A 98,401-nucleotide genomic window follows, 5' to 3' on the forward strand; every position below is an offset into this window, starting at 1 on the left:
GTTTGGGATTGTTAAGACTTTGAACACCTTAATTTTACCACAAATGGATGCTCTTTTTTTATTCACTTAACAAGTGAAAAGCAATATGCAATTAAAATACAGTAACTATGTGGCTTTCAGCCACGATCACGGCTTTGCCGTGAATAATTCAGGATTAGTTATAAATCTTGGATACCATCAGAATCCAACGGACAACATTGGACTGTAGGATACGATAAAACCAACGATCGACATCAGGACAGAGGTCAGGATCGACATTCGTTGGAATTCCAGACGCATGCTGATATAGTCCTTCTGGAGCGTTTTGAGCCGGTCCGTATAAAAATGGATCAGATCAAATGCCTTGATCGTCTGGATATTGGAGAAAGCCTCCTGATTGAAACCATACATTTTGGCATTCATGGCAGCACTTTTCTGGTTGTTGTTCCGCATTCTGCGCAGCAGCGGACGCGACATCAGGGCACTGAACGGGATACCGAGAAGTGCAAACAGGGCAAAGGTCGGATCGTAATACAGAACAACCGCAAGAGCACTGATGAACCGGAAGGTATAGATGATCAGGTTTGGTACCCAGTTCAGAATACCGCTGGAAATATTGGAAGCATCCGAGCTCCAGCGGGTAACAAGGTCACCGGTGTGATATTCCGTCAGAGATTCCCAGTCCGTGACGAGCATTTTTGCAAAAATATCGTTCTTGATCTCGGAGTCAACCTTAAGACTGATAAAGGTCGAAGCATAACCGGATGCCTGTGAGACCAGAAGATTTGCAATCGCAAAGCCGATCATTGCTGCAAAGGTGGACAGCAGACGTCCGGTCTGATGACCTGTGATGATATCGACAAGATCTTTGGAGATCAGGCTGGAAGCAAGTGAAACACAGGATCCCATAACACCCAGCAGTGTATAGAGAATCATAGATTTCCAGTAACGTCTGCCATACTGGTAGATCCATATGGTTTGTTTCCACATTTTCTGGAGGCTTCCCTGTCTGAGATGTTTCATGATAAGCTGGAGTTTCTCTCTCATTGTGGTTCCTCCAGAGCATCTATTTTCCTCTGAACTGTATAAACAGCAGATGGATTTCTGGTGCAGAGCAGATGCAGAATCGGCACCTGTCCGGCAATTTTTTCCGCAAAGTCAAGGTTCATGGAGAAGAAGCGTTCTTTCCAGGAAGGGGAGATCATGCGCTGCATAATCCGGATGACTTTTTCTGAAGGAGACAGCTCCTGAAGAAAATCTTTCTCCGGATCGCGTCCGAGAAGGACGATACCGCCAAGCTCATGATCAGTGGTCGTATAAATCCCGGAAGTTCCGCACCATGGAATCCCGTAGACGATAATTTTGCTGTTTTCCATGCCAAGGAGATTGAGATCACCGTTCAGATATGGAGTCTGCAGAAGATCATGCCACATTTTGGTGTGTGTTGATTTACCCATACCGGAATGTCCGGAGAACAGCCATGCTTTTTCTTTATAAAGAATCGATGCAGAATGAATGGCAAATTTCCCGTGCTTTTGTGCAGCAAACAGGAAAAAGAGCCGGATCGCATGAAAAATATTTTCCTGTGCTGATTCAGAGGTTTCCGGAGTACAGTAGAATCTCACGTAACTTCCGTCCAGACTCATATGTACCTGATGAATGTTTGACATCTGCGGGAAAAGAATCACATAGCGGTCAGGGTTTTCTAAAATTGTCATATCTGAATTGCGAAGGAGGACTTTTCCATAAGATTTGCTGGCTGGCGGAGTTGTAAAAAACTCAATTTCCTGGTCTGCATCTTTCGCAGGATTCATTTCGCGGAACTTATCGAAGTATCCGGAGAAAAGCTGCGAAGCGCCATGGAAGTGAAGGCGAAGCCCTGCGATCAGGATGCATAAGGAGACTTCTTCCGACTGAAGACGAAGAGTTTCGGTCAGCATTCCCATGGACTGCAGCTGCCGCAGAAAATCAAGAATGTCCTCGCGGAGCATGGGAAAATCCTCCTCCGCAAGTCCATATCTGCGTGCAAGCATTTCGGTCAGCATTTCCAGGTCAGCACCTTCATTATGCTGGATCACATTCCACAGAAAAGCACTGGTTTCGTTCAGGATGGTTCCTTTACGCTGGTCGGCAATCTGCTGTCCGAAAGGGAGAATGTAACTGACACCTTTTATTTTACGAAGGGCATAGCCTTCTTGACATTTGAACATAAAAAAATCCTTTCTGAAAAGTACAGTTCTATACAGAAAGAATTATAACATCCGGCAAAATCTCATACAAGAAAATAACTCCAAAAAAGAGGGAAAGCTGCGTTATTCTGTTACCGTGAACAGTAACGTTGTTCTTGCAATAAGCATCTGCTCAGGGTAAAATATTATAAACTGAGATGGATACAGATATCCGAAGGCAGGATCTTTGAAGCCGCTGGGAGACGTATAATAAGTATAATGGAGAACAGGATGATTAAAAAAAGAGCAATACTGTGTCTGAGCGTGATTCTGACAGTGGTATTGGCAGCAGGAGTGGAAATGTTCTGGCTTAGCAGACAAAAGACAGTAAAAGAATATAAGGAAAGCCAGGTGGCTTTCAGGAATCCGCTTATGGGATATGCGAGAAATGCCTGGTATGATAAAGTTTCGGAAGACATTTCTCTTTTGTATATGGACATTACCTGGGCAGAACTGGAACCGGAGGAGGGTGTTTATGACTGGGAGGCCATCGAGAAAAAAAATCAGCTCGCACGATGGAAAAGCGAGGGGAAGCATCTGGTATTGAGATTCGTCTGTGATATTCCGGGACAGGAAGAGCATATGGACATACCGGAATGGCTGTACGAAAAAAGTGGAAAAGCCGGTCAATGGTATGCCGGAGGATATGGGAAAGGCTTTGCTCCAGATTATAACAATCCGACGATCATTTCCTGTCATGAGCAGGCAGTAAAGGCACTTGGAGAGCACCTGGGGCAGGATGGGCTGATCAGTTATATTGAGCTTGGAAGCCTTGGACACTGGGGAGAGTGGCATGTAAACTACAGCGAGGGAATTCAGAGGATTCCGGGAGAAGAGGTAAGAGAACAATATATTCTCCCATGGATGGAGGCCTTTCCGGATGCCATGATTCTCATGCGGAGACCATTTGCTGCTGCAAAAAAACATGGATTTGGGTTATATAATGATATGACCGGACATCCACAGGGAACCCAGAGCTGGCTTGACTGGATTAGCAATGGCGGTGAGTATGATCAGACAGGTGAAAAAAATGCAATGGTGTCCATGAAGGATTTCTGGAAAACCGCACCATCCGGCGGAGAATTTACAAGTTCTTTCTCGATGGAGGAGATGATGGACACAGATCTGTCAGAGACTGTGGAAATGATCCGTGAAGCACATACAACCTTTCTGGGCCCGAAGATCCCGGATGAGGATTATGCAGAAGGATACAAAGAAGTCCTCAAAAACATGGGGTATCGTCTGTGGATTTCAAAGTCAGAACTAAAAAGCACCCGAAACAGCAGCAGTCTGAAGCTTATCTGGGAAAATTCAGGAGTGGCACCACTATATAAAGACTGGCCGGCATATATTTATATTGAAGATGAGAAGGGAAAACTTGTCGAAAAGAAAAATATCGAAATAAAAATGTCGTCTGTGCTTCCGGAAGAAGAAACATCAACCTCAACCACACTGAAGACAGAGAAACTGAACAGCCTTCTGAAAAAGGGATATCGTCTTTCTATCGGAATTGAAGATCCTATGACAGAGAAAGTGGGTGTTCGTCTGGCAATGAATACTTTATATCAGGAAGGAAAAAATTATCTCTGGAAATAAGAGAACAGAGAGAATGCAAAAAAGCTCCAAAAAGAAGGAGGGCCGGGCGTCTGTGCCCGGCGAGTATGAAAAAGAAAAATATATGTAAAAAAGCATTCGCTTTATTTGCTTATTACTATACCGGGAATCTGTGATGAATTTGTGATGAGAGATTGAAGAAAGAGTGATGCTTTTCTAAAGAAGAAATAAATTTTCTTTTGGAAAAATAAAAAAATTCATTCCAGCGAGCAATTAGCCGTTGTAAAAGTAGATTTACTCATTTATAATGAGAATCAGATTCAAAAGAGAGATTATACAGGAAACAGGAGGCAAGCCTTGAAAAAAGAATTAGTTATTGTCATTGATTTTGGCGGTCAGTACAATCAGCTGGTTGCGCGACGTGTCAGAGAATGTAACGTATACTGCGAAATCTATTCTTACAAGACCGATCTTGAGAAGATCAAAGCGATGAATCCTAAAGGAATTATCCTTACCGGCGGTCCGAACAGCTGCTACGAAGCAGATTCACCGACTTACCAGAAAGAACTGTTTGAACTCGGCGTTCCGGTACTGGGACTTTGCTATGGCGCACAGCTTATGATGCATGTCCTTGGCGGCAAAGTTGAAAAAGCCGATGTCAGCGAATATGGTAAGACAGAACTTCTTGTTGATAAGACAGATTCCAAAATTTTCGAAAATGTATCCAATAAAACAATCGTATGGATGAGCCATACAGACTACATTTCCAAACCGGCACCGGGATTTGAGATCGCTGCACATACAGCAGACTGTCCGGTGGCTGTTGCTGAGAATGCAGATCAGAAACTGTATGCGATCCAGTATCATCCGGAAGTACTTCACACCGTAGAAGGCAAGACCATGCTGTCCAACTTCGTACTTGGTGTCTGTGGATGTGCCGGAGACTGGAAGATGGATGCTTTCGTTGAAAACACCATCAAAGAGATCCGCGAAAAAGTCGGCGACGGCAAAGTGCTCCTCGCACTGTCCGGTGGAGTTGACTCTTCCGTTGCAGCAGGACTCCTTTCCAGAGCGATCGGCAAGCAGCTTACCTGCGTATTCGTGGACCACGGCCTTCTTCGTAAAGACGAAGGCGATGAAGTAGAGGGCGTATTCGGACCAAACGGTCAGTTCGACCTGAACTTTATTCGTGTTAATGCACAGCAGAGATACTATGACAAGCTTGCAGGCGTTACAGAGCCTGAAGCAAAACGTAAGATCATCGGTGAAGAGTTCATCCGTATTTTCGAAGAAGAAGCAAAGAAGATCGGAGCAGTTGATTTCCTCGCACAGGGAACCATCTATCCTGACGTTGTAGAGAGCGGTCTTGGCGGAGAATCCGCAGTGATCAAATCTCACCACAACGTAGGCGGTCTTCCGGATTTCGTAGATTTCAAAGAAATCATCGAACCGCTCCGTGACCTCTTCAAAGACGAAGTCCGCAAAGCCGGACTGGAGCTTGGAATTCCGGAAAGACTGGTATTCCGTCAGCCATTCCCGGGCCCGGGTCTTGGAATCCGTATCATCGGAGAAGTAACCGAAGAGAAAGTACGCATCGTTCAGGACGCAGACTACATCTACCGTGAAGAAGTCGACAAAGCAGCCGCCGACTACAAGAAAGAACACGGAGAAGACCCATCCTGGATGCCAAACCAGTACTTTGCAGCCCTCACCAACATGCGAAGCGTAGGTGTCATGGGCGACTTCAGAACCTACGATTATGCAGTTGCACTCCGCGCAGTCAAGACCATCGACTTCATGACCGCAGAGTCCGCTGAGATTCCGTATGAGGTACTGAACAGGGTTATGAATCGTGTTATTAACGAAGTTAAGGGAGTTAACCGCGTATTCTACGATCTGACTAGCAAACCACCGGGAACGATTGAGTTTGAATAGTTGACGCTGGGCTACAAAGCCCGTAACCACGGGGCTTTGCGGCTTTGGGTGTTTGAAATTGCATTATCATTGCATTTTTATATTTCTTTGTGATACATTGCAGTATGCTGATTACTGGTATAATTAGCAATACTTTGAGAAGCTGACTGGTAGCTGAGAACCCCGGTCAGCTTCTTTGCAATCTCAATATTGGTGTTTGGATACAGATGACCATAAGTTCCTAGTGTCGTCTGTATTTTTTCATGTCCAAGACGCTCTTTAATCAGCAGTGGATTTTCGCCCATGCTGATAAGCAGGGAAGCATGCGAATGTCTCAGGGCATGAATTTTGATTCTGTGAACACCAGCTAAATTTGCCAATTTCTCCAATGCTCTTGGAAGTGTTGTTTTGCTGGTGGGTGTACTGTTATAACTCAGGACGAATCCACAATTTGGTAAAACCTTTGCCTGAACCGCCTTCCATTCTTGTAATTCCTTGATGGTATCAGCATCAATATAAATGGTACGGTTGCTTGCCTGCGTCTTAGGTTCAACGAATTTGTAGTCATTCATTGTTTTATAGTACAGTGTTTTACTAATAATCAGCATACCTGTTTCAAAATCAATATCATCCCACTGTAAGGCGGCAGCCTCTCCAATACGCATTCCAGTCATAAATAAAAGCCAGAACGAGATGAAGAGATAGTGCTCGTAGTAGTCACCTTTGTACAGCAGGGATATTACCTTCTGAAACTCCTCCAAAGTCCAGAAGTCGATCTTTACTTTTTTAGATTTGATATTGCCGATCATGCGGGCAGGATTCTTCTTTGCAAGTCCGAGGATAATCGCCCGGTCAAAAGCTAAACATAACATTCCCTGAACAATGCGTACATAGTTTGGACTGAATTGTTTTGCCAACTTGAGCTGCCAGGTCTGTACATTTATCGCTTCTATTTCGGACACTTTCTTCTTGTAGAAATAGGCAAAGTGTTTTTGAATGGTCGAGTAACGATTCTTGTAGGTACTTTCTTTCACCTGAGTTTTGTACCACGGAAGATAGATTTCTTCAATAAACTTTTTGAAGGTAATGTCTTCCTTCTTATCAGCTAATTCTTCCGTTGATGCAAGAATCAATTTGGAATACTCGGCACGGGCTTCTTTTTTTGTTGAGAATCCGCTGCGGTATTTTTGAATCTGTTTTCCGGTTACAGGATGATATCCGAGATTGGCTCGAAAATAATAAGTGCCGTTTTCTGCTTTTTTAATTGGATCTTTTGCCATGATTTCACTCCTTACTAAAATGCAAAAAGCACGATCATTCTTGCTTATCGGGCAAAGTAATCCCTAATAATTCTTCAACGGCTTCTTTTGGAACCCTGTCTAATTTTCTGGATTGATAATAGGTATGCCCCTTTTCTACCATAAGTTCCTTTGCTTTTTTTATAATATCAGCAGCAAAGGAAGGACCGTAGCCTAATTCAATCAAATCCCTTTTTGTTACAGTTATCATGAATCTCCTTTCCACAGACAGGGAATCAACTTGATACCTGTCTATTATTATATCAAATTTTGAGTAAAAGTTCTCTAATAAAAGCGCTATAAGCTAAAATCCCAAAAGTCTATGTTATTCTTTCAGAAGCCAGTTCCTATGCCCGTTCCGGCCACGTAAAACGGTGTTACTTTGTAACTATTAAGCTGCAGGCGTGCGAAGATGCAAACTATCTGCAGTCACCTATATCAATCTCCCGAAAGATTTCTTTTGTTTTCAAGGTACGGCGAATGGATATATTACCCATTCAATTAAGGAATAGGGGACTTTTCTTTAAGATTGAAAAATTTTGAGAAAAAATGATAAAAATAAAAGCTGCCTTGATTTGGCAGCTACGGAAATCTATTTGCGTTTTAGAGCCAGACGATTCAGCATGGAAATGAGCGCAAGCATATCCTCGTCATCGAGTTGTTTCATCAGATCAGTTGCTTTGTCAATCAGAGGAAGATTGTGCAGCTCTGAATCGAAGAACTGTTGAGGAGTGACTTCCAGATAGTCACAGATATCCAGAAAGCTCTGCATGGTAGGCAGAGAACGTCCGGAAGTGAGGGACTGGATGTAGCTTTTATTTTTGCCAAGATCCAGACTCATCTGATATTCAGATACATTTTTCTTTAAACGCAGTTCGCTGATGCGTTCTCCAATAAAGTTTTTATCCATACATTTACACCTCTCTTCCACATTTTAAACTATTTACTTACAGCAAATTACGGAATAAAATAGAGATATATTTGAAATATAGTGATTATTCCGTAATATAACCGTAATTTACTAAAATGATACAAAAAAAGAAATTATGGATGATAGAAAATGGATTTTGGGGTATGATGATAGCAAAGGAAGTGGATGTCTGTGCGGATTATAGGAAATGAGCAGGAAATTGAATGGGCGAAGGAAGCACTGCGGAATCAATGTAACGATTGTCCCTACTTGGACTGCTGTAATGAAAAGGCGAAAGAGGAGTCAAAGCAGTGTGGAACGGTTCGGTTTGGCTGCCGGGAGTATCTGAAAGAGAAGATTGAATTCGTAGTAGAAAAATAGATGTAGTATTTTGAACAAATATAAACACCATATATAGTATAAGCCTGAATTGACATGAGGAATATCTTGTGCTAGTATACTGATATAGTTTATTTTATGCACACCCTTTTTGGGGAGTTTCGGGATTCATAAGAATCTCCAAACTTACAGGAAACAGCAGGAGCTGATTCCTGGCATAAGTAGTTTATGTTTGTAGTGAGTGTCACGGTATGCCTTTTTTGGCTGCGTGGCACTTTTGTTTTTTCAGGAAGAAACCAGACTTTTAAGAATGAACAGAGAAAAGACTCTCTTTTCATTCTTTTTTTGTGCTTACATTTAGGTTTCGGCATAGTTGCATGCCACAACCAGCTTCGGCTGTTGATGGATAAATATTATTTTAAGAAAGGTGGAATAAGAACATGAATGAAGCAAGAGTGTATGCAGATGGATTTGAGAGATCCTTTGCAGAAGTAAAAGATCTGCTGGAGTTTCTGGCAGAGAGAGGAAGAAATGCCAAATGGATCAGAAAGCCAACGAATACGTTACGGCTGGCACCACTGGAAAAGGAGGCTCAAAATCTGGATGCGGCAGATGCATCCATGGAAGAAATTTTGGAGGATACAGAGAAGAATACGCAGCTTGTACTGAAAATGAGAGGAGAATCCTATCCGGTACGTGACTGTGCCATCCGCACCATTTTAAGCCGCGCAGGTGTCAATGGAGACGGGCTTCGCAAGCTGGATAAGGCAACATATGCGAAGGTAGTCAATTACTGCCTGCGGGTTGCAAAAGGGGATGCCCTGATTAAGATTGCGGACGGAAAGGTTTCCGCAGTACATGGCGGGGATAAACATGATTATTGCATCCTTGATATGAAAGCCATGTTTGAGACAACCTGCGAATATCTGAATCTGAATTTCAAAGGCAGTGTTTACATGGAGGGCTCTGGTATCTATGACCATTCCATTGTATCTGCCATGTGGAAGCTCGGAGGAAGTCAGGAACTTCTGGATACTTACCGAAAAGCACTGGATGCACACGGAATGGATGAGAAGATCCTGTCACCGGCACTTCGTTTTACCACATCTGACGTGGCAGCGAGCGGTGCAAATCTGTATCCGATGCTTTTGACAGACGGACCAAACGGCGTTATCAGTCTGGGAAGTCCAATCAAGCTGGCTCACGATAAAGGGGCAACGATTCTGGACTTCCGGAAAAATCTGGAGCAGGTATGCGCCCGCTATGTGGATGCGATGAAGAATCTTACTCAGCTTATGGACATTGAGATCCGTAATCCGGTGAACTGCCTGAAGCTGCTGATGAAGGAACTTGGCATTAAACAGAAGATCCGGAATGAGGTGGTGGAGCTATTTGTATCCCAGAACGGGGAAGGTGCCTGTACGGCACATGATCTTTATTATGCCATGAATGAAGCCTCCTTTTTTGCAGCCTGTGAAGGAATGTCCGGACAGGGCATCCTGAAGCTGGAGGAGGATATTACGAAGGCGCTTATAAAAGACTGGAAAAAATATGACGTTTATGGAGCAGTCAAATGTTAGGAGGAATTGGAATGAATAACAAAGCAGAGTATACACCGGAAAAGGTTGTGGATATCAGTAACCTGTCAAGAGAAGACTGGTTGGAATACCGCAAAAAAGGAATCGGCGGCAGTGATGTAGCGGCAATCATGGGGATCTCTCCATTTGCCACTATCCGGGATCTGTTTTACAACAAAACAGGTGTGCAGCCGGTCATTCAGGAGGAAGAGGAAAGCAACTGGGTTGCCAAGGAAGTCGGACACCGGCTGGAAGATCTGGTGGCAGAAATCTTTTCCAAAAAGACCGGACTGGAAGTATTTCCGGTACGTGTCATGTTCCGGCATCCATTATATCCGTTCATGCTTGCAGATGTGGATTTTTTTGTTCGTATGCCGGATGGGACATTTGCGATTCTGGAATGTAAAACCTGCAATTATAATGCGAAAGATAAGTGGGCTGATGAGGGTATTCCAGCTCATTATGTGCTGCAGGTAAGGCATTATCTGTCTGTGATGAATATGCAGAAAGCCTTTATCGCATGCCTGTATGGAAATAACGAGAATGAGTTTGTGTATCGCACCATTGAGCGTGATCTGATTGAGGAAGAAGACATCATTGATCAGGAAACGTATTTCTGGCAGGAACATGTATTGAAAAATGTAGTACCGCCGCATAACGGGAATTCCGATCTGGTTCTGGCAAATATCCGTAATTATGGTGGTTTTGCAGACAAATCTATTCCGGAAATTGTGCTTTCCGGTCTGGAATCAAAAAATCTTGAGAAGTATCTTACCCTTTCGGAGGAAAAGTCACAGTTGGAAAAACGGAAAAAGGAAATCGAAGCAGAACAGCGGGCAATCAGTGTTCCTTTTGTGGAACAGCTGGGGCAGGGCTGCAAGGCAGTGCTGGAGGACGGTACGAACCGTTACCGTATTACCTATAATCCGACCAGACGTACTTCGGTTGGGAAAGACCAGATGGAGAAGCTGAAAAACCAGCATCCGGATATCTATGAGGAATATACAAAAACAACGGAGAGCCGTACTTTCCGAATTAAGAAGGAGGCGGCGTAATGAGAAAACCAAATGAACGGATGCGGATAAAAAGCTGGAGGGATATAAACAATGAGGTGCAGATTTAAACATAAGATTTTCCAGAATGAGGAGAATGGGTATACGATTGCCATATTCACCACACAGGATACGTCTGTCCCCCTGTCAGCCAGAGACAAATATCTGGCATCCCGGAATATCATCGGCTTCTCAGCGATTGGATTCGGTCTTCCGCTTACAGACGAGATTGAGCTTGAGATGGAAGGCAGATGGGAGAGCGGAGAGCATGGAACTCAGTATCAGGTGGAAAATTTCATGGAGGTTGTACCACGGACAAAGGAGGGTATCTTAGGATACCTTTCTTCCGGTGCAATCAAAGGTATCGGTCCCAAGATGGCAGATACTATTTTCCGGAAGTTTGGGCTTCAGACACTGGAAATCATGGAAAACAACCCGCAGGAACTCTTGAAGATCCGTGGAATTTCCGAGAAGAAGCTGGCTGCTATTGTGGAGTCCTATGGAAAAAACCAGGTGTTCCGGGAACTGATGACGTTTCTGGCGCCTTTTAAGGTAACACCCAAAAAAGTGAATATGATTCTGAAGAAATTCGGAAATGAATCGGTGGATATTATCCGGCACCGCCCTTACATGCTGAGTGCAGTCAAAGGCTTCGGGTTTCTGGCTGTGGATGCGATCGGAAGACAGTGCTGCTGTGCACTCAATGATCCCATGCGGATATCCGGGTGCATCGGACATATCATGAATCAGGCAATGAAAGAAGGACATCTGTTTAAGCAGCGTCAGGAGGTTATCAGGGAAGCACTGGAAATGCTGAACCGGGATCTGCAGGTCATGGCAGTATCGGAGCAGGATGTCAGTCAGGTGCTTTACCGGCTGGTGCTGCAAAAAAGCATTGTTGTGGAGGAAGAACGGATCTATTCTATCCGGCAGTATGAAGAAGAAACACAGACCGCTTCCATGATAGCCAGACGGCTTTTGGAGAAGCCGGTTTTGCTGTCCATTGAACCGGAGCTGGAAAAGGCACAGAAGACACTGGGGATCACGCTGTCAGAAACACAGAAACAGGCAGTGCGGATGGTGTTTGCACATCCCATCAGTATTATTACCGGAGGTCCCGGAACCGGAAAGACAACGGTTCTCAAGGTGATTCTCTATATCCATCAGGCGTTATGCAGGTCAGAGGTACAGCTTATGGCTCCGACCGGACGTGCGGCAAGACGTATGGTGGAGAGTACCGGCTGTGAAAATGCATCCACGATGCATCTGGCCCTGGGGCTTTTGGGAGATGATACGGATTTTGAACCGGATTTTGAGTACCTGTCTGCCGGATTTCTAAATGTAGATGAGGTGTCCATGGTGGACATGCATCTTGCCTATGAATTTTTCCGGCGGGTTAGCAGACATGCCAGAGTCCTTTTAGTCGGGGATAAGAACCAGCTTCCATCCGTAGGAGCCGGGGATGTGTTCCGGCAACTGATTGCCTGCGGGCTGATTCCGGTCACGGTACTGGATCTGGTTTACCGGCAGGGCGCTTTGAGCAGCATACCTTATAATGCAAAACTGATGCAGGAGAATAAGACTAATCTGAGCTTTGGGGAGGATTTTCAGTTCATTGCCTGTAAAGGAGCAGATGAAGCGGCAGAGATTGTCCGGAGGATTTATCTGGACGAGATTGCAAAAAACGGCATGGATCAGGTACAGATCCTGACTCCGTATCGGAAACGCAGTGCTGCCGGAGTGGATGAATTGAACAAATCTCTGGAGGATTTTGTAAATCCGCCAATCGCAGGGAAGAAGGAACTGCATATCGGCAGTCAGGTGTTCCGGGTTGGCGATAAGATTTTACAGAATAAAAATACCGAGATGGCGAGTAACGGCGATCTGGGCAGGATACTGGACTGTATCACGGATGAGGATGGAAATGCCAGGGCAGTGATCGGATTCCCGGATGGGCGGCAGGTGCAATATGAAGCTGACCAGATGGAAATGATCGAACATGCTAACGCAACAACCATCCATAAGGCACAGGGTTCCGAATGTCCGGTTGTCATCATCCCTTGGGTAAAAGCCTTTTATATGATGCTGAAGCGCAATATTCTCTATACCGGAGTGACCAGAGCGAAAAGCAAGGTTTATCTGGTAGGGGAATGGGCTGCAGTCTGTCAGGCAATCCATACGGATGACAGCGGGACAAGGAACACCATTCTGAGTGAGCGGATCGTACAGTATTACGATCAGTATCAGAGTGAACAGAAACCGGAAATGGAGCAGTTAAAACTTGTTGTTTAAAAATATTTTTCAATTTTTGAAATAAGCGGACTATTACTCTTATATAGGGGAACGTCTGCTTTTCTAAATGAAAGGAGCAGAGAATGAAAGAATTATTGTATAAGAAATCAGAGGCAGTTGCCGCTTTGAACCGTGTGGATGGCTTCCATCCGATGGAACTGGCAAGAAAGATTGGAGAAGAAGGGCAGGAGGAGCAGCTTTATCTGGATGTGAAATACCGGAAGCTATGGTTTCGTCTGGTCAATCCGGCAGGAAAGATCATCAGCCGGATTATCACTTTCACAGAGAACATGGCAGTTGTGGAAGCACGTATCTATCTGGATAAATGTGATCAGGAAGACAATTATGTAGCCAATTCCTTTTCGCAGAAATTCCGGAGCGATGACCCGAAGTTTGGAGACAAATTTCTGGAAATGGCAGAAACAGCAGCCGTAGGAAGGGCATTATCGGATGCCGGATATGGTGTGCAGTTTGCGGATGTGGGAGAGGAAAATGATCCTGCACAGGTAGATGCCGGAATTCCATATCAGAATCCACAGATGCCGGATTCAGGTGCCATGGAAAATGCAGCCATGCCGGATTCGGGTGTCATGCCAAATGCCCCTATGCCAACTTATGGAGAGATGCCAGGTCAGCCGGAATATGCAGGCCAGCAGATGATGAATCAGTTCTATCAGCAGGCACAGGCGGCGGGAAGCACCATTTACCATGGCAGTGGACAAATGCCTGGCTACGGTTCCGCTCCGGCTGCCTCTACGCCGCCAAAGACCGGACAGATGCTGCAGGGAGCATTACAGAATCTGGATACGTCCCTTCCGGTAGAAGAACTGATGAAACACATGAACTATGAAATGGCAGTCGGGACTGTGATTCCGGGAAAGGGAAAATACGGCGGAAAGACCATGGGACAGGTGGCAGTTGAAAGCCCGTCAACGATCCAGTGGTTTGCCGAGCAATATTCCGGACCGAACAATCTGGTTCCGGCGGCAGCAAAGGTAATTTTACAAAAAGCAATGCCGATGGCTGGTTAAGGAAGAACCCCGCAGAGAGCTTTTTTCTGCGGGGGAAAGGAGGAAGAGACCGGGATGTATTATGATATGTCTGGGTTTGATTATGGAATACTGGATGTGGTGCAGGTGCTGCATCTCAGAAAGCGGCGGGGAAACTATTATGACTGCCCGTTTTGTGGAGAGACGCATGGAAAACTGAATATCAATGTGGAAAAGAATGTATTCCGGTGCAACCGCTGTGATGCGTCCGGGGGGATGCTGAAGCTTTATGCGGATTTGCACAATGTTACACTCTCCGAAGCAAATCAGCAGATCCGGGAAGCATTAGGAAAAGGAGAATACCGGACGGATTATATCAAAGCAACGCCGGTACAGGAAGAAAAGGCAACGGCAGAGCTTGCACCCATAGAGGAAATCCACCGGACGTATCAGAGAATGCTGTCCATGCTCACGCTTAACAGGAAGCATCAGGAGGATCTGCAAAGACGAGGATTAAAACCGGAACAGATCGAAGCACAGCGTTACCGGAGTGTCCCGCTGTTTGGAATGAAGAAGCTGGTCAAAAGGCTGGCAGAAGAAGGATATATGGTGAAAGGCGTGCCGGGATTCTACCGGGATACAGACGGAAACTGGACGATTAACTTCAAAGCAGAAAACTCAGGAATCCTGATTCCCATAGTTTCTTTGGACGGGTTCATCCAGGGTTTTCAGATCCGGGTAGATCATGTGACTGACACGAAAAAATATATCTGGCTGTCCAGTGTCAATTATGACCAGGGAGTTTCCTCCGGAAGTCCGGTACATGTGATCGGTGATCTTGCCGCAGAACGTGTCTATCTGACCGAAGGAGCCTTAAAAGGGACCATAGCCCATTATCTGTCCGGCGCTACCTTTGTGTGCGTTGCCGGAGTGAACCAGTACCGGAATCTGAAACCGGTGCTGGAGCGGATGAAAGGATATGGGATGAAACAGCTTTTGGAGGCGTATGACATGGATAAGAAGATGAAAGTAGCCTGCAATAAGCATGACAGTAAGTGTGCGGTCTGTTTTGAGCGTTCCCCTGTTATCTGCCAGCATAAGGCGGAGAAACGGAGGATTATCCAGAACGGCTGCAATAAGGTCTATGAAATCTGCCGGGAGCTTTCCCTGCCGATGAACCGGATGGTCTGGGATATGGACGAGAGCGGGGAGTGGAACGGGAAACACAAGGGGATTGATGACTATTTAGCCGCCATCAAACAGAAGGAAGGAACCGGGGCACAGACTTCGGCTCTTCCGAAAGGAGAACAATCATGAGAAAAAAAGGAAATACGGTTCTTGCAGGACTCATTATCTGCCTGTTGCTTGTTTTTCTCGCAGCGGCAGGAAAACTCTTTGGTGCTTATCTGAAGTATCAGAAAGGGGACGTAAGTTACGAGAAACTGCAGGAATATGTTCAGGAACCAGAGGAAGAAGAATCACCGGAGTCTGAGAAAGAAAAGGAGGAACCTAAGAATAGGTATCTAGAAATTGATTTTGCAGGTTTAAAAGCGGTTAATCCGGATGTCATAGCGTGGATTCAGATTCCGGCACTGGATATTAGTTATCCGGTGGTACAGGGGAAAGATAATGCATATTATCTTCATCACCTTTTTTCGGGAGAATCCAATATCAACGGGAGCATCTTTGTGGACTGCCATAATCAGCCGGACTTTACGGATCAGAATACGATCGTGTACGGGCATAATATGAAAAACGGGAGCATGTTCGGAACTCTGGATAAGTACCAAGACAAAGAGCTATTTGAACAACATCCGGAGTTTTATCTCTATTTGCCGGACAAGATCCTCAAGTATCGTATCTTTTCCTGCTATGCGGGAAGAACCGGAAGTGAGGGATATAGGTATCATTTCCCGGAAGCGGAAGATTTTCAGACGTTTCTGGATACGGTGTCTTCTTATAGGGATTATGATACCGGCACCGAGCTGTCGGCAATGGATCGGATAGTTACGCTGTCTACCTGTGTCAATTCCAGACGGAATTATCGCTATCTGGTACATGGAAAATTAAGCAGTGAGATCATCACAGAGGAATAAAAGAATCGTGCTGGTGTGAGAAGAAATTTCTTATGCCAGCTTTTATTATGGGAGGAAATGTAATGGGAACAGCATTGGTTATGGAACATGCAAACGCACTGGCACAGATGATAGTCAGTGAAAAGGACAAGTTATTTGATGAAAGAGTGGAGGCTCTTGTAAAACTTTATAGAAGGGCGGAATTTTATCTGAAGCAGGGATTTCTGGAGAGCATCGTCTGCGAGTTCCATCGGAAGAAAGTGGAAATGATTATGCAGGCGGAAACAAAAGGAGAGATTACGGAAATACTGAAGTTATCAAAACCGCATTTTGACGGGAAAAAATTTGTCTATACCTCTCCGTATGCTGTGGAAGAGGAAGAGCTTCTCCTTTGGTCTCTGACATCACTGCAAGGTCCACTCCGGGATGAAGGGTATCGAAGATATCGGGAATTATTTGAGAAGTGCCTGCCGGAATTGGTGGAAAAGCTTTCAGCATAGGACAATGACAGAACAAAAGAAAAAAGATACTAAGCATTTTTGAGAATGGTTGGTATCTTTTTTTCTTAGACAAACTGTTATTTGTTACTTAGGAACCGACCGTTAATATCCCCAAGTCATTAATTTCCACGTTCCGCCTTCGCTACGCGCCAACCACCATGACCATGTGTATTCTTCATTAGCGTTCCACGCTCCACCTCCATTTTTAGGTGACCTGAAACTACTATCAAACGAAATACATTGTGTGAAACTCTCTTTATTGTCATTTGCTTCCTCCAATTCATTCATCCAGGCAATATTATCCTCATTATTGCACGCATCATCAGATGTATAAGATAGGCTGTGCAATTCACACCCCTCAAAAGAACTAAATTGTTTCTTTATAACATCAATAGCTTCATCCATGTCATCTTTTGTGTATATAGATGATGTCCCATAATCAATAACTAAATTTTTTGTATTTCCTTTTCCACAACCAGCTAAAGATATAACAAATAAAAGACAAAGAACCATTGCTATCAATCTTTTCATAATCACTACCTCTTCAAATTCATATTTTTTTGCTCTGTCATTCATCCTGAACAACTGGAACTGTTAGTCGTTATCTTTCGTTCTGCGTTCCATTACAAACTGCTCTAAATTTATTCTGTGATTATACTTTATGGATGCATCCTTATCCTTAGAGAGTATAATATCATTCATATCAATTCCATTTAATGCAGCAATCGCAATAGTGTAGTGTACCACATCGGCTAATTCGTTACCTAATTGGGTTTGTAAATCCTCTTGACCAACAGATTTTCTACCTGCCTTTTTATTTAGTACTTCTGCCACTTCACCTATTTCTTCTACGAGTTTCATAAACAGGCTTTGGTCAATCCCACCATTTTTATAATGGTCGAATAAGTATTCTTGCAGTTCCTCTATTGTAATTTTCACAGTATCTTTTCCTCCGCAAATTCATATTTGATAATATGTTCATTATACTGTGTTTTACCAATGATATCAACGATATGGAAGTATACAGGAAGAAAAATTATGGAAATAGTTTTTAAAAAGTTGCACTTTAAGTATCTCCTACGTACAGAATAAGTATCAAGTACAAAGGAGTGAATGTAGCATGATAAAAAAATTAAGAGTAGCCGTGGATCACGGGAACCGGAACATGAAAACCTGTAATTTTGTATTTACCACTGGACTGACAGAACAGGACAAAAAGCCTGCCAGGGGAGAGAAGTATCTGAAATATCAGGGAAAGTATTATACCCTTAGTGAGAAGCGGATTCCGTACCAGAGAGACAAGACGCAGGACAGCCGGAACCGATTCTGGATTCTGACCTTATTTGCCATTGCAATGGAGCTGGAGCAGAAAAGCCAGATCCAGCCGGAGGATGTCATTCAGGTGGAACTTCCGATTGGGCTTCCGCCGAAGCATTTTGCAGAGCTTTGTGAGAGATATGAACGCTATTTCAAAGGGGACGGGAAGGTGCAGGAACTGTGCTTCAACGATAAAGTCTATCACCTCTGTATACAGAATGTAATGGCGTTTCCGCAGGATTATGCAGCCATGATGACGAGGATGATGGAAATCCGTGAGATTCCGAAAGTCGTAGGGATTGATATTGGCGGATTTACTTCTGATTATCTTCTGATGAGAAGTGGCAGACCGGATATGGATTATTGTGATTCTCTGGAAAAAGGTGTGATTACCATGTATAACGATATCATTTCCAGTATTAACAGTGAATATGACATGCTTCTGGAGGAGGCAGATATCGACAGTATCATCAAGGGAAAAACGCAGTATTATGAGGAAGCTGTTGTACAGGCAGTAGAAACCATGGTTCAGAATTTTGTTACCGATCTTCTGAACAGCATCCGAGAGCGGGGCATTGATACAAAATCTACTTATACGGTGTTTATCGGCGGCGGAGCAGTGCTTCTGGAACGATTTCTGGAGCAGGCAGACCGGTTGGGAAAACATACCTTTATCCGGGATATGAAAGCAAATGCCGATGGATATGATCTTTTGTATCGCATGACACAGGCTGGAGTGTGATTTTATGGGAAAGAAAAATCCGTTTGTATTCACTATTGGTTTTGATAAGTCGGATCCAGATCACGTGTATGTGACAGAACTTCTGAATACGACAGAGAAAAAAGCAAAACTGATCGTTGCGGCAATTCTGGCATATACGGGAAGAACGGATGAGACAGGTAATGGCAGTATAAGCATGGAACCGGATATGCTCCGGCCAATGATGCAGCAAATCATCCGGGAAGAAGTAAGAAAGGTATTGGAAGGGCAGGACGTTTCTAAGATAAATAGAGAAATGCCCACAGAAGTTGATTTGATGGAAGAAGAACCGCTGCGGATGGATCAGACTATGAGACAGAATGTAGTGGATGCTATCAGTGCATTTCGCAGGGCATAAAAAAGCAGGAGAGATACACATGCTTATGGCAGTGTACTCTCCTGTTCTTTGTATCAGAATGGGAATAGACAGAAAACTCACAGACTATTCATAGATTACTCACAGATTGTCTTTGTATAATGTGTAGATGATGAAGGATACGGGAGAGCCTTAACTTAGGTTCTTGAATCCATCCAGAAGTCCACGCAGTGTAGAAAGGGCAAGCTGTTTCTGCTCCTCCGGGCAGGAATTTAGTTCTGCCATGATTTGCTGCATGGTAGAATCCGGGTTCGTTTTCTGGTTAGAAAATATAGCATCTATGGAAATATGTAAGTAAGTTGCCAAGGCATAAAGTGTTTCCAACTGTGGATTGCCAATATAGTTTTCAATATCAGAGACAGTCCGTAAAGAAATCTTTGCCTGTTCCGCAAGGCTGTTTTGCGAAAGATTGCGGCGGAGACGTTCTTCCCTGACTGCATCTCCCAATAATTTTTTCACCATCTATATCACCTCACTTAATGCATATATTTTATCGTAGATTAACACTATACGAAATGCGTTAAAGTGCGTTATGATAAGCAGGATAACACATGCACAAATAGAGAAACATGGAAGTAAGTACGACAGACATGAATGGACAGCATAAGATAAAAGCCAAAGAGGAACTGAATCTGTTAAAAAAATCTTATCCATACAATGTGTCGGAGAGAAGTTAGAATATGCAGTATATGAGATACTATCATCGCATATCCTACACAATTACATAGAAAGAGAAGTATCGGCTGGACTACGAATAGAGTGGTCCAGCCTTTCTTTTTTTCGAAAAAATGAAGGCAGTGTCACGTTTTGTTGCCGCTCACCGCCATCCTCGGAATTTTTTGGAACGTGATAAAAAATTTCGGAGGATAAAACAAATGAACAAAAAAACATATACAGGATCAAAGATACAAAATCACTTTACAGCATATCTGATACAGTTTGTCCGTGGAAAACGACATGATTATCTGGAGAAGAAAATCCAGATGGCTGATGCAGAAGAACTGTTGGAGGATATTGGACAGATGGAGGCAAGAATTGTAATCGAAGAATTGCTGGAGAACCAAACGAGGGAGCAGCTTTTATTGCAGGAGGCACAGGGGAAATATCCAGAATGGAATAAGATGTCAGATGAAAGACTGATGAAAGCGCTTCATACGCTGCGGGATGAAGAACGGAAGCTGATTTACCAGCATGTGTTTGAAGAACGTACTTTTGAGGAAATGAGCAGGCTAAACGGGTTATCAGAGGAGCGATGCAAGGGTATTTATTATTATGCAATCCGGAAGATCCGCAAGGTGATGGGAGGTGAAAACTAATGAATTTTGAACGATTACTTTTAAAGGCAAAAGAAGGAAATGCAGATGCGGTACTGAAGATTTTAGAGATATATAAGCCGCTTTTAATTAAGAATGCGATTGTGAATGGCAGATTTGATGAAGATCTGTATCAGGAACTGGTAAGTACATTGCTTCAGTGTATCCAGAGATTCCAAATATTGGAATAGAATGGATAAGCCCGGCGGGAAACTGCCGGGCGGATAATATATTGAAACCGTGAGAAAAGAAGGGTGATTCTTTAGTTGCCTGAACAACAAGGAGTCTGTACGTCCAGTCCATCCAGATAACCCTTTCCCCAATCACACATCGACTCCAAAACAGGAATAATACTTTCGCCAAAAGCAGTTAAGGAGTAAAGAGTTCTCGGTGGCTTTTCTGGAATGACCTCTCTGCGAAGCATCCCAGAGTTTTCCAGATCCCGAAGCTGCTGAGAAAGCATTTTCGGGGTTGCACTGGGAATCAGCCGCTGTAATTCCATATAATGCAGTGGGTGGTTAATGAGATGCCAGAGAATTAAAGGCTTGTATTTTCCGCCAATCAGGGAAAGCGTTGCTTCCACAGGGCAGTTAAAGGATGTGGTCTGTTTCATGATCATGTCTCCCTTCAGGTAGTATCATTTTGGAAAGTATCTTTCCGGAAAGTGCAGTCTTGCAGGACAATCCAATCGTGATACAATCAAATTGTTGATCGATATATCGTAATCATAAAAGAAAAAGGAAGGATTGACAACCATGGATTTTATTGAAATTGCAAAAAAGAGATATTCTGTCCGGAGCTATATGGAACAGAAAGTAGAACCAGAGAAATTAGAGAAAATTATTGAGGCGGCACATGTGGCACCAACAGCAGCAAATCAGCAGCCGGTTCATTTGCTTGTAGTGCAGAGTGAGGAAGGTCTTGCAAAAATCGGAGAAGGAGCGAATATTTACGGAGCACCATTGGCAATTATCGTTTGTGCCGATCATAACAGGGCATGGACAAGACCATTCGATAAAAAGCAGACAGGAGATATTGATGCTGCTATACTGACAGATCACATGATGCTTCAGGCAACAGAACTGGGATTAGGTAGTGTTTGGGTTTGCTATTTTAAACCGGATGTAATCAAAAAGAAATTTCATCTGCCGGAAAATTTGGAACCAATCAATATTTTGGTAATCGGATATTCGGATGAGACTGGAGCTGATCCGGAAAGACACGGCCAGAGTCGGATTTCAGTGGAAGAACTGGTTTCCATGGAAACATTGTAAAGATATATTTTATACATCACTCTCAGGGGAGTAACATCCTCTGGGAGTTTTTTGTCATATTTGTTGCACTTTTCGGCTCTGGTACGTACAGAAATAGAAAAGAAACATATCCCAAAATGTACACATTTTAGAAGTACGTTCCGGAAAGGGGGATTATATCTCAAAAAGGTTACACACACAGTTTTGAGATATGCCAACAAAAGTGTGGATATTTTGGGACAGGGAAAGGAGAAATGTGGATGCAGATATATGGATATCACCGCACCAGTACAAAGGAGCAGCATCTTGATCGTGGCATACAGGAAATTGAGCGGTACTGTAACGAGCATGAGATGGCACTTACGAATATTTTTACGGATCAGGAGACAGGGAAGAATTTTAATCGTCCGAGATATACCGTTTTAGTGGAGGATGTCCTGCGGCCGGGAGATATTTTGATTATCACAGAATTAGACAGGCTGGGAAGAAATAAGCGGGATACGATGCAACAGATTCAACGGTTAAAAGAAATGGGAGTGCGGCTCATGGTTTTGGAACTTCCGACTACGCTCATGGATTTATCTGTGATGGACAACGCTATGGCAAGGATGATGCTGGAAACAATCAATAACATGATGTTGGAACTTTATGCTTCTATGGCGCAGGCAGAGCTGGAGAAAAAGGAGAAGCGACAGCGGGAAGGGATAGAAGCGAAGAAATTGCGGGGCGAATGGGATGATTATGGAAGACCATGCGTGATGAAGCAGGAAACCTTTGACGAGAACTTCCAGAGCGTTATTTCCGGAAAAATGACACCGACACAGCTTCGGAAGAGTCTGGGAATGACACACTCTACCTTTTACCGGTATCGTAAAACTTTTTATGAAAAATATCCGGAACTTTCCAATACCTAGAATGAAAGCCATATTACTTATATAGAACAAAGAATTTCAGGAGGAAAGCAATATGAGTGAAAAAAGAATAGGTACTTTGATTTATGATCCGTCTATGGGAAGATATGATATCCGGTTTGGTATTGAATCCTATTATGGGGGACTGCATTGTGGAGAATGCTTTGATGTGGAGGTAAGGGATGTATGGATTCCGGTTCGGATTGAAATGGACGAGGACTGGTATCTTGTGGGACTTCCGAAGACACGCCTCGGCGGGCTGACTGTTCGGATGTAGAGGAGATAGATGATGGAAGCCAAAAAGAAATATGTAAAGCCCGCCTTCCGATTTGTGACAGATCTGAGGAGTATTCTGGAATGTCTGTATGAAGTATATGGAACGGATGGGGAGCTGCTGCTTAAAGGAGAAAAGCTGTCAGATACAGTAATCTGCCCGTTTATCCGCATGGTTCAAAAGAAATGCAGTGTGGTGGATGCGGAAATCCTGCATTTGATGCTCTGGAAGATATATATGGTAAGTGCGAGGAAAGAAGCATTTGTAGCGGATGCTAAGAAAGAGCTGCAGCCTTATTTGACCAAGAAAGATGAAAAACAGATTGACACCATATATGACACCACATATACTATAGATAGGAGGCATTAAAGATGTCGAAATGGGATAAACTATTGACAAGAATTTGCTCATTATCGAAAGACCTTCGTTTTGATGAATTAAGAAAAGTATTAGAAAGTTATGGATATGAGATAAATGCTCCGAGAAGTGGGAGCAGCCATTATACATTCCGTAAAGCGGGATGCCAGCCGATAACAATACCGAAACACGAACCAATCAAGAAAATTTATGTTGAAATGGTAAAGCAGATTGTAGAAAGTGAGGCGAAAAACGATGAAGACACTGAATGATTATTTGGCAATGTCCTATCGCATGGAAATTGTGGAAGATAAGGATGAAGGTGGATTTGTGGTTTCTTATCCGGAACTGCCGGGATGCATCACCTGTGGAGAGACGATAGAAAGGGCAGTTGAAAATGCAGCGGATGCAAAAAAAGCATGGTTAGAAGCTGCACTGGAAGAAGGGATTGAGATTCACGAACCGGGAAGCCTGGAAGAGTATTCGGGACAGTTTAAAATAAGGATGCCACGCAGCTTACACCGGGATCTGGCGGAACACTCAAAAAAAGAAGGCATCAGTATGAATCAATACTGTATATATCTTCTTTCAAAGAATGATGCGCTGTTAGTAAAATAAATATACAAGAATATAGATGAAAAGAGCCGTCCGGATGGGCGGCTCGAAGTCTTTTATAGATTAAAAATGATATTGCTCCAGCAGGTATAGGGGAAGTGTTTGTACATTCCCAGCGGTTCCGCCTTTGGTATCACCTTTTAAATACAATAGTTTGTGGGCCTTCCCCTGTTCCAATGCCTTCAAGGCAGTAGATGCAGTTCCCTTACCGGCTTTAACTTCAATCAGATAGCGGATGTGAGTTTTCAATGTCTGAGCTACAAAATCAATTTCACCACCTTTATAAGTAGCAAAAGCCGGTGTCTCAAAGATAATTTCTTCCGGGAATTCCTGGCGTTTGGACAAGTTAATGTAAACATAGTTTTCGTTCAATGAGCCATCCATAGTTGATACAGTAGCACCAGTTCTGGAGAGATAATAATATGCAACTCCAAGATCCATGAAGAAGCAGCGGCTTCCCGGTTTGAAATTCAGGATGTCCAGTTCTGTGATTTTGCCACAGAAACCGATGATTCCAGAATGATAAAGCCAGTTGATAGCACGATAGCAGGTTGCTTTAGAAAGATTACTGGAGTAATTCTTTGTAACGAGCTTTTGCAGTTCTTCACTTATACTGTCCTCATCTAATCCTTTCTTTTCACGAAGCAGAATACGGCAGATGCTTAAAAAGATGTTGGTAAAAACACTAATATCTGTGATGTCATCAAAGTACCGCATAGATTCGTTTAAGAAAATGCGGATGATTCTAACAAGCTCTTTTTGAGCTGCTTCCACGTCTTTTGTGTTAAGGTATGTTTCCACAACCTTTGGATAGCCGCCAATCTGTCTATAGATGTCGTAAACATTCTTTAATTCGTCATATAGTTCCGGTACGGTGTCATCTGCATGATCCAGTGGAAGTGATAGATATTTCTGAAAAAGCTGGTCATCCAATGCTTCCAAAAACTCTTTAAAGGAAAGGGTATAAATACGGATACTGGTAATATCTCCACTGGAGAATTTGAATTCCGGTTCCAGTACACGTCCCAGATAACTTCCAGTTACAATGAAATGCGCTTGAAAATAGCGGGTAAATTCTCGGATACGGTTGAATATCTCTGAGGATTCCTGAATTTCATCAATAATGATGACTGTATCGTTGGTATCTTCAAAATCCGGATCGAAGAGTTTAAAAGCATCGTGAAGCGGCTGCTCCGGTCGTTTTGTACCGGGAGTCCAGTCTGTGGCTTTTTTGTAACATTCCATAAATTGTTTGCCGGACAAATCAAACAGGTTAATGTAGATCTTGTGCCTGAAGTTCTCATCCGCAAATTTATTGATAATATATGTTTTTCCGACCTGTCTGGCACCATTCACTTCCAAGGTGCTGTGGACGGTATCGTTTTTCCAATCCAGAAGCTGATCGTAAACTTTTCTTTTCAGATACATGGGAAATGCTCCTTTCTTTCAACTGTTCCTATTATATCAAAATATGAATGGATAATATAGAGGGTAATTTCTGATAAATGATGAATTGTCTAGTCTGAGCAGTTCTTCACGGGTATTCCGGTTTCTGTCATTACTTTTTCGTACTGAAGAAGCTGTTCCCAGGTCAGCCATTCCGGTTTCTGATTTGTGGGAAAACCATTCCATAATTCTTTCATACGAGCAATATGGTTTTGAACGCTATGATTGCATAGGATAGACGGACTGCGATTTCCGTAGCCCAGATAGTATTCACAGTCAGACTGTAATTTACTTAACATCCGGTACTCGAATTCATAGGAACTTCTTTGATACGGAGCCGGATGAAATGTGTACTCCTGCTGTATGGGATGGGAAGGTTCTCCATCAATATGGTTAAAAGATAAAGAATAAAGATTCGGTTCAGCCCCTTTGCCAAGGTCAATATCCTTCCACAACTTTTCGAATTGGTCCTTATATACCGGACAGGAAAAATCATCCATGCCAGTATACTCAAGCACTAATTTTGTTTTTGCATTTTCATTCATTCTATTAGACCATCCTTTCCTTTATTGCAGACATTGAGGTATATTATTGGGCGCTGTTTCTGCATTCCACTGCAGCTTCGCACGTACATCCATCAGGATGATTCCTAACTGGTTTTCTCCGCAGTTATTGACTTTGCCCCAGAAATAGTCACCCCAGTTGTTTCCTTCAACAAGTGTGGACTCTCCGGTTGCAAGAAGTTTGTCCCGGAGTTCCGGGTTCTGCATGAATTTGCACATGCAGATTTCATACATGAACCGGACTTTCACTTTTTCCCAGTCCGGGCGTAATGTAAGATCTCTGCCGAGTTTCTTTGCATCAGAAGGATTATGCATCCGAAAAATACAGAATTTGCGTTGCTCTCTCGCAGAGAGTGTTTTCTGCGCCTGAAAAGCAGCTTCATTGTTTGCATAGGTTTGTCCCATGTAAGAGATTGGTGCCGGATAGAAATTGCTTAGAAAAGCATAATCTCCCCGAAATTCATTGATCTGTGTAGGGATGCGCTTGCTTGTATTTGTTTGATTCATTATAAATTCCTCCTTTGTAAAAGAGGTGCAGCCTTGCAGCTGCACCTCAAAATAATTCTCATCTATTGCAGAGATGGTTATGCAATCATCTCCAGAAATTCAGCTTCTGTAAGAATTGGAATACCAAGGCTCTGGGCTTTTGCCAGTTTGCTGCCGGCTTTTTCCCCGCAGATCAGGTAATCGGTTTTCTTTGTTACAGAGCTGCCAGGTTTGGCACCAAGCTCCAGAATCTTATCGTTGATACCGTCTCTGGTAAAATGCTCCAGTTTCCCTGTTGCTACGATGGTACATCCTGTAAATTTGTTTTCTTTTGTCATAATGGGCTCTTCCTTTCTTTGTTCAAATGTGAATTCGTTCTGTAAGTTTTTCCATAAATCAAGATTTGCTTCATCTGCAAACCAGGAATGGATGTTGTGATTTAAGATTTCGCCAAAATCCTCTAACTGAGTGAAGTCGTAATCTCCGACAGCCGCCTGTTCAAATGCAGCTAATTCTCCGGAAAATACGTTGTCCAGAATCCGGCTTTTGGTTCTGCCAATCATAGGAATATCCATGGAAACCAGATAGCGGACAAAGCTGGTCCTCCGGCTGGCGTTGATGGATTCCCATAAGCGGTCGAAAGATTTCTCACCATATCCGTCCAGTGCCACAATTTCTTCCCGGTGTTCCTCCAGATGATAGATGTCCTGAAAAGAGTGCAGATAGCCCAGATTCAGGAATTTTTCCAAAGTGGCTTCTGACAGTCCTTCGATGTTCATTGCCTTCTTGCTGGCAAAATGGACAAACCTTCTTGTAATCTGGCTGTCGCACTGCGGATTATCACAATGCAGAGTTTCTACGGTGCGACCGTCGCTGGTCTTACGGCTGTAGGTTCTGGTTTTGGAACCACAGCAGGGGCAGACCGGAGGCGTGATGTCGGTATACCTTCCGCGATCCAGATTATCCTCTATATGTGGGATGATCATGTTTCGTTTGGAAACAAGAATCCGGCATCCGGGTACAAGCTCCAGATTTTTGATAAAGGTCAGATTATGAAGGGAAGCTCTGGAAACATCGCAGCCGTCAATCTCCACGGTATCGAAGATGCCGACCGGAGCAATCTCGCCAAAACGGGTTGGAGTCCATTCAATTTCTCGCAGGACTGTCTCATAGGTGTCATCCTCAAACTTATAGGCGAGGCCGTCCTTATAGTGGTGTCCGGTTTTTCCGCAGCTTTTGGAGTAGCTGAGACTGTCAAAAATCATGACAATGCCATCGATAGGAAGATGTAAATTTGCTGCTGTGGATACCAATTCCTGAATGAATTTCTCCGCATATTCTTTTGAAAGTCCGGTTCCTGAAATTGAGAAAAACGGGCAGTAACCAAAGCCCAGGTGTGTTAAACCTTCTAATTTGCAGGCTCTGCTGTCCGGGAAGGGAACATCCTCCATTCCTTCTAATACATTGAACGGAAGAAAGCGAACACAACGTCCGATACAGTTCTTCGGATCAAGACTTCGTACTGATCCGGAAGCAAAATTACGTCCGTTTTTATAAGGTTTTCCATTTCCATCACGCAGAGTATCTTTCAGACGTTCAAAATCATTGGTTGGTATAAAAGACTCACCGGTAATGACCAGACGTTCTTTGTGTGGAATGGTAAGCGGTACATTTAAAAATGCCGGGATATTGTGTGTAATATCTTCCCCCACTTCACCATCTCCACGGGTAGAAGCCTGAATCAGTCTGCCATCTTCGTAAATGAGTTTGGTAGTCAAACCGTCCAGTTTCAGCATAAAGAGAACTTCCTGTCCTTTCATGAAATCTAAAAGCTCTGAAATCAGTTTTGTTTTCTCAAGCGAGAGCAGTGGAATCGGATGGGTGACTTTGGCAAGTTCACTGACCGGATAATATCCAACCGTCTGTGTCGGAGAATTTGACAGGATGAAACCAGTCTGTTCCTCCAGTTCCTTCAGTTCGTCAAAGAGTCGGTCATACTCGGCATCAGATACCAGAGGGGCATCCTGATTGTAGTAGGCATGACGGTATTCATTGAGTTGTTTTACAAGATTCTTAATTCTTTTGACTGACATAGAGTCTCCTTTCTTTTGTGGCGTGCCAGTTCCGGAATCATTTGTTTCCGTAATCCTCCTTTCCCTGCGTTCAGGCATAAAAAAAGAGAATGACGCTTATGTTCATTCTCAAAATAGATGCAGTTTCCTGCAAAATAAAAAAAGCCAGAAGTCCCTGCTGCTTGTTGGGCATAGGAAAACTCCTGACTACGTTTCAAACCTAAACTGCGTGTGATAAATCCTTTCCAGATTGACACAAATAATTGATATAAGAACAGTATAACACTAGATGTAGTATATGTCAAATGAAATAGATTCCTCAATGAAGCTTTTGCCTTATGTTGATGACAAATTTGTCGGCTACAGGAATAAAAGCGTTCAGGATTTCAGATTTGCCCTAAGCGAAGGAATTCGTAGCCAGGTATTTTTTGCCACTTTCGTGGAGAAAGTCGAAAACCAGATAAAATCAATCTCTGTCATAAATGCCTCTAAACTGTTTTTACATCGTAGTGGTTATGCAAGTTCTAAATTTAAAAATAATTTTCACGAATAACTAACTTTTCTATATGCTGAATTGTCATAAAATATAGATTATTAAATTTGAAAGCAGATTGAAGGTGATAAACATGAGAAGTTATAAACGGTATACCAGGCGAAAGAGACTTTTGAAGCAAATCGCTGTGGTTGCTTTAGTGTTTATATTGGGATTTGTGCTTTTGCGGGCTGTTTCGTATATGGCGATTCAGGGTGAAATTCCGATGATTAACAGTTTCAATCTATTTAGAAGGGAAGCTGATACTTCTTTTGGATGGAACTTGATTCTTGTAAATGACGATTATTGTGTTCCCCGTAATTATGAGGTAGAACTCACAGAATTATCAAACGGAGAAAAAGTGGATTCGAGAATCTATCCTCAGCTTCAGCAGATGTTTGATGATGCCAGAGCGGAGGGACTTGAATTATTTGTAAGGGAAGGGTACAGGACAACTCAGGATCAGAAAGATATTATGAATGAGAGAATTCAGCAGTATCAGGATGAAGGCTATTCACGTGGGGAGGCAAAAAAACTTGCGAAAGAATATGTTGCCGAACCTGGAACAAGTGAGCATGAACTTGGGATAGCCGTTGATATCAATGCGGATACGTCCAAGTGTTCTTCGGATGCTGTTTATACATGGCTTGCCAATAATGCATATAAATATGGTTTTATTAAAAGGTATCCTGATAATAAGATAGAAATTACAGGAGTGAACAATGAACCCTGGCATTATAGGTATGTAGGGGTGGATGCTGCCCTGGAAATGCAGAAAAAAGGATTGTGTCTGGAGGAGTATATCGAGACTCTAAAATAAAAATTAAAAAATAATTTATCTTTAACTAACTTTTTATGCTTGTTAGGTGTCTTAGTATATAGGAGGGTAAAATATAGGGGGCAAATGAGGAAGGAGGAATGAGATGACTTCTGACTTCTTATTACTACAGAAAATCAGAAACGGCAACAACCATGCAGGTAATCAGTTTGTTGAAAAATATTATTCTTTTATCTATCAATATTGCTTTCTGCACATCCACAATCAAGAATGTGCAGAAGATATGGTACAAGAAACTTTTGTGAGGTTTTTCGGAGCGCTGATGAGCGGAGCTGAAATAGGAAAGGCGAAGAGCTATCTATACAGCATAGCGGGAAATATCATTAAAAACTACTATAAAAAAAAGAAGGAAATATTATTGGATCAGTTGCCGGATATAGAAAAGGATAATCTGACAGAAATAGAAATCCGGCTTGATGTAGAACGGGCGTTGGATCTGCTTCCGGAAGAAATAAAAGAGACGGCAATCTTGTTTTTCTTTCAGGGGTTAAAACAAAAAGAAATTTCTGATTTATTACATATAAAATTATCACTTGTAAAATATCGTGTTTCGAAAGCAAAAGAATTACTGTCAAAACAGTTGGAGGAGGGAAGAGATTGAAGCAGTATCAGAGAAAAATCAAGGAGTATAAATCCTTGATACAGAAGGAATATATACAGGAAACGGCAGTTTGCACAGTAATGGAACGGTGTTCAGACATTGTGAGCCGTCAGGATAACAGACGGGCGTCATATTTCGAATTTTTATTTGAGCAGTTCAAATTTATCAAGAAAAGATGGTGGGCCCTGCAGGGAGGAATCCTGTTTCTGCTTTGGATTCTGCTGGCGGACTCAGATGGAGGAGCAAATACAGAGCGGACACTGGGGGCTATGTCGGTGATGTTTTCTGTGATGATCGTACCTGAAATCTGGAAGAACCGGAGATTTTCTGCAGTCGAGATCGAAAAAACGGCATTCTATTCACTGCGCCAGATCTGTGCTGCAAGGACATTGCTATTTGCAGCAGTGGATCTGGTTATGATTACAGCTTTTTTCAGTATTTCAGTTTATACACTACAGATTTCGGCATACCGGATCATCGTAGATTTTCTAGTGCCGCTTAATGTTTCCTGTTGTATCTGTTTCCGACTATTGTATAGCAAATGGAATGATATGGAGCATATTGCTGTTTTTCTAAGTATATCCTGCATACTGATTTGGACGCTGATTGTGTCCACAGATTCTATTTATCAGAAAATTTCGGTACCGATCTGGGTTGGCTTGCTGATCATATCGTTTGGTTATCTGATCTTTTGTGTTCACAAATCGCAATGTAACTGCGAAATAAACTGGGAGGTGAAGTCGAGTGGAACTGCAATTTAAAAATGTAACAAAAGCTTATGGAGATGTACATGCAGTAGATCACGTAACACATTCTATGGAGAAAGGTGTATATGGGTTATTGGGAGTAAACGGAGCGGGGAAAACCACTTTGATGCGGATGCTGTGTACAGCGATAAATCCGACAAGCGGAGAAATCTTGTGGAATGGAAAGGATATCTTCAGTTTGGGAGCATCTTATAGAGGGATACTCGGTTATCTGCCGCAGAATTACGGGTTTTATCCGGATCTTTCAGTGTATGACTACATGATGTATATTGCATCCATCAAAGGACTCCGTCCCATCGTGGCAAAGAAAAGGGCTTTAAAACTGCTAGAGCAGGTCGGGATGGCTGAAAAGCGAAAAAAAAAGATGCGCACTTTATCAGGGGGAATGATCCGGAGAGTCGGAATTGCTCAGGCGATGTTGAATGATCCGCGGATATTAGTATTGGATGAGCCAACCGCCGGTCTTGATCCGAATGAGAGAATCCGGTTCCGAAATCTGGTCAGTGAATTGTCGGAAGACCGCCTTGTCCTGCTGTCTACCCACATTGTGTCAGATGTCGAATACGTGGCAAATGAAATCATATTGATGAAAGAAGGAAAATTTTTCTATACAGGAACATCGGATGAGATTATTTTGTCTATGGATATGTCAGTATGGAATTGTACTGTTCCTAAAAGGGAACTGAATAATTATATGAAGAAATATCTGACTGGAAATGTAAGGACAGTTGCCGACGGAGTGGAACTAAGAGTCCTTTCAAAGACGCCGCCGGCAAGGAATGCAGTACAGGTGGAGACAACACTGGAGGATGCATTTCTTCTGTATTTTGGAGAAAAGGCAGGTGATAAAGATGATGTTCAAATATGAGTTGAAAAAGATCTTTTCTAAGCGGGTTAATCAGGTTTTGCTTGCGGCAGTGCTTGTGGTGACGATTATTTATTCCGGTATGGCAATCGGAAGTATGCGCTATGTGGATGAAGAGGGGCAAAATCACACTGGGATTGAATCGGGACGGCTTCTGGCTGAAAATATCAATCAATGGAAAGGGGAACTTACAGCGGAGAAAATTTCCGAAGTAATAAATGATTACAAGACGATATCTGCCAAATATCCGGATGAAATACCAAATACAGAATATGGAAAAACAGTACAGTCATATTATGATATTTATAGTTTTGTAATTGGCATAATGACTCCAGATTCAGAATGGAATGAAAGTGTAGTATATCAGCTTTCAGATGAACAGCTACAGAATATCTATACAATCTATCAGGACAATATGAAGAAAATAGTGGAAGAGTATGGTACTACACCTGAAAAGAGAAGTTATCTGGAAAGCGTTTATAAAAAGATAGAAATACCTTTTATGTTCGAAGCAAAAGATTCCTGGACTACGATGACAATGTACGCACAAACTTATGTACTGTTAATGGCAGTGATCATAGGTTTTTTGGTAGCTGGTATATTTTCCGGAGAGTTCCGCCCGGGAACAGAGGATGTTTTTTTTGCCACTAAATATGGAAGAACGAAGGCAATAAAAAACAAGATTTTTGCGGGAATACTTGTGTCAACGGTTACCTATTGGATCGGAGTGGGGGTATTGTCTCTTATCTCATTTGCAGTAATGGGAACAAGCGGATTTTTCACGCCGTATCAGATTGATGATCCATACAGTATTTATGTTATGACATATGGAGAATATTATTTGCTGATACTTGTGGGCGGGTATATCGTGACAATGTTTTGTGCTGCGTTGACTATGCTGGTGACAGTTAAGATGCATACACCGAATCTGGCGATTTGTATCCCGTTTTTCCTGCTTTGTATGATGTCGTTTATCGCAAGAGTATTACCGGCATTTGATGCTTTTTTCAATTTGCTGCCAACTGTATTGACTAATATTTTTAATGCAGTGAGGACGCCGATTCTTTTTCAGATTGGTTCGTTTGTATTTCGTCAGATTTCGTTATTGATGTTTCTGTACATCTTATTATTTATTGTACTGTTGCCTTTAATATATATAGGTTATAGTCGATATGGGTTAAAGAAGAAATAGTATTACGAACGTCTGATAAAGCTATTGAAACTTTCGGCTGTTACTGCAGAAATTTCATGATCCGGATAAAAAAGAGGGCTACTGATAAATTGCGTAATTGTGCCTCTTTATATAAAAGAGAAATTAAATGACATCACGTGAACTCGTTCGGGATATGTTTATAAACTATTTCCGGATATTTGAAAAAGATCAGGAAGGGTTGAAAAGCAGGTGATACCATGGGAAAGTAATGATTCTTACGTTTTCTGATTCCGAGGAAGAAATTCTGAATAAGATTAAATCGGTTCTAGTCTGTGAAAACACAGTAGAGTTTATGGATAATGTAAACATTCAAAAGTTGAGATTCCCAAGTCTGGAAATAGACCAGCTTCAGCGTTGTGTAATCAGAGAAGATAAGACAGTGGGGCTTACCCGACATGAATATGATCTGCTTCTATATCTTGCGTTATCTCCTAATCGGGTATTCACGAAAGAACAGATCTATCAGCATATCTATGAGGAAGCGGAGTCAGAAGTGAATAACCGAATTTACGGTCTGATTAAGAACTTGAGAAAGAAAATAGAAGAAAATCCGGAAACACCGCACTACATAGAAACGATACGTGGTGTTGGTTATCGCTTTCGGGCATAAAAGGAGCCGTCCGGCAATGGGCGGCTCGAAGTGTTTCTCTTGTTGTTTATTTATTGTTTTTTTCGTTGTATACTGATAAAACGAGGTGATAAAAGTGGCATATAGAATTTTGATCGTGGATGATGACATCGAATTATTAAAGATGTTAAAGAACTATTTTGAAATCAAACGATATGATGTAATGATGGCAGAAGATGGCACAGATGCTTTGGAAAAAATCCATAAGAAACCGGATATTATCTTGCTGGACATCAATATGCCTAAAATAGACGGATTAGAAGTATGCAGACGTATCCGGGGCAAAGTAACTTGTCCCATTATCTTCCTGACGGCAAAAGTGGAGGAGCAGGACAGGGTAAACGGGCTTTTATCCGGTGGGGATGACTATATACTGAAGCCGTTTAGTCTGAAAGAACTGGATGCTCGTATTATTGCACATTTGAAGCGTGAGGAGCGTCATAAAGGGAAGTCTGAATACAGATTCCACGGAGACCTCAGTATTGATTATGGAGCAAAGAGGGTTCAGATCGGTGAAAATGATTTGGAGCTTACGAAGCTGGAATATGCAATCATTGAGTTTTTGTCCATGAATCCAGGACAGGTTTTTGACAGGGAGCGGATATACGAAAAGGTGTGTGGTTATGATGCGGAAGGTGACAGCCGTGTTGTTACGGAACTGATCCGGAGAGTGAGAAAGAAACTGGCGGAATATACGCAGACAGAATACATTGAGACAGTATGGGGGATGGGGTATCGATGGAAAAGATAAGAAATTTATCCTTGAAAAAGACAATGGTTTTATATACGATACTCAGCTTGATTGTCACTTTTTTTCTTTCTGTGTCAATTATTGAGATTGCCGGGCAGATACAGGAGGAGGTCTGGTGGAAGTACGTGGATCAGGACGAGTATTATCAGGCAATGAATGACCGCAATGAAAATTTTGAGGTAGTGGTACCGAGACCGAATCAGAGTAAAATGAGCAGAATGGACTGGCATATTTCAGAAACCTGTGATTTCCTTCAGACGTACGGAGTATTGATTTTTTCTTTTGCCGGATGTGGAATTGCGGTCAGCCTGTTTTACAAAAATAAATTAAAGAGACCGATTCAGGAACTGAAGATGGCATCACAGATGATTGCGGAGGAAGATCTGGATTTTCATATGGCTTATGAGAACGAGGACGAGATGGGGATGCTGTGCAGGGAATTTGAAAGGATGCGTGGGCAGTTGGAAGAAAATAACCGTAGACTTTGGCAGATGATCGAAGATGAGCGGGTACTGCGTGCAGCGATTGCCCATGATATCCGCTCGCCGCTTGCAATCATGCGGGGATATCAGGAAATGCTTTTGGAATTTGTTCCGGAAGATATGCTTGATCAAGAGAAAATGATGGAGATGTTAAGGGGCGGTATGCTTCAGATTGAACGGATGAACCATTTTATTGATGGTATGCGGAAGATGACGAAACTGGAAGAACGGGAATTAAACTGTTCCGTGGTGGATATCCGGCAGTTGATCAGCCAGATAAAAACGCTGGCAGAAGTCATGGAAGAAAAATCAGAAAAGGACTTCACGGTAACGGCAGTGGGAGAGTCGGAAACTCTGGTCGCAGATGCGGAAATCATCATGGAAGTAGCGGATAATCTGTTGTCCAATGCATTCCGCTATGCCAATCAGGAAGTTAGGCTGAAGCTGACAGTGACACCCCAATATCTGAAAATGAGTATCAGGGATGACGGAATTGGATTTCAGGAAAATATCGACAGGGTGACACAGGCGTTTTATCATGAGAATCCACAGGATGACTTAAAGCATTTTGGAATGGGTATGTATATCAGCCGTATCTACTGCGAACGGCATGGTGGGAAACTGCTGATAAAAAATGTAGCAGATGGCGGTGCGGAAGTTGAGGCAGTGTTTAAAAATTATGTATTAGAAGAACAACAGCAGAAATAAATGGCTGTTGTTTTTTTGTTGTGATTTGTAGGCTATGCTGTTTGTAGAAAAAAGAAAGGCGGGATGACTTATGAAAGCAATCATAAAAAGGAATCTGAAAAATTATCTTAAAAATCCGATATTCTGGATCGGTTTGATTGTTGTTTTAATCAGTATGTACCAGACACTTGCACCCTATCTGTCCATTCATTACGTGAAGTCGGATGAAACCTTCAGGAAGGTAAAAATGGCCTCCGATGGGGATGTTATGGAGGGATGTATTCCGGCAACACCGGATAAGGAGAGAGAACTGTGGGAGAAAGAGATTGTAAAGATACTTCAGGACACAGAGAATGGGTTTGGCATGTCGGAAGTAGAGGCGGAGGCAGTGATATCTGAGATGAAACAGATGAAGATTACGGAGGCGTGTCAGTATCTGAAAACGGAATACCACTTTAATGGTGCCAATTATGTGTATGAGGACGTTTCATGGTATCAGGGAAGCCCGGAGGAAGTCAACCGGTATATCAGAGAAAATCTTGAGAAACATCCATTCTCCTATTATTTCGGAAGAAAATTTACAGATTTTGCAAGCCTGCATATGGCATTCTTTGCAACGGTTCTGCTGGCGTTTTTATTTTTCCAGGATATGAGGAAAAATACTTATGAATTGCTGCACACCAAACCGATGACGGCTTTTCAATATATTGCCGGGAAAATAAGCAGTGGATTTCTCATTATGACGGCGGCACTGGTCATTATGAATATCGTATTTATCATTTTGTGTTACGCCACGGCAGTAAAATCAGGATTTGCTATGAACATACTGGATTTTGTTCAGAATTCGATCCTGTATGTCCTGCCGAACATCCTGATGATCTGCTGTGTGTATGCGGTTACAGCGCTGCTGTTTAAGAATCCGCTTCCAGCGGTTCCGGCGCTGGTTCTTTATATCATTTATTCTAATATGCTGACATGGGATAGCAAAGGACAGTGTCATGCAAGACCATTCTCTATTATGGTTCGATTTCCGGGGAATTTTTTTGAAACGGAATTGCCACATCAGGTATATCTCAATCAACTGCTTCTTGTGGCAGCATCCATACTGCTCATGTTTATAGCGGTGTGGATGTGGAAAAGGAGGAGAGTATATTGAAGAAAGAAGTAAAAATATGTATGCCATATTATAAAATTGCATATTCAATCGCTTTTGTTGTGATATTGAGTGCAATCCAGCCTGTTGTATATGCGAATGAAATCGGGCAGGCAGTAGAAAGAGCTGTTTCGCTTCTGGCAGTCGTTTTCTGTGCAGATACTTATCTGGTGGAAGTGCAGAGCAAACGCTCGGAAGTATTCTGCCTTTATAATCTAAAAAAGCAGGCAGGAGTAGTTTATAAAAGACTATTTGTGCAGGTAGCTTATCTGATTGGAATCAGTTTGTTGGCATATGGACTCTTTTATTGGCAGAAACCGGTGAATCTGACAGAAGAATTAGATGGCGGTGCCTTGTTTGGAATTTATTGTATTGCGATTCCCGGAACTGTTTTGTTTTGGAGTGTGCTTTCCGTAACTGTCAGCAATCTGGTTCGAAACAGATGGATTGGTATGGGTGTCGTGCTGCTTTTCTGGTTTTTCTCTATTTCCGGAAAGGCAACTCAGTTTTTGAAAAACTGGGGACCATTTTCCTACGGAACTTGTGATTTCGGTAAGCTGACAGAGTGGAGATGGCTTGGCGGGAAGGTGCTGTGCGTGGTATTTGCGGGGATGATGCTTGCATTTGTTCCTAAGATATTAAAGAAGAGAGGGTAAGATTATGAGTATAAGAATAGACGATTTAACAGTAACATTTAAAAATGGAGTGACAGCGGTAGATCATGTGGATCTGGAAATCTCACATGGGATATTTGGTCTGTTAGGTGAAAATGGTGCAGGAAAAACAACGTTGATGCGGGTGCTTACAACGGTGCTTGCACCCACAAGTGGAAAAGTTCTGTTAGATGGTACGCTATATTGCGAAGCAAATTACGAAAAGATACAGAAAAAGATTGGGTATCTGCCACAGGAAATTGATCTGTATCCGTCTTTGACTGTTCGAGAATGTCTGGAGTATATGGGAGATCTGGCTGGAATTGAGAAAAGAGAAAGCAAGAAAAGGATTGATTACTATCTGGAGAAGACCAGTCTTGCAGACCATCAGAAAAAGAAAATGCGGCAGCTTTCAGGTGGAATGAAGCGAAGAGTCGGATTAGTGCAGGCATTACTCCATGAGCCGGATTTTTTAATTGTGGATGAACCAACAACAGGGCTCGATCCGGAGGAACGCATCCGTATCCGTAATTTACTGGTAGATTTTGCAGAAGAACGCACCGTATTATTTTCAACGCATGTGGTGGAGGATCTGATGGCAACCTGTAATCAGCTTGCGGTTATGAAAAAAGGCAGATTCCTGTATACAGGAACAATGAGGGAATTATTGAATAAGGCAAGAGGGCATGTATGGGAATGCTGTACAGAAGACGAAAGCCTTGCAAGAGAATTAGAAAGAAAATATCATATTTCCAGTAAGCAGTATACGGAGGAAGGAATTAGATTAAGACTGTTAGGGGAGAATATGCCGTTAGAAACTGGATGTATAGCGTGTGACGTAACTTTGGAAGATGCATATATCTATGTAACCAATCGATAAACATTGTTAATGAGGAGTGAAAGCAAAATGCTAAGAAAAGTAGGTGATGTCATGGGAAAGTGATGATCCTTACCATTTCTGATTCCGAGGAGGAAATTCTGTATAAGATTAAATCTGTGCTGGCTTGTGAAGGAGCGATAGAGGTGGTTGAGATTGAAAAGCAACAGCAGCTAGTATTCCGAGATTTAGAAATAGATCAGCTTCAGCGAAAAGTGACAAGGGTAGGAAAGCGCATAGATCTTACCAAATACGAATATGACCTGCTTTTTTATCTGGTCTCATCCCCCAATTGGGTATTTACAAAAGAACAGATTTACCAGCATATTTATGAGGATGCGGAGTCAGAAGTGGATAACCGTGTCTATGGGTTAGTCAAGAATCTGAGAAAGAAAATAGAAGAAAATCCGGAAGAACCGCACTACATAGAAACGATACGTGGTGTAGGCTACCGGTTCCGGGCATAAAAAGAGCCGTCCAGAAATGGGCGGCTCGAAGTCTTTAAACAACAGATTCTTTTGTTGCCTGTTTATAATTACCGGCAGCATCGTAATCTCCGGAGAGGAGCAGCTTCTGGCGAAAGTGTTCCAGTTTGATCTTGAAGCGTTTCCCATCCTCGACAGTTGTAAGCATGGTAAGGGCTTCGATCATTCCCTGAAGATATCCGGTCAGCAGGTAATATCGGCAGGGTTCTTCCGATGGTGAGATATTGGACAGAGTTTCTTCCAGATGTTCCTGACGTTCCCTGAGCCATGCATCCCAGACATCCAGTTCCAAATCAGTCATGGTGTTCCTCCTTCAAATCTGATAATGTTGTAACTGGTTAAGATATAAAGTTTCATGCACATTTTCCTCCGATTTCTGTATGCTTGCTAAGATAAGGATTTGTAAATTCGAATATGGTGATGTCATCCTCATCCAGCATAAGTCGTAATTCTTTTAGTGTGTCTGCCGGATATCCGCAGTCCCGAAACCGATTTATTACATCCTGTTCGGATGCAAACGGTTCTCCGTCTTCCAGTTTTTCCCCGATGATGATACCGGATGGAGTTACCAGGCTTTCCTCATATAAGCGGATACAGTACCGGTCAGGAAAGAAAATGTGAGCGGCATCTGTGTTGTAGTAGATCCGTTCTCCAGGCTCCATGCTCTGCATCACAAAGGAAAGATGATATGCTGCAGCGATTGCCTGATATGATTCGTAAAGCGGTGACCAGGCAGTTGATAAGGACAACAGAATATACGTATCATTCCATTCCATGTAGCTGACATTTCCACGAAGAGATATTCCGGTGGAATCTATTTTCTTGTGGGAAAATAAATTGCCAATCCAGCATAAATCAGGATTCTGGTTCAGAATGATGTAGGTTTCCAGATCCTCCCACAAGTCATATAGTCCTTCCGGATTTCCTTCTGTATAAAAGATTACATCATCACAGCAGATATTTGCCATTACACATCCACCTCCGTTCCAAAAGTTTCACCCATATTCTGGTTGGAAACCGTAAGGTTTACAGGGGATAAGGTGCCAGTGGCAAGCCGTTGTTCGATTGCATCAATCACCTGATCCAGCGTGTCATTGTAAGCTACATTGCAGTCTTCCAGTCGGAGAAACTGCAGGTATGCTTCATGAAGAAGGTTTGGATCATCATGCAGCGTTTCATATGGAAGGTTGCAAAGTCCGATTCCTTCCTCCAGACGTTCCAAGGAGCGGCGGATGAAGTCACAGGAAATAAATTGTTCCCGGTAGATGTTATAGGCAGCTTCAAACTGGTCATAAGTCAAAATAAATGAGACTTTCTTGCAAGGATTAGATGATTGTTCTTTCATGGTAAATTCCTCCATTCATACTATAATTGACTGGTGGTACGGATTCTCTTTGTTCGGGAGTAAGATGTACCAGCAGTTTCCAGTGTAGGTCAATCTCCCGATGAATCCAGGTATCATTTTCATAAACTGCGTGTGTCAAAAGGTTATAAAGAATCGGTTCTTTTTCTATATCATCCAGATCTGCGACTAGACAGGTAGCCTGATTCACGTAGGGCCAGAGTGCCTGTTCGACCATATGGCGTAGTTCCAGTATCAGAGGATACATCTGTCCTACATCATAGGTTTTGGACATGCAGGAGCTGATTTTCTTCAGCATCCCGGAAGTTTGTATCATCTGGTTGATGACGGCACATTGTTCCGCTACATCCGCATCCGGATTCAGGACCAGCCGGTGGAGCAGTACAGATTTCGCATAGGCAGAAGCGGTCAGGTTGATGTTTCTGACCAGTTCTTCATACGGCTGCTTATACTGTGTCTTCAGCACTTCCAGAGGCACATGTTCCCGGTTCTTCTTTAAGGTGGAGAGGAGCCCCGAAAGGCAGCTCTCCAGTTCTTCCATTCTTGTCAAGCACACATCGCCTCCATCTCCATCGGAACACGGGTGTAGCTGAGACGGTAAATACTGTTGCAGGTCTCAAATACCACACCGTTTTCGGATACTTCCAGAATACTCTGCACCGGACTGGTAGCAAAGGTCTGGTTATAACTATAGATCCACGCCCGTTCTCCCAGATGGAGGGGCAGGGACAGGATTCCGGTGAGGACATATTCTTTCTTTTGGGTGGTGTGTAAGGTTATATTTGTATTCTTCATTGATTTCACGCTCCTTTCCTTACTTAATTTTGTTTGCAATTACGGCAGCGACCAGTTTGGCGCATCCCAATTCCATCTCGGATAAGTGCTGTCCGGTTCTGGAACAGAGAAGAAGTGCCAGCGGTTCTTTGCATTCCCTTAAAATCGGGAAAAAAGCACAAACCGGCTGACGGGCGTTGGATACCGGGTAGACAGGGCAGTTCTCAGCAAAGATCTGTTCCTGGCCGCCCACAACCAATTCGGCGAGTTCTTCTGTAACGGGAGTGCCTTCCGGAAGATAGATGCCCGCAGATACGAGGATGTGATTCTCACTGCAAATTGCGATACCACAGTGGATGACACTATAGAGGACGGAAAGATAGGAAGACATTTCTTCTTTTCCATTTAGGCGAGCGGGACATTTTCGTAAAAGTAGCTCCGTGCCCACATTTTCTAATTCCAGTGCATCGCCGTCTGATAGCTTCATTTGTTTCCGGATTTCTGCAGGGATGACGATACGCCCCTGAGAGTCCATAGTCCGGATGAGTGTAATATTCATAACTAAAGTCTCCTTTCTTAAAAAGAGGAGAAGCAGCAAAGTACCGCTTCTCTTCTGAAAATTTAGGCAGCGTAAGGCGGAGCCTGTGCTGTCTGTTGCATTTGACTGTTCTGCTGGTCTGCCAGCATCCGTTTCCCGTTATTGATCAGTGATGCAGCAATCACCGTTTCCCAGTTGGAAATATAGGAATCCGTCCGCTTCAGAAGCGTGAACAGATCCATGTCGGTAAGCTGGATGGCTGTCGTCTTTTCGGACTGGAAGCTGCGTGGCTGCATGTAGGAACCACCGTTCTTATTCTGTGCTTTGATGCCTTTCCCATTTACAATCTGGATTTTCCATGGGCTTTTCATAGGCTGCCCTTTGGAATCATAGGGATGTCTGGAGATATAAAACATCTGGGCTGTGGAATAACCGTTCTGATCGGGATTGCCGTAGATCTTGCTCTGGCTCCATTCAAATTCCTGAAAACCGGAAGTGATCCGGGTTAAGAGGAACTGGATCTGTTCCGGTGCCAGGTTGAAACGGGTGATGATATTCCGGTCTCCGGTACCGTTGGAATAATCCTGAATGGTGATGCAGATTAAAGAATGTACTTTATGCCCGTTTTCCTGATATTCCCCTTTGGCATGTAGCTGTGCATAGTTGCCGAGTGGTGCGTAGCGGAGCCGGTCATAAAAGGCAATGAGTGCCCGGTCATTCTGGATCTTGCAGATCTGGTCGGTAATCCGGTTTTGATAAGTTTCATTCATGAGTATTCACCTTCCTTTATTTGAGATGCTGTTTGACAAGCTGTGCCATATTCTTTGGAAGCTCTTCCAGTTTCGTGATATCCAGGAATCCGTCCTTGTAAATCCTGCGGATATTTTCCTTATCGTCACCAATGGCAGCCGCAAACAGGATGACATCCCGTTTTTCGTATTCTTTCTTGATGCCCCGCAGATCTGCCTCTGCTTCCGTTCCGCTGTAGCCGTAATCGGCTGGCTGACCGTCAGAAATCAGGATCAGCAGCTTCTGAAGCTCCGGGCGTGTGCACAAATGCTCTGCTACGAAGCGGAGAGCTGCGCCGTCCCGGTTCCCGTTGCGGTCGCACATATCCATCAGCCGGTAACAGTCCTCATTGTCCACAGAATCAAATTCTGCATAGGAGTAAAGAGCAACGCCGCCTGCATCCGTGGAATGCCCGTAAATGGTGATAGGGATACCGAGGCTTTTACAGAAATCATAAAGGACAATGGCAGTCTTTCTTGCATGTGTCATCCGGTCACCCCAACCCATCGAACCACTCTCGTCAATCAGGAGGGCAACAGCCAGACGTTTTTCCTCTCCTGGAAGTCTGGTTCTGGTAAAGATGGTTCCGTCTGTCTTATAGAGAGCATGGGAGTCCAGACGTTTTCCAAACAGGAGATTCTTCTGCTTTCCGCCTTGCTGTTCTTCTTTCAAAAGCGGCAGGATGGTGCTTTGCAGCTTTTTGGAAGCCCGCAGGAGCGGGGGAGCAACTGTCTGGTATTCATTCTTCAGGTAATCGGAAACACTGGTCAGGCGATGGATGGTAACATGGATGCCTGCATGGGCATTGCCGTAATGAATATCATTGGCTGTTTTCTGCAGTTCCTCGGTCAGTTCCGTCTGACAGTCTTCCTGCACCTTTTCTGCAGCCACATCGTTCAAGATCCGGAACAGATCCTCTGCAGCATGCTCATAGCCGCTGCCCTGATACTGACTGACATAAGTGACGCCGGGGTTGTTTTCATCCAGAATGGTATTGGTCTTTGTAAGAGCGATGCGCCCGCCTTCTTCCGAAAGCACCTGTTTGGCTTCCTCTATAGCATCCTCTTTGGTACGTGGACCGGAAGGAGCATTGCCCTCATCATTCCCGCTTCCTTTTGGGGAAGCTGGTTTGATATTCTTTGGAATGGCACCGCTTTTTCCGGTCGGAAGAGGAGCGCCGCTGCTGACTTCATCCCCTAGAAGATCTTCCAGAGCATCGGCAGCGGAATCCTCGCCATGCATTTCCAATTCCTCCCGTGTTTTTTCGATGAGCGGCTGGATATAGTTCCAGGTCAGGGCTAAGAGCGCATTGGAAACCAGCATCCGGTCAGTGCCTTTTTCCGATTCCATTGCCGTATCCAGAAGATCGGTACAATCGGAAATGGTATCCAGATAATCCCCCTGATAGCCGGTGGGATTGTTGATGTTTCCGGTCCGGCAATAGGAAAGGATCAGGTTGGCAATGATGGAAAATGGCTGGTATTCTTTGTCAATTTGTTCCTGTATGGAAGGAATCTGTTCGGACATACGCAGGTTATTGAGTTCAATCCCCTGTCGGAAGGTGCCGTGGAATTCCTCACACATACGGTCTTCAATATGGATGTCTTCCAGAATGTTTTGAAAAGTTGCGGCGCATCGTGCCAGTGTCAGGCATCCGGCTTTGTCCTTTTCTTCTAACACTTCTTTGATCTCCTCCAGTGCTGTCTGATAAGCTGGAAGGGATAGCTCCGGCTCCTTCGGATAGAAGGAACCGTTTTCCAGACTCCTCAGATGAACAGCGTGGGCTGTGAAATCAGAATAGAGTAAGTGCCCCACTTCATGCCCGGTGAGCCCTGTCAGGCTCTGGGAACGTAAGAAACGGGTGGGGAAAGACTGGGTGATCGGGTTCGCTGCGTTGAGATGTACCTTATAATTGTCGGTATATGCAACGCCTGCCTGTTCGGAAATGTCCCAGTCCAGCAGTACCTGCAGTCCATACCGGTAACGTCCGGTAACGGCTCTGGCAAGGGAGGTCTGGTACTTCTGATAGGCAGCGGAGAGGAATAACTCCTCATCCGCAATGGAATCCTCTTTTGCCCGGATTAGTTTCTTTAAATTTCTTTGGCTGTGATTCACGTGATATTCTTCCTTTCTTTTCTTAGATTTTTTGTCAGCAGTTCCTCCATCGTGCAGCCGTAATACACAGCAAGGCGAAGGACGGCATAAGCCATCGGGGAGGAGTTTGCATTTTCATAATTCATAATGGTTTTCGGGGGAAGATTTAAGATTCTGGCAACTGCCTTTTGTGATAACTTCGGTGTTTTGGCTTGCCGGAGATAAGACAGATTATCTGCCAGATGCTTTCGGATCTGGGCTTCTGTGAGTGCTGCTTTTCTCATAGGCGTGTCCTACGCAGCAAGCACAGTATCCAGACAGCTTTCTTCCACTTCCGTACGGTTCTCAGCATCGGCAGAGGCAGAGGCAAGCACCGTGTAACGGGCCGATTCCCGGATATCCCCGCAGACCATGTAGGACTGCACCCAGGAAATCAGCTCCCTCATGCCACAGCAGCCATCTGTAATGAGATTTTCCCGGCAGTAGACAGCCATGGATTTGACAATGCGTGTCATCAGACGTACCGTTTTTGCATCCTTGCATCCGGTAACAGCCATGGCACGTTCTACCTGTGTATCCTCATCCGGTTCATCCAGATCAATCACAAGGTTCATTCGGGAAATGACAGACTGGTTCATCTGTTTACAGCCTGCATAGTCATTGTTTGTGGTGATTACGATGGTCGTATCCGGATGACGGTGGATGGTTTCTCCGTTTGGAAGATATACGCTGTTACAGCGGTCTAAAAGGGAGTTAAGTCCAACCAGTACACCGGGATTAGCAATGACCGTAGGCTCCTGTATCTCAAGAATATACCCATAGCGGATGGCTTCGACTAGAGGCGTATCCACATACTGGAAGTTCTGTCCGGAGGTGTGTTCCTTATAATAGCTGTGCATTTCATCAAAAATTGTATCGATCAGCTTCTGGTAGGTGTCCTCGGCAGAAATTTCTTCATCATAGTTTCCGGTCAGCTTCTGATAGGCACCGGAGGGATCTAACTGGATTTCCTGAAAAGACGGGTACTGCCGCTGAAGCCGGGTGCGTTTTCCGTCCACATCCGGAAGAATCTGACCTAAAAGGTCGAATACCTCTGTATTTGCGGAACAGGTAATGCAGCGGTAAGGAAGGTGAAGTGCGGAAGCAATGGCTTTGGCTCCTTCGGTCTTTCCGGTACCTGCCGGTCCCCGTAAAAGAAAATTCCGCATCGGCTGTGTGGTATCCGTTGTCAGTTTTGCGTGTTCGCAGATCCGTTTGATTTCCGGAGGGATGATGTACCACTCTGCCAATGTCGGAACAGATACCTCCTCTTCCGGAGACAGCCTTCGGGATGCGGTCAGGATAAATTTCCCAACAAAATCATCTCTGGAAATGGCTGCCTGTGCTTTCTTAAATCCACTTCCTGGACGTAACACCTGAAAGTCTCCATGGAGCACTTCGGTTGGTGCATAGACCCCCTTCTGGATATTTAACGGTTTGATCAGCGACAATACGCCGTTTGCCGGAAGGTCAATCTTAACACCACCGGTCGGGAGACCTGATGCATAGCGGGTTCTCCGGTAAATGTTGTCGCAGAGAACGGCTGCTGTTTCCGCAGCGGCGTCCAGATCGGGATAACCGTTGTCCCGGTGCGCTTTTAATTCCTGATACTTTTCATTACACTCTTCATCTGCCAGAAAAACCGGCATCAGTGCGAACAGCAGAGCCGCACCGGACTGTTTGGAGTCTTTAAATTCGTATTTTTCCGGTGTGCTTTCCACATCCGGCGGAGGAGTATAGCAGCCTCCGTAAAACTTTCCGTTTAGCTGGTTGTAGACAACCACCTGAAGATCACCGGTTTTGCTCGGATATTCCGCCACAACAAAATTGTTGGATTGGGTACCGACCGCCCCAAGCTTTTCCGGCGGGGTACTGCCAACCGGGTTTTCCAGCTCCAGATAAGCAAGGACTGCCCGCAGGGTAGCTGCATGAAGCGTGGATTTTTTCCGTGGCTGAGTACAGTATTTGGATGCAATGTCATCAAAGATTGCATGGTCCGTATAATCCTCAAATGGTTCCGGGAGTTTGCGTTTGAACCCCCAGGTTGCTACGATGTTATTTGCCATGATTCGTTCCTCCTTCTTATGAGATCCAGGACAGTTCCAGTGCCTGCTCGGTCTCTTCTGTGGTCAATTCATCTTCAGTAAAAATCTCCGTCAATTCGCCCCAGTAATCTTTGGGCGGGAAATGTTCCAGCTTTCCCCGGACTTCCGGTTCAGTGCCGTTCAGAATATAGACATCTCCCTGCTCGTTGATAAACAGCTTTTCATAGCCCCTTGCCTGTAAGTCACCGACCAATTCCATCAGTAGCGGTTTCCCAATCAGGGAATACCATGATTTGGGATTAACGGCTGGTCTGGAATCCGGATTTCCTTCTGACGGTTCCTTTTTATGTAAGGATTCAATGGTCATCATCTGAAGCGTCAGACTGCCACGGGCATCCATGAGAATTTCCGCAAAATTATAACTTCCGGTATTCCGTGTGCGAATCCGTAATGGTTCCCCATCCAGTATCTGGGAGAGCGGTGGTTCTTTCACAAAATCCCATGTGGCATCCGGGAAGGCTTCCTTGAGCTTTCCGGTAATCTGGAATTTGATCTGTCTCCAGAGAATGGTTTCCAGATCAGGTGTTCCTTCCAGATGACGAGTTCTTTCTGGGCGTTTTCGTAGCTTATGCTCCCTGTTTTTCAGGCGTTCCGTGAAAAGCGGGAGAAGATAACTGAACAGCGTGACTCCGATACCGATCAGGGCAATGCCTGCAATCAGAAGCCGGTTGGCATCCTGTGGTACGAAAAGTGCTGCAAGAAACAGTACAAGCACGACAAACTGTAAGAATTTTTTTCGATTTGATTTTTTCATGAGCTGATTCCTTTCTGATTCATGATTCTTAGACAAGCCCGGAAGCTGGATGGGAAATCGCCGCTTCCGGACATGAAAAAGAGGAACTGCATCATCACAAAGATGATAAATGCAATTCCTCAACATAGGGTTCCTTGAGAGTTAATAGGGCAACTGGGATGCCATCTGTTCCGGCACATTTTGAAAGCCGTCAGTTGGCTGACTGCCCGGCATACCTCCGTAATTTGGCATTCCGGTATAACTGCCCTGCGGCGGGTAGCTGCTCTGTGGCTGACCGGTTCCGTTTGGCGGAGCCTGATACTGTCCGCCATTTGCAGGAGGCGTGTAGGCACCGTTAGCAGGAGCCATTCCCTGCTGTGGATAGCCGCCAGGCATTGCCTGATTCTGGTAGCTGCCATTGGGATTTCCCTGCATTGGGTAGCTGCCATTGCCGGCTGCACCGGGCGTTGCCGCACCACCATTCGGCTGGCTGTTCTGGTTTGCACCCGGATGTCCGGTATTGCTGTCAGAACGGTTGGATGGTACAAAGTGCCAGTCCTTGACATTGATCCTCGGACCGGCATTTGCCTGCCCCGCATTCTTTCCTTTCTGATAAATGAACGGATGAAGCTCCAGATCACCATAGATCATCAGCCCGGTTCCTTTCTTTACGCCTGCTTTTGCTAAGCGTTCTGCAAGGAACTTGTTAAAATAGCACTGATAGTAAATGGTTTCTTCCTTTCCATCCTGGCCTCGCTGTGAAACTGCAATGTCCAGAGAAACATATTCCGTACCGGAATTTTTTCCTTGCTGCATCTCAGGATCTCTTGTGGCCCTCCCTAAAATTGTTAAAATTGCTGACATAAAAATTCTCCTTTCTGCCTCTTTGGGCGTTAAAATAGATTAAAATAAAAAAAGTGCCATTATAGCACCGTATAAAACGGCAGTATAATGACACGATTTTCCAAACTTAAACTGCATATGCTTCTGGATGAATGGTCCAGACTCCCATGACGGGACAGCACAAAAACTTAAATACAAGATTATATTAACACAAGATATAGCATATGTCAAAAAAATTAGAACTATATATAGCATATGTAGACGAGGTGGAAGGATAATATCAAAAGAATTTTGGACATAGTTATAAAAGTGCAATATAATATTGTTTAAATCGGAAAATGGAAGGATGAGAAAAATGGAGCAGAAAAACAGAATTCTGATTGTAGAAGACGATACGGATATCAATAATCTTTTATATACGGCATTACAGAAAGCAGGGTATGAGACGGTACAGGCTTTTTCCGGGACGGAAGCGAGGATGCTGTTCCAGATGGATAAGGCGGGCTTTTCTTTGATTCTATTGGATCTGATGCTTCCGGGAATTTCAGGAGAAGAGGTGCTTGCCCAGATTCGGAAACAGGGCAATACGCCGGTTATTGTCCTGACAGCCAAAGACGGATTGGATGAAAAAATCGGGCTTCTTACCAGTGGGGCAGATGATTACATTACAAAACCGTTTGAGATACAGGAGGTGCTTGCCCGGATTCAGGTTCAGCTCCGCCATATGCAGCAGGAGCCGGAACATAAAAGCGTGTCATATAAAAACCTGGAACTGGACCGTGAGCGCTTTGAAGTCCGGATTGCCGGAGTGCTGCTTCCCAAAATTACAAAGCAGGAATTTGCAATTCTGGAGCTTTTACTGGAGCATCCGAAACAGGTCTTCAGCAAAGAAGAGATTTTTGAATATGCGTGGGATGAACACTATATGGGAGAGACAAAGACACTGGATGTACATATCAGCAATATCCGGAAAAAGATAAAAGCAGTAACGCAGGAGGAATATATTGATACCGTATGGGGAATCGGCTACCGTCTGCATTCTTAATCTTTACTCTTTTTTTACTATTTATTTGCGTTTGATTAGGATTTATCCGATATGATAACAGCAGATAAGAAAAGGAGATGAAAGCATTGAGTGAATTGTTATTAAGTACAAATGGATTGACGAAGCAGTATGGTCATCATAAGGCAGTGGATAAAGTAAACCTTCACATAAAAAAGGGTGCTATCTATGGATTTATCGGACGGAACGGTGCGGGAAAGACGACTTGCCTGAAGATGATCAGTGGACTTGCAAGACCGACAGCCGGAGAGATTGAGATGTTCGGGTGTAAAGGAAAAGAACTGGAGAGGATTCGTTCTCGTGTGGGGTGTCTGATTGAAGCACCGGGGCTGTATGGCAACATGAATGCATATACAAACCTGAAAATAAAATGTGAATTGTTTGGTATTCGGAAAAAGGGATACATCGAAGATATCTTAGAGACGGTCGGACTGGAAGGTGTCGGAAAGAAAAAAACGAAACATTTTTCCCTTGGAATGAAGCAGCGTCTCGGAATCGGGCTGGCACTGGTCGGGGAGCCGGATCTCCTGGTCCTTGATGAACCGATCAATGGGCTTGATCCCCAGGGAATTGCAGAGGTGCGTGATACCATACAGAGACTGCGAGATGAACGGAATATGACGATTTTGATATCCAGTCATATTTTAGAGGAATTATCTAAGATTGCAACGGATTATGGAATTATCCATAATGGAAGTCTTCTGCAGGAGCTGACAAGCGAAGAACTGATGAAACGCTGCAGTGAACGGATTGAAATAGAGTTAATCCATCCGGAGCAGGCAGTCCCGATTCTGGACAGAATGGGATTTACCAACTATCAGGTTACAGATAAGAGCCATATCCATATATTTGAACGATTGAATGAAAGCGCCAATGTCAATATGGAACTGGCAAAAGCAGGAATTTTGGTCAATGGAATTTCCATTACCAGTGAAGAACTGGAAACCTATTTCTTGAATCTGACAGGAGGGAATCAAAATGCTTAATATGATAAAAATGGATCTGTACCGGATGGTCCGGACAAAAAGTATGTATGTGGTATGGATTGTGATGGCGGCAGCTATATTCTTCTCCACATCCATGTCGAAACTGGATATTGATACGATGAACAAGGAAGCGGAACAACAGCAGACAGAAAACATTGCAGAAACAGTGAAACCAGAAACCATCAATATGGGAATGTCCGTATTCCTGCCGACACAGCCGGGAGAAAAAGTAACGGTCTTTGATCAGGTATATGCAAACCTGCAGGCGAAGTTTGTGGCGTTGTTTCTGGTGATTTTTACAGTGCTGTTTTCCAGTGCAGATATAGGAAGCGGTTATATTAAAAATATCGGCGGGCAGGTAAGGAGCCGGAGAAACCTGATCTTTTCCAAAGCTTCCGTGTTGTTTGTGTATACGACTGTTACCATGCTGCTTTATTTCATCATTCAGATTATTGCACAGCAGATGTACTTCGGATATCTGGAGTGGGGGAATGGAAGCGAGTTGCTGAGATACTTTGGTATTCAGATTTTGCTTCATTATGCACTGGTACTAATCAGTATGGCGATTGCGGTGGTTTTGAACAGCAACGTGTTCAGCATGACGATTGTTATCTGCCTGTGCATGAATACCATGATTGTCTTATACGGAGTGATCAATCATTTGATCCAGAAGGCAGGTGTGGAGAATTTCCAGATTTTGAAATATACAGTGACAGGAAAGATTGCACTTTTATCCATGTCACCGACCAATAAGGAATGCCTGACGGCAGTTGTGATTGCGGCGGCGTTCGGAATCGTGGTTACATTACTGACAGCATGGGTATTCAGAAAGAGAGATATCTAAATGATAAAACTAGGGTTCGTGCTATTGATAGCAGTGATACTGGTACAAGGAATGTTATTTTGGAAATACCAGCGGCAGGTGAAAGACATCTGCCGCCAGTTGTCGTTTCTGATGAAGCACGACAGCAACATGCTGATTACCAGAGAAATGGATTTTGGAGGCATTGGTGAGTTGGCAGATGTTTTAAACGAATGGCTGGAACTGAAGCGAAGGGAAAAGAAGGAATACTTGAAGAAAGAGGAGATGATTTCGGATACATATACAAATCTCTCACATGATATCCGTACTCCTTTGACATCCCTTGACGGATATTTTCAGTTAATGGAAACCTGTGAAGACCAGGAAGAGCAGAGACGGTATATGAAGATCATACAGGAGAGAATCGGCAGCCTGAAAGAAATGCTGGAAGAATTATTTACTTTTACAAAACTTAAAAACGATTCTTTTCATCTGGAAATGTCATCCTGCTGTATCAACAAGATTTTGAAAGATACCATATTTTCCTACTACGATGAATGGACGGGCAGAGGAATTGAACCGGAGATACAGATTACAGATAAACTGCTGTTTATGAACGGAAATGAACAGGGAATCCAGAGAATTTTTCAGAATATCATAAAAAACGGACTGGATCACGGGGAGAAGAAAATCAGTATTTCACTGGAAGAAGTTGAAAACAACATCCGGATACAGATAAAAAATCAAGTATGTCATGTGGAAAAAATAAATGTAGATCAGGTGTTTGAACGGTTTTATAAAGCGGATGAAGCACGCAGTAAGACTTCCAGCGGTCTCGGCTTATCAATTGCGAAAGAGCTGGTACTTCGTATGGATGGGAAAATCAGCGCCCGGATAGAAGGGAATGAGTTCTGTGTGGAGATTGTGTTTCCAAAATAAAAGGAAAAATTTATATTAAAGCAAGTGAAAATGGGGAATGACTTTATATAGGTTTCATGGTAGAATTACAGTAGAAAGAGAAGAGTCACTCAGTCATTTGTTGTATGAAAGGATGAGTATAATGTATAAAGTAGAACTTAAATTTGATACAAGCAAGCTCGCTCCGGAAACGGTAAATCAGATGTGTGAACAGGCAGATCAGATTTTTGAGCAGGAGGATTTAAGCTGTGCAGTCAAAGCCCTTGGAAGCAGGATTTATCTTGACCGGGGACGCAAGCAGGACTATGGAAGATTCTGGGCAGCAATCTTTCAGTTGAAAAACTCCGTAGGAATTGCAGAGAATTTGTTAGAGTGTTTCTGGTATAACGGAACAGAAAAGGAGAACCTGATTACAGACTTTATAAGGAACTAACAGATGGACAGCTTACAGAGGAAAGGCATCAATTTTGACCTGAATACACAAGCACTAAAGGAATATTATCCGAAAGGTGACTGGCATAATGCATATGCGGATGTAAGGGACTTTTTTGAAGCAAACGGATTTGAGCATATTCAGGGATCGGGATATCATTCGGTGGAAGCAATGTCAGAAGCAAAAGCCATGGCAGTTATTTATCAGATGACAAAAGAATTTCCATGGCTCAATTATTGTGTGAATGTGTGTACCATATCAGATGTACCGGAACTGTTTGATATCTCGCATGTATTTGCCAGAGAAGCGGAACGGTTGGAAAAGAAAAATGCATGATTTGACAAATTATTTCCAATATGTTATATTCATCTCAAGCAAAAAAGGGAGTAGCTGAACGCCTTGAAAGAGGTGGTTTTGTAACCGACAACCGGTATCGAGAGATACCCGTAGCAAATGAGATAGCAAGACTTTTATTGTGGCAGAGGTCATGATAGGAGTCTTTTTTTATTATGAAATATAGAAAATCTGCCGCAATAGTCTGCTAAAAAGAAAGAGAGGATAAACGATGAGTAACGAAATGATGAAACGGGAAATGCAGGAAGCAGTACAGGCAGGGGAGCGGGCGCTTCAGAGCCTTTACGCAGCAAGGGATAAGTTGGGAAGTGCGAGAAACTGGGGCATTTTTGATATGCTTGGAGGAGGCTTTATCAGTGACTTTGTGAAGCATTCTAAAATGAATGACGCAGCTGCGTTGATGGAACAGGCGAAAAGCGATATTCAGCGTTTTCAGAGAGAATTAAGAGATGTGCAGGTTTCCTTGGATCTGCGCATGGAAATCGGCAGCTTCCTTTCCTTTGCGGATTTCTTTCTGGACGGGCTGGTGGCAGATTATATGGTGCAGAGCAAGATTGCAGATGCAAGAGAACAGGTGGATGATGCCATCAACCGGATAGAAAAGATACTTGCTGATGTGAAAAATCGGATGAATGGGGAGGTGTAGCATATGGGATGCCTGGGAAATGTGTTGTGGTTTGTGTTTGGCGGCGCAGTCAGTGGGCTGAGCTGGTGTCTGGCAGGTTGTCTCTGGTGTATTACCGTTGTGGGGATTCCGGTGGGGATGCAGTGTTTTAAATTTGCGGCGCTTAGTTTTTTCCCCTTTGGAAAAGAGGTGCAGTATGGTGGCGGAGCTGGTTCGTTCCTTTTGAATATCATCTGGCTGATTGTATCCGGTCTGCCTCTTGCACTGGAGCATCTGGCGTTGGGTACAGCTTTATGTGTGACGATTATCGGAATCCCGTTTGGTTTACAGCAGTTTAAACTGGCGAAACTGGCATTGATGCCGTTTGGTGCGGAGGTGTATTAAGATGCGATTATTTGATAAAAGGACACCGCTTCAGAAGGAGTGGGAAAAGCTGGAAGTACAGGAGCAGAGATTCCTTCAGAAGCGTTCAGAGAAAAGGGAGAGCATTCTGAATCAGAAACTGGAGGAAAAGATACCGCCGAAACTTCAGAAAACATTGGATACCGCTTTTGCGAAGGCATTTGCTCTGATTTTCGAGAAAGGAACCGGGGTTATTGAAAAGACGTATCAGCGGACAAAACTGGAGCAGGATTATCAGGTGCGGCAGTATATGGCGGATGTAAAGCAGAATTCCAAATCCCTCCGCTCTTTTTCTAAAAAGGCAAGAGATACGGGAACAAAGAATTTACTGCTATCCGGTGTGTCTGGAATCGGGATGGGCGTATTGGGAATCGGTCTGCCGGATATTCCGGTATTTACAGGGATGATTTTAAAGAATATTTATGAGACTGCTCTGCAGTATGGATACAGCTATGAAAGCAGGGAAGAAAAATATTTTATCTTATTATTGATCCGGGGAGCAGTATCCTATGGGGATACACTTTGTGAGATTGACGGGAAAGTAAATGAATTTATCAGAAACGGAATACTGCCGGAAGAGTATCAGGATAAGGAGCAGATCGAACAAACGGCGGGAGCTTTGTCAAAAGAGCTTCTGTATATGAAGTTCTTACAGGGAATTCCGGTGGTTGGTGCTGTAGGCGGAGCTTATGATGCAGTCTACATGAAACGGATCACAGAGTATGCAGAGCTGAAATACCGGCACAGGTATCTGGCGGGGCGGAAAAAGGCAGAGAATGGACAATTATGTAAAAGGTGTAAAAGTTATAGAGATATATGATGCCGCAAATAAGGAATTGCTGGTAAAGTATGATGATAAGCATAATATAGACAAGGTTATTTCTGCTTTAAATATAAAATCATGGAAAGAGACAGAAAAAAGCATAGGTATGAACCCTAAATATACCATAAAATTTTATTGCGATACTACGAACCAAGATGAAGAAAAAGATATAAAAGAAATTACCCTTTATGAAAATGGGGAATATGCTACGATTTTTATTACTTCTCCTGGCGGAGTAAAACAAAACTATAAAACGAGCATTGATATTTCTGAATTGGTTATCTAATAATATTTGTGTAATGAGAATGAAAATCTAATTCTTTCAAGTTTAACTAAGACATTCCCGGAGCAAATGCTCATGGCATTGAAGCGGATACAAACACTATTGTTTGATAGAAATAAGAGAGGTTATTTATAATAAAATGAGCCGCCAGAACTGTAGGGGTGATGCAGTACGGGCGGCTCATTTTCTATCTAAACGGATGTATCCGGAAGTTCCGGCAGTTGATCGGTGAGTTCTTCATATCCGAGAATATCTCCGGCACATGGCATCGATTGCCCTGTTCCCTGCTGTGGTTTCCGGAAGTACAGCCGATACCGATGTCCCTCTAGGAGTTTGATATTCTTTTCCAGTGAGAAGGCGTATTCCTTTCCGTTATCACTGGCAAACCAATATTGCTGGTTTTTCCCGAAGAGTGTCTGTTCCCGTTTCGTGCAGCTTACGTCCAGTGACAGATAAGCATGTGTATGGATCAGGTGGTAGAAACTGAGTGCACGCAAGATGCTGCAGATTCCGATGAGGAGGCTCATGAGGATAAAGAGCCGGTCATGGGTGGCGATCCCGAAGATGCACCCAAAAAGTACACAGAAAAAGCCGATTGCACTGATGGCAACCAGCTTTGTGAAAAATGGTTTTGGCATAAGGTTCCTTCCTTTAACATGTATGAAATGTGATTTGTTTATTCAGGTACAAATTAGCAATAGCCTGCAGCACTGGATACTGGGTATGGTGAATCTGGACATCATCCACAAGTGTTTGGTAAGTTGTCTCCGGTTCTGTGTATAACTCATCCATAATATCCGATTCGTTGTGGATTACTTTTTCCTGCTCCATACTTGTGACAAGCTCAGCGGTCGTGAGGGATACCTTATCAGCCAGCTTCAGAATGGTATCTTCCATCGGTGAAGAGGGTTTCTTCTTTAAATATCTGCCAAACTCTTTTGCACCAATAGTTCCTTCCAGATAAAGCTGAACGCAGCCAAAGAGCCGGATGGGAAAGGTATCCTTCAAGGGAATAATGGTCAGAATGCCGAGAAGGCGATATAAGGCATCCACCCCTGTCAGTCCAATTCCGCTTACAACCAGACCGCGTAAGGAAAGTCGGTTCAGATAGTGTTGGAAGGATAAGCCTTTCGGACCTTCTTTCTGTATCTGGCGCAGGGTATAGGCATCCTGGAGTTCATGGAGCGTCAGAATCTGGAAGGCAAGACAGCTCCAGAGCAGCAGCTCGTCATCCGATAGTCCATATTCTTGTCCATCGTTGATTACAAGAGGAATGGATTTTCCGCCTGTCGTTTTTTGAAATTTTAAGGTTCCGACAGCAGTATAAAGTGTCAGCATAAAAGTTCCCTCCTTCAAGGTTAAGTCAGAAGTGCATAGAGTGCATCATCCTGCTGTAATAGTTTCCGTGCTTTGCTCTGCCATGCCCGTACACGATTGGCTGGTACTTGGTAGTGTTTTGCCAAGTCAAAGCTGGTATATCCCTGCTGTTGCAGATAGAGGGCTACAATTCCCTTCTGAATAGTTGAGGACTGTCCGGTGCCAAGCTGGGTTAAATGCTCAAGAAGCAAGGTCTGGTTTGTGTCCTTTTCCGGGTGAGTTGTTTGTGTATCCTCGTAGGAAAACAAATCACGATAATGGAGATGTTCATCTTCAGATGATGCTTCGTCCAGAGAACAGAGCATGGAGCGGTCACGGGCAATTTTCCGCCAGTAGTCAAAGATGGCATGACGGATGATAGTTTTGGCATAAGGCTGGAATGATCTTCCTTCCTCAAATCCGACAGCCGACCGGCACAAAGCCAGATATCCAATCTGACATAATTCCTGTTGTTCTTCCTCAGTTACATAGGCAGCGGTGCGGGTCATGGAACGAATCATGATCGGAACCAGATCCATGGATTTTTCCACCAGTTGTTTTTGCTTTTTATTTAGTGGTAAGGTCATCATCAATCACCGCCTTTCAGCTGGCTGCCCGGAGGCGGAAGGGAATATGGTTGTTCTTTAAAACATCTGCGGATTCCCGAATGAGCTGGTCGCACATATAGTTGCTGAACTGTCCGATGTGAGCCTGCTTATCTGTCAGACAGAACTTATCTGCCACCCAGCGATATGCTTCCGGTTTGGAAAGGATGCCCTGTTGCCAGATCTGATCGAAAATTCGATGTGCCTGAATCCGCTTTTGACGAAGCTCCCGGTTGGCGAGCGTTCCTTTTGGTATCTTGGTTCCCGGATGTACCCCGACATAGGAATTGCAGGATGGATAGTGGGAGCAGACATAAACCTGTCCGCCATGAGAATGCGTTCCATATACAAAGGATGCATCTCTTAATATTGCTGTTCCGCCGCAGTAAGGGCAGCGGATGATTTTTGGTTTCTTCATCTGTTTTCACCTCGCTTGTACATACACGATACGTAACGTGTACGTGAATAACCAGTACGTACTGTATACTTATATTGTAAGTAAGCAGGTGATGAATTCCCATAGGACGCAAGCGGATACTGATCCCAGATTCGGACTAAATGGCACGAATCCCCATTTTTCAGATGCCGGGATAGAAAATTGCTCGGATGAGCGGGAATAAGCCGCTGTCTGTGAAACGTGGATAATTAACCGGTGTAAAGATGAACTTCTCACAGAAAATCCGTAGCAGGAATAAGCTGATCAGTACCAGACAGAGCAGGTAAGTGTTCCTGCGCCTTCTGGTCCATGGCTTTTTCGGACGGAATTTCACATACAGGACAAAAATCATGGGAATAAATATCAGGTTCGTAAAGACCTGATCGATACATTGGATGATTGAAATTACGTTTAACATAGGCAGTGCCTCCTTTCTTTACATATCCTGTACGTATAAGAGCCTGAAAGTGCAACTTTTTGTTACCAGTCATATTGCTGGTTCTCCTGAAGCCGGAGCAGTGCCGGAATGGGACATGGCTTTAAAGGCAGCTTCTGAGCGGCCAGATAGGGCAGATAAAGCTCTGTAAAAGCAGCAATGCTCATGCTTCCGGTACATTCGGTTGGCTCCGGTATCCGGGGAAACAAAAGCGCTGCATCTGAAAGAGGGAGGATGCAGGGGCTTCCCGTTTCATCCGGATGGAATAAAAAGCCAGAGTTCTCACAGCTTTCCTGTGCGTTACAAGTGCGGCACCAGACGTAGATACAGGAGTGCCAGTTCCCTTCACAGAGGTTCAGAAAATGACGGATGTGCTTGGCATCTGTCTTGCAGTGGGGGTGTTTCATATTCATCACCTACTAAAGAAGCAGGCAGTTCCATGTGGGAGCTGCCTGCAGGAGTCTTCGTTATGAGTTACTGATGTTTCTTTTTGCGTTTGAAGTAAACGATGCCCAGGACACTTGCACCTGCAAGTGCAGCTATGGCGATTCCGGCATACAGGAGAAGCGGCGTCTCATCGCCGGTCTTTACAGGCGGAGCTACCGGAGGCGTCTCCGGTTCTTTCGGAAGCTCCGTCATGTGTACGGTCTGACCTTCATCCTTCAGATCCTCATGGGAAGCAATCTCATGCTCGGTTTTTCCGTCTGTATAGTAGAGCTTTTCAAAGACAACCACATCCTGTCCGGCAAGAGCAGAAGCGTCGAAGGTAAAGGTAACTTCCACAGAGCCGCCAGCTTTTTCTGCTTTAAATTCTGCCTGAGCGGTAACTGGTTTTCCGTCTTTTAACAAAGCCTCTCCGGTTTCCTTATTCATCAGGGTTCCGATGACTTTGTACTCAGATCCAGGCATCAGACCATGATAAGTGACCGTATCTACGATAGTCGCTTCCTTGGAAGCAGAGACATCCTGATCCCCGTCACTGCCGTCTTTGGCTGTGGTTTTGATTTCCGGGAAGTAAATAGTCTGTCCTTCATCTGCAATGTCTGCGTGTACGGCAACTTCCTTGTCTTTGTAAGCCAGGGATTCAAAGACAACTACCGTTTTCCCTTTTAAGGAGCTGGCATCAAAGGTAAAGGTAACATCTACCGTACCAGCGGATTCTTTTGGCTTGAAGGATGCTTTTGCTGTCACCGGTTTTCCGTCTGCTTCGACTGGTTTCTTTGTTTCTTTATCTATCAGAGTTCCAGTCACTTCATATTTCTGGTTAGGAACCAGCCCCTTAAAGGAAACCGTATCCACCAGCGTGATTTCTTCCTTTGCACAGGAAATATTGGAGTTCGTGTCCGCATCTTTCGCAGTAGTCTTGATTTCCGGGAAATAGATGGTCTGGTCTTCATCGTTGATGTCGGTATGGACTGCAAGCTGCATCTCATCCTGATATAATTCCTCGAAGACAACGGTTGTTTTTCCCTTTAAGGAAGTTGCATCAAAGGTAAAGGTTACTTTGACGGAGCCGGAGGATTTCTTTGCAGTAAATTCAGTTTCAGAAATCACCGGTTTTTCATCCACAAGGATTGGTTCCCCGGTTTTTTTATCCATTAAGGTTCCAGTCAGTTTGTATTTCTGGCCCTTTTTCAGTCCTTCGTATTCCACAACGTCTTCAATGGTCACTTCTTTTGCCGGCTGGCTCATGTGTGTACCGGTCTCGGCATCCAGAGCAGTCGTGCCGATCTCAATGGCATCATCGGTCAGAGTTCCAACCTGTATCAGAACAGAATCCTTATAAACCTTGACTTCAAAGGTTAAAAGATCCATGCCTTTGTTGGAATCACAACGCTGTTCCGCCAGAGTGTAAGTATCGTAAATGAGAGCGCCTTTGGAATCATCCGGTTTGGAGGTGCCGAACCAGATGCCGTCTTCCGAAGACTCACCCCGGTTGGTATTTGCGGTATGTTTGTTCCATTTGGAGGAAGTGCTGGCATAACCGTTGGCATCTGTCACAATCACATGGCTTTCGCCTGTTGTTTTGGAAGTGATCTTAAATGGCACATTTGCCAGACGGTTCTGGCTGCCGTCAGCAATCTTGACAAATTCCAGATCCCCGCGGATGACCTGATTGGAGATGGAATTGTCTTTTGCAGTCAGTTCCACGATTTTTCCCTGTTCTGTGATGTCAAATTCTACAGAGATCTTTCCGCTGTTCAGATAACCGGAAGGTGCAGTTGTTTCATCCACACGGTAATGTCCGAATGGGAGAGCATCTTTTGCAGTTGCAGCAGAACCGGATTTATCGGCAGTAAGTGTAAGGACAACCTGATCTTTCGTGTAGGATGTTCCGTCTACTAATACCGGATTTTCATTTAACGTAGTGATCGCAAAGACAGTACCTTCCAAAGTGGCAGAACCCTGCGGTTTTGCTTCTCCGGTCTCGCTGTCACGTTTCTGGATCTTCACTCCGCCACGGATGACAGATTCTTCTATGGTAGAAGACTGGTATACCGAAACCATTTCCTGCTTACCGTCACCTGTAATTTTCTGTACGAAGACAGTTGGATTGAGCTGGTATCCGGCAGGGGCTTTGCTTTCCTGTACAGTTATGGTACCGAGCGGAAGACAGACGGTCTTGCCATCACTGGTATAGTAAAAGGCATCGCCGCTTACAAAGGAATCTTTGGTAAAATGCATCTTTCCGGAAACATCTGTTTTTAATACCCAGGTACGTGCCGGTTTCTTTCCAGCTTCCGCAGGATCACTGTCAGACTGCTCGGTATAGAACTTGACTGTAAATTCTGCGTCTGCAAGGGAAGCTGCTCCCTGTGGGGAGGCTTTCTTTGTTTCGGCATCCAGCTTTTCAAGCACCAGATCCATGGGATTATTCTGCGGGATCTCAGTTACCTTTGCAGCAGAAGTCTGTTCTGCTTTTACCGTAACTTTATGAGAGGAAGTATCCACAATATAGCCTTTGGAAGCAGAGAGTTCTTTTACAGTGTAGTCGCCTTCCTCCAGTTCGCCGGATCTAGCATACCCGTTTTCATCGGTGGTCAGTTTCTGGATGAGCTTCTCACCCTGATAGATCCCATACACAGCACCCTTTAAGCTGTAATTCGGATTCCCGTCCGATACGCTTCCGTTGGCAGAAGATTTTTTCAGTTCGATCCAGCCGTTTGGAACCTGATACCAGCTTCCGGCAATGGTCTGGCTGCCCTGTCCCGGAACGATGAATGCCCGGAAGCCTTCCGGCGGGTTCGGAAGTCCCTGAATGGCACTGGCTACTTCCAGTGCTTTATCAATATAGGACTGCGGGGCGCCATGGAAAGCTCCGGTGTCAGCGGAATTACCGGCATAGATGTAAGCGACAACCAGATGTCCGATGACATAGCTGTTATCATCACTCCAGCCACTGAAATATTTATCCTTGACGACTTTATCGTAGCCGTAACCGCCGTTTAAGTAGTAGAGCGCTTTTCTGAGCGGGGAGTTCTGGCTTAAAAGGTCATAGGAATAGGAACCAGAGGAAGGTGTTTTCTTCAGTGGTTCCACGCAGTAGGCAGTATTGCTCCCGTCAAAGCTCATGCGGGAGGTAAAATAGCTGCCGTAAGGGATATTGGCACCTGCCTTATAGCTGATGGTGCCGTCGGCTGCATGAACCGGAAAACTGCCGGAAAACAATGCGCCGACTGCGACAAGGACTGCCAGCAGCATAGCCAGCGTCCGTCTGGTATAGGATTTGTATGTCTGTAACATAAGTCTCCTCCTTCTTGAAGTTCAAATGAAAAGGGCAGCGTCAGTGCTGCCAAAAGTTACACAGCCTGTTTCTTCTGTTTCGCAAGGATTTCCAGAAGCTCCTGCCGATCTGTGGTAATCAGCTCCTTTTCCAGATTGGAAGCCTTAAATTCCACAGTGATGTTATTGTTGTTGGTTGAGATCAGACCGTTGCCCCGCTGGAAATGGGTGATGTTCATTACTTCTGTTTCCGATAGATGCAGGATAGTCTTCACCCGCTGTGCCTCTTCATCCTCCATGTTCAGGATAATCTTGGTCTTGCAGTTATTGATGATACCCTTGCCGTACTTCCCGTCATCCAGAGCAAAGAAGTCGTTTAAATCCTGTGTGGCAAAGATGCCGGCTCCGGAGTAAGCACGGATGATCTTGGCAATCTCCAGTACGAATTCCGCTGCAAGCCGGTTGCTGGATGCACCGATGAGTTGCCAGACCTCATCGACAAAGATGGCTTTCTCTTCGGTACGGTTTTCCTTCGCTTTATCCCAGACATAATCCAGGGCAACGAACATGCCGACCGTTAAAAGATCGCTGGAACCGGTCAGTTCGGAGATATCCAGTACCGTATATTTATTGGTCAGGTCCACATTGGTCTGCTGGTTAAAGGAAGAAGCAGAACCGTGAACCAGGCGGTTCAGGATATGAGCCAGACGTTTGGTATCCTCGCTTTCCAGCAGGACATTGTAGACATCCTCCAGAATGGGCATCTTTTTGTACTGCTCCGGATGCTGCGGATCTGTCAGGGATTCATTTTTATGTGTAATCCCTTTTCTGGCATAGGTTTTGATTAGGGCTTCATCCAGAAGCTGCTTCTCCTCATGGGACATATCCGGGATCAGCAGACTGAAGAAGATGTGAAGCCTTTGGATCTTGCCTGCCAGTGCGGAGGCATCCAGTGTCGGTCCGTCCAGCAGTTCATTTACAGAATTGTCTACCTTCCGGATTTCCATGATGTTGATACAGTTCTTACTGGCAGGAGAGATCTGGATAAATTCTCCGCCGACATTCCTTGCAGCCCGGTAAAATTCGTGTCCCTTTAGCGGAGCGATGATGAACACCTGGATGCCTTTTCTTCGCATCCTTAGTGCCATGGTCTGCATGGTGAAGGTCTTTCCTGCTCCCGAACAGCCTAAGATACAGATGTTGCTGTTCTTGTACTGCCTGGAATCAAAGATATCCGCAATGACCAGGGAATTGTTATGCTTGTTTACCCCAAAGAGGATTCCGTTATCATCGCAGATACTGTAGCTGACGAAGGGATAGCAGCTTGCCGCCCCGGAAGTCAGTACGTTCCGCTTGGACAGCTTAAAAAGCTTCTTGTCCAGATTTGCCAGCGGCAGAGAGGATAAAAATCCCTGCTCCTGTAAAAAGTAGCAGGAGTGTAAGTTCATATCCTGCGAGATCAGGAGCTTTTTCATTTCCTGAATCCGCCACTGCAGTTCTTCCAACGTGGAAGCAGTAATGGTGATGAGAAGATTCATGTAATAGAAATCTTCGTTGTTGGCAAGTCCCTGCTTCAGAAAATATCCGGAGCGGATGGCAGAATCCAGATCGTCATAATCAGTGTTGGTATCGGACGCATCCTTTAATTTGGAACGGTTGATACGGATCTGCTGACCGAGACGCTGCTGAATCTTGTCCTTTGGCTGTTTCTGGAGAAAGAAATCAATATCAATCCCTTCCCCGGCATTGACAAGGAGTGACAGCCATCCGGGAGTTACCCGGTTTTTGTAGCCGTCAGACGGCACAAGCAGGTAGGAATGGTAAAGCCCATTGATCTGCACATAATGGGAGTGCTTGAAATCCACACTTTCCGGTGCGAGAAACTCGTTGATCCGGATGTGATCCAGTTCCTCCATGCGATTTTCCTTTGTATAGGCGGACAGTACAGTGCTGATCCGGTTCGAAAGCGGAACCTCCGTACAAAGGGTACGGTTTAAAAGGGTGTAGAGAACATCCGTAGTAAATTCATCCTCATTGTCATGGGAGACCACTTCATTCCCGCACTGGTATAGAAAGGTTTTGGCGGTCTGGGAGGCTGTCTCAAGAGCAGCAAGGATTTCCCGTTCCTCTTCCTTTCGGTTTGCGTTGAATGGTTCATATTCAAAGATCAGAAAGAACCGTCTGGATACTGCTTCTCTGGAACTTAAGTTCTGGACAAACTGGATGTAGTCACGCTGCAGTTCCTGACAGTGGGGATCGGTTTCCCGCTCCAGCTCCAGCTGGGACTGCTCCAGATGCTTATTGATGTCTGCTTTTTTGGAGATCATCTTGATCTGGAGTTTGACAGGGCTGATCTTTAAGTAACTGATAAAGCTGTAGATAATGCCCTGCTGTTCCCTGGCACTTCGAAGCAGAAAGTTGATTGGTTCAATCTCCAGGATCTTCACGTACCGTCCGTCTGTGGTATAGACGATTCCGTTTGCGATTTTTTCCACCGGAAGATAATCCTCCAAGGTCTGGTCTTTCTTTCGCTTTTTCCGGGAAACGGGTTTTGACGTGGCAGATGAGGTGTCCTCCTTGGAAACCACCTTTTTTTTCTGCTCTTTTTTTGCAGCCCGCTTTTCGGAAACTGCCCGTTTTTCTTCCTCCTTTCGTCTCCGGGCTTCCGTTTTTTTCTGTATTTTTATCTGTTTCGCCGCCTCTTTTTTCTGTCGGCTGGCTTCTTTCTGCTCCCACTTCAGATAACGGATATCTTCCTTTGCCTGTTTTTTGATGCCCCGCTTGGTGGAGGTATCAAACTGCCGGTGTTCTTTTTTTTTACTTTTTGGCGGAGCTGGTGCGTCCGGTTCAGACTGTGGGGGAGCCGATGCCATTACTTTGGAAGGCTCTGCCATTTTTTCTGCTTTCCGGTGTTTCTTTGTCTTTGGCTCTTTGAAACGTGGTTTCCTGCGTGGCTTTCCTTCCGGAAGACTGTCGGACCTCCAGATTACCCTGCGGTTCACTACAAAACGCAGGGCATTCATCAAAAAGGCAGTGATGCTCTCCCCGCCGATTCCAATCAGGGCTACCATTGCCGCTGGAAGTGCGGTCATGCAGAGAATGATGATGCGGGCAGTCAGGGACAGCGGCAGGTGGAAAACAGGGATACCGATTGCCAGGGAAAGAACAATGCTTTCTATGGCATTGCGGATGTCAAAAGTTCCGTTTAGGATCTTGCCTTTCTCAATGAAGTTGGAAGGGATAAAGGAAACCGGTGTTTCTTCTGGCTGTGTCATGGCTGCACCTCCTTTTTCGTATCTTTCGCATCTTCGGAAGGCACAGAGGCACTGCCGGATTCTGTGTCCGGAGCTTCCGGGCTGTCAGAAGTATCCGGATACCCGCCTTCCTGCAGGTGTTCAATGTCCTGCGAAGTCAGGGACGGCAGGGAATCATCGGTTTGCTTTTCGTAAACAGTCGTATCTGCAGAGACCTGTACCCCGTCTTCTCCAAATAAAAACACACCCGTCGGGGTGTGGTAGGTAACCGGAAGCGTATCCTGATCGGAAAGTGAAAACATCAGGCAGACGGTTGTTTCGGTAGGGTAGCTGGTTTTTTCCGGCAGGAAGGTGATGCTTGTCTGTTCTTTTTTGACATACTCTTTTAGGTAGACAGGAAACTGCCCTTTGAGAGAAGCAATCTGGCTGTCGGAGAAAAATGCTTTTAAAGCATCAAAATCCAGATATTCCGGCATGGGGGTATCAGAATTTGTTTCTGTTGTTTCCTTTGCCGGTTCCCTGCCTTTGTTTCCGGAAGCTTCTTTTTTCTGGCTTTTCCAGAAACTGGGGAGAACCAGTCCGGCAAGCAGCAGAAACAGCATCAGAAAAATGGAAAGAATCACTTTTGTTCTGTTCATAATGGCTCCTTTATTTTTTGTCGAAGATCCAGTAGGCATTTGCCGTAGCATGGATTTCCGACATCATATCAAATTCACGGTTAATATAGTTCTTTGCGTCACTGTCATTGGGATCATTGACCAGTACCTTGCCGTTTGCCGTAACACCTCGGAGTACGATGAAGTGTCCGCCGCTGGTGAAAAGTCCTGCCCGCTGAGAGGAGATGACCGGACAGCCTTCGGAGAGTGCCTGAAGTACCGTATTGGCATTGCTGGTCTGTGTGACGCTGCCACAGCCGAAATGACTGGCTGCAGCCTGAAAGTAGCTCCAGTAGGTTCCAACTCCCGGCTTGTAATAGGAATTCCCGCACCATGCCACCGCATCCGGAGGGGTAATGGTATTCCCGGTCAGGTAGCTGGCGATCATGGCAAAGCTGGTAGGCCCGCAGCCGGAAGATGCGATGGAGCCGCCGCCATAAGGAATGTTCCCGTAATCGGTCTGGAGATAGTGCGGAATCTGCATTCCGTTTGCCGGATAGCTTCCGCCGGTATTGGTAATCTGATAATACCGGAGAACATGCTCCACATATTCCTTGTCCCCATACCGGTCATAATGCCAGTTCGGACGGGCACACATCATATCCGAATAAGCAATGGCGTTTTCTTTGGTATAACCGCCGTCACGTTCCATTGCCCAGTCGATATAGCCGGAGCCGTAATTGTAACCCTGAAGCGCCAGCTTGATGCGGTCCAGGTCGGTAGGTCCGGTACATCCTGCTTTATCCAGTGCATACTTTAATTCCTGAATCCCACATTCGATGGAATAAGCAGGATCGGTGATGCCGTTGGGGACATGGGGGTATTTCTTATTAAAGCCGCCTTCTGCCGCCTGCATGGGATCGCTTCCACGCCCGCCGCTTTCCTGCATCATGACTGCCATGAGGAGTTCCACATAAGCTTCCATGCCGTATTTCTGTGCGACCTGCTGGATGGTAGCCCGGTAAGCCAGCACCTCATCGCTGACACCTACCGCCATGGCAAGACCGGAAGCGGAGCCGCCAAAGAACATGGTCAGGTTTTCCACATAACTGTCTGCCGTTTTTTTCTGCTTATCGGTCAGATGAAAGACGTGATCTGCAAAGTAGGCATCTCCGGCATAGCTGACCGTGTAGGTATGGCGGGTAAAAGTAACCTTTCTGGGTGGTGCATTTTCCTCTTCCGCCGGAACTTCCACCGTGGCCGTTTCTGAAGTAACGTCATAAGAAAAAAGCCCGTCCTCGTTTTCCCGGATCAGGCTTTTGAGTTTGCTGATATTTATATTTTTATAGTCATCCTGGCTGGCACAAAACTGTGCGATGAGCTGGTTCGCATTTACGATGATACTGGAAGCGTAAGGATCGCTGATAGAGGCAGTATCTCCTTCCGGGAGTCTGGCAATTTCCGCATTGATCTTAGCAAGCAGTGCATCATGGCTTTCCTGAAGCACCTCCACGATTGCCTGATTGGAAGCCCGGATATTTTCACTGATTACCGTGTTGCTGGTCAGTGCTCCGGTATTTTCAGAGAGGTCTCCGAAGACGAGTCCCGGAAGCATGACAAGGAACAGAATGGGAAGCATCAGTACACCGCCGACGGCTGCTCCAGTTTTCGCAAGGGTGCGCCTGTGCCGGAATACTGTACCGATGACAGCAAGAGGACTGCCCATCAAGGCTGTTTTTGGCATGTTACATACGCTCCTTTCGCTGTGGGGCTGGCGGCAGTTTCTGGACAATGGATTCATTGTAGGCTACTTTGCCGCTGCCGGAAGTATATGGTGTTTTTTCGACCGTATCCTGTGCATACTGCTTGTACCAGGTGGAACCATCCACGGACTGTACCGTAGAGTAGGAGCCCTGAGTAGGAGCTGCATACTGGTCGGCATGGTACAGGGCAAAATCCCGGTTTCCGGAGCTTCCGGTTTCGGTACCGGTGATCCTTCCGCCACCGATTTCTACATTATCATAGGAAGAACCGCCGCCCGGATTGATGCCCATATAGGAAGTAAAGGCTTTCTGTGCGTCTGCTCCCTTGATGGAACCTACCTGACCGTAATTTCCCTGTGCAATGTTGCTGATGACCTGATTGGCAAAGTCTCCGCCTTTGTTCAGGGATGACTGGTAGAGCATGTTTCCGATACTGCTGTGTTCGGTATAACCGGTTGCGGAATTGACCGCTTCTCTTTGTACCTGTCTTCCCACTGCCCCGGCAAGCCCGCCGGATAGGAAGCTTCCTGCGACAGCCGCACTTCCGGGAGAAGAGGCTTTGTGGTAGCCGCCACCACCATGGGAACGCATGGAACCGGTCAGGCTCCGTCCTGCAATCAGAAGTTCAGCCATCATGTTTCCTCCGGTATTGCCGACATTGATGCCAAGCGATGCCAGAAAAGAATCAATTTTCTGGGATACCTTTAAAAAGGCAATGGCACACAGGAACCAGACGAAGACATTTCCGGTTACCGCTTCCTTTCCCTGACTGGCAACTGCCGCTTCCACGTCTGCTTCCGTAAGCTCCGCTGCAAAGACCGGCATGGAGCAAAACAGTACCAGACAGGCAGTTAGTACCAGGAATGGTATGAGTTTCTTTCTAAGTTTCATTTTGGTCCTCCTTTCTTATAGGGATAACGGATTGGCAAGGAAGGTGCCGACCATAGAAGTAAACAGCCGCAGGCACCACGCATTCATCAGAAGCAAAAAGAACTGGCCGCCAAGCATCCGGCACCAGCTTTTGAAGATATTTCCGGTTGACTGGCTGGCACCCATGGAAAAAGCTGCCGGGGCTGTGTAGACCAGTACCCCCAGAAGAATATAGCGTTCTGCCGCTTCAAAGAGCAGTTTGATGTAGTTCCACGCCAGAATCAGTACCAGAATCAGTGCAATGATGGCTACCGCCCCATTTGCACAGACTCCCAGGATGACTGTGACTACGGAGTTAAAATCCGCAAATTTTAAAGGCGGCAGGTCTTCCGTCAGAATCCAGTTGTACGGTGTTCCTGAAATCTTCAGGAGCAGATCCACAATATCTTTCGCATAGAAGGTGAGAAAGATAAAGAGGAAGGAACGGATGGACAGCTTAATGGGATCTTCCGCTTCGATACCGGCTCCCATAAAGTAATTTTTAAAGAGCTGCCATACCCAGTTTAAGAGGATCAGCCCGATGCCCAGTGCCAGAAAGACCTGATACATGGTCTCGGCAGCAGGAAAGTAGCGAAGAAACGTATCCATGGAACAGCCCAGAGCACCGAGGACTGAAGTGGTGATCAGATCCAGAATGTTCATGACCTGTTCGGCAATCCATTCCACGATTCCGTCAAGTATTCCCATAGTGGCATCTCCTTTCGTCTATCCGTTCCATTTTCCGCCTGCAAAGAACGGGGTGATGTAAGCCATGATAAAGCCAAGCCCGTTTAAGATCGCCCAGGTAATGACGATACGCTTGAGCCATGCACGTGATTCGTCCACGGTTTTTCCGCTTTTGGAAAAATTCATCATCAGAAGGGCAACCGATGCCGTTACGACTGCAGCAATGGTGGAAATGAGGATAATCTGGTTATAGACATCCTTCATGATCTCATTGGCTTTGGTCCAGATGGTAGCGGCAAAAACCGGCTGTGTGTATCCGCAGAGGACTGTGACAGCCAGAAATGCAGCATACAGGCATCTGCCATAATTGACATGCCGTTTTGTGTCCGGCGGAGCGTTTTTCAGTTTGTGTTTCACGTAAAAGTACCTCCTTTTTATAAGAGCGGCAGGAGAATTACCTCCCCTGCCTTTGCTTATGGTTTTCCTGCCTCAAGAAAGGACGCAGCCCGGTCAATGCAGGCTGCGTCCTAAATCAAAGTATGAAATTGTAAAGATCCTCCTATCTTACAGAAAAAACGCAGCTTATTTGCCGCAGGAGAGGCTTCCCATACGGCAGTGCTGCGTTTCGTTCTGCATATAATTTTGACAATATCAATTTTAACATGGGTAAATTACCGCTACAATCGCAGGACTGTGCCAGTTACAGACGATGGAGTGCCAAAAATGTGACCAACGCTAAAAGCGTTATAAATGCAATCCTTATGGATACTGTAAGCGTGATTTGCAACCAATTATACTGGATTTACATGACTAATGCTTTAAGCGTTAGTGAATACTGGAAGGAGGAGGTGTGCGTGTGAAAGGAATGGGAAAGGCAATCCGCAGGTACAGGGAAGAGGCAGGAATTACGCAGGAGAGACTGGCTGAACTGGTGGATATCAGTACCAACCATCTGGGTGCGATTGAGCGGGAAGTGAAAACACCTACGATGGAAACATTTGTAAAGCTGTTGAATGTATTAGGTGCGGAACCGAATGAAGTGCTGAAGGAAGTGATTCCTCTTACCAGAATGGAACATACTTCTGTAGTGGAAGGAAAGCTGGAAAGGCTCACACCGAAGAAGCAGGAAAGCGTGCTTCGGATGCTGGATGTGATAATTGAAGAGATGATGAAATAGAAGCTGTCTGCGAAATTGCCGCAGGCAGTTTTTTTGAAAGCTGTATATGCAATAAAACACATAAAAATATGCGATTTATGATGAAAGTGATTGCAAGATTTGATATAGTAATCCTAAAAGCATTATAAAACTAATTCTTAAAGGATGACTATAATATGAAAAAGGGATATGTGGGATTATTGGCATGTGCGTCAGGAATTCTGATCGGACTGGGAATCAGCCGGCTGGATCTGACAGGTTATCTTGAAAAAACACAGGAGCAGGAATATCACCCGGTAGAAAGAAAGGTGCCTGAATCAGTAGAAAGCAAGCTGAAAGATCCAAAACAGTGCTGGCTGTGTGGAAGCGATGAACGGAGTATGATGGATTATTTCCGGAAGTTTGACGATCTGGGAGTGATCTGTACCAATCACTGGTATGTGATGGATATGCATATCCGGAATCATGATGAGGACGGGAATCTTACCGGCCCGCAGGGAAACGGGCATATGGGTTATACCGGGACAGGAGAAGGCGGCTGCTTTTTCCATACGGAGCAGATGTCGGATTACGGGATTTCCGAAGTATCGGTGGATTACGGGGAAGATAGTATCTTCGATGTGAAAAAAGTACAGAACCATCTGTGTCAGGAATGCCTGGATAAGCTGGTGGAAAGCATGGAGGTATTCTGTGAGGAAACGCAAAAACCCAAGCCCCGTGATCTGGTACTGGTGGATTTTCAGACATTGGAGCTGTACGCCATTCAGGAGCATAATGCGGGATACTTTATCCGGGATTATTATGTGGAAATTGAGTCGGAGGAAGATGGGGTGGAAGTAAAGGCATTTTACTGCCCGAAGCTTAATAACGGGAAAAAGGATGGAGAATAAATTGAGGTTTGCATTGGTGAGGAGTATAATGTAAGTACGTGTTATGTATTGGAAAAACTTGAATTTAGCAGAAAGAAGGATTGTTATGAAATTTATCAATACTAGAAAATTCACATGGATAATTTGTATAATAGGATTTTTGCTTGCTCTTGTAAGTATATTTTTCTTACCGAGTATTATTCCAGTACATTTTGCAAATGGGATTGCGGATGATTATGGAAGAAAAATACAAATATTTTTATTTCCTATATTACAAGTGCTTATCACTTTTTTGACTGGACGAGAAAAAGTAAAATATTGCCTGACACATTCAAAAACTTTCTTAACGGACATTCAGTTTAATTGGATGATAGATGGTGTACTTTTATTGGTAATGTTTGCAGAAATATGGGTTATCTATGCTTCATTTGCATAGAAATACTTGCATAACAATTTACATTTGATTGAGCAGATAAAAATGATTTGAGGTGGTAGCAATGAAAAAGCGATTGGGAATCATAGCCGGAATTTTAGGAATTGTATTGGCAGTCATTGGCATTGTACTGAAGCAGAAAGAAAACACAGCCGTTTCTGTTATTGGTGGTGCGGATGGCCCGACTTCTATTTTCATAGCAGGGAAGTTAAATGTTGATAATTTTATTTTTATGATTGTAGTTGGAATTATTTTATTGATTTTGGCAGGAGTTATTTTTTACAAACGTAAGCATTAAGTTACAGTTTTTTAGACTGTGTATGGCGGAAGAACCGGGAAAGTGTAGATATATCATGGGGATTTTGGAAAAAAATAAAAAAAGTAAGGGTACAGCGTTTGTCTATGATGAGAATAATGATTACTATAAGATGGAAATAAACGGGATTGAATTTGTCTGTGACAGTATACATTCCGATTATGAGAAGCATGCAGTTGAACTGGCACAGGCGTATGAGAAAAGGCTGCCGGATATCGTGGATTATCTTATGCCGGATATAAAGGAGATGTTTGGAATTACAAATCCAGATGTAATAGCAAACTCACTAGGAAAGCCGAGTATAGATTTGGATAGAGGAACACTGACTTATCTGGAGCACACAATGGACAGCCTACATATTATTGAAATGGAATTTGACGGTATCTTCACGGCATTCTATAACTCCTGTATTGATGGATAGGACTTTAGTAACATAGAGCTGCAGTTGTCTACAGCTTTTATCCAGACTTCGGATGTTACAGAGAAGCAATCAGAAATGGATTGATCGATTTCTGAAGCAGTATCCGGTGAAATCCTTGAACATATGAAGGAAAAGTATGTATGTTAATTTTATTTTTATTGTAGACAAAAGATAGGACTGATATGATAAAAGAACAGGTTATTACAAATAGAGGTGGAGTATTTGATGCAGAAAATATTATTACTGGAGGATGACTTGAATCTAAATCGGGGAATTGCCCTGTTACTTTCACGGGAAGGGTATGAGGTTCGTCAGGTTTATACAATAAAGGAAGCAAAAGAAGCATTTCAAAAAGGAGATTATGCTCTTGTTATCAGCGATATTACATTGCCGGATGGTACAGGACTGGATTTTGGAAGGATGGTACGTGCAGGTGGAGATACATATCTTATCTATCTTACGGCTTTGGATCAGGAAATAGATATTGTAAATGGTTATGATACAGGGGCAGATGATTATATTACCAAACCATTTTCACTGATGGCTTTGGTGTCGAAGGTGAACGCATTGATGAGACGGCTTTCTAAGGTACAGGCACAGATTATGTCTTCCGGAGAGATTACGGTGCATATGAAAACGATGCAGGTGTATAAAGGGGATGAACCAGTTACTTTAAGTAAGAAAGAATTCTCTCTGTTGCTGTATCTCTGGGAGAATGCAGGACAGATTGTTTCAAAAGAAAGTATCCTGGAGCATGTATGGGATATAGACGGTCAATTTGTCGATGATAATACGGTTACTGTCAATATAAGCAGACTGAAGAATAAACTTGGAACAGAAGAGATAGCGAATGTGAGAGGACTGGGATATATATGGACCGGAAAGGTAAACAAAAATTAAAACGGTATTTTATCGTATATGTAATCTTTGCAGTATTTTTTACAGTAGGAATGTATCTGATAACAAAGTATGAGGAAAATGCGAAAGCAACGCAGATAGCACTGCTCCTTGCAGAACATCCTGAACTGGAAGGGGAAATAGTTGCAATCTGGGAAAAGTCAGGAACAGTAGATTTTATAAGAGACCGGGACGATCAGAAGATAGAAAGAGTCGTACAGATGCTGGAAGAAACTTATGGTTATCACTCAGGGAGTGGATCTTCAGATGTGGTTATAAGGATTATCTGGGGAATTGGATTACTAGTGGGAGTCATAGTATGTAGCCTGTTCTTGTACCTGGACCGAAGAAAAAACTGGAGCAGATACGGTGATGAGGAACAATTACAGCAATTATATGAATGTCTGCAGGAATTCAGAAAAGGAAAATTCCAAACATATCCTGAAGAAACATCAGAATCGGAACAATGGTTAAAGGTGTGGGAATCTGTAAAGGAGCTGGGGCAATATTTCGAAGATTTGAAGGAACGTCTGGAGCAGGAAGAAAATGGTACGAAGAGTCTGATTACAGATATTTCCCATCAGTTGAAGACTCCGCTTGCATCACTCCGGATGAGTCATGAGCTGGTGGCAGAAAATCGGGTTACAGGAGAAGAACAGAGGGAGTTTCTGGAGCAGGAATCACAGGAACTTACCAAACTGGAACAGCTCTTGAATGAACTGGTAAATCTTTCAAGGCTGGAAACACATATGATCCAGATACATTCGCTTCATGAAAGCCTGAAGAAAACGCTAACAGAGGCTGTCAGTCAGATTTATATGAAGGCAAGAGGAAAAGATATTTCCATTCAGGTGGAGATGGATGATGATATAGTTGTGAACCATGATTCAAAATGGACGGTAGAAGCATTAACGAATATCCTTGAGAATGCAGTCAAATATTCACCGGAACATACAACGATTACAGTGAGGACGCAGGAGCTAGCAAGCAATGTGCTTATTGAAGTAGAAGATGAAGGAATGGGCATTCCTGCGGAGGAACTGCATAAGATCTATCAGAGATTTTACCGGGGAAGGAAAGCAAAGGAACAGGTAAAAGACGGAGCGGGTGTCGGTCTGTATCTTGCCAGAAAGATCATAGAAGAACAGGGGGGGACAATAGCAGCCAAAAGAAAGGCTGAGAAAGGTATGATATTTAAAGTGACACTGCCGCTCATAATAGGAGAATAGTCGGAACCCTTACAAAACTGTTATGGTTGTTGTAAGGGTTTTGTAATGCAGGAATGTTATAGTAGGGGTATGAAATGGAAAGGGGACTTGAAGATATGAGTAGTATTTTAAAAGTAGAAGATCTAGTAAAGTATTATGGAGAAGGCGAGAATCAGGTGAGAGCCGTGGATCATACAAGTTTACAGATAGAGAGAGGCAAGTTTACAGCTATCGTAGGACGTTCCGGCTCCGGAAAATCTACACTTCTGCATCTGATTGGAGGGCTTGACAGACCGGATTCCGGCAAAGTATGGATTGATGGAACCGATATCTATTCTCGAAAAGATGATAAACTGGCACAGTTTCGAAGAAAGAAGATAGGATTTATCTTTCAGGATTTTAATCTGATTCCATCGCTGAATGTGTGGGAGAATATCGTTCTTCCGCTGGGACTTGATAATCGCAAGGTAAAGCCGCGGGAAGTGGAAGATATTCTCAAAAAAATCGGACTGCAGGATAAGAAAGATGCGATGCCGTCTGCTTTGTCTGGTGGACAGAAACAGAGAACTGCGATAGCCAGGGCATTGGTGACAAGACCGGCGATAATTTTGGCGGATGAGCCGACTGGAAACCTTGATTCCCAGACTGAGCTAGAGGTTATGAGCCTATTGAAAAGCTGCGTGTCGGATTTCGGGCAGACGCTTATCATGATTACCCATGATGAAACGATTGCCCAGATGGCGGATGAAATGATTATCATTGAAGATGGCAAGGCGGTGAGAAGATAATGAAGATGACGACCAGAGTTGCATATTGCAATATGCGGCATTATAAGAGCAAAAACATACTGATTGGAATTGCCATTATCCTGACAACATTACTGCTGTTCGTAATCCCATCAATCGGAAAAGATATGGTGGAAGTGAACTTTGCGGTAATCAATAAGATTTATCCAACATGGCATGCCCTTTATCGGAACGTGGACGAGAGTACAGTTATGAAACTGGCGGCACATCACGATGTGAAAACTTACGGACTCCGCAGCGATGCGGGGTACATGAATCTGGAAGATGCGACGGTTTCCATGATGTATATGGACAGAACAGGGATGGAACTTTATAAAGTGAAGCTGAAAGAGGGGCAACTTCCGCAGAAAGAAAATGATATTGTGGTTTCAAAAGGAATACTGGAAGCATTAGGACAGAATGGGAAAATCGGTGACACCATCACAGTACCTTATCAGATTCTGAAAGATGACGGACTGGATTATACGAAGGAGAAAGAATTTCGAATCTGTGGCTTTTTAGCAGATAATGAGAGCAGCAAAGAACAAAAACAATATACATCATTGGTTTCAGAGGCCTTTCTGAAAGCGGAGATACCGGTAGAACAGGTGAAATATCGGTTTTTACTTCAGGTGAATGGACAGAAAGGAAATACGACTGCAGATTATACAGAGACGATACAGAATATTGCCAGACAGTTCGGGATTTCCGAGGATGACATGAATATTAATAAAGAGTATCTTGCAGCAAATTATGTGGATCCGGCTACAATTCCGGTGATTGTAGGAATCATGCTTATTGTTGTATTGGCGGGCATTATCACAATTTATAGTGTTTATTATGTATCTATGAACCAGAGGGTTCGGGAATTTGGAAAGTTAAAGGCAATCGGGGCTACGAAACGGCAACTTAGACAAATCGTACTAAGAGAGGGAATGGGAGTGGCGTTGTTTGCCATTCCGATAGGACTTTTGATCGGAACAGTTGCTGTGAAAGTTGTACTTCTCCAGTTTGTAGAACATGCAAAGGATTCAAACGTACTTGTGACAGAGGCATACAAGGTTGTAGCTAAAGGAGAAGTCCAACTTTATTATTGGTGGATTTATCTGTTGGCAATTGCAGTGACTCTGTGTACAGTGTATCTGTCACTGATGAAGCCTATGCGTATGGCGGCGAAGGTATCAGAAATAGAAGCTATGCGTTACCAGGGAGGCAGTAAGCGACAGAAAAGCAGCAGGAAGGGATATCAATTTCTGAATATCGGACGACTGACCAAGAGAAATCTTGCGGAGAATAAAAAGAAGAGTACTATCACGATTGTATCTATGGCCGTTACCGGAATATTTGTCATGATGGTAGCAACGGTGCTGTCTTGTGCAAATCCGATGGAAAGTGCAAAGAGTTCGATTGTGGGGCAATATGAGATTTCTCCAATTGTGGAATCCGGGAATAAAGAGCATCCTGAATATGAATGGGCGGAGGTTCAAAAGAATAATCCATTAAATGAAGGACTAAAGCAGCAGATAGAGGAGATTGACGGTGTTGAGCGGGTAGATGTGTTTACCGCGTTGAAGGTATCAGGAGGACCTTTTGAAGAAGAAATTGGAACCGAATTTATCAATGGAGTGCCGGAAGAATACGCAGAAGAGCTGAAAAAAGGAATCACTGAAGGCAATGTCACATACGAGGAATTGAAATCCGGGGATAAAGTGATTCTGGACCGTGCGCTACTTCACTGGTATCCAGATATTAAAGTGGGAGATAAGCTGAAACTCAATATTCATGATGGAGATAATACCTTTCAAAAAGAGATTGAAGTGGCAGCAATTGGTGAATATGGAAGAGGTCTGACAAACTATAACTGTCTTATCATGGCAAAAGAAGGGGCAGAGAAACTTACCATAAATAATTCTTCCAGCTATTTTCAGGTGATTGCAGATAAGGATTATGATGAGGCACTGGAAGCATCTCTACAGGCTATTGTGGATGGATCAGGCAGACTGCAGATGCGTACCTGGAAGAATGAGTACGATACATGGGAAAATGCCATACAGATGACTAGAGGTGCATGTTATGCATTTATCATCATTCTGGCAGCAATCAGCATTATGAACTTGATTAACACAATGATCAATAGTGTCCATGTGCGAAAAAAGGAGCTTGGCATGATGCAGGCAATCGGAATGTCGGACCGTCAGTTGATGAAGATGCTCCAGTTGGAAGGTATATTCTATACAGTAGGCACTCTTATTATCAGTATCGGAGTGGGAAGTCTTGCAGGATATCCGTTGTTTTTATATGCAAAGCGTACAGGAATGTTTGATATCAGCACATACCATTATCCGGTAACAGCAGCTATTATTATAATTTTAACATTGTTTGTGATACAGATGTTATTGGCAATATTCATTGCAAAGTCAGTAAGGAAAGATTCATTGATAGAGAGAATTCGTTTCAGTGAGTAAGAATATAAATTTCTGATGTTTAATGCAGGTACTAATCAATGTCGTAATAAAAAGGGGGACTTGATTTCTCAAAGCCCCCAGTGTATAATGAACTCAAGAAAGGTATTCAGATGCAAAATCTGATGCCCTCAGTTAAATTTTATATTCTATGTATAAGACATAGCATCCAAAACTTTCCTAGGGTCGTGGATGCTATTTCTTATTATGTCGATCTATATAAGTCAAAGCCGCAAAAATTACCAATAGTAAAGTCAATACTTCCATTGTATTCATGGGCATCACCCTCCTTTGTTACTAGAGGGCAAGATCGAAATGCATCCGTCTTTCCAGTTCAATAATACCGAATCAGTATACCACGTTCCTTTTTATGGAACAACCTATAATTTTAAATGGTCTGCTTGATGATGCGGGTGATGATGCCGAGGGCAACGTTCCGTTCCTCATCAATATGCGTCACCACAAAGGATACCTGATCCTTTTTCCCGACTGTCCGGCTGTCATAGCAGGAGTGGGCAATGGCATTGACACCGATGGAGAGCCGGACAAAGACGGTGCCTTTATGGATGTCTTCCACAGTTCCGGCGTATTTTCCCTGAATCTTACATTTTTTCATGTTTTCCTTGCTGGTGTTGCCTTCCACACTTTTGACATCTGCGTGGACAATGACCTGCTCCGGTGAGTCTGCCCGCACATCCAGGATGCGTACCAGGATGTGATTGCCTACCTGGAAGCGTTCTCTGGCATCACCCATCCAGTCGAAGGACAGGTCTCTGGCAAGAATGGAGGTTTCCACACCGAAAATTTCCGCCCGGACTACCTTTTCCGCAACGGCAATGACTCTTGCCTGCACGATACGGTCTTCATAAACTTTCGGCATTCCGGAAGCATCTTTATCCAGATAGAAGATCTGGCGTTTCTTCAGCATCGCTTCTTTCCGGCTGGCGACAATGCTGCGTGTCTTCGGATCTAATCCCTTGATCAGAAAATCAATCTCACATCCAAGCATATTGTTGAGGATTTTGTTCTGCCGCAGAGCAAGCTCCCCATAATCGTGTGCTTCATCCTGCATGAGATGGATCATCATCTCAGTTACTGGGATGACAGTACGGAAATCCTTGTAGTAAACCACGGCAATGAGGCTGCCGTTTTCTGTTTTCTCGATACCGCCAAGCATTCCGGTTAAGATCCGGCGGGTACGGTAGGCATTCTGGATCTCATGCCAGGTAAGGTCTGAAATGGACTGGGCTGTTTCCAGCTTCGCATCGGAATCCAGAGTTAAAATAGGTGTGTTGGTTGTTTCGTTTGGCATCATAGTGTCTCCTTTCAAATTATGACATGATAGAATCTTTATCTAAAGGAACCATGTCTGTGTGATCCGAATAGTTATCTGCTGAGAAGTCATCCGGGAAATCGTGATAGCCAGGTTCCTGATAAACGCTTTGCTGGTCAAAGTGCGGTTCAGCTTTTTTCTTTTTCTGCTTTCCATAAGAAGCGGTTTTTTTCGGGTGGGAAGCAGGAATAGTTGGAGTGTACGTATATTCTTCACTACATGCTCCTTTTCTCCATTCCGGAATATGTTCGGAAGCCTTCCGGGGAATGAGTTTTTGGGCATCCGGGTGCAGGGTGTAATCGTATTTTTCTACCTGCAGTACCTTCTGACCACGCAGGATAATCAGTGCAGTATCCAGCGGGAGCCGCAGGATCTCATCCGGAGTTAAGAGCTTTCGTTTCCCGATGGATCTGGTCTGGCGGTATTCCGGTGTATAATCGGATACCCTCCAGCTATTTAATTGTTTGGCTTCGCTGCTGACACCAACGGTCACATCACCGGAGCGGTTAGAGATAAATGTAGCAGTTACCTCATCCGTACAGCCTAAAAATAGCTGAGTGTCGCAGTTCCCGATGATTTCCTGCCATTGGTTTAAGGGATACCGGTTCTGCATCTGAGGCAGGTTTTGGAAAATGCAGGAAATACTGAGGTTTCGACTTCGGATCACGGAAATCTTTTTGTTGAGCGATAGGATTGCTCCCGTATTCGCCAGCTCATCAGCCAGGATATGTACCGGAACCGGCAGTTTTCCATCTTCCCCATAGGTGTCTGCATAACGGACCAGTTTGATAAATACGAAGGTCATAAACAGGGAAGAAAGAAAATCAAAAGTGCTGTCTTGATCCGAAGTGATGCAGAAGTATGCACATTTTTCTTTTCCCGGCAGCGTCAGGTTGATCTCATCATAGGAAGTGATCTGGCGGATCAGCTTGTTCTGGAATACCTGAAGTCTGGAACCGAGTCCGATGATGACGCCGGAACGTACCGTGTCACTTGCCTGCTTATAGATGCAGTAGGGGACTTTTGCCGGATGGGAGACCGGAAGCAGGTCAAAGAGGCTGTTCAGTTCTTTTTCCGAACTCATGGTCAGGAGTTTGTATACCTGTCCGATATTCTTTGCCTCCGGTGGGAATCCCTGATCCACATAGAGAATCAGAGCTTTTAATAAGTTCATCTCGGCATTGTCCCAGAAGTGATCGCCTTTGGCAGAACCGGTATTCTGGATGATGACATCAGCAAATACCTGTGCCATGGTTTCCTGTCCGCCAATTTCACCCAGACAATTCCAACTATCCGAGTTTTCCGGGTTTACAAGATTAAAGGATTTCACGATATATCCGGCATTCTCAAGGTAAGTGGCTGTACTTTCGTACAATTCCGATTTTGGATCGGTGATGATGAGGCTTTCCCCGCGGGCAACACACTGGAAGATCATGTTGCGTGCAAAGGCCCGGCTTTTCATGGAACCGCTGGCACCGTAAACGGCAATATTCCGGTTCATGCGGGTATCCTTCGGGAGACAAACGGCTTTTCCGTTCAGTTTTCCAAGAATGGTTCCCTTGTGTTTCTTGACATCATTCGTAAGCTCCAGTACCTGATGCATTTCCTCCAAAGTCATAAAACCGGAAGTCCCATAGGTTCCCTTTGTGGAATAATTCAGGTTCCGGCCCCGGTCTGTTATTTCCCCGTTTCGGTCAAATCCCATACGCATGAGAAGGAAGGTCAGGAGTCCAAAAGCTGCCAGACATAGAAAAATCCCATACAGATTGTACGGGAAAGCAGTCAGGGCATCCAGACAGGCGAGCGGGTGCGGGGAGGGGATCTGCGGGGCAGTTCCGTTTCCGGCAAAATTGCCGGCAGATTCCCAGGTCTGATAGTTGCGGATAAATTGAGCAACATAGCCTCCTGCATAGAGGGTGCAGAAGGTGATCGGAAGCATATAAATGAGCTTCCACCATTTACGGTTCATGTAAAAACCCCCTTTTGAATTTGCAAAGGTCAATACTGGAGAAATGGATTGTGGCAGTTAAGTATTTTTTCAGGACCGGAATCTGAAAATCGAAACAGATCAGGTTCCCGGATCTGCCGTATACATTTAAGCCGGTATTGAACCGGTTGATTCGCTGCATGTCAAAATCATAAGCAAGAAGGATGGGGTTCCCGGAAGCATCCGTGGCATCATGTTCCAGTGGAATTGAATCGCTGCGGCAGCCCAGATCGGACAGCAGGAGGTTGTCCAGCTTTTCCATGATCTCAGGGTGAACCAGCAGTTTTAAAAGCACTTCCCCTTCCGGAGTATTGGGAAGGTAATGGAAATGCTCGAAGGAGGTGTCCAGCATAAACAGGCTCTTTTTGTAGCCTCCGGTACTGGTAAACAGCCGGAAAGCCATTTCCATGTCGGTTCCGGTCATGATTGCCCGGATCTGTGGATGTCCGTTGTAAGGGTAGCCTTGCAGGTAATGCTGCAGGAAGGCGTTTAAGCGGACTTCCGTTCGATATTCCCATTTCAGGACTCCGTTTCCCGTGTTATAAAGGACATAGACACATTGCGGTGCCATCAGGATGCCCATGCTGCGGGAGTTCCTAATCTTCGTGGTCTCCGGGCCCAATTCCTTAATTTCTCTGGAAGCGTAAAAAAGAGGAAGGCTTCGCATACCGATGGAACCAGCTTCGCGGTGATTACAGAAGATGTCAGGTTTTACATCCGGATAAAAGGGAATCCCGGCATGAAGGAGTGTCAGATACGTTTCGGCTTTCTGATGTAAGCGGATACGTCGGGATACTTCACTTCGGATGAGGTTCGTCTCGGTATTGCCGGTCAGATAGCACTGGAAGCGTAGCGGCGAGACAGATAACAGCATCTCTTTCGCAGCTTTTGTAAGACGGTAGCCTCTGAGAGCATCCCGGTAGTGGGTACGGATGAGGTGTTCCGCCTTCAAATCCGTAATGAGTTTTTCCGCATAGGAGGCACTTGGGATGAGTCTGTTTAGCTGGTCTGCGGGAAATTCCCCGCACATCCCTATCATTTCCAGTAAGCGGTATTTCGTAGTGTCAGGTCTTATCAAATAAGCATCACCTCAATTCAGTTCTTACCCATGCAAGCCTATACTTGGGTAAATCTCCGGTGGTTTGGAGATAAAAAAAGCAAGAAAACAAAGTTCCCTGCGGTGGTTCTTACCGATGTCGGATTTCTGCCTGAGAAGTCAGGAGATTTTCCGACATGCTTTCGTGATGATTTTTCTGGTTCTGCAGCCATTTCGGAAAGTCAGCTTTTTCCATAACCGATACCAGTGTACAGTCCTTTAAGCCAAGCTGTGTCGTGTAGTAGGAATCACAGAAAAAGCCGCTGTCATCTGTCAGAACATAAGTACAAAGTGTATCCAGAATCTGTTTAAACTCCAGATTGTCATAATCCCGGATACGTCTTTGAGGAAGTTCCCTGTCATATATTTGACTGAAACATATCACGCAGTCACGATAGAGGGGCAGGGCATTTTGTTTTACATACTCCCGAAGCATATAATTAAGCGGTTCATGGAGAAATGCAGTGTTTGTGTGGACTCTTCGTTTCGGAAGCAGTCCGGGAAGCGTAATGGTGAGAATCCCCTGCTGTTCTGCAATCCGCATTCCCTGTGCATCTGCCACTTTGGGAAGATAAGCTGCTTGATTTGGGGAGAGAGCCGGACAGACAAGGTTACGCATCTGGCAGGCAATCCGCTCCGCCCGAAGAGCAGCACTGACGCTCAGTTCCTCAAAATTTTTATCATAATTCTGGATATCAGTGACCTTCAGAGCGTAAACGGTATTCGTCAGTTTTTGCAGCTCCCCTTCCAGTTTTTCAAGCCGCTGGTAAATGGTTGGTGTATTTTGCGTCATAATAACCTACTTTTTCATGTAGTAACTGACAGCACCGGATTCATTTACAAGGCAGTAAGCGGCTACATCATCAATGGTGATTTTGGCAGCCTGGCTTTCGGATTCTAAGACAATCAGGCGTTTGGAACCATGTGATGGGATACTTTCCATCACATGATTGATCAGAGCCTCCTGTTCTTCACCGATATAGATGATTTCGTATTGTTCATCTTGCGAAAAGAAATTGAGCTTGATTGGAAATTCGCCACTGGTGTGGTATACAACACCTTTCTTAAAATCCAGCAGTACCCAGAAGCATGTAATTATAGCATAGTCAGGATTTTCAGCAGACTGCTGGCTGTCACAAAGAAGGTCATGCTCTTTATCGTAAATGATGCGCCCTTGTTTGATGAGGCTGGTAATCAATGACTTGATAGACTGCTCATGTCGGGAGAAAAGTTGTAAAACCTGGTCATACCTCAGAGTATGGTAAGTGGTAATGAACCGTAAGAGCTTGGCTCCCTCTCCTTGATAGATTTCGTTCCTTGTTTTCATGATTGACTCCCTTCTATATATAATAGGAAACTTTATACATATGGCTGTACGTACAGGATACGTTTGGTATTGTAAGTATAGTGTACGTACAAAGTACATAGAACCTGCTGTCAGCGATTGAATTTACAGGTACAAAAAAAGCACCATCTATGGGTGCTGGAAATAAGGAAAACTATAAGCAATACCTATTGTAGCATGGGTAATTTTACGCTTCAATCGCAGAAGCAGGTCATTTCTGTGCCATTTTCACTGGTTGGCATAAAAAAAGCAGGAAACCATTTTGATTCCCTGCATGGTGTATTGTTGTGCTTTTGTGTAGTTCTAATGATTACTTGTCTTTATAAAATGCTTCGAAAGCTTGTGCGAAGAATTCGGCTGTACCATTGCCGTATTTTTCATCTATCATAGGTTTGATTTTTTCATTACGGTAATATTGAGCCTGTGCAACCATCAGACCGTGTTCTTTCTTTATCTGTGAAAGTTGTTTCATAAGAAAACCGTATTCGGAAACAAGTTCTCTTACTTCAGAAGAATCTGGTGAACATACTTTTTTAGCTGCTAATTTGTATAAAAGATTGTCAAATTGTTGGTTGTAACTTTCTGCAGCCTCTTTGCTAATAGGATTGTTGGCAACAGACAGGAATTGCTCTTTTCCTCCATACCACTCAACAACTTTAGCATAGCCTTTCTGCATTTCTTCTGATGAAACTGTCTTAATATAATGCTTTTTCCATTCTTCAATGCTTCCAAACTCTTTTACAGCAAGTTCTTTCATATTGTCAGGCATATGTTCAAACATAGTTTGGAACATTTCTTCAACTTCCGTTTTACTAAAAATCGCAAAATCCATTTTATTCTCTCCTTTCAGGATATCATCAATGCTGGCAATCAGATGTTCCATACGTTCTTTCTTTGCTACCAACATTTTTCTCTGCATTTGCAAGATCTGGTTCCTTTCAAGAGCAGGATTCTCCAGAACAGCTTTGATTTCTTTCAAAGGAATGTCAAACTCACGGAAAAACAGAATCTGCTGTAATATTTCCAATGCCCTATCGTCATAAAGCCGGTATCCCGCATCACTTTTTTGTGTTGGTTTTAAAAGCCCGATTTCATCGTAATAGTGAAGCGTGCGAACGCTGATACCTGTAAGTTCTGATATTTCTTTGACTGTCCTCATAGTTGCTGACCTCCTGTTCCTGATAAGATAACTGTACGCTATGACGTTCCGTGAGAGTCAATATATATTTTGCATTTTTTAGTATAACATTTTTATGATATTACGAAAAGCCGAGGAGATAGGCGATATGTATTACTCTGGAAAGAACTTGTTGAGCGTATCCAATGTCTCTTTTGCAGTAAATCCCCAAAGGATGGTACTGAGTGCTTCAATCGCAGCCCTGCGTTTCCGGTAATAGGTGCGGTAGGAAATATTGGTGATGTGGTGAGCCAGCTTATCCAATATCTCATCTGTATTTTTCATTTCCTGTGGAGAGAGAAAAGCGTAGTAGAGAATCCAGTAATACTGTTCCCCATGCTTGTGATTGTTCCGGAGGAGATCGATGGATGATTCCAAAAGCTTCAGCATCTGGTTGCTTCTGGCAATACTTTTTGCCCGTTGTTCGATGTCGCTTCCGGTAAGATCAGCCCCGGCAGCATAGATGGAGTCCAGAAATTTGTCGATGTCATTGTCGTATTGGAGCTTAAACTGGTGCTCCATCTGGTGTACGACTACCTTCAGGCTGTAGGTTGCATCCCGGTATCTGCGTAAAAACTGATAGGTGTCGTGAAAACGTGGATCTTCTTCGGGTGAAGGAAATCCCTGTGTATTGCGGTTTGCCATGTCTATTCCCCCCCTTTCAGTGCAGAAGGCTCTGCCACGGCAGGCATCTTTTGGGCAGACTCATCCCCTGGACTTACGGACAACTCAAACCGATAAGCGGCATTTCCGTAGGGACAGATAATATTTAGAGTAAATGTATTAAATATATCTTTGCAGGCTGATAATGGAGATAATATATAGCGGGTTTTGGAGCAGTGGCAACATGGAATCCCTTGTGAATCCAATAGTTCTGCGACTTTTTGCACGATAAATTTCATGTGTGAATCTGGAACGCAGGAATCATTTTTTGTAACGGTGATTTGTGAGTCTGTGACAGTTTCTGAAACGCTAACAGAAGCAGAATCCTCAATAGTGATTTCTTCAGGTACATGGATTGGTAATTGCATCTTCATAGCGATCTCCTCCTTGTCAATCATAACGTCGCTGATATTAAACATCACGGACAGGTAATTGTTGAGATAAATTACGCTTCCGTGTTTTCCTGTAAATGAGATAAGTGTAATGTATTCTTTTTCCTCCAGTTTCTTCAAGAGTCGTGATACCGATGCCTTTGACAGACTCCACCTTTCACCCAGTTCATTAAAGCTGGTAAGGGGATTTCCGGTATTATCCCGGTAATAGACAATGGGACCGGAATCAGATCCCAGGACAGAGGAATCGTTGTAAACTGCATGAATCCACAGATCCAGAATAACATCCATTTCCGAGCATTTTCCAATGCCAATTAGTTCGTGAACTTTGGCAATCGGGAAAAAGAAAAACCCTGTATCTTTTTTACAGGGATAGTTGTATTCCAATACGGTATTGTCTTTGGGCCAGTCTGATATTTTGAATTTGACCAGGCGGTTTTTGCCGAGAAGAGAGTAGGTAATGTAATTCTGCTCTTCAAAAAATCGAAGGATGGACAACGCTTGATGTTGGAAACGGCAGCGAAACCATTCCTGAAGATCTGTGACTGTGCAGATCCACTCTCCTGGACCAATGGTATAGGTAATGTGTTCCATCCGGCGGTAGGATGTGCGGTAATTTGCATAGGAGCATAATACCAGATAATAAAAAAGAAAAGAGCCCCCGGTAGTTCGGATGCTCTTGGTAGTGATTAAAGTTTGTATGAAGTCACGGTAAATGCGACAGCGTGGAAATTCCACGATTTGTTTGAGTTCTAATTTGTAATTCATGGTGATCTTCCTTTCAAAGTATATTTAATTGTAATCGGACTTTTCATAGTGTTGGTATCAAGAAGAAGCCGATGGAAGTATAGCAAGTAGTCGTGTCACTCATTGCATTTTTATTGCATTTTTAAAATTTAGATTATGTGGCTATGTTGCTCTTAACTGGTTAAAAAGCCTTTAAAATCGTCTATATGCGTTAATACTCCGTACTGTCTGTCTGGAGTTTGAGTAAAAAAATGGAGCTCGGAAATCCAGCATTCATGCGGGTTTCCGGGCTCTTGCTATGTGGTTTGAGTACAGATTGAGTACAAAAATCAATTATATATGCTCTATGTGCTGTTGAAGCCATGTTATTACTGGTTGCACATAATCATTCCATTTTTCAGATTTTGAAGCAAGTTCGATTATTTTTGATAGACCAATAGCTTTATCATAATCAAGCCTTTCAATGGCGTCATTTATATATTTATGGTCATCGTCGACGCTATGTATATTAGTCAATACTTGTTTTATCTCATTATCGTTTGGTATGATTTCAGAGGAAGTGGTTATTATCATTTCGCGTATCCACTTTTCAGGTTTATAATTATTTGGTAAATTATATTGAATTATATGCGATAAAACATTATTACGCTCGGTATTAAATGCTTGTCCGGTTATCTTGTCTTTTATTTGCGTTAGCTTTTCTTCGTCTGTTTTATATACATCGCCATCAAGAACAGCAATAATATTTTCACTTAGTTTATTATCTAATTCAAAGCCTGAAAGTATAGTAAAAGAGTTACTTGCAGGTCCAAAAGTAAAAATATCAACATATCTTTTGCAATTCATTGAATGGCAAATCTGAGAGATAATTGTTTTTGATAAATCATCTTCCACATATATTTTAATGGGTTTTTCTGATTTACCCATTAAATCTTGAATAGAATCAGAAGAGATATAATTGCTAACAAGAGTTTTTTGTGAAGTCTGAGTAATGTATTGAATACCAACATAGTCTCGTAATTCATTCATTAAAATGGAATGTGTGGTAAAAATAATTTGTAACTGACGTTTGCTGTCATTAGCTATTTCATACATTTTTTTAATTAGTCTGCGTAAAGCATTAGTATGTAAAAGTAAATCAACTTCGTCTATTAATACTAGTGAATATTTGGGGACAGAGTATAGTGCACTAAGAATTTTAAAAACACGTTGTTCTCCAGCTCCCATACTTAAAGAAACGTATGTTCCGTTTTGCTCACTTGATACACCAAGGTAGGTTTTACCTTTTTTTGATTTCAAATATTTGAGATTATCATAAGCAATATTTAGAACATAACCAGTGGATGAAATGATTTTACTACTATCCTTTAATTCTTCATCTGTAGCAAAACTTATAAATGAATTGGTATGCTCCTGCTCGATTGCTGGAACACATGTTTCTATACCAAAATATTCTATATGCCTTTCTGGTCTACGGTTATAATGTGGAGTCCAACGTTCATCCTTAGCAAAAGAAATAGTGCTTCGTTTTGGCTCACCTTTCAGTTTATATGAGTGAGTGACTTCAAATTTGCTGTCATTCCACAATGCATAAGGGTTGGGGGTAAAGAAGTAACTAAATTTGTAATCTTCTCTTGTTTCTCCATCAAGAGGTTTGTAACAACAGGCTAATGCATGTAATATAGTAGATTTTCCAGCACCATTAACGCCCATAATTGCTGTTAATCTTGTGTCAGAGAAATTAAGGGTTAAATCTTTTAAATTTTTCAATTTGTCAAAATGTATTGATTCAATATACTGCTCAGAAATTTGCATAAATTCCTCCCTAATTATCTGTAGTATCTATTAGTGGATAATGGCTTCTCTGCAATTCCAATTCTACTTTTTCTTTTGTCTCAGCTATCTCATCTATAGCTACCTGTGTGGCTTCATTTGGATTATCACCAGCGGATTTCAAAGCACTCTGGTAGATAAAATTCATTTTTTCCCATTTCAATAAGTCATTAAAAACCTTATAACTTCTGATATTCAACAAAGCATCCCGCAAAGACAGCGTATGTGTTTTTCCTCTGGCCGTATATCCGATTTCAAGATAAGAGGAAAGAACCGGATTCAGATGGATGGATACGGTATCGTCCTTTAACAGCTTGTCTTCTCCTCGCTCTCCACTGATCTGGAGGATGCCGGAATTGCAAAGAACCATAAGTACGCCCATCAGATCACCGACTGTTTCCAGACGAAGTCCAGCAGTATCACTGCCATTCAAAGCATTATAACTGACACCGAGTGCAGCTGCAATTTTCTCTAACTGAGGAGGTTGTGGCTGCATTTTATTGGTTTCGTATTTTCGGATAGAAACCGGATGGATACCGGTCAGCTCAGCCAGTTTATCTTGCGTGATTCCGATTTGCTTTCTGCAGTATTTGATTTTTTCTCCTATGGTCATTCTTATCGTCCTCCATGTATCGAGATGGCTACATTATACCATGTTTGAAAAAATTTTTCTACTAGCATTTCAAAATACTTGACAATAGCGAAGTCGCTACATATAATGAGAATATAAAATGTAGCGATATAGCTATAAAAAGAAAAGGAGGATGCATATATGGCAGAAAACAACAAGATTTATATTACTGCAAATGAACTCGCAGAAATGCTGGGTGTTTCTGTAGGTCATGCTTACAAGTTGATTCGTAAGCTGAATCAGGAACTGGAAAAAGAGGGATTTCTGGTGATTGCGGGTAAAGTTCCCAGACGCTATTTTGAAAAACGCTGGTATGGTTTCAGTGCATAGGAGGTGGTCGAATGAAAGCGGAAAAAGACAAGAAAACAGGAAAATGGTTGATTCAGTATCGTTATACAGATTGGCAGGGGAAACGCCGGAAATCCACCAAAAGAGGTTTTGCGACCAAAAGAGAGGCGGAGGAATGGCTTCGAAATTTCCTTATTAAGCAAAAAGCGGACTTTGATATGAAGTTTGAGGATTTTTGGAAGATGTATTATGCAGATATTGAGACACGTCTGCGGGAGCATACCATGAGAACGAAAAAGTATATCGTGGAGTTGAAAATTCTCCCGTATTTCGGGAATAAGCGGGTAAATGACATTACTGCAGCTGACATCCGTCAATGGCAGAATGAATTGATTAAAATGGGGTATTCACCCACTTATCTGAAAACAATCAATAATCAGTTGAGCGCAATCTTTAATTATGCGGTTCGATATTACGATTTGAAAAGTAATCCCTGTGCAAAAGCCGGAAGTATGGGTAAGAGCAAGGCAGAAGAAATGGATTTCTGGATAGGAGAGGAATTTAGGAAGTTTATCGACAGTGTTATGAACAAAAGACTTTCTTATATGGCATTTATGACCTTGTACTGGACGGGAATGCGTTTGGGAGAACTTCTGGCTCTGAATCCTAAAGATGTAGATCTGGAAAAGAGAACAATTTCTATCACAAAATCATATCAACGTCTTGGCAAGAAAGATGTGATCACTCCACCAAAGACACCGAAGAGCAAGAGAGTGATTACCATTCCAGAGTTTCTGGCTGCAGATATCAAAGATTATATGGACAGTTTATACGATTTGCAGGAGAACGACAGGCTGTTTCCCATTACAAAATATTATCTGGAGCATGAAATGCAGCGAGGAATTAAAGAAAGTGGCGTAAAACGGATAAGAGTACATGATTTGAGGCATTCCCATGCAAGTATGTTGATCGAACTGGGATTTTCGCCATTGGAGATTGCGAATCGGCTCGGACATGAAAAAGTGGAAACTACGCTGAATACCTACGCACATCTTTATCCAAACAAGCAGACAAAACTGGCTGAACGGCTGGACAGTGAATACAAGGGGGATTTGTAATGAGTGGATTAGATAAAGACAGAAAACGTAATCAGACAGTTTGTTTTCGAATGACACCAGAGGAACGCAGAGAATTAGAAGCTCGCATTAAAGTGAGTGGACTGCCAAAAGGGAAATATTTCATTCAGTCGGTACTCCATCAGGAAGTAAAGATTGCGGTTGGTAAATATCAAAGTGATCGGTTAAGCCTTGAAATACGGAGATTGTGGGAACGTCTGGATCATCTGGAAACAGAGGATTTATATGAGGTACTGGCAGATTGCCGGGCACTAATGCAACAGGTAATTGAAATCACTGGTAATGATTGTTCAGTAACATGGAAAGCAAGTGATTTTAAAACAGAGATATTGGAAGATGAAAAGTAAAAGCCTTTAAGTGTCGGCAAACACCTAAAGGCGGAGACTTGGTAGAAAATCCAAATCAAATACTAAGGTTATTCTACCAAAGTCTCCACTTTCTTTCAACAGAAAATGGAGGTAATTTTGGATAACAGAAGAGATGAACCGAATTTAAAACTGATTAATATGGAACAAGTAGAGATAGAAAAAATAGACTGGCTGCTTTATCCCTTTATTCCCTTTGGGAAAGTTACGATTGTGCAGGGAGATCCTGGTGAGGGCAAGACCACAATGGTGCTGCAGATTATTGCAAAGATGACAAAAGGCGAGGCGGTATTACCATCGGACAGTGATGAATCAGCCTTGAAGGAAAAAACAATGGCTCTGGAGCCGGTAAATGTGATTTATCAGACTGCAGAGGATGGATTGGGCGATACCATTAAGCCCCGACTTCTTTCAGCAGGTGCAGACTGTTCCAGAGTGATGGTAATTGATGATAACGATCAGGCGTTGACTATGATGGATGCCAGATTAGAAGAAGCTATCATACGGACAAAAGCACGCCTTGTAGTTTTAGACCCGATACAGGGTTTTCTGGGGACTGATGTAGATATGCACAGGGCAAATGAAATCCGCCCCTTGATGAAGCGTGTGGCGATGCTTGCAGAGAAATATCATTGTGCGATTATTTTGATTGGTCATATGAACAAAAACAGTAATGGGAAATCGTCATACCGTGGACTTGGCTCTATTGATTTTCAAGCAGCAGCCAGAAGCGTACTGATTGTCGGAAGGATCAAGGATGAACAAGAAATTCGTGTGGTGTGTCATGTGAAAAGTTCCCTTGCACCGGAAGGAAAATCCATTGCATTTCGTTTGGATAAAGATACGGGATTTGAATGGATTGGGGAATATGACATCAGTGCCGATGATTTGTTAAGCGGAGATAACCGGGGGCAGAAAATTCATGCAGCAAAGGAATTTCTGCAGGAAGTCCTGACATCTGGTTCTGTAGCACAGACAAAGGTGGCAGAAGAAGCGGAAAGTCGGGGAATTAAAAAGAAAACACTATGGAATGCGAAGAAGGAACTTGAAATTGAGTCTGTGAAGATTGGTAACCAGTGGTTCTGGATGTTGCCTGAATAGTATTGGGAAGATGGCAAGATTACCATCTCTTTAAGAACAGGGAATCTTGCTATCTTGAAAGGAGCTATGAATGAAAAATGTACAAATACCACAGGAATTATTTATGAAACTGCTCCGATATCATCTGCTTGATGATGATAGTTGTACTGAAGATGTGAAAAAAGGATTGGAACAGAAAATGAACACTATGGTGGAACGTGAATTATATACGAAATCAAAAACCGCTCCAACAGAGGAAGAACGGGAAAAAGCCCGACAGGAGTATCTGGACAGGCGGGGAATACAGGCTGACTTTCGATGGTAATTCTTCTTTGAATGCCATATGACAGGGGCGTGGCACGCTCCTGTATAAATGGCAGACAAGGAAAAGTTGCAGATGTGAGGACGGAAGTTTTTGTAAGACATCTGAAAGGGAGCCCTGACAGGGCATCCTTGGTAAGGATTTTGAATGTATCTGGAAAGGAGACTGGACAATGAGAGAGGGAAGACTTGGTTACAACAGTAGTAACGGAAGATATGGCATCTTGTTATCGGACTTATGGATTGATACCGGATTGCATTGTGGGGAATGCCTGCAGATTTTGCTGGATGGCAAATGGGTACAGACCCGGATGGAAATGGATGCTGAGCGGAACTGGTATCTGGTGGGCACACCGTATCGTGGTGACCTGGAATATATTCAGGCAAGGATATAACAGGGCACAGACATACCGACCGAAGGGAGAAAAAGGTCTTCGCTCCGCTTCGGCCGGTGCAGAACAGACGTCCCCCGGACGTCTTGCACCCCGGCAGGGCGCAAGGGTACTTTTGATGGACGGTACGGCTGTCGAAAGTGCTTTTGCGTTACTTTTGAAAAAAGTAACAAAACCGCCCTAACGGGCATGAATACAATTTATGTGCCGTATCCGGCACTATTTAGAGAATGTGAGGTGAAAAAATAGGATGATGAAAAGAACAATCAGCGGTATGACAGGAACAGGTTCTCTTGCGCATAACAGAAGGGATTTTATTGCAGAAAATGTTAATCAGAACAGAGTATATCTGAACATTTGTTACCGGGATGAAAATCTGAAGGATGTTTACAAAGAACTGTTTGATGAATCGGTAGAACGGTATAATGTCGGGAAAAGAAATGATCGGAAGATTACGAATTATTATGATAAGATTCAGCATGGAAAGCAGGAGAAGTTGTTCCATGAAGTAATTTTCCAGATTGGAAATAATAAAGATATGGCTGCCGGGACACCAGAGGGAGATCTTGCGGTGAAAGTATTGGATGAATATATGCAGGATTTTCAGAGACGAAATCCAACACTCCGGGTATTTTGCTGCTATCTGCATCAGGACGAAGCTACCCCACATCTACATATTGATTTTGTACCTTATGTGACCGGATGGAAGGGAAAAGGAATGGATACAAGAGTCTCGTTGAAACAGGCGTTGAAAAGCCTTGGATTTCAAGGCGGTGCCAAGCATGATACAGAATTGAATCAATGGATCAATCATGAAAAAGAAGTTCTGGCAGAGATTATGGAGCGGCATGAAATCGAATGGGAGCAGAGAGGAACTCATGAAGAACATCTGGATGTGTATAATTTTAAGAAGAAGGAACGTGCAAAAGAAGTAAAGGAGCTGGAGCAGAAAATAGAAAATTTGACAGCAGATGTAGAAGCGACAGAATCAGATATAAAGGCGCTTAATCAGGAAAAAGCTGATGCAGAAAAAGCCAGAGATCAAGTCAGGGAAAGCAAAGAACAGGCGGACAAAGAACTGAAGCATATGGAGAAGCAACGGAATCAGTTACAGCCAATCATAAATAGTATTGATAAGGAATTAAAGAATTCCGGGCAAATTAAATTAGTGTTGCCAGAAGTCGGGGCACTGGAACTGGCGTCTACATACCGCAATAAAAAGATTAAACCTCTGTTCGCTAAGATGAAGAATTATATTGCAGGATTAGCTGCAAAGGTGATAGAACTTTCCAGAGAAGCAGAAAAATGGAGAGATAAATATCAGCAGTTGAAGAAAGATTATGATGATCTAGAAAAGGATGCTGATAAGGTGGCGGATATGTGCAATCAGTTGTGTGATGATGTAGATAAGCTGGAAGTAATATCAGATAAATATAAAAGAGCACTACGGATATTTGGCAGTGATACTATAGAGTCGGCAATTTGGCGTGATATTCAGAAGGAAAAAGCACTGGAAGAACAAAAACGAAAAGAGCAGATGCCGAGAAAACTGAGTGACAGGCTGCAATGGGGCAGAGAAAGAAGCCAGGAGCACAATATGCAGCAGAAGAAAAATAAAATCAAACACAAAGAAATGGAGTTGTGAGAATATGAAAAAACATATATAGGATGCGAACGATATGTAAGTTAGCTACATTATAGTAAGCACAGAGAGCAGTCGGAAGGCTGTTCTTTTGCTAATATAAGAATGGTGTTTGGAATGTGAGTGTGATAAAATGAGAAAAAGACAGATGGTGTTTAGCAAGGAGATATGTAATGTTTGGAACAGTTATTATAGATGCGTATAGAAAAGAAGAAGCCTTGGAAATGGCAGATGCTATCGATGATTTATGTTCTCCGACAGATAACTACGGTTGGGCTTCGGCAGGAATTTATTGTTTTTGGGATTACTATGCGGAAGCAGTTCTCTATATTGGATTAGCAGGCGACCTAGCAGAAAGATTTAAACAGCATAATGGGATTTTACCAATTAAAGAGGGATCGAAACAAAAACAAATTGAAGATTATTTTTCAAGAAATGAACGATTGGGTTACACAATATTTGTGCAATCGCCGTTATCTCAACCGTTGGTTCATAGAAACAGAAAAGTGTATGAGAAATTTGCAAAGCAGCAGAACTCTCCAATTGAGGATATGTTAAGTGAGCAAGGACGAGATGATATAAAGAGAGTAGAAGGCATATTAATTGAGTCATTCCGAAGAAAGTATGGTCATTTTCCTCTATGGAATAGTATGGGTGGTTCTATGGTGGGACAAACAAAAGTAATGGAGAACAATATTAATATTGTAAATAGTTTTTGTCAACCAGATAATTACGTAATAAATCCTATAGTATCACGCTCTACAATTCGAGAATTGTCTAGGAATCCAGAATGGGAATGGTACGAGAATTATTTGCATGCTGCAAGAATGAATTTACTTATATTAGGAATGGAATATGACGAAGCATTGGAGTTTATAAATAAAAATGATACACTTGGTACATATGAACGAATGAAGAAAAGCGGATATTTAAGAAAACGATTGATTGTTTAGATTTTTCTTCAAAATGAAAAATCGTAATTCAGTTTATAGAACTGAAAATTATCGGGAATCATGAGGTGAATGTATGCATTTGGGATTTTCATATATTGGATTGATTTTTCTTATCATGTTGATGATTCCAAACTTATATTGGACGAAGAATCAGCCAAAGGATTACGAAAAATATGTACATAATGAAAACAAAATCTTGCTGTTGTTTGAGAGAGCCGGCGAAGTTTTAGTGACTTGTTTGTTGCTGATTTTCAGTGATTTTAATATTCAAGGTATTACAGCATGGATGATTTGGTTAATTGCTGCATTTGTGCTGATGATTATGTATGAATTATATTGGATACGATATTTTAAAAGTGAAAAGACGATGAAAGATTTTTATAGCAGTATAATGGGTATTCCTGTTGCAGGTGCTACTCTTCCAGTTATAGCGTGTTGTTTGATTGCTATATACGGACGAAACCCAATGTTATTCGTGTCTACAATAATACTGGGGGTAGGACATATTGGCATTCACTTAAACCATAGGAAAGAGTTATAAATTCTGGTTATGATAAGAAATTTACAAAAGTGTCTCATTGCATAAAATCGGAAAGATGTATATTCTTAGATCAGGAGGTGGCGGATATGGCTAATGAAGATAAGAAGGATTTTAATGCAATGCTGCAGGATAATAAAGATATGCCAAAGTTTCAGATAATCACGGATGTAAAGAGCATTGAAAAATATGGTGGAAACAAAATGTACTTTGCACCGCCCATTGCTTATGATGAAGTGATGAAAAAAATTCCATATGGTAAAGTGATTACAGTTGGAAAGATAAGAGAATTTTTTGCAAAAGAGAATGATGCAGATTTTACAGAACCTATAACTGCCGGAATTTTTGTATCTATTGCTGCCTGGGCAAGCCATCAGAGATTGAAAGATAAAACTCCTTACTGGAGAACGCTGAAAGCAAATGGTGAATTGAATGAAAAGTATCCCGGAGGTATCCAGGCACAGAAAGTAAGACTGGAAGCAGAGGGACATATCATTATTCAAAAAGGCCGGAAAAATATCAGATATTACGTAAAAGATTACGAAAATTTTTTGTTTGAAATGGATTAATCTGTACCAGACACGCAATGTCTGGTGGAAAATCAGGTGATTCTCGGTTTGTGTCGTGGGATTTTTTGAAATAATTGGTAAGCTGTAGGTGAAAGAGAGGTAGAAACATGGACACAAAAAAGATAGGAGCTTTTTTGAAACAATGCCGTAAGGAAAAAAATCTTACACAAGAACAGCTTGCAGAAAAGTTTGGCGTATCGGCGAGAACCGTTTCCAGATGGGAGACAGGATCGAATATGCCGGATCTAAGTATATTGGTTGAACTTGCTGATTATTATGACATTGAAATAAAAGAGCTCCTGGATGGAGAAAGGAGTTCGACCATGAACAAAGAGATGAAAGAAACATTAAACAAAGTAGCTGATTATGAAGATTGGGTAAAGCAAAAAGCTTTAAAAGCCGGAAATCTTGCTTTTGCATCTATGTTCCTGATCAGTGTTGGAGCTATTATCATACAGCTTCTATTGGCAGTAAATCTTCGTCTGGTGCTGGGTGAAACGTTAATTGCTCTGGTAGGCGGAATTGTATATGCGTTTATTATGGTACATAATGGCATTTGGGATAAAGGCTTGTCTGCGAGAGAGGCACTATGGAGAGATTTCCTTACCAGTGTGATCTGTGCAGGAATTTTCTCTGTGTTTTATGGTATCTGCCTGAGAAGAATGGGGGCAACCGAGAAGCAAACGATATATTTCGCTTTACTTTTTCTGGGTGGAATTACAATCGTGGCATTTATTGTTCTCAGAGTATTATCATATTTTAACCGGAACAGACGCCGGATTTCAGTTAATGAGGAGCAAAGAGATATTCCAACGACAAAGACAGGCAGTACAAAAATTTACAACGCTAAAGATATAGTAGAAGCGGGAAGAATTATAGAACTTTTAAAAGAACAAGGAATTGCTGCTTTTTCACAGGAAGCGAGTGCAAGCGTCGCTATGCATGGTGCACCGGGATTTGGTATGTATGGTGTGGATGTATTGGTGGAAGGTGATGAAGCGAAAAAGGCAATACAGATTATCGAAGCCGCAGATGATTCTCAAAGCAAAGAAAAATTTTGACATTTCTATGGAACCGTGATAATATGATTATAGAAAAAGAGTGCTACCGATAGACGGTTAGTCCGATATAAAGTTAGACAAAAATTGCCGCTTAGTTTACCAGACTGGGGCGGCTATTTTTGTGGTTTATGATTATCCTTACCGAATGTGTATCCGATACTAAAGCAGGTTAAGCCGAAGCCCACTACTGCTATAAAATCTAAAATACTCATTGGCTTAGCCCTCCTTTCCAGTGGATTCCCGTTCGGGTTTCTATGTAATCAGAGGGTCACAGTCCCTCTGCTGAAGGACTAACCGCCTACCGTTGTATGGTAGCACCCATGCACTGATTATAACAGTCAGAGTGTATGGCTGCAACAGCAAATTAAAGTAAGTGCAACTATAATAATTGAATTATGTAGGATACTTGCCGATATTGAAAAAAATAACAGTGGAATAAACTTCGGATTGGGAAGTAAATGATATATGGAAATTTTAACTACTAGGGAATGGGCAACTGTGATCTGGGCATTTATTTTATTTGTGTATGCAATGGTACATAGACAGATTAGAGAGGCATTTTGGAATGTTGTAAAAATATTCTTTGGTAAGAAGTTAAGAATACTTTGGGGGATTATTTTCCTTTATGTTTTGGGTATAACTTTAATATTTTATCAGTTACCGTTTTGGGATAATGCTTTTATTAAAGATATTATAGTTTGGTTTGTCTTTTCAGGTTTGATATACTGCATGAATGCTGTTTCAAAAGAGGCAGATGAGGAATATATTAGAAAAGTTTTAAAAGATAATTTGAAATTGACGATTGTTTTGGAATTTATTATTAGTACATTTACTTTCAACATATGGGTTGAATTGGTAATTATTCCGATCACAACAATAATTGTAATTATGAATGTAATTGCAGAGCGCGAAGAGGAGTATGAGAAAGTACATAAGTTGCTAGATATGGTTCTTGCGGTGGCAGGATTTTGGATGCTATACGAGACTATAAAGATTGGAATACATGAATATAAAGAACTGGATGCATTAAATACTTTTATTAGTTTTATGATTCCTATTGTGTATTTAATACTAATTATACCGTTAGAATACATACTTGAACTTTATTCAAAATATGAAGTGTTGTTTGTCAGGATGTCATTTAAGGAAGCAAAAGATAAAAAAATTCAAAGAAGACATCGTTGGCTTGTGATAAAAGTATGTAAACTTTCAGGGCATAAAGTGATGCTCTTTCAAAAGAAATATTGGTGCAAAATGTATAGTAGAATGTCTGTAGCAGAATTTGAGAATCTGATAAAAGAATTCAGGGGCGAATGCAATAATGAGAGATAATTTCTGTATTTCGGAATAAATAATTGGATTGATATATGAGTACATTTTGAGTGCAATTTTTATGCCAGTCAAAATTATGCCTGCTAATATGGCGAATACAACAATGAAAAGTAGCGAAAACGCTATTGAAATTACAGAAATCAATCTCCTGTGAGACGAGTTTGAATAATTAAAAATTTCTGGAAAGCCTTATAAACAGGCAATGTCATTAACTTTATCAAAAAGCAGAAATCGTAAGCATTTATAAAACTATGATTCC

General features: G+C 43.3%; 112 protein-coding genes. 64 read left to right on the plus strand and 48 right to left on the minus strand.

Annotated features, from left to right (window positions below; translation table 11 throughout):
• Positions 1-177: 177 nt before the first annotated feature.
• The gene (locus tag DXC01_RS09735; RefSeq protein ID WP_243111590.1) at positions 178-1,026 is read right to left on the minus strand and encodes an ABC transporter transmembrane domain-containing protein; all 849 of its coding nucleotides are present in this window, start codon (positions 1,024-1,026) and stop codon (positions 178-180) included.
• The gene (locus tag DXC01_RS09740) at positions 1,023-2,189 is read right to left on the minus strand and encodes a PqqD family protein (protein WP_118698831.1); all 1,167 of its coding nucleotides are present in this window, start codon (positions 2,187-2,189) and stop codon (positions 1,023-1,025) included. Before DXC01_RS09740 ends, DXC01_RS09735 begins: the two co-directional genes overlap by 4 nt.
• 249 nt (positions 2,190-2,438) lie before the next feature.
• On the opposite strand from DXC01_RS09740, the gene DXC01_RS09745 reads away from it, so the two are divergent.
• Both DXC01_RS09745 and guaA read left to right on the plus strand, forming a co-directional pair.
• Positions 2,439-3,803, plus strand: a complete 1,365-nt coding sequence (locus DXC01_RS09745) for a DUF4832 domain-containing protein (RefSeq protein WP_243111591.1) — start codon at positions 2,439-2,441, stop codon at positions 3,801-3,803.
• A 315-nt stretch (positions 3,804-4,118) separates the two neighbouring features.
• A complete protein-coding gene (guaA, locus tag DXC01_RS09750) occupies positions 4,119-5,696 on the plus strand; it encodes a glutamine-hydrolyzing GMP synthase (RefSeq protein WP_118698833.1) in 1,578 nt (525 codons plus the stop codon).
• 77 nt (positions 5,697-5,773) lie between these two features.
• Here guaA and DXC01_RS09755 read toward each other — a convergent pair whose 3' ends face one another.
• The 3 genes from DXC01_RS09755 to DXC01_RS09765 all read right to left on the minus strand — a co-directional run bounded on the left by DXC01_RS09755 (position 5,774) and on the right by DXC01_RS09765 (position 7,883).
• Positions 5,774-6,955, minus strand: a complete 1,182-nt coding sequence (locus DXC01_RS09755) for a site-specific integrase (RefSeq protein WP_005333347.1) — start codon at positions 6,953-6,955, stop codon at positions 5,774-5,776.
• A gap of 34 nt (positions 6,956-6,989) precedes the next feature.
• Positions 6,990-7,184 carry a DUF3173 domain-containing protein gene (locus DXC01_RS09760; RefSeq protein ID WP_005333349.1) on the minus strand — a complete coding sequence of 65 codons (195 nt, stop codon included), beginning with the start codon at positions 7,182-7,184 and terminating at the stop codon, positions 6,990-6,992.
• A 381-nt stretch (positions 7,185-7,565) separates the two neighbouring features.
• A complete protein-coding gene (locus DXC01_RS09765; protein WP_005333350.1) occupies positions 7,566-7,883 on the minus strand; it encodes a helix-turn-helix domain-containing protein in 318 nt (105 codons plus the stop codon).
• A 192-nt stretch (positions 7,884-8,075) separates the two neighbouring features.
• Between DXC01_RS09765 and DXC01_RS09770 the strand changes: the two genes are divergently transcribed.
• From DXC01_RS09770 to DXC01_RS09810, 8 genes are all read left to right on the plus strand, one after another.
• Complete coding sequence (locus DXC01_RS09770; protein ID WP_425458801.1) at positions 8,076-8,264, plus strand: 2-ketoisovalerate ferredoxin oxidoreductase; 189 nt, start codon at positions 8,076-8,078, stop codon at positions 8,262-8,264.
• Between the two features lie 398 nt (positions 8,265-8,662).
• Complete coding sequence (locus DXC01_RS09780) at positions 8,663-9,802, plus strand: hypothetical protein (RefSeq protein ID WP_005333353.1); 1,140 nt, start codon at positions 8,663-8,665, stop codon at positions 9,800-9,802.
• Positions 9,796-10,854, plus strand: coding sequence for a YqaJ viral recombinase family nuclease (locus tag DXC01_RS09785; RefSeq protein WP_005333354.1), 1,059 nt, complete (start codon positions 9,796-9,798; stop codon positions 10,852-10,854). The genes DXC01_RS09780 and DXC01_RS09785 overlap by 7 nt, the downstream gene beginning before the upstream one ends.
• A 51-nt stretch (positions 10,855-10,905) precedes the next feature.
• Complete coding sequence (recD2, locus tag DXC01_RS09790) at positions 10,906-13,143, plus strand: SF1B family DNA helicase RecD2 (protein WP_117718935.1); 2,238 nt, start codon at positions 10,906-10,908, stop codon at positions 13,141-13,143.
• Positions 13,144-13,226: 83 nt separating this feature from the next.
• Positions 13,227-14,174 carry a hypothetical protein gene (locus DXC01_RS09795; protein ID WP_005333375.1) on the plus strand — a complete coding sequence of 316 codons (948 nt, stop codon included), beginning with the start codon at positions 13,227-13,229 and terminating at the stop codon, positions 14,172-14,174.
• 54 nt (positions 14,175-14,228) lie between these two features.
• Positions 14,229-15,449 (plus strand): CHC2 zinc finger domain-containing protein, encoded by a 1,221-nt coding sequence (locus DXC01_RS09800; RefSeq protein WP_005333381.1) that lies wholly within the window; start codon positions 14,229-14,231, stop codon positions 15,447-15,449.
• Positions 15,446-16,228, plus strand: a complete 783-nt coding sequence (gene srtB, locus DXC01_RS09805) for a class B sortase (RefSeq protein ID WP_055155758.1) — start codon at positions 15,446-15,448, stop codon at positions 16,226-16,228. Before DXC01_RS09800 ends, srtB begins: the two co-directional genes overlap by 4 nt.
• A gap of 62 nt (positions 16,229-16,290) precedes the next feature.
• Positions 16,291-16,707, plus strand: coding sequence for a hypothetical protein (locus DXC01_RS09810; RefSeq protein ID WP_226875175.1), 417 nt, complete (start codon positions 16,291-16,293; stop codon positions 16,705-16,707).
• Positions 16,708-16,809: 102 nt separating this feature from the next.
• Here DXC01_RS09810 and DXC01_RS09815 read toward each other — a convergent pair whose 3' ends face one another.
• Together DXC01_RS09815 and DXC01_RS09820 are read right to left on the minus strand one after the other, a co-directional pair.
• Complete coding sequence (locus DXC01_RS09815) at positions 16,810-17,238, minus strand: hypothetical protein (protein ID WP_021865125.1); 429 nt, start codon at positions 17,236-17,238, stop codon at positions 16,810-16,812.
• A 63-nt stretch (positions 17,239-17,301) separates the two neighbouring features.
• Positions 17,302-17,646 (minus strand): MazG nucleotide pyrophosphohydrolase domain-containing protein, encoded by a 345-nt coding sequence (locus DXC01_RS09820; RefSeq protein ID WP_008373991.1) that lies wholly within the window; start codon positions 17,644-17,646, stop codon positions 17,302-17,304.
• A gap of 181 nt (positions 17,647-17,827) precedes the next feature.
• Here DXC01_RS09820 and DXC01_RS09825 point away from each other — a divergent pair, with 181 nt between their 5' ends.
• On the plus strand, positions 17,828-18,766 hold the full coding sequence (locus DXC01_RS09825) for a ParM/StbA family protein (RefSeq protein ID WP_070097296.1): 939 nt from the start codon (positions 17,828-17,830) through the stop codon (positions 18,764-18,766).
• A 4-nt stretch (positions 18,767-18,770) separates the two neighbouring features.
• Positions 18,771-19,142 (plus strand): hypothetical protein, encoded by a 372-nt coding sequence (locus DXC01_RS09830; protein ID WP_005333400.1) that lies wholly within the window; start codon positions 18,771-18,773, stop codon positions 19,140-19,142.
• A 150-nt stretch (positions 19,143-19,292) separates the two neighbouring features.
• Here the strand turns inward: DXC01_RS09830 and DXC01_RS09835 are convergent, their stop codons facing one another.
• Positions 19,293-19,622, minus strand: a complete 330-nt coding sequence (locus DXC01_RS09835; RefSeq protein WP_005333402.1) for a helix-turn-helix transcriptional regulator — start codon at positions 19,620-19,622, stop codon at positions 19,293-19,295.
• A 413-nt stretch (positions 19,623-20,035) separates the two neighbouring features.
• On the opposite strand from DXC01_RS09835, the gene DXC01_RS09840 reads away from it, so the two are divergent.
• Both DXC01_RS09840 and DXC01_RS09845 read left to right on the plus strand, forming a co-directional pair.
• On the plus strand, positions 20,036-20,476 hold the full coding sequence (locus DXC01_RS09840; protein WP_023921559.1) for a sigma factor-like helix-turn-helix DNA-binding protein: 441 nt from the start codon (positions 20,036-20,038) through the stop codon (positions 20,474-20,476).
• Positions 20,476-20,664: a helix-turn-helix domain-containing protein gene (locus tag DXC01_RS09845; RefSeq protein ID WP_117718934.1), complete on the plus strand. Its 189-nt coding sequence runs from the start codon at positions 20,476-20,478 to the stop codon at positions 20,662-20,664. The genes DXC01_RS09840 and DXC01_RS09845 overlap by 1 nt, the downstream gene beginning before the upstream one ends.
• Positions 20,665-20,735: 71 nt before the next feature.
• Here DXC01_RS09845 and DXC01_RS09850 read toward each other — a convergent pair whose 3' ends face one another.
• Positions 20,736-21,086, minus strand: a complete 351-nt coding sequence (locus DXC01_RS09850) for a winged helix-turn-helix transcriptional regulator (protein ID WP_330414900.1) — start codon at positions 21,084-21,086, stop codon at positions 20,736-20,738.
• A 142-nt stretch (positions 21,087-21,228) separates the two neighbouring features.
• Between DXC01_RS09850 and DXC01_RS09855 the strand changes: the two genes are divergently transcribed.
• The 6 genes from DXC01_RS09855 to DXC01_RS09880 all read left to right on the plus strand — a co-directional run bounded on the left by DXC01_RS09855 (position 21,229) and on the right by DXC01_RS09880 (position 23,886).
• A complete protein-coding gene (locus tag DXC01_RS09855) occupies positions 21,229-21,747 on the plus strand; it encodes a nitroreductase family protein (RefSeq protein ID WP_117470426.1) in 519 nt (172 codons plus the stop codon).
• A 239-nt stretch (positions 21,748-21,986) separates the two neighbouring features.
• On the plus strand, positions 21,987-22,640 hold the full coding sequence (locus DXC01_RS09860; RefSeq protein WP_117537011.1) for a recombinase family protein: 654 nt from the start codon (positions 21,987-21,989) through the stop codon (positions 22,638-22,640).
• 52 nt (positions 22,641-22,692) lie between these two features.
• Entirely contained in the window at positions 22,693-22,914 is a 222-nt protein-coding gene (locus DXC01_RS09865) for a DUF5348 domain-containing protein (RefSeq protein WP_117470424.1), read from the plus strand.
• A 9-nt stretch (positions 22,915-22,923) separates the two neighbouring features.
• A complete protein-coding gene (locus tag DXC01_RS09870; protein WP_117470423.1) occupies positions 22,924-23,280 on the plus strand; it encodes a hypothetical protein in 357 nt (118 codons plus the stop codon).
• A 2-nt stretch (positions 23,281-23,282) separates the two neighbouring features.
• Complete coding sequence (locus DXC01_RS09875) at positions 23,283-23,540, plus strand: type II toxin-antitoxin system HicA family toxin (protein ID WP_005333422.1); 258 nt, start codon at positions 23,283-23,285, stop codon at positions 23,538-23,540.
• Entirely contained in the window at positions 23,524-23,886 is a 363-nt protein-coding gene (locus DXC01_RS09880; protein ID WP_005333424.1) for a type II toxin-antitoxin system HicB family antitoxin, read from the plus strand. The genes DXC01_RS09875 and DXC01_RS09880 overlap by 17 nt, the downstream gene beginning before the upstream one ends.
• Positions 23,887-23,946: 60 nt before the next feature.
• Here DXC01_RS09880 and DXC01_RS09885 read toward each other — a convergent pair whose 3' ends face one another.
• The 4 genes from DXC01_RS09885 to ligA form a co-directional block, all read right to left on the minus strand.
• Positions 23,947-25,311 carry an ATP-binding protein gene (locus tag DXC01_RS09885; RefSeq protein WP_117470422.1) on the minus strand — a complete coding sequence of 455 codons (1,365 nt, stop codon included), beginning with the start codon at positions 25,309-25,311 and terminating at the stop codon, positions 23,947-23,949.
• An 89-nt stretch (positions 25,312-25,400) separates the two neighbouring features.
• Positions 25,401-25,874, minus strand: a complete 474-nt coding sequence (locus tag DXC01_RS09890; protein ID WP_117718933.1) for an LPD11 domain-containing protein — start codon at positions 25,872-25,874, stop codon at positions 25,401-25,403.
• A gap of 21 nt (positions 25,875-25,895) precedes the next feature.
• Positions 25,896-26,399, minus strand: coding sequence for an NADAR family protein (locus DXC01_RS09895; protein WP_199671947.1), 504 nt, complete (start codon positions 26,397-26,399; stop codon positions 25,896-25,898).
• Between the two features lie 77 nt (positions 26,400-26,476).
• Positions 26,477-28,471 carry an NAD-dependent DNA ligase LigA gene (gene ligA / locus DXC01_RS09900; RefSeq protein WP_117718931.1) on the minus strand — a complete coding sequence of 665 codons (1,995 nt, stop codon included), beginning with the start codon at positions 28,469-28,471 and terminating at the stop codon, positions 26,477-26,479.
• A 277-nt stretch (positions 28,472-28,748) separates the two neighbouring features.
• On the opposite strand from ligA, the gene DXC01_RS09905 reads away from it, so the two are divergent.
• The 13 genes from DXC01_RS09905 (at position 28,749) to DXC01_RS09965 (ending at position 38,964) form a co-directional block, all read left to right on the plus strand.
• A complete protein-coding gene (locus tag DXC01_RS09905) occupies positions 28,749-29,003 on the plus strand; it encodes a hypothetical protein (RefSeq protein WP_005333435.1) in 255 nt (84 codons plus the stop codon).
• 73 nt (positions 29,004-29,076) lie between these two features.
• Complete coding sequence (locus DXC01_RS09910) at positions 29,077-29,802, plus strand: M15 family metallopeptidase (RefSeq protein ID WP_008373954.1); 726 nt, start codon at positions 29,077-29,079, stop codon at positions 29,800-29,802.
• Positions 29,803-29,905: 103 nt separating this feature from the next.
• Positions 29,906-30,421: an RNA polymerase sigma factor gene (locus tag DXC01_RS09915; RefSeq protein WP_117470420.1), complete on the plus strand. Its 516-nt coding sequence runs from the start codon at positions 29,906-29,908 to the stop codon at positions 30,419-30,421.
• Positions 30,418-31,182, plus strand: coding sequence for a hypothetical protein (locus DXC01_RS09920; protein WP_117718930.1), 765 nt, complete (start codon positions 30,418-30,420; stop codon positions 31,180-31,182). The genes DXC01_RS09915 and DXC01_RS09920 overlap by 4 nt, the downstream gene beginning before the upstream one ends.
• On the plus strand, positions 31,166-32,056 hold the full coding sequence (locus tag DXC01_RS09925) for an ABC transporter ATP-binding protein (protein ID WP_008373946.1): 891 nt from the start codon (positions 31,166-31,168) through the stop codon (positions 32,054-32,056). Before DXC01_RS09920 ends, DXC01_RS09925 begins: the two co-directional genes overlap by 17 nt.
• Positions 32,040-33,245: an ABC transporter permease gene (locus DXC01_RS09930; protein WP_117718945.1), complete on the plus strand. Its 1,206-nt coding sequence runs from the start codon at positions 32,040-32,042 to the stop codon at positions 33,243-33,245. The genes DXC01_RS09925 and DXC01_RS09930 overlap by 17 nt, the downstream gene beginning before the upstream one ends.
• 229 nt (positions 33,246-33,474) lie before the next feature.
• Positions 33,475-33,876: a winged helix-turn-helix domain-containing protein gene (locus DXC01_RS09935; RefSeq protein WP_008373942.1), complete on the plus strand. Its 402-nt coding sequence runs from the start codon at positions 33,475-33,477 to the stop codon at positions 33,874-33,876.
• A 94-nt stretch (positions 33,877-33,970) separates the two neighbouring features.
• Complete coding sequence (locus tag DXC01_RS09940; protein ID WP_023921570.1) at positions 33,971-34,645, plus strand: response regulator transcription factor; 675 nt, start codon at positions 33,971-33,973, stop codon at positions 34,643-34,645.
• 125 nt (positions 34,646-34,770) lie between these two features.
• The gene (locus DXC01_RS09945; RefSeq protein ID WP_330427654.1) at positions 34,771-35,835 is read left to right on the plus strand and encodes a HAMP domain-containing sensor histidine kinase; all 1,065 of its coding nucleotides are present in this window, start codon (positions 34,771-34,773) and stop codon (positions 35,833-35,835) included.
• A gap of 70 nt (positions 35,836-35,905) precedes the next feature.
• A complete protein-coding gene (locus DXC01_RS09950) occupies positions 35,906-36,970 on the plus strand; it encodes an ABC transporter permease (RefSeq protein ID WP_005333443.1) in 1,065 nt (354 codons plus the stop codon).
• A complete protein-coding gene (locus DXC01_RS09955; protein WP_022415113.1) occupies positions 36,967-37,623 on the plus strand; it encodes a hypothetical protein in 657 nt (218 codons plus the stop codon). Before DXC01_RS09950 ends, DXC01_RS09955 begins: the two co-directional genes overlap by 4 nt.
• Before the next feature lie 4 nt (positions 37,624-37,627).
• Positions 37,628-38,500: an ABC transporter ATP-binding protein gene (locus tag DXC01_RS09960; protein WP_117718928.1), complete on the plus strand. Its 873-nt coding sequence runs from the start codon at positions 37,628-37,630 to the stop codon at positions 38,498-38,500.
• Between the two features lie 143 nt (positions 38,501-38,643).
• Positions 38,644-38,964 carry a winged helix-turn-helix domain-containing protein gene (locus tag DXC01_RS09965; protein WP_243111592.1) on the plus strand — a complete coding sequence of 107 codons (321 nt, stop codon included), beginning with the start codon at positions 38,644-38,646 and terminating at the stop codon, positions 38,962-38,964.
• A 34-nt stretch (positions 38,965-38,998) separates the two neighbouring features.
• Here DXC01_RS09965 and DXC01_RS09970 read toward each other — a convergent pair whose 3' ends face one another.
• The 12 genes from DXC01_RS09970 to DXC01_RS10025 all read right to left on the minus strand — a co-directional run bounded on the left by DXC01_RS09970 (position 38,999) and on the right by DXC01_RS10025 (position 48,281).
• Entirely contained in the window at positions 38,999-39,283 is a 285-nt protein-coding gene (locus DXC01_RS09970) for an elongation factor Ts (RefSeq protein WP_117470414.1), read from the minus strand.
• A 52-nt stretch (positions 39,284-39,335) separates the two neighbouring features.
• Positions 39,336-39,950 carry a hypothetical protein gene (locus tag DXC01_RS09975; RefSeq protein ID WP_117470413.1) on the minus strand — a complete coding sequence of 205 codons (615 nt, stop codon included), beginning with the start codon at positions 39,948-39,950 and terminating at the stop codon, positions 39,336-39,338.
• Positions 39,950-40,327, minus strand: a complete 378-nt coding sequence (locus DXC01_RS09980; protein WP_117470412.1) for a hypothetical protein — start codon at positions 40,325-40,327, stop codon at positions 39,950-39,952. Before DXC01_RS09980 ends, DXC01_RS09975 begins: the two co-directional genes overlap by 1 nt.
• On the minus strand, positions 40,308-40,886 hold the full coding sequence (locus DXC01_RS09985) for a hypothetical protein (RefSeq protein WP_117470479.1): 579 nt from the start codon (positions 40,884-40,886) through the stop codon (positions 40,308-40,310). The genes DXC01_RS09980 and DXC01_RS09985 overlap by 20 nt, the downstream gene beginning before the upstream one ends.
• Positions 40,887-40,891: 5 nt before the next feature.
• Positions 40,892-41,140, minus strand: coding sequence for a hypothetical protein (locus DXC01_RS09990; RefSeq protein ID WP_117718927.1), 249 nt, complete (start codon positions 41,138-41,140; stop codon positions 40,892-40,894).
• Between the two features lie 19 nt (positions 41,141-41,159).
• A complete protein-coding gene (locus DXC01_RS09995; RefSeq protein ID WP_117470410.1) occupies positions 41,160-41,678 on the minus strand; it encodes an AbrB/MazE/SpoVT family DNA-binding domain-containing protein in 519 nt (172 codons plus the stop codon).
• A gap of 62 nt (positions 41,679-41,740) precedes the next feature.
• Complete coding sequence (locus DXC01_RS10000) at positions 41,741-42,427, minus strand: hypothetical protein (protein WP_005333468.1); 687 nt, start codon at positions 42,425-42,427, stop codon at positions 41,741-41,743.
• 16 nt (positions 42,428-42,443) lie between these two features.
• Entirely contained in the window at positions 42,444-44,561 is a 2,118-nt protein-coding gene (locus DXC01_RS10005) for a vWA domain-containing protein (RefSeq protein ID WP_005333469.1), read from the minus strand.
• Positions 44,558-44,824 (minus strand): helix-turn-helix domain-containing protein, encoded by a 267-nt coding sequence (locus DXC01_RS10010; protein WP_005333471.1) that lies wholly within the window; start codon positions 44,822-44,824, stop codon positions 44,558-44,560. The genes DXC01_RS10005 and DXC01_RS10010 overlap by 4 nt, the downstream gene beginning before the upstream one ends.
• Before the next feature lie 9 nt (positions 44,825-44,833).
• The gene (locus tag DXC01_RS10015; RefSeq protein ID WP_055155796.1) at positions 44,834-46,645 is read right to left on the minus strand and encodes an AAA family ATPase; all 1,812 of its coding nucleotides are present in this window, start codon (positions 46,643-46,645) and stop codon (positions 44,834-44,836) included.
• A 16-nt stretch (positions 46,646-46,661) separates the two neighbouring features.
• Positions 46,662-47,438, minus strand: a complete 777-nt coding sequence (locus tag DXC01_RS10020; RefSeq protein ID WP_022415111.1) for a hypothetical protein — start codon at positions 47,436-47,438, stop codon at positions 46,662-46,664.
• A gap of 141 nt (positions 47,439-47,579) precedes the next feature.
• A complete protein-coding gene (locus tag DXC01_RS10025) occupies positions 47,580-48,281 on the minus strand; it encodes a single-stranded DNA-binding protein (protein ID WP_005333477.1) in 702 nt (233 codons plus the stop codon).
• A gap of 325 nt (positions 48,282-48,606) precedes the next feature.
• Between DXC01_RS10025 and DXC01_RS10035 the strand changes: the two genes are divergently transcribed.
• The 10 genes from DXC01_RS10035 (at position 48,607) to DXC01_RS10080 (ending at position 54,952) form a co-directional block, all read left to right on the plus strand.
• Complete coding sequence (locus DXC01_RS10035; protein ID WP_005333481.1) at positions 48,607-49,305, plus strand: response regulator transcription factor; 699 nt, start codon at positions 48,607-48,609, stop codon at positions 49,303-49,305.
• A 77-nt stretch (positions 49,306-49,382) separates the two neighbouring features.
• Positions 49,383-50,309 (plus strand): ABC transporter ATP-binding protein, encoded by a 927-nt coding sequence (locus tag DXC01_RS10040; RefSeq protein ID WP_008373911.1) that lies wholly within the window; start codon positions 49,383-49,385, stop codon positions 50,307-50,309.
• A complete protein-coding gene (locus tag DXC01_RS10045) occupies positions 50,302-51,153 on the plus strand; it encodes an ABC transporter permease (RefSeq protein WP_005333484.1) in 852 nt (283 codons plus the stop codon). Before DXC01_RS10040 ends, DXC01_RS10045 begins: the two co-directional genes overlap by 8 nt.
• Positions 51,154-52,050, plus strand: a complete 897-nt coding sequence (locus tag DXC01_RS10050) for a sensor histidine kinase (protein WP_005333486.1) — start codon at positions 51,154-51,156, stop codon at positions 52,048-52,050.
• A gap of 121 nt (positions 52,051-52,171) precedes the next feature.
• On the plus strand, positions 52,172-52,462 hold the full coding sequence (locus DXC01_RS10055) for a hypothetical protein (protein ID WP_022415108.1): 291 nt from the start codon (positions 52,172-52,174) through the stop codon (positions 52,460-52,462).
• 3 nt (positions 52,463-52,465) lie between these two features.
• Positions 52,466-52,798, plus strand: coding sequence for a hypothetical protein (locus tag DXC01_RS10060; RefSeq protein ID WP_005333489.1), 333 nt, complete (start codon positions 52,466-52,468; stop codon positions 52,796-52,798).
• A gap of 229 nt (positions 52,799-53,027) precedes the next feature.
• The gene (locus tag DXC01_RS10065) at positions 53,028-53,462 is read left to right on the plus strand and encodes a hypothetical protein (RefSeq protein WP_005333491.1); all 435 of its coding nucleotides are present in this window, start codon (positions 53,028-53,030) and stop codon (positions 53,460-53,462) included.
• Positions 53,463-53,465: 3 nt separating this feature from the next.
• Positions 53,466-53,825: a YccF domain-containing protein gene (locus DXC01_RS10070; RefSeq protein ID WP_005333494.1), complete on the plus strand. Its 360-nt coding sequence runs from the start codon at positions 53,466-53,468 to the stop codon at positions 53,823-53,825.
• A gap of 1 nt (position 53,826) precedes the next feature.
• Positions 53,827-54,663 carry an EcsC family protein gene (locus tag DXC01_RS10075; protein ID WP_005333496.1) on the plus strand — a complete coding sequence of 279 codons (837 nt, stop codon included), beginning with the start codon at positions 53,827-53,829 and terminating at the stop codon, positions 54,661-54,663.
• Positions 54,620-54,952 (plus strand): DUF5301 domain-containing protein, encoded by a 333-nt coding sequence (locus tag DXC01_RS10080; protein ID WP_005333498.1) that lies wholly within the window; start codon positions 54,620-54,622, stop codon positions 54,950-54,952. The genes DXC01_RS10075 and DXC01_RS10080 overlap by 44 nt, the downstream gene beginning before the upstream one ends.
• Before the next feature lie 188 nt (positions 54,953-55,140).
• Here DXC01_RS10080 and DXC01_RS10085 read toward each other — a convergent pair whose 3' ends face one another.
• The 13 genes from DXC01_RS10085 to DXC01_RS10145 form a co-directional block, all read right to left on the minus strand.
• Positions 55,141-55,587, minus strand: a complete 447-nt coding sequence (locus DXC01_RS10085; RefSeq protein ID WP_005333500.1) for a hypothetical protein — start codon at positions 55,585-55,587, stop codon at positions 55,141-55,143.
• 13 nt (positions 55,588-55,600) lie between these two features.
• Positions 55,601-56,287: a cell division protein gene (locus DXC01_RS10090; RefSeq protein ID WP_117718925.1), complete on the minus strand. Its 687-nt coding sequence runs from the start codon at positions 56,285-56,287 to the stop codon at positions 55,601-55,603.
• A gap of 20 nt (positions 56,288-56,307) precedes the next feature.
• A complete protein-coding gene (locus DXC01_RS10095; protein WP_005333504.1) occupies positions 56,308-56,895 on the minus strand; it encodes a sigma-70 family RNA polymerase sigma factor in 588 nt (195 codons plus the stop codon).
• Between the two features lie 13 nt (positions 56,896-56,908).
• Complete coding sequence (locus tag DXC01_RS10100; RefSeq protein ID WP_005333505.1) at positions 56,909-57,328, minus strand: DUF3268 family zinc-finger domain-containing protein; 420 nt, start codon at positions 57,326-57,328, stop codon at positions 56,909-56,911.
• A 251-nt stretch (positions 57,329-57,579) separates the two neighbouring features.
• Positions 57,580-57,837, minus strand: a complete 258-nt coding sequence (locus DXC01_RS10105) for a hypothetical protein (RefSeq protein WP_005333506.1) — start codon at positions 57,835-57,837, stop codon at positions 57,580-57,582.
• Complete coding sequence (locus DXC01_RS10110; protein WP_040015509.1) at positions 57,827-58,189, minus strand: hypothetical protein; 363 nt, start codon at positions 58,187-58,189, stop codon at positions 57,827-57,829. The genes DXC01_RS10105 and DXC01_RS10110 overlap by 11 nt, the downstream gene beginning before the upstream one ends.
• Before the next feature lie 67 nt (positions 58,190-58,256).
• Positions 58,257-61,526: a VaFE repeat-containing surface-anchored protein gene (locus DXC01_RS10115; RefSeq protein ID WP_243111593.1), complete on the minus strand. Its 3,270-nt coding sequence runs from the start codon at positions 61,524-61,526 to the stop codon at positions 58,257-58,259.
• Between the two features lie 56 nt (positions 61,527-61,582).
• Positions 61,583-64,780: a TraG/VirB4 family ATPase gene (locus DXC01_RS10120; RefSeq protein WP_023921581.1), complete on the minus strand. Its 3,198-nt coding sequence runs from the start codon at positions 64,778-64,780 to the stop codon at positions 61,583-61,585.
• The gene (locus DXC01_RS10125) at positions 64,777-65,397 is read right to left on the minus strand and encodes a DUF5038 domain-containing protein (RefSeq protein ID WP_023921583.1); all 621 of its coding nucleotides are present in this window, start codon (positions 65,395-65,397) and stop codon (positions 64,777-64,779) included. The genes DXC01_RS10120 and DXC01_RS10125 overlap by 4 nt, the downstream gene beginning before the upstream one ends.
• Before the next feature lie 10 nt (positions 65,398-65,407).
• Positions 65,408-67,099 carry a lysozyme family protein gene (locus tag DXC01_RS10130; RefSeq protein ID WP_005333517.1) on the minus strand — a complete coding sequence of 564 codons (1,692 nt, stop codon included), beginning with the start codon at positions 67,097-67,099 and terminating at the stop codon, positions 65,408-65,410.
• A gap of 1 nt (position 67,100) precedes the next feature.
• The gene (locus DXC01_RS10135) at positions 67,101-68,009 is read right to left on the minus strand and encodes a hypothetical protein (protein WP_005333520.1); all 909 of its coding nucleotides are present in this window, start codon (positions 68,007-68,009) and stop codon (positions 67,101-67,103) included.
• A 15-nt stretch (positions 68,010-68,024) separates the two neighbouring features.
• Complete coding sequence (locus tag DXC01_RS10140) at positions 68,025-68,735, minus strand: hypothetical protein (RefSeq protein WP_005333522.1); 711 nt, start codon at positions 68,733-68,735, stop codon at positions 68,025-68,027.
• Positions 68,736-68,753: 18 nt separating this feature from the next.
• Complete coding sequence (locus tag DXC01_RS10145) at positions 68,754-69,131, minus strand: hypothetical protein (protein ID WP_005333524.1); 378 nt, start codon at positions 69,129-69,131, stop codon at positions 68,754-68,756.
• A 448-nt stretch (positions 69,132-69,579) separates the two neighbouring features.
• Here DXC01_RS10145 and DXC01_RS10155 point away from each other — a divergent pair, with 448 nt between their 5' ends.
• From DXC01_RS10155 to DXC01_RS10195, 9 genes are all read left to right on the plus strand, one after another.
• On the plus strand, positions 69,580-69,891 hold the full coding sequence (locus tag DXC01_RS10155; RefSeq protein WP_179960461.1) for a helix-turn-helix domain-containing protein: 312 nt from the start codon (positions 69,580-69,582) through the stop codon (positions 69,889-69,891).
• 155 nt (positions 69,892-70,046) lie between these two features.
• On the plus strand, positions 70,047-70,760 hold the full coding sequence (locus tag DXC01_RS10160; RefSeq protein ID WP_005333529.1) for a hypothetical protein: 714 nt from the start codon (positions 70,047-70,049) through the stop codon (positions 70,758-70,760).
• 85 nt (positions 70,761-70,845) lie between these two features.
• Positions 70,846-71,175 carry a DUF1648 domain-containing protein gene (locus DXC01_RS10165; RefSeq protein WP_022415592.1) on the plus strand — a complete coding sequence of 110 codons (330 nt, stop codon included), beginning with the start codon at positions 70,846-70,848 and terminating at the stop codon, positions 71,173-71,175.
• Positions 71,176-71,236: 61 nt separating this feature from the next.
• Positions 71,237-71,470, plus strand: coding sequence for an LPXTG cell wall anchor domain-containing protein (locus DXC01_RS10170; RefSeq protein ID WP_117470884.1), 234 nt, complete (start codon positions 71,237-71,239; stop codon positions 71,468-71,470).
• Positions 71,471-71,525: 55 nt separating this feature from the next.
• A complete protein-coding gene (locus tag DXC01_RS10175; RefSeq protein ID WP_226850873.1) occupies positions 71,526-71,909 on the plus strand; it encodes a hypothetical protein in 384 nt (127 codons plus the stop codon).
• A 225-nt stretch (positions 71,910-72,134) separates the two neighbouring features.
• Entirely contained in the window at positions 72,135-72,809 is a 675-nt protein-coding gene (locus DXC01_RS10180) for a response regulator transcription factor (protein WP_005333533.1), read from the plus strand.
• Complete coding sequence (locus DXC01_RS10185; RefSeq protein ID WP_005333534.1) at positions 72,782-74,035, plus strand: sensor histidine kinase; 1,254 nt, start codon at positions 72,782-72,784, stop codon at positions 74,033-74,035. Before DXC01_RS10180 ends, DXC01_RS10185 begins: the two co-directional genes overlap by 28 nt.
• A gap of 95 nt (positions 74,036-74,130) precedes the next feature.
• Positions 74,131-74,802 carry an ABC transporter ATP-binding protein gene (locus tag DXC01_RS10190; protein ID WP_172676439.1) on the plus strand — a complete coding sequence of 224 codons (672 nt, stop codon included), beginning with the start codon at positions 74,131-74,133 and terminating at the stop codon, positions 74,800-74,802.
• Positions 74,802-77,264 carry an ABC transporter permease gene (locus tag DXC01_RS10195; protein WP_117718924.1) on the plus strand — a complete coding sequence of 821 codons (2,463 nt, stop codon included), beginning with the start codon at positions 74,802-74,804 and terminating at the stop codon, positions 77,262-77,264. Before DXC01_RS10190 ends, DXC01_RS10195 begins: the two co-directional genes overlap by 1 nt.
• 385 nt (positions 77,265-77,649) lie before the next feature.
• On the opposite strand, the gene DXC01_RS10200 is transcribed toward DXC01_RS10195, so the two are convergent.
• From DXC01_RS10200 to DXC01_RS10245, 10 genes are all read right to left on the minus strand, one after another.
• Positions 77,650-78,576, minus strand: coding sequence for an RNA-binding protein (locus DXC01_RS10200; RefSeq protein ID WP_117718923.1), 927 nt, complete (start codon positions 78,574-78,576; stop codon positions 77,650-77,652).
• Between the two features lie 16 nt (positions 78,577-78,592).
• Positions 78,593-80,563 carry a VirD4-like conjugal transfer protein, CD1115 family gene (locus DXC01_RS10205; protein WP_022415647.1) on the minus strand — a complete coding sequence of 657 codons (1,971 nt, stop codon included), beginning with the start codon at positions 80,561-80,563 and terminating at the stop codon, positions 78,593-78,595.
• Positions 80,553-81,659, minus strand: coding sequence for a hypothetical protein (locus DXC01_RS10210; protein WP_022415648.1), 1,107 nt, complete (start codon positions 81,657-81,659; stop codon positions 80,553-80,555). The genes DXC01_RS10205 and DXC01_RS10210 overlap by 11 nt, the downstream gene beginning before the upstream one ends.
• Positions 81,660-81,768: 109 nt before the next feature.
• Positions 81,769-82,470 carry a DUF6100 family protein gene (locus tag DXC01_RS10215; protein WP_117470885.1) on the minus strand — a complete coding sequence of 234 codons (702 nt, stop codon included), beginning with the start codon at positions 82,468-82,470 and terminating at the stop codon, positions 81,769-81,771.
• Between the two features lie 6 nt (positions 82,471-82,476).
• Positions 82,477-83,004: a DUF5697 family protein gene (locus DXC01_RS10220; RefSeq protein ID WP_117650428.1), complete on the minus strand. Its 528-nt coding sequence runs from the start codon at positions 83,002-83,004 to the stop codon at positions 82,477-82,479.
• Between the two features lie 328 nt (positions 83,005-83,332).
• Complete coding sequence (locus DXC01_RS10225; protein WP_005333545.1) at positions 83,333-84,181, minus strand: MerR family transcriptional regulator; 849 nt, start codon at positions 84,179-84,181, stop codon at positions 83,333-83,335.
• A 132-nt stretch (positions 84,182-84,313) separates the two neighbouring features.
• On the minus strand, positions 84,314-84,844 hold the full coding sequence (locus DXC01_RS20035) for a hypothetical protein (protein ID WP_005333547.1): 531 nt from the start codon (positions 84,842-84,844) through the stop codon (positions 84,314-84,316).
• A 2-nt stretch (positions 84,845-84,846) separates the two neighbouring features.
• Positions 84,847-86,022 (minus strand): MarR family transcriptional regulator, encoded by a 1,176-nt coding sequence (locus DXC01_RS10235; protein WP_023921589.1) that lies wholly within the window; start codon positions 86,020-86,022, stop codon positions 84,847-84,849.
• A gap of 312 nt (positions 86,023-86,334) precedes the next feature.
• Entirely contained in the window at positions 86,335-87,816 is a 1,482-nt protein-coding gene (locus DXC01_RS10240) for an AAA family ATPase (protein WP_118698834.1), read from the minus strand.
• Between the two features lie 10 nt (positions 87,817-87,826).
• On the minus strand, positions 87,827-88,447 hold the full coding sequence (locus tag DXC01_RS10245) for a helix-turn-helix domain-containing protein (protein WP_118698835.1): 621 nt from the start codon (positions 88,445-88,447) through the stop codon (positions 87,827-87,829).
• A gap of 159 nt (positions 88,448-88,606) precedes the next feature.
• On the opposite strand from DXC01_RS10245, the gene DXC01_RS10250 reads away from it, so the two are divergent.
• The 12 genes from DXC01_RS10250 to DXC01_RS10310 all read left to right on the plus strand — a co-directional run bounded on the left by DXC01_RS10250 (position 88,607) and on the right by DXC01_RS10310 (position 98,142).
• On the plus strand, positions 88,607-88,795 hold the full coding sequence (locus DXC01_RS10250) for a helix-turn-helix transcriptional regulator (protein ID WP_117449617.1): 189 nt from the start codon (positions 88,607-88,609) through the stop codon (positions 88,793-88,795).
• An 11-nt stretch (positions 88,796-88,806) separates the two neighbouring features.
• Complete coding sequence (locus DXC01_RS10255) at positions 88,807-89,871, plus strand: site-specific integrase (RefSeq protein ID WP_118698836.1); 1,065 nt, start codon at positions 88,807-88,809, stop codon at positions 89,869-89,871.
• The gene (locus DXC01_RS10260; RefSeq protein ID WP_118698837.1) at positions 89,871-90,236 is read left to right on the plus strand and encodes a plasmid mobilization protein; all 366 of its coding nucleotides are present in this window, start codon (positions 89,871-89,873) and stop codon (positions 90,234-90,236) included. Before DXC01_RS10255 ends, DXC01_RS10260 begins: the two co-directional genes overlap by 1 nt.
• 105 nt (positions 90,237-90,341) lie before the next feature.
• Positions 90,342-91,355, plus strand: coding sequence for an AAA family ATPase (locus tag DXC01_RS10265; RefSeq protein WP_118698838.1), 1,014 nt, complete (start codon positions 90,342-90,344; stop codon positions 91,353-91,355).
• A 70-nt stretch (positions 91,356-91,425) separates the two neighbouring features.
• A complete protein-coding gene (locus DXC01_RS10270) occupies positions 91,426-91,659 on the plus strand; it encodes a complexin-2 (RefSeq protein WP_118698839.1) in 234 nt (77 codons plus the stop codon).
• Positions 91,660-91,828: 169 nt separating this feature from the next.
• Entirely contained in the window at positions 91,829-92,050 is a 222-nt protein-coding gene (locus DXC01_RS10275) for a DUF5348 domain-containing protein (protein WP_118698840.1), read from the plus strand.
• A gap of 247 nt (positions 92,051-92,297) precedes the next feature.
• Positions 92,298-93,692, plus strand: coding sequence for a plasmid recombination protein (locus DXC01_RS10285; protein ID WP_118698842.1), 1,395 nt, complete (start codon positions 92,298-92,300; stop codon positions 93,690-93,692).
• A gap of 170 nt (positions 93,693-93,862) precedes the next feature.
• Positions 93,863-94,642, plus strand: coding sequence for a hypothetical protein (locus DXC01_RS10290; protein WP_118698843.1), 780 nt, complete (start codon positions 93,863-93,865; stop codon positions 94,640-94,642).
• Positions 94,643-94,715: 73 nt separating this feature from the next.
• Positions 94,716-95,183 (plus strand): hypothetical protein, encoded by a 468-nt coding sequence (locus tag DXC01_RS10295; protein WP_118314506.1) that lies wholly within the window; start codon positions 94,716-94,718, stop codon positions 95,181-95,183.
• An 86-nt stretch (positions 95,184-95,269) separates the two neighbouring features.
• Complete coding sequence (locus tag DXC01_RS10300) at positions 95,270-95,749, plus strand: MGMT family protein (protein ID WP_117650622.1); 480 nt, start codon at positions 95,270-95,272, stop codon at positions 95,747-95,749.
• A 107-nt stretch (positions 95,750-95,856) separates the two neighbouring features.
• Positions 95,857-96,810, plus strand: coding sequence for a helix-turn-helix domain-containing protein (locus DXC01_RS10305; RefSeq protein WP_118698844.1), 954 nt, complete (start codon positions 95,857-95,859; stop codon positions 96,808-96,810).
• A gap of 465 nt (positions 96,811-97,275) precedes the next feature.
• Positions 97,276-98,142: a hypothetical protein gene (locus DXC01_RS10310; RefSeq protein WP_118698845.1), complete on the plus strand. Its 867-nt coding sequence runs from the start codon at positions 97,276-97,278 to the stop codon at positions 98,140-98,142.
• Positions 98,143-98,401 lie beyond the last annotated feature (259 nt).

Source organism: Blautia sp. OM07-19 (assembly GCF_003481595.1).
Taxonomy (GTDB): Bacteria; Bacillota; Clostridia; order Lachnospirales; family Lachnospiraceae; genus Blautia_A; species Blautia_A intestinihominis.

What these genes read in the sequence shown, in the direction of transcription:
- DXC01_RS09975 (WP_117470413.1), bottom strand. Translation starts at nt 39,950, where the DNA reads ATGGCAAATATCTGCTGTGATGATGTAATCTTTTATACAGAAGGAAAT.
- DXC01_RS10260 (WP_118698837.1), top strand. Translation starts at nt 89,871, where the DNA reads ATGAGTGGATTAGATAAAGACAGAAAACGTAATCAGACAGTTTGTTTT.
- DXC01_RS09980 (WP_117470412.1), bottom strand. Translation starts at nt 40,327, where the DNA reads ATGAAAGAACAATCATCTAATCCTTGCAAGAAAGTCTCATTTATTTTG.
- srtB (WP_055155758.1), top strand. Translation starts at nt 15,446, where the DNA reads ATGAGAAAAAAAGGAAATACGGTTCTTGCAGGACTCATTATCTGCCTG.
- DXC01_RS10070 (WP_005333494.1), top strand. Translation starts at nt 53,466, where the DNA reads ATGGGATGCCTGGGAAATGTGTTGTGGTTTGTGTTTGGCGGCGCAGTC.
- DXC01_RS10000 (WP_005333468.1), bottom strand. Translation starts at nt 42,427, where the DNA reads ATGAATGAAACTTATCAAAACCGGATTACCGACCAGATCTGCAAGATC.
- DXC01_RS09800 (WP_005333381.1), top strand. Translation starts at nt 14,229, where the DNA reads ATGTATTATGATATGTCTGGGTTTGATTATGGAATACTGGATGTGGTG.
- DXC01_RS10020 (WP_022415111.1), bottom strand. Translation starts at nt 47,438, where the DNA reads ATGAAAAAATCAAATCGAAAAAAATTCTTACAGTTTGTCGTGCTTGTA.
- DXC01_RS10220 (WP_117650428.1), bottom strand. Translation starts at nt 83,004, where the DNA reads ATGAAAACAAGGAACGAAATCTATCAAGGAGAGGGAGCCAAGCTCTTA.
- DXC01_RS09795 (WP_005333375.1), top strand. Translation starts at nt 13,227, where the DNA reads ATGAAAGAATTATTGTATAAGAAATCAGAGGCAGTTGCCGCTTTGAAC.
- DXC01_RS09885 (WP_117470422.1), bottom strand. Translation starts at nt 25,311, where the DNA reads ATGTATCTGAAAAGAAAAGTTTACGATCAGCTTCTGGATTGGAAAAAC.
- DXC01_RS09810 (WP_226875175.1), top strand. Translation starts at nt 16,291, where the DNA reads ATGGGAACAGCATTGGTTATGGAACATGCAAACGCACTGGCACAGATG.
- DXC01_RS09740 (WP_118698831.1), bottom strand. Translation starts at nt 2,189, where the DNA reads ATGTTCAAATGTCAAGAAGGCTATGCCCTTCGTAAAATAAAAGGTGTC.
- DXC01_RS09760 (WP_005333349.1), bottom strand. Translation starts at nt 7,184, where the DNA reads ATGATAACTGTAACAAAAAGGGATTTGATTGAATTAGGCTACGGTCCT.
- DXC01_RS10255 (WP_118698836.1), top strand. Translation starts at nt 88,807, where the DNA reads ATGAAAGCGGAAAAAGACAAGAAAACAGGAAAATGGTTGATTCAGTAT.
- DXC01_RS09850 (WP_330414900.1), bottom strand. Translation starts at nt 21,086, where the DNA reads ATGAAACAGACCACATCCTTTAACTGCCCTGTGGAAGCAACGCTTTCC.
- DXC01_RS10075 (WP_005333496.1), top strand. Translation starts at nt 53,827, where the DNA reads ATGCGATTATTTGATAAAAGGACACCGCTTCAGAAGGAGTGGGAAAAG.
- DXC01_RS10010 (WP_005333471.1), bottom strand. Translation starts at nt 44,824, where the DNA reads ATGAGAAAAGCAGCACTCACAGAAGCCCAGATCCGAAAGCATCTGGCA.
- DXC01_RS09890 (WP_117718933.1), bottom strand. Translation starts at nt 25,874, where the DNA reads ATGAATGAAAATGCAAAAACAAAATTAGTGCTTGAGTATACTGGCATG.
- DXC01_RS09895 (WP_199671947.1), bottom strand. Translation starts at nt 26,399, where the DNA reads ATGAATCAAACAAATACAAGCAAGCGCATCCCTACACAGATCAATGAA.
- DXC01_RS10225 (WP_005333545.1), bottom strand. Translation starts at nt 84,181, where the DNA reads ATGAGGACAGTCAAAGAAATATCAGAACTTACAGGTATCAGCGTTCGC.
- DXC01_RS09830 (WP_005333400.1), top strand. Translation starts at nt 18,771, where the DNA reads ATGGGAAAGAAAAATCCGTTTGTATTCACTATTGGTTTTGATAAGTCG.
- DXC01_RS10195 (WP_117718924.1), top strand. Translation starts at nt 74,802, where the DNA reads ATGAAGATGACGACCAGAGTTGCATATTGCAATATGCGGCATTATAAG.
- DXC01_RS09825 (WP_070097296.1), top strand. Translation starts at nt 17,828, where the DNA reads ATGATAAAAAAATTAAGAGTAGCCGTGGATCACGGGAACCGGAACATG.
- DXC01_RS10110 (WP_040015509.1), bottom strand. Translation starts at nt 58,189, where the DNA reads ATGAAACACCCCCACTGCAAGACAGATGCCAAGCACATCCGTCATTTT.
- DXC01_RS09905 (WP_005333435.1), top strand. Translation starts at nt 28,749, where the DNA reads ATGTCAAATGAAATAGATTCCTCAATGAAGCTTTTGCCTTATGTTGAT.
- DXC01_RS09950 (WP_005333443.1), top strand. Translation starts at nt 35,906, where the DNA reads ATGAAAGCAATCATAAAAAGGAATCTGAAAAATTATCTTAAAAATCCG.
- DXC01_RS09985 (WP_117470479.1), bottom strand. Translation starts at nt 40,886, where the DNA reads ATGGAAGAACTGGAGAGCTGCCTTTCGGGGCTCCTCTCCACCTTAAAG.
- DXC01_RS09995 (WP_117470410.1), bottom strand. Translation starts at nt 41,678, where the DNA reads ATGAATATTACACTCATCCGGACTATGGACTCTCAGGGGCGTATCGTC.
- DXC01_RS09735 (WP_243111590.1), bottom strand. Translation starts at nt 1,026, where the DNA reads ATGAGAGAGAAACTCCAGCTTATCATGAAACATCTCAGACAGGGAAGC.
- DXC01_RS10035 (WP_005333481.1), top strand. Translation starts at nt 48,607, where the DNA reads ATGAGAAAAATGGAGCAGAAAAACAGAATTCTGATTGTAGAAGACGAT.
- DXC01_RS09755 (WP_005333347.1), bottom strand. Translation starts at nt 6,955, where the DNA reads ATGGCAAAAGATCCAATTAAAAAAGCAGAAAACGGCACTTATTATTTT.
- DXC01_RS10290 (WP_118698843.1), top strand. Translation starts at nt 93,863, where the DNA reads ATGTTTGGAACAGTTATTATAGATGCGTATAGAAAAGAAGAAGCCTTG.
- DXC01_RS10015 (WP_055155796.1), bottom strand. Translation starts at nt 46,645, where the DNA reads ATGGCAAATAACATCGTAGCAACCTGGGGGTTCAAACGCAAACTCCCG.
- ligA (WP_117718931.1), bottom strand. Translation starts at nt 28,471, where the DNA reads ATGTCAGTCAAAAGAATTAAGAATCTTGTAAAACAACTCAATGAATAC.
- DXC01_RS10080 (WP_005333498.1), top strand. Translation starts at nt 54,620, where the DNA reads ATGGACAATTATGTAAAAGGTGTAAAAGTTATAGAGATATATGATGCC.
- DXC01_RS10135 (WP_005333520.1), bottom strand. Translation starts at nt 68,009, where the DNA reads ATGAAACTTAGAAAGAAACTCATACCATTCCTGGTACTAACTGCCTGT.
- DXC01_RS10170 (WP_117470884.1), top strand. Translation starts at nt 71,237, where the DNA reads ATGAAAAAGCGATTGGGAATCATAGCCGGAATTTTAGGAATTGTATTG.
- DXC01_RS10105 (WP_005333506.1), bottom strand. Translation starts at nt 57,837, where the DNA reads ATGACTGGTAACAAAAAGTTGCACTTTCAGGCTCTTATACGTACAGGA.
- DXC01_RS10185 (WP_005333534.1), top strand. Translation starts at nt 72,782, where the DNA reads ATGGACCGGAAAGGTAAACAAAAATTAAAACGGTATTTTATCGTATAT.
- DXC01_RS10235 (WP_023921589.1), bottom strand. Translation starts at nt 86,022, where the DNA reads ATGAATTACAAATTAGAACTCAAACAAATCGTGGAATTTCCACGCTGT.
- DXC01_RS10205 (WP_022415647.1), bottom strand. Translation starts at nt 80,563, where the DNA reads ATGAACCGTAAATGGTGGAAGCTCATTTATATGCTTCCGATCACCTTC.
- DXC01_RS09815 (WP_021865125.1), bottom strand. Translation starts at nt 17,238, where the DNA reads ATGAAAAGATTGATAGCAATGGTTCTTTGTCTTTTATTTGTTATATCT.
- DXC01_RS20035 (WP_005333547.1), bottom strand. Translation starts at nt 84,844, where the DNA reads ATGGCAAACCGCAATACACAGGGATTTCCTTCACCCGAAGAAGATCCA.
- DXC01_RS09910 (WP_008373954.1), top strand. Translation starts at nt 29,077, where the DNA reads ATGAGAAGTTATAAACGGTATACCAGGCGAAAGAGACTTTTGAAGCAA.
- DXC01_RS10275 (WP_118698840.1), top strand. Translation starts at nt 91,829, where the DNA reads ATGAGAGAGGGAAGACTTGGTTACAACAGTAGTAACGGAAGATATGGC.
- DXC01_RS09935 (WP_008373942.1), top strand. Translation starts at nt 33,475, where the DNA reads ATGATTCTTACGTTTTCTGATTCCGAGGAAGAAATTCTGAATAAGATT.
- DXC01_RS09990 (WP_117718927.1), bottom strand. Translation starts at nt 41,140, where the DNA reads ATGAAGAATACAAATATAACCTTACACACCACCCAAAAGAAAGAATAT.
- DXC01_RS09915 (WP_117470420.1), top strand. Translation starts at nt 29,906, where the DNA reads ATGACTTCTGACTTCTTATTACTACAGAAAATCAGAAACGGCAACAAC.
- DXC01_RS10295 (WP_118314506.1), top strand. Translation starts at nt 94,716, where the DNA reads ATGCATTTGGGATTTTCATATATTGGATTGATTTTTCTTATCATGTTG.
- DXC01_RS10125 (WP_023921583.1), bottom strand. Translation starts at nt 65,397, where the DNA reads ATGAACAGAACAAAAGTGATTCTTTCCATTTTTCTGATGCTGTTTCTG.
- DXC01_RS10085 (WP_005333500.1), bottom strand. Translation starts at nt 55,587, where the DNA reads ATGCCAAAACCATTTTTCACAAAGCTGGTTGCCATCAGTGCAATCGGC.
- DXC01_RS09780 (WP_005333353.1), top strand. Translation starts at nt 8,663, where the DNA reads ATGAATGAAGCAAGAGTGTATGCAGATGGATTTGAGAGATCCTTTGCA.
- DXC01_RS10060 (WP_005333489.1), top strand. Translation starts at nt 52,466, where the DNA reads ATGGACAGCTTACAGAGGAAAGGCATCAATTTTGACCTGAATACACAA.
- DXC01_RS10055 (WP_022415108.1), top strand. Translation starts at nt 52,172, where the DNA reads ATGTATAAAGTAGAACTTAAATTTGATACAAGCAAGCTCGCTCCGGAA.
- DXC01_RS09875 (WP_005333422.1), top strand. Translation starts at nt 23,283, where the DNA reads ATGTCGAAATGGGATAAACTATTGACAAGAATTTGCTCATTATCGAAA.
- DXC01_RS10305 (WP_118698844.1), top strand. Translation starts at nt 95,857, where the DNA reads ATGGACACAAAAAAGATAGGAGCTTTTTTGAAACAATGCCGTAAGGAA.
- DXC01_RS10200 (WP_117718923.1), bottom strand. Translation starts at nt 78,576, where the DNA reads ATGATGCCAAACGAAACAACCAACACACCTATTTTAACTCTGGATTCC.
- DXC01_RS10045 (WP_005333484.1), top strand. Translation starts at nt 50,302, where the DNA reads ATGCTTAATATGATAAAAATGGATCTGTACCGGATGGTCCGGACAAAA.
- DXC01_RS10180 (WP_005333533.1), top strand. Translation starts at nt 72,135, where the DNA reads ATGCAGAAAATATTATTACTGGAGGATGACTTGAATCTAAATCGGGGA.
- DXC01_RS09785 (WP_005333354.1), top strand. Translation starts at nt 9,796, where the DNA reads ATGTTAGGAGGAATTGGAATGAATAACAAAGCAGAGTATACACCGGAA.
- DXC01_RS09855 (WP_117470426.1), top strand. Translation starts at nt 21,229, where the DNA reads ATGGATTTTATTGAAATTGCAAAAAAGAGATATTCTGTCCGGAGCTAT.
- DXC01_RS10160 (WP_005333529.1), top strand. Translation starts at nt 70,047, where the DNA reads ATGAAAAAGGGATATGTGGGATTATTGGCATGTGCGTCAGGAATTCTG.
- DXC01_RS10175 (WP_226850873.1), top strand. Translation starts at nt 71,526, where the DNA reads ATGGGGATTTTGGAAAAAAATAAAAAAAGTAAGGGTACAGCGTTTGTC.
- DXC01_RS09860 (WP_117537011.1), top strand. Translation starts at nt 21,987, where the DNA reads ATGCAGATATATGGATATCACCGCACCAGTACAAAGGAGCAGCATCTT.
- DXC01_RS09865 (WP_117470424.1), top strand. Translation starts at nt 22,693, where the DNA reads ATGAGTGAAAAAAGAATAGGTACTTTGATTTATGATCCGTCTATGGGA.
- DXC01_RS09960 (WP_117718928.1), top strand. Translation starts at nt 37,628, where the DNA reads ATGAGTATAAGAATAGACGATTTAACAGTAACATTTAAAAATGGAGTG.
- DXC01_RS10095 (WP_005333504.1), bottom strand. Translation starts at nt 56,895, where the DNA reads ATGATGACCTTACCACTAAATAAAAAGCAAAAACAACTGGTGGAAAAA.
- DXC01_RS10245 (WP_118698835.1), bottom strand. Translation starts at nt 88,447, where the DNA reads ATGACCATAGGAGAAAAAATCAAATACTGCAGAAAGCAAATCGGAATC.
- DXC01_RS10270 (WP_118698839.1), top strand. Translation starts at nt 91,426, where the DNA reads ATGAAAAATGTACAAATACCACAGGAATTATTTATGAAACTGCTCCGA.
- DXC01_RS09870 (WP_117470423.1), top strand. Translation starts at nt 22,924, where the DNA reads ATGATGGAAGCCAAAAAGAAATATGTAAAGCCCGCCTTCCGATTTGTG.
- DXC01_RS10090 (WP_117718925.1), bottom strand. Translation starts at nt 56,287, where the DNA reads ATGCTGACACTTTATACTGCTGTCGGAACCTTAAAATTTCAAAAAACG.
- DXC01_RS10025 (WP_005333477.1), bottom strand. Translation starts at nt 48,281, where the DNA reads ATGTCAGCAATTTTAACAATTTTAGGGAGGGCCACAAGAGATCCTGAG.
- DXC01_RS09880 (WP_005333424.1), top strand. Translation starts at nt 23,524, where the DNA reads ATGAAGACACTGAATGATTATTTGGCAATGTCCTATCGCATGGAAATT.
- DXC01_RS10300 (WP_117650622.1), top strand. Translation starts at nt 95,270, where the DNA reads ATGGCTAATGAAGATAAGAAGGATTTTAATGCAATGCTGCAGGATAAT.
- DXC01_RS09765 (WP_005333350.1), bottom strand. Translation starts at nt 7,883, where the DNA reads ATGGATAAAAACTTTATTGGAGAACGCATCAGCGAACTGCGTTTAAAG.
- DXC01_RS10115 (WP_243111593.1), bottom strand. Translation starts at nt 61,526, where the DNA reads ATGTTACAGACATACAAATCCTATACCAGACGGACGCTGGCTATGCTG.
- DXC01_RS10040 (WP_008373911.1), top strand. Translation starts at nt 49,383, where the DNA reads ATGAAAGCATTGAGTGAATTGTTATTAAGTACAAATGGATTGACGAAG.
- DXC01_RS10120 (WP_023921581.1), bottom strand. Translation starts at nt 64,780, where the DNA reads ATGACACAGCCAGAAGAAACACCGGTTTCCTTTATCCCTTCCAACTTC.
- DXC01_RS09840 (WP_023921559.1), top strand. Translation starts at nt 20,036, where the DNA reads ATGAACAAAAAAACATATACAGGATCAAAGATACAAAATCACTTTACA.
- DXC01_RS09970 (WP_117470414.1), bottom strand. Translation starts at nt 39,283, where the DNA reads ATGACTGATTTGGAACTGGATGTCTGGGATGCATGGCTCAGGGAACGT.
- DXC01_RS10265 (WP_118698838.1), top strand. Translation starts at nt 90,342, where the DNA reads ATGGAGGTAATTTTGGATAACAGAAGAGATGAACCGAATTTAAAACTG.
- DXC01_RS09930 (WP_117718945.1), top strand. Translation starts at nt 32,040, where the DNA reads ATGATGTTCAAATATGAGTTGAAAAAGATCTTTTCTAAGCGGGTTAAT.
- recD2 (WP_117718935.1), top strand. Translation starts at nt 10,906, where the DNA reads ATGAGGTGCAGATTTAAACATAAGATTTTCCAGAATGAGGAGAATGGG.
- DXC01_RS10215 (WP_117470885.1), bottom strand. Translation starts at nt 82,470, where the DNA reads ATGACGCAAAATACACCAACCATTTACCAGCGGCTTGAAAAACTGGAA.
- DXC01_RS10050 (WP_005333486.1), top strand. Translation starts at nt 51,154, where the DNA reads ATGATAAAACTAGGGTTCGTGCTATTGATAGCAGTGATACTGGTACAA.
- DXC01_RS09745 (WP_243111591.1), top strand. Translation starts at nt 2,439, where the DNA reads ATGATTAAAAAAAGAGCAATACTGTGTCTGAGCGTGATTCTGACAGTG.
- DXC01_RS10100 (WP_005333505.1), bottom strand. Translation starts at nt 57,328, where the DNA reads ATGAAGAAACCAAAAATCATCCGCTGCCCTTACTGCGGCGGAACAGCA.
- DXC01_RS10155 (WP_179960461.1), top strand. Translation starts at nt 69,580, where the DNA reads ATGGGAAAGGCAATCCGCAGGTACAGGGAAGAGGCAGGAATTACGCAG.
- DXC01_RS10140 (WP_005333522.1), bottom strand. Translation starts at nt 68,735, where the DNA reads ATGGGAATACTTGACGGAATCGTGGAATGGATTGCCGAACAGGTCATG.
- DXC01_RS10165 (WP_022415592.1), top strand. Translation starts at nt 70,846, where the DNA reads ATGAAATTTATCAATACTAGAAAATTCACATGGATAATTTGTATAATA.
- DXC01_RS09835 (WP_005333402.1), bottom strand. Translation starts at nt 19,622, where the DNA reads ATGGTGAAAAAATTATTGGGAGATGCAGTCAGGGAAGAACGTCTCCGC.
- DXC01_RS10285 (WP_118698842.1), top strand. Translation starts at nt 92,298, where the DNA reads ATGATGAAAAGAACAATCAGCGGTATGACAGGAACAGGTTCTCTTGCG.
- DXC01_RS10240 (WP_118698834.1), bottom strand. Translation starts at nt 87,816, where the DNA reads ATGCAAATTTCTGAGCAGTATATTGAATCAATACATTTTGACAAATTG.
- DXC01_RS10310 (WP_118698845.1), top strand. Translation starts at nt 97,276, where the DNA reads ATGGAAATTTTAACTACTAGGGAATGGGCAACTGTGATCTGGGCATTT.
- DXC01_RS10190 (WP_172676439.1), top strand. Translation starts at nt 74,131, where the DNA reads ATGAGTAGTATTTTAAAAGTAGAAGATCTAGTAAAGTATTATGGAGAA.
- DXC01_RS10250 (WP_117449617.1), top strand. Translation starts at nt 88,607, where the DNA reads ATGGCAGAAAACAACAAGATTTATATTACTGCAAATGAACTCGCAGAA.
- DXC01_RS10065 (WP_005333491.1), top strand. Translation starts at nt 53,028, where the DNA reads ATGAGTAACGAAATGATGAAACGGGAAATGCAGGAAGCAGTACAGGCA.
- DXC01_RS10130 (WP_005333517.1), bottom strand. Translation starts at nt 67,099, where the DNA reads ATGCCAAAAACAGCCTTGATGGGCAGTCCTCTTGCTGTCATCGGTACA.
- DXC01_RS09845 (WP_117718934.1), top strand. Translation starts at nt 20,476, where the DNA reads ATGAATTTTGAACGATTACTTTTAAAGGCAAAAGAAGGAAATGCAGAT.